Here is a 112,714-nt window from a genome sequence, read left to right as displayed (position 1 = left end):
CGGTCTCGACCGAGGGGCGGATCGCCGCTCCCGCGCGCACCAAGTGGTCGAGCAGCACCCGCAGAACGCCTCCGACGACCGGTTCGCCCTCGCCGTGATCGGTGGGCAGCAGGCGCTCGGAGTCGCCGACGACGGCCTGCTTGACCTCGTTGTGGAAGCTCATCAGGGGCATCACCAGCGCGGCGGTGGCGTTGCCGCCGAGGAATCCGTACCGCTCCACGAGGGTGACCTGGGCGCCCGCGTTCGCCGCGCCGAGGGCCGCGCCGATGCCGGCCGGGCCGCCGCCGATCACGAGCACCTGGGTGGAGCCCGCGTGCAGGGCCTGACGCGGGGGCAGCTCCACCGTCCGGGGGACGCGTGGCGGCATCAGATGGGTCACGTTGCCTCCCTGGGGAGCGGTGCCGGCGGTTCAGCCGGCCGCGGACGCGGGCGTCGGTGCGGTGTGGAGCACGAGGGGGCGGGGGGCGGTGCGGTCCAGGTAGGCGAGGAGCCGGTCGGCGGTCTCGCCGGCCCGCAGCCGCATCTCCGCGGTACGGGCGGTCATGTGCGCCACCCGGGCCGGCCGCTCGTCCCACAGGCGGTCCACCTCCGCCAGCAGCAGGCCCGCGGTCTCCCTGACGACGCCGCGCAGGGCGGGCGCGCCGATCTGCTGGGCGAAGTCGAAGACCTTGCCCGCGTAGGGCAGGGGCAGCAGGGGGATCCCGGCGAGCGCGGCGAAGATCAGGAAGTGCAGCCGCATACCGATGGCGAGGTCCAACTGCCGGACGATGTCGAGCATCTGCTGGGGGCGGTAGGTGCCGTGCAGGACCGTGCAGCGATCGGCGTCGGCCATCCGGGACACCACCGCGTGGGCGTGCCGCATGTCGTCGCGTTCCATCGGCAGGAACACGACGTGGGCATCGAGCCGGTGGACGAGGAAGTCGCCCACGTTGGCGAGGAGCTGGTGGTAGCCCTCCTCGTCCAGGTGCTCGGCCGCGCGCCCGGGCTCGCGCACGCTCATCCCGACGAGCCGCACTCCGCGGGGTACGGCTTCGGCCCGCAGCAGTTCGTCGCCGCCGTCGCCGGGCTGGAGGAGGAGCGCCGGGTCGGCGGTGACGGTGATGGGGCGGGTCAGTCCGGCCTCTTCGAGTACGAGTTTCGACTCCTCGTCGCGCACCGTCACCTCGGCCGCCTCCGAGAGGGTCGCGCGGACCCACTCGCAGTCGGCCTCGTCGGTGAGGGGGCCGGCGCCGAGGGCGTAGGTGAAGAGGGGCACGCCGAGGTCCTGGGCGGTCCGGGCGAGCCGCAGGTAGCGGCGTGCCTCGGTGTCGTAGAGGATTCCGCCGCCGCCGAGGACGAGCACGCTCAGGCCCCGGAGGTGCTCGGAGATCCGCTCCCGGCACACGCCTTCCCAGCCGACCACCTCGACGTCCGGATGGGCGGCGCGGCTGTGGTCGGGGTTGCGGGAGAAGACCACGAGGCGGGCGTCCGGGCGGCCGGCCCGGACACGGTCCAGCATGGCGGTGAGGATCGCCTCGTCGCCCACGTTCCGGCCCCCGTAGGAACCGAGCACCCCTACGGACACGCTGCTTCGGTCATCCATGATCGGCCAGCCTCACCCGTTCCACCGCGTTCACGCGCTCCTACACCAGTTCACCGCATGGCGAGATTTACGCATCTCGAAAGCCCGGCCGGCTTCCGGCCTCGTCCAGAAGCGTCCTCGCCAGCGCGCGGGGCCGGGAGAACATCGGCCAGTGGCCGGTCCCCATCCGGACCAGCCGCCAGTGCTCACCGGTCAGCAGCCGGGCCACGTCGGCGCCGGGTTCGGCGGCGTTGAGCTCGCACAGGACGTACGTTCCCGGAAGCTCGGCGAGGGGGCGGGTCAGTACGGCGGGCTCCGTCAGTGTGGCGCCCGGGTGGGGCGTCGAGCGGCGCATGATCCGGTCGATCTGCTCGTCGGTCAGGCCCTGCCCGGCGTAGTGGGAGCGCGGGGGCGGCGGCCAGGAGCCCCCGTACCCGGCGATCATGGCCTCCACTCCTCTGCCTCCGTCCGGCCAGGAGGCGACGCCCGGTCGTCCGTGGACGGGGACCGGGCAGTCGATGAGCACCATCCGGGCCAGCCGGTCGCCGATCCTCCCGGCGGCCTGGGCGACCGGGATGCCCGCGTAGCTGTGTCCGACCAGGACGACGTGGCGAAGACCGAGACGTCCGACCTCGTCGACGACGTCCCGTACGTGGGTCCGCTGCCCCGCGGGGACGTTCCGCTTCTCGGCGAGCCCGGACAGGGTCAGGGCATGGGCTCCGTGGCCGGCCGCACGCAGCTCCGGCACCACCTCGTCCCACGCCCACGCTCCGAGCCAGGCGCCCGGGACCAGTACGAAGTCCACCATCACCGACACCGTAACGGCATCCGGTCAGACGGCCCCGTCGGCGGCGGCCGTGTGCCGGGCGGGGTCCGGCGGGCGGGGGGCGCCGGTCCCGGTGCCGGGCGCGGCGAGGCGCTGGTGGAGCCGGAGGTGGCGGAACTCGTAGTGCGCGCCCGACTGGCGCAGCACGCCCCGGCGGTGCGCGTCGGCGAGGAACCGCATGAGCCGCCACGGCGCCCGTCCCGTCACGGCGAGCCACATCCGGGCGACGCCCATCCGCCCCCAGGCGCTCAGCGCGAGCGCGGAGGTGCCGACGGGCACCCACAGCTCGGTGTGCATGGTGCCCAGGGTGCTGCTCCGGCTGGTCGCCGCGATGACGAGGCAGACCGCGCCGGCGAGTACGGCGGCGATGGCGCTGCGTGCGAGGGTGGCGGCGCGGTCGGTGCGCAGCGTGCTCCGCGGGCTGACGGCCCGGATGGTGTCGGAGGGGGTGTTCAGGGCGCGGTAGACGCCGGAGGCGGCGCCGCCGATGGCGCCGATGAGGGCGCCGAAGGCCACGAGGGGTACCACCGCGTCGCGGATGACGGTCATGACGGGTCGGTGCACGAGCCAGAGCTTGACCCGTTCGGGCAGGGCGACCACCACGTTGTGGGCGTCGACGGGCTTGCCGCGCCAGGTGTCCGGCTTCCCCAGCCAGTCGATCACCCACTGCCCGCTCACCCGGTGGACGCGCACCTCGCCCTTGTACGTCGCGAGGCGGCGGTCCGACGAGATCCGCGCGCCCTTCATCACGGCGAACGGGCTGTCGAGCGCCGTGCGCTCCACCAGCTCGACCTCGTGGGGGCCCGTCGAGCGGACGGACCGGCCGCCACCGCCCGTCTCCTGGACCCGCCAGCCCTCGACCACCTCGCCGTTCACCGGCCGGCGGGCCGAGTGGATGTCGTACGCGGCGAAGGCACCGGTGACGCAGCCGACGACGGCCGAGCCGGTGACGCCGATGAGCGTGCAGGCGACGAAGCCGCGCAGCAGTCCCCGGCGGAAGCCGCGCAGGATACCGGCCGGCCCCATGTAGGGGGCGGCCACCCGTACCCCGTGCGCCAGCGAGGCGACGACCAGCAGCAGCCCGGCGACGAGGCAGGTCCCGGCCGGGACCACCGCGTGGGCGTAGCCGTAGATCGCGAGGCCGGTGAAGACGACCAGGGCGCCCAGCGCGCGGACGGCCGTCGGGCCGCTCGGGCTGCCCGCCCACGGGAGGGCCAATGGGAGGGGGCGGCGGGGCAGACCGGCGACGGCGAACATCATCGACAGGATCAGCCCGAAGCAGCAGCCGTTGAGGAACCAGGTGGGCCGCGGTGTGATCACGGCCCCGAGACGTGAACTGACCAGGGGCGGGACGAGCACGCCCAGGGCCACCGCGACGACCGTGGCGGCGGCGGTCATTCTGAGCGCCATGTGGGCCAACTGGCGTGTGCCCTGGGGGCTTTCGGCCGTGGCGGGCAGCAGCCTGGCGAGCCCGAAGCACAGGCCGGTCAGGAGCCCCGCGAGGTTGAGGACGGCCGACAGCGGGCTGTCCCAGTTGCCGACCACCCCGCGCCCGTACTCGGCCAGCGGCACCAGCAGCGCGGCGGTGGCGAGGAGCGCGAGGACGGCGGGGCCGATCACCCGCAGCGCCGGGGGCAGCACCGCCGGGAGTTCCCACCAGGCGAGCCGCCAGGGGCCGGCGGCCCCGGGGCGGCGGGGCGCCAGGTCGCGGGCGAGGTGGCGGAGCCAGTGGTGGGCCGCGCCCGGGCGCCAGGTGCCGTCCGCGTCGGCGAAGGCGGCCGGCACGAAGGCGTCCAGCAGGTGCTCCTCGATGCGTTCCGCCGTGGGGAAGCGTTCGCGGTCCAGGAGTTCGTACGGGTCACGGGAGGTGTCGCCGTACACCGTGCGCGCCAGCGCGACCATCAGCGGTGAGCCCAGGACGTCGGCCAGCGGTGCGGTGGGCGCGGCGAGGACCCGGGTCCACACGGTGGTGCCGTCGGCGTTCGAACGGGCCGTGGTCTCCAGGTAGTCGCGCGCGGCGGGGAAGTCGAGCCGCCCCAGCCGCAGGACTTCGGCGGCGGTCAGCACGTCGCCGCTGCGGGTGGCGCGGGCCCAGTCGGTGGTGCGGCAGGTGAGGAGGACGGGCAGCCGCTCGTCCAGTTCGCGGTTGAGGCGGCGCAGCGCGTCGCGGTGCGCCGCCTCGGGGAGTTCGTCGAATCCGTCGAGTACGGGCAGGACGAGGCCGGCGTCCAGCAGTTCGCGGGCGAGGGTGCGTTCGCCGCGGACGGCGGCCAGCGGCCGGTACTCGGCGGCCAGGCAGTCGGCCAGCCACCGGCGCAGCGGGACGGAGCCGGGGTCCCAGCTCGCCAGGGGGAAGATGATCGGCACCGGGTCGCCGGGCCGCCGCGAGGTGAGCATCCCCAGGACGAACTGGACGGCGAGGATGCTCTTCCCGGCGCCCGGCTCGCCCAGGACGACCAGCCGGCCGGAGGGGACCGACCGGTACGTCTCGACGATCCGGTCGAGCCGCTGGTCGCCGTCGCGCGGTTCGGGCACCGGCAGGCCGCGCCGGATGTTGCGCGGGTGGTCGGCGAGCGGGGGGCCGACGCGGGTCCAGGGCACGTTCAGCGGCTCGGGGTCCTGGAGCCGGCGCAGCCGGGCCTCGTCCGACCACTGGTCCCGTACCGCTTCGGCGAGGTCGTCGGCGGCCTGCCCCCGCCGGTCGGGATCGGCCTGGGCGGGTGCGGAGTCGCGCAGCAGGTCGGCGGTGAAGGCGCAGAGGGAGACGAAGGCGGAGACGGCGGAGATCCACATCGATGTCACGTCGGCGCCGCCGTCCCGGCGGGAGAGGGCGGCGGCCAGCGCGATCAGGGACGCGGCGACCGCACCCAGTCCGATGCGCCGTTGTACGCGTGTCTCCCGAAGCGGCGCCCACATGATCCGCACCCCCATGTCCCTGTCCGCGGCCCGTCGTCGGAGGTGAACGAGGCCCCGGGCGCCCGCGTACCGATGCCACGGGGGGCGCACGGGGGCGTCACGGGAGCATGGAGATCCCGGTGGGCGTCGTCACGAACCTGATCCGGGCCACTTCCAGTCGGTGATCTCGGCCGGGTCGGTCCCCGTGCGGCGCAGCTCCGCGCGCAGCCGGTCGCGGTGGTGGGCGTAGGCGGCGGCCAGGTCGCCGGTGACGGGTGAGCGGCCGCGCAGGTGGCGCAGCGCGGTGATGGCGAGGTCGTGGCGGGAGACGCCGTTGCCGGCCAGCAGGTCGTAGGGCGTGGTGGTGGTGCCCTCCTCGACGTAGCCACGGACGTGGAAGCGGGCCGGGTGGGGCCGGCCGTGCAGCAGTTGGTGGACGGCCGCCGGGTAGCCGTGGAAGTCGAACACGACGTGCGTGTCCGTGCCGAACAGCTCCCGGAAGTCGGCGTCCGCCATGCCGTGCGGGTGCCGGTCGGGCGGGGCGAGCACGCACAGGTCGACGACGTTGACGACGCGGACGCGCGCGTCCGGCAGGTCGCGGCGCAGCAGGTCGGCGGCGGCGAGCGTCTCGACCGTCGGGATGCCGCCCGCGCAGGCGAGGATCACCTCCGGGTCCTCGCCGTCGTGGGTGGACGCCCAGCGCCAGGTGGAGGCGCCCGCCGCGCAGTGCCGGCGGGCGTCCGCCAGGTCGAGCCACTGGGCGGCGGTGTGCTTGCCGGCCACGACCAGGTTGATCCGGCCGGTGTCGGCGAGCAGCCGCTCCATGGTGACGAGGAGGGTGTTGGCGTCGGGCGGGAGGTGGACGCCGGTGACGGTGCTCTTCTTGGTGAGGAGGTTGTTGATGAAGCCGGGGCCCTGGTGGCTGTAGCCGTTGTGCTCCTGGCGCCATCCCTCGCTGGTCAGCAGGTACGTGAGGCTGCTGACGGGGGTGCGCCAGGGCACCTCGTGGGACATCTTCAGCCACTTGGCGTACTGGTTGAGCATGCTGTCGACGACGGAGGCGAACGCCTCGTACGTCGGGAACAGCCCGTGGCGGCCGGTCTGGAGATATCCCTGGATCCAGCCCTGGCAGTTGTGCTCGGACAGCACTTCCATGACGCGTCCGTCGCGGGCGAGGTCCTCGGCGTACTCGTCCACGGGCCACGCGTAGGCGCGGCCGCTCGCGCCGAGGACGCTGTCGAGTTTGTTGGAGGCCAGTTCGTCCGGCGACACGATCCGGAAGTCCCGGCCGCGCTGCGTGCGGTGCATGATCTCCGTCAGCCAGGCGGCGAGCACCCGGTTGGGGCTCGCGGAGGCCGTGCCGGGGCCCGCGCCGACGTCGACGGCGTACGGTTCGAGCGGCGGCAGGTCCAGGGGGCGGCGCAGGCGGCCCCCGTCGGCGGCGGGGTTCATGCCGATGCGGCGCTCGCCCTCGGGGCAGGCGGCCAGGACGTACGGGCGGGGGCGGCCCTCCCCGTCGAACAACTCGTCCGGCCGGTAGGAGCGCAGCCACGCCTCCAGGGCCTTGAACTGTTCGTCGTCCTCGTGGACGCCGGCCAGGGGGACCTGGTGGGCGTGGAAGGTGCCCTCGATGCGGCGGCCGCCGACCTCGTAGGGGGCGCCCTGGCCCTTGAGGCTGCGCAGCACGAGCATCGGCCAGGCGGGCCGGGCCGGCCGGTCCCCGGCGCGGGCGCGGCGCTGGATGCCGGTGATGGCCGTGTGGGCGTCGCGCACCGCGGAGACGACCACGTCGGGGTCCTCGGTGGCGTCGACGATACGGGGGTCCCAGCCGTAGCCGCGGAAGAGCGCCGTCAGCTCGTCGTCGGTCATGGTGGCGAAGAGCGTCGGCGAGGAGATCTTGTAGCCGTTCAGGTGGAGCACGGGCAGTACCGCGCCGCCGGTGACGGGGTCGAGGAACTTGGTGGAGTGCCAGGCGCCGGCGGTCGGTCCGGTCTCCGCCTCCCCGTCGCCGACGATGCAGGCCACGAGGCGCCCTGGGGCGTCGAAGGCGGCTCCGAAGGCGGTGGACAGGGCGTAGCCGAGCTCGCCGCCCTCGTGGATGGTGCCGGGGACGGCCGGTGAGAGGTGGCTGGGGAAGCCGTCGGGGGCGCAGTAGCGGCGGGCCAGCTCCGTCAGGCCGCTTCCGGTGCGCGCGAGCGCGGGGTCGTAGTGCTCGTGGGTGCCCTCCAGCCACAGGTTGGCGTGGTTGGCCGGGGCGCCGTGGCCGGGGCCGGTGACCAGGAGGACGTCGGTGCCGCGCTCCTTGATGAGGGTGTTGAGTGCCGCGTACACCATGGTGATGCCGGGGCACGAGCCCCAGTGGCCGAGCAGTCGCGGCTTGAGGTGCTCGCGGCGCAGCGGCTCACGGAGCAGGACGTTGTCCCGGAGGAAGATCAGGGTGGCGGCGGCATAGTCGGCGGCGCGCCGGTAGGCCCGCGTTCCGTGGGTGTCCCGCTCCATGAAGCACCTTCCCTCGTCCGTCAGCCCGCGGCCTCGTCGCCGGTGCTGCCCGCCGTGGTGGCCGCTCCGGTGCCGGCCGCCTCGCCGAGGCCCGGCGCGACGGAGCCGCGTTCGCTGACGCCGAGGGCCACCTTCGTCCAGCCGCTCTCCCGGCGGTCGAACGTCCGGTACGCCTCGATGGCGTCCTGGACGCCGGCCCAGCGGGTGATCAGCGGGGTCGGGTCCAGCGTGCCGGAGGCGACGAGGGACACCAGGTGGGGCAGGTAGCGCCGGTGGTTGCAGTTGCCCGACTTCAGCGTGAGGTTCTTCATGAACGCCTCGCCGAACGGATAGTGCTGGACCTGCGGCGGGTAGACGCCGACCGTTCCGACGGTGCCCGCCTTGGCGGCCATCCGGACCGACCAGCGGGCCGCCAGCGTGGGGGCGTCGCCGGGCACCCAGGTGTCGCCGTCGGGGTGTGCCCCGGGGGCCGCCTCGGCGCGCTCGTGGTCGAACTCCTCCGCCTGGTCGCGCAGCGCCTCGGCGGCCGGGCCACGGGTGGGGCGCTGCGCGTCCACGCCGACGGCGTCGATCACCCGGTCGACGCCGATGCCGCCGGTCAGGTCCCGTACGGCCGCGACGGGGTCCTCGGCGTTGAAGTCGACGGTCTCGGCGTGCTGGCGCCGGGCGAGCTCCAGCCGGTCGGCGAGCCCGTCGACCACGATGATCCGCCCCGCGCCCTGGAGGCGCGCGCAGGCCACGGCCGCCTGGCCGACCGGTCCGGCCCCGACGACGGCGACGGTGTCGCCGGTGCCGACCTCGGCGAGCTTCGCGCCGAACCAGGCGGTGGGGTAGATGTCGGAGAGGAGGATCGCCTGCGCGTCGTCGACGGTGTCGGGCAGCGGTACCAGGCCGACGTGCGCGTACGGTACGCGTGCGTACTCGGCCTGGAGTCCGTCCAGGCCGCCCGCCGCCTCCGGGCCGCCGAAGAAGACGGTGCCCGCGCCCGGGCCGCCGGGGTTGGCGTTGTCGCACTGCGCGTAGTACCCGGCGCGGCAGTAGCTGCACGTGCCGCACGCCACGGTGGAGGGCACGACCACCCGGTCGCCCGGCCTGAAGTTCCGTACGCCGCCGCCCACCTCCTCGACGATGCCGACCGCCTCGTGTCCGAGCACCCGGCCCTCGCGGAGGCCCGGCATCGTGCCACGGATGAAGTGCAGGTCCGTCCCGCAGATGGCGGACGAGGTGATCCGGACGATCGCGTCATGGGCGTCCTGGATCTTCGGCTCCGGTACGTCGTCCAGGCGTACGTCGCCGATGGCGTGCCACACCACGGCCTTCATGAGCACTCCCCTGGGGTCCCGATCTTCCCGAACAGGGCCGCGAGTGCCCGGCCCGGGACGGGCGAAACAACCCGTGCGGGCGGGGTACCCGCAGGGCGGCAGACGGGCTCCCACCCGGTGCGACGTGACGGAAGCGAGGCAGCACGATGCGTTTCCAGGACCGCAGGGAGGCCGGTCGGGAACTGGCCGCCCGGCTTGTCGAGCGGCAGCGGCAGGGCCGGCTGGACGATCCGGTCGTGCTGGCGCTGCCACGCGGGGGCGTGCCGGTGGCCGACGAGCTGGCCCGGGCGCTGCACGCGCCCCTGGACGTCCTCGTCGTCCGCAAGATCGGCGCGCCGTACAACCCGGAGGTCGGCATCGGAGCCGTCACCGGGGACCAGCCGCCCATCTTCGACGAGCGGGCGCTGGCGGTGCTCGACCTGACGCCCGAGCGGATGCGCGGGCAAGTCGACGCCGAGCGGGCGGAGTTGCGGCGCCGGGAGGGGCTGTACCGGGGCGGCCGTCCGGCCCCGGAGCTGGCCGGGCGCACCGTCGTGATCGTCGACGACGGGCTGGCCACCGGTGTCACCGCCCGCGCCGCGTGCCGCGCGGTGCGCGCCGCCGGCCCCGCCCATCTGCTGCTGGCGGTGCCGGTGTGTTCCAGCCAGGCGGTGGCGGCGTTGCGCGGGGAGGCGGACGAGATCGTGTACGTGTACCAGCCGCCGCACTTCGAGGCGGTGGGCCAGTGGTACGACGACTTCGACCAGCTCACCGACGACGAGGTGATCCGGACGCTGAGCGCCGCGCACGGCGGCTGAGCACGCCCGCCGGCGCGGTCAGGTGTGGCCCTCCCCGCGCTCGTCCGGCTCCCCCGGCGGGGACGCCACGCCCCGGCCGGGTTCGACGACGTCGCGGCGGCCCGCGGTGTGGGCCTTCTCCAGGTCGGCGATGCCCGGGTGGTGCAGGTCGAAGGCGGGTGATTCGGAGCGGATGCGGGGCAGCGTCGTGAAGTTGTGGCGGGGCGGCGGGCAGGAGGTGGCCCACTCCAGGGAGCGGCCGTAGCCCCACGGGTCGTCCATGTCGACGCGCTTGCCGTACCTGGCGGTCTTCCAGACGTTGTAGAGGAACGGCAGGGTCGACAGGCCGAGCAGGAAGGACCCGAGCGACGACAGGGTGTTGAGCGCGGTGAATCCGTCGGCGGCGAGGTAGTCGGCGTACCGGCGCGGCATGCCTTCCGCGCCCAGCCAGTGGTGGACGAGGAACGTCAGGTGGAAGCCGGCGAGCAGGGTCCAGAAATGGATTTTCCCCAGGCGTTCGTCGAGCATTTTGCCGGTCATCTTGGGCCACCAGAAATGGAATCCGGCGAACGTCGCGAAGACGATGGTGCCGAAGAGCACGTAGTGGAAGTGGCCGATGACGAAGTAGCTGTCGGTGACGTGGAAGTCCATCGGCGGCGACGCGAGGATGACGCCGGTCAGACCGCCGAAGAGGAAGGTGACGAGGAATCCGATCGACCACAGCATCGGGGTTTCGAAGGTGATGGAGCCCTTCCACAACGTACCGATCCAGTTGAAGAACTTCACACCGGTCGGCACGGCGATGAGGAAGCTCAGGAAGGAGAAGAACGGCAGGAGTACCGCTCCGGTGACGAACATGTGGTGTGCCCACACCACCATCGACAGGCCGGTGATGGCGATGGTGGCGCCGATCAGCCCGATGTAGCCGAAGAGCGGTCTGCGGGAGAAGACGGGCAGGATTTCGGTCACCACTCCGAAGAACGGCAGCGCCACGATGTACACCTCGGGGTGGCCGAAGAACCAGAACAGGTGCTGCCACAGCAGTGCCCCGCCGTTCGCGGCGTCGAAGACATGGGAGCCGAACTGGCGGTCGGACTCCAGGACCAGGAGCGCGGCGGCGAGCACCGGGAAGGCCATCAGTACCAGGACCGAGGTCAGCAGGACGTTCCAGGTGAAGACGGGCATGCGGAACATCGTCATGCCCGGTGCGCGCATACCGACGATGGTGGTGATGAAGTTGACCGCGCCGAGGATGGTGCCGAATCCGGAGAGCGCCAGCCCCATGATCCACAGGTCGGCACCGATACTGGGTGTGCGTTCCAGGCTGTTGAGCGGTGCGTAGGCCGTCCAGCCGAAGTCGGCGGTTCCGTTGGGTGTCAGCGCACTGCCGACGACCATGAGGCCGCCGAAGAGGAACAGCCAGTACGAGAACATGTTGAGCCGCGGGAACGCGACGTCCGGCGAGCCGATCTGCAAGGGCATCACGGCGTTGGCGAATCCCACGAAGGTGGGCGTGGCGAAGAGCAGCAGCATCACGATCCCGTGCAGCGTGAACGCCTGGTTGTACTGCTCCTGGGAAATCAACTGCATGCCGGGGCGGGCGAGTTCGGCGCGCATCACCATGGCGAGCGCACCGGCGATGAGGAAGAAGGCGAACGACGTGACGAGATAAAGGAGAGCGATCTTCTTGTGGTCCGTCGTGGTCAGCCAGTCCACGACGACCCGGCCCCTGCCTCGCCGCGCCACCGGTACCGGGGCGACCGGCTCCGTCGATGTCACCATACGAATCCTCATCAACGCACACGCACGGGCAGGACGCGCGGCAAAGTACCCCCTTACCGCCCTCCGAAACGCTATGCGTTTTCGCGTTGACGCCGTGTGCTTTGCACCCGTACAGCGCTGGATACGTCACTCGTATTGGGCAGCGCCCAGCGCGCTCCCGCTTATTGACAGGCGCCCCCGCCGCCCCGACACTCGTCGCACCCAGGCGAGTGAACATAGTTTCACTACGCGAACACACCGTTCTCCAGGGGCTGATATGACGTCACCGCCGCACACGTTCCGTACGGTCTTCCCGGTGCTGGCCCTGTGCTGGCTGGCCGTCTTCTTCGACGGGATGGACGTCAACATCTACGGCGCCGTCATGCCGCACATGCTCGACGACCCCGGGCTCGGGCTGACCCCGGCGAGCGCGGGCACGATCGGGAGCTGGACGACGTTCGGCATGCTCATCGGGGCGCTCGTCGCCGGGAACGTCACCGACTGGCTGGGCCGGCGGCCGCTGCTGGTCGCCAGCATCACGCTGTTCTCGTTCGGCTCGGCGCTGTGCGCCCTCGCCGCGAGCCCGGCGTCCTTCGGCGCCGGACGGTTCGTCGCGGGCCTCGGGCTGGGCGGCCTGATGCCGCTGTGCCTGGCCATGGTGATGGAGTTCGCGCCGCCGCGCCGGGCCGCCCTGACGACGGGTCTGCTGATGACCTCGTACCACGCGGGCGGCATGGCCGCGACGGGCCTCGGGCTGACGGTGGCGCCGTCCGCCGGATGGCGCTGGGTGTTCTGGGCGGGCGCACTGCCGGCGGTCGTCGCCGTACCGCTGCTGCTGAAGCTGCTGCCCGAGTCGCCGGGCGTGCTGCTGGCGCGCGGCGACCGGGGGCGGGCGGACGCGGTCGCCGACCGGTACGGACTGCCGCGGCCGACGCCCGTCGAGGCCCCGGCCGCCGGGGCGAGGGGCCGGCTGGACGCGGTGCGCGCCCTGTTCGCGCCCGGGTCGCGGTGGGCGACGCCGCTGCTGTGGCTGGCGTCCTTCAGCGGGCTGCTGCTGGTGTACGGGGTGTCCACCTGGCTGCCGCAGATGATGCGTGCCAACGGCTACGACCTCGGCTCCTCGGTGAGTTTCCTGCTGGTCATCAACGCGGGCGGCATCGTCGGCCTGCTCATCGCGGGGCGTACCGCCGACCGGTTCGGCGCCGTGCGCGTCTCGGCGATCTGGTTCGTGCTCACCGCGGCCGGGGCCCTGCTGCTGAAGTCGCAGCTCCCGCTGGGGTGGACGTACGTGGTGGTGGCGTGCACCGGGGTGGTGCTGTTCAGCGCGCAGGTCATGGTGTACGCGGCCACGAACACCCTCTACCGCGACAGCGAGCGCGCCGCTGGCCTCGGCTGGGTCGCCGGCGTGGGCCGTACCGGTGCGGTGTTCGGCCCGTGGCTGGGCGGGGTACTGGCGGCGAGCGGCCACGACACCTGGGGGTTCACCGCCTTCGCGCTGGCCGGGCTGCTGGGCGCCGCCGCCATGGTCTGCGTACCGCTCGCCGCGGGGGCGACGCGTCAGCGGGCGGTGGCGAAGGGCAGCCCGGTGTAGTTCGAGGCCAGTTCGGCGGCGGCGTGCGGTGAGCTCGCGATCCGGTCGAGCTGGGCGAGCTGGAGGCGGGTGTCGAACGCCGACTGATCCGGGTCGGTGTGGAGGGTCGTCGTCATGAAGTACGAGAAGTGCTCGGCCCGCCACACCCGCCGCAAGCACCGGTCGGAGTACGCCTCCAGCGGACCCTCCGAGCCGGTGGTGTGCCGGAGCGCGAGGGCCTCGGCCAGGACGGTCACATCACCGATCGCCAGGTTGAGGCCCTTGGCGCCGGTCGGTGGCACGATGTGCGCGGCGTCCCCGGCGAGGAAGAGCCGTCCGTGGCGCATCGGTTCGGTCACCCAACTGCGCATCGGCAGCACCGCCTTCTGTGTGACGGGGCCCCGCTTCAGCCGCCAGTCGGGCTCGGCGTCGACCGCGAACCGGGCGTCGAGCTCGTCCCAGATCCGCTCGTCGGGCCAGTCGGCCGGGTCGGTGCCGTTCGGCACCTGGAGGTAGAGGCGGCTGACGGTCGGCGTGCGCATGCTGGCGAGGGCGAAGCCCCGCTCGGAGTGGGCGTAGATCAACTCGTCGTACACGGGCGGCGCTTCGGCGAGGATGCCGAGCCAGGAGTACGGGTAGGTGCGCTCGTACGTCCTCCGCAGCCCCTCGGGTATGGCGCTGCGGGCGATGCCGTGGAAGCCGTCGCAGCCGACGACGTAGTCGCAGGTGAGGGTCTGCTCGCGCCCCTCGTGGGTGTAGCGGACGAGGGGCCGCGCCGTGTCGGCGCCCTCGATGGCGTGGACCTCGGCGCCGAAGAACAGGGGCCCGCCCTCGGAGAGCTGAAGGGAGATCAGGTCCTTGACCACCTCCGTCTGGGCGTACACCGTCACCCTGCGCCTGCCGACGAGGGACGGGAAGTGCACACGGTGGGCGCGGCGCCCGAAGCGCAGTTCGATGCCGTCGTGGACCAGGCCCTCGCGGTCGAGGCGGCCCCCGGCACCGGCCGCGCGCAGGACGTCGACGGTGCCCTGTTCGAGGATGCCGGCGCGCTGGCGCCGCTCGACGTAGGAGCGGTCGCGGCTCTCCAGGACGACGCTGTCGATGCCCGCGCGGTGGAGCAGCCGGGCGAGCAGCAGTCCGGCAGGGCCGCCGCCGACGATCCCCACAGTGGTGTGCATGGAGGCTCCTGTTCGTGTAGTGAAGTAAACTTCACAGCGTTGGGTGGGGTGAGTGTGCGCCCGGTGCCCGATGCTGTCAACGCCCGTGTCGCTGTCAACGCCCGTGTCCCACCGCCGGAGAGCCGATGTCTGCCACCAGCCCCGCGGATCCACCGCCCGAGGCCGTCGCCCCGCTGATGCGCGGCATCGCCGTCCTGCGCGCGCTCACCGACGCCGACGGGGTGCTCAGCCTGAGCGCGCTGGAACGCGCCACCGGGCTCGCCCGTGCCACCGTCGACCGGGTCACCGCCACCCTCGCCCGGATGGGGTACGTCCGCCTCGACGGCCGTGACGCCACCCTGGCCCCGCGCCTGATGGAGCTGGGCAACGCCTACCTGGCCGCGATCCGCCTCCCCGGCCTGCTCGACGGCCGCGCCGACGCCCTCGCCGACGAGCTGGACGAGTCGGTGTCCCTCGCGGTCGCCGACCAGGACGGCATCCGCTTCATCCACCAGGCGACCCGGCGCCGCGCCATGTCCCTCAGCTTCCGCATCGGCGACCTGCTGCCCGCCGAGCGCACCGGGCCGGGGCCGCTGTTCGCCGCCGACTGGACGGACGAGGAGTGGGAGCGGTGGCGCGAGTGGCGCGCCGCCGACTCCGAGGAGCGCCGCTTCCCCGCCGTACCCCCGCGCGCCCGGCGCCACGAGGACGACTTCGAGCAGCGCGCGGCCGAGGCGCGGACGCGCGGCTGGGCGCTCGACGACCAGCGCATCGAACCGGGCCTGGTCGCCCTCGCCGTGCCGGTGCGCGCGCCCGGCGGGCGGGTGGCGTGCGCGGTGAGCGTGGTGAGCCACACCAGCCGGCACAGCGCCGAGTCCCTGCGGGAGGCGGCGCTGCCCCGGCTGCGCGCGGCCGTGCGGGAGATGGAGCGGGAGCTGCGCGAGGCGCGGCCGCCGGTGGCCGGCGAAACGCCGGGAGCGGGCCTCGCCGCCTGGACCGGGGCGTCCAAACAGGAACTGGGCCGGGACTTCATCGAGTCGCTGGCCCGCGGGCTGACCGTGATCACCGCGTTCGGCGAGGGCCGGGACGCCCTGACGCTCACCGCGGTCGCCGAGGCCACCGGCCTGGCCCGCGCCACCGCCCGCCGCGCCCTGATCACCCTGGAGCACCTCGGGTACGTCTCGGCGCACGAGCGGACGTTCCGCCTCACCCCGCGCGTCCTGGGCCTCGGGTATCCCCCGCTGTCCCGCACCACGCTGCCCGCCATCGCGGCACCCCACCTGGCGGCGCTCGCCACCCGGGTGCACGATTCGGCGTCGCTCGCGGTCCTGGACGGCGACGACATCCGGTACACGGCCCGCGTGGCGACGAGCCGGATCATGAGTGTCAACATCACCGTCGGGACGCGCTTCCCGGCGTACGCGACCTCGATGGGCCGGGTGATGCTGGCGGCGCTCGCGCCGGCCGAGCGCGCCGGGCGGCTGGCCCGCACCGACCTGGACCCGCTCACTCCGCACACCGTCACCGACCCCGCCGAGCTGGCCGCGATCCTGGATTCCGTCGCCCGGTCCGGGTACGCCCTGGTCGACGAGGAGCTGGAGGAGGGCCTCCGCTCCATCGCCGTACCGGTCCGCGACCGCGCCGGGACGGTCGTCGCCGCCGTCAACGTGGCCATGCACAGCGTGCGGCGCACCGCCGGGGAGTGCGTGCACGAGCTGCTGCCCGAGCTGCGGGCGGCGGCGGACCGGATCGAGGCCGACCTGCGGGTCGCGGGCCGCTTCACCCGGATCGCGACGGTGTGAGCGCGGTGAGCGGTCAGAAGACGGAGAGGCCGGTGAGCGTCGTGAAGCGGTCCAGCGCCGCCACGCCCGCCACCGAGTTGCCGCGCCGGTCCAGGCCCGGGCTCCACACGCACAGGGTGCAGTGGCCGGGTACGACGGCGATGATGCCGCCGCCGACGCCGCTCTTGCCGGGCAGTCCGACGCGGTAGGCGAAGTCGCCCGCCGCGTCGTAGGTGCCGCACGTCAGCATGACCGCGTTGATCTGCTTGGCCTGGCTGCGGGTGAGCAGCGTCGAACCGTCGGCCCGTATGCCGTGCCGGGCGAGGAACCCGGCGGCCAGCGCCAGGTCGCCGCAGGACGCCTCGACCGAGCACTGGCGGAAGTACTGGTCGAGCAGGTCCGGAACCGGGTTGGTGATGTTGCCGTACGACGCCATGAAGTGGGCGAGGGCGGCGTTGCGGTCGCCGTGGGCGGTCTCGGAGGCGGCGACCTTCTCGTCGAAGTCCAGGGCGGGGTTGCCGCTCTCGGCGCGGAGGAAGTCCAGCAGGCTGCCGGAGGCGTCGCCGGTCAGGGTCTGGAGCCGGTCGGTGACGACGAGGGCGCCCGCGTTGATGAACGGGTTGCGCGGGATGCCGTTCTCGTACTCCAACTGCACCAGCGAGTTGAACGGGTTGCCGGACGGTTCGCGCCCCACGCCCTCCCACAGGGTCTCGCCGTCCGCCGCGAGCACGAGGGCGAGGGTGAAGACCTTGGTGATGGACTGGGCCGAGAAGGGCTGCTGCCAGTCCCCCACCCCGTAGACCGTGCCGTCGAGCCCGGCGACGGCCATCCCGAAGCGGTCCGGGTCGGCCTCGGCGAGCAGCGGGATGTAGTCGGCGGGGCGGCCGCGGCCGGGGGTGGCGGCGATGTCGGCGGCGATGCGGTCCAGGACGGGCCGGAAGTCCGTGACGGGCTGGGAGGAGCGTGACACGGCCCCCACATTACGGGCTACGCCAGGGCCGGCAGCACCCGGTCGGGGGTGAGCGGCAGCTCGCGGAAGCGGACGCCGGTGGCGTGGTGCAGGGCGTTGCCGATGGCGGCCGGGGTGCCGACGATGCCGATCTCGCCGATGCCCTTGCTGCCCATCGGATTGAGGTGGGTGTCGTGCTCCTCGACCCAGTGCGCGTCGATGTCCGGCACGTCGGCGTGGCTCGGTACGTGGTAGGACGCCAGATCCCGCTCGGCGAAGTCCCCGAAGGCCGGGTCCACGGTGCTGTGCTCGGTCAGCGCCATGCCCAGCCCCATGACCATGCCGCCGACGAGCTGCGAGCGGGCCGTGCGCGGGTTGAGGATGCGCCCGGCGGCGTACACGCCGAGCAGCCGCCGCACCCGCACCTCCCCGGTGCCGGTGTCGACCTGGACCTCGGCGAAGTGGGCGCCGAAGGCGTGCCGGGCGAACGGCGGGGTCTCCTCGGCCTCCTCGGTGGTGTCGGCGGAGGCGGACAGGCCCTCGGCGGGCAGCGGGCCCACGCGGTGGGCCAGCCGCTCGGCCAGGCGCGTGCACGCCCGGTGCACGGCCCAGCCCCAGGAGGCGGTGCCGGAGGAACCGCCGGCGAGCGGGGCGTACGGCAGGCGGGTGCTGCCGATGCCGATGTGTACGGAGGCGAGGGGGGCGCCGAGGGCGTCGGCGGCGATCTGGGCGAGGACGGTCCGGGCGCCGGTGCCGATGTCGGTGGCGTTGACGCGGACGTCGTAGCCGCCGTCGTGGCGGGCGGTGGCGGTGGCCGTGGACGGTGAGACGAGCACCGGGTAGGTGGCGGCGGCGACCCCGGTGCCGGTGAGCAGCGTGCCCTCGCGGCGGACGCCGGGGCGCGGGTCGCGGTCGGACCAGCCGAAGCGGCGGGCACCCTCGCGGAGGCAGGCGACGAGGTTGCGGCTGCTGAAGGGCAGGCCGCTGTCCGGTTCGGTGGCGGGCTCGTTGCGGAGGCGCAGCTCGACGGGGTCCAGGCCGAGGGCGCCGGCGAGTTCGTCCATGGCCGACTCCAGCGCGTACATGCCGGGTGCCTCGCCGGGGGCGCGCATCCAGGAGGGGCTCGGGACGTCGAGGCGGACGACGTGGTGGTCGGTGAGGCTGTGCCGGGAGGCGTACATGACGCGTGCGGGGACGGCGCCGTACTCGACGAACTCCTTCACGCGTGAGGTGTGGGCGGTGACCTCGTGGCTGAGGCTGATGAGGGTGCCGTCGCGGTCGGCGCCGAGCCTGACGCGCTGGATGGTGGGCGCGCGGTGGCCGACGACCGTGGCGAGGTCTTTGCGGGGCAGGGCGAGTTTGACGGGCCGGCCGGTGTGGCGGGCGGCCATCGCGGCGAGCACGACGTGCGGGCGGGGCGTGCCCTTGGAGCCGAACCCGCCGCCCACGTGCTCGGAGACGACCGTGACCCGGTCCTTGGGGAGGCGGAAGAGCCTGGCCAGCGCGGTGCGGACGGGGTTCGCGCCCTGGCTGGAGTCGTAGACCGTGAGGTGGGCCCCGGCGCCCTCGCCGTCCCAGCGGGCGTAGGCGGCGTGCGGCTCCATCGGGTGGTTGTGCAGCGGCGGAACGCGGTACGTGGCGTCCACGCGGACGGGCGCGGCGGCGAAGGCCTCCTCGGCGTCGCCGCGCTCGCGGCGGGCGGGCTGACCGCCGGCCTCCTCGGGGCGGTAGGCGTCCGGGTGGCCGGGGGTGAGGGTGACGTCGTGCGGTTCGGTGGCGTACGTGACGTGGACGGCGGCCGCGGCGGCGCGGGCGTCCTCCAGGGTCTCGGCCACGGCGAGGGCGACGTACCAGCCCCGGTGCGGCACGGTGGCGTCCTGGAGGACGGCGAGCGTCGGGTCGTCGGCCTCGCCGAGGCGGGGTGCCGTGTCGGGGGTGAGGACGGCGAGGGTGCCGGGCAGGGCGAGGGCGGCGGCCGTGTCGACGGCGGTGACCCGGCCGCGGGCGATGGTGGCCGGCACGGGCCAGGCGTAGGCGCAGTCGGGCGGGGTGCGGGCCAGTTCGGTGGCGTAGCGGGCGGCGCCGGTGACCTTGTCGCGTCCTTCGAGGCGCTCGGTGGCGGTGCCGAGCGCGGGGGCGGGCGCGGCGGGGACCCGGGGGTGGGTCCGGGGCCGGGTGGACGTCATCGGGAGTCCTCCGGGGTCAGGGGCGGGCCAGTTCGGACAGGACGCGGCAGGCCAGGTTGCGGGCGAGCGGCACCTTGAAGGCGTTGTCCCGCAGCGGCTGGGCCAGCCCGAGTTCGGCGTCCACCGCGTGGGCGATGGCGTGCTCGGTTGGCGCGGCGCCGAGCAGCGCGGTCTCGGTCAGCCGGGCCCGCCACGGGCGGTGGGCGAGGCCGCCGAAGGCGAGGCCCGCATGGCGTACGGTCCCGTCCTCGGCGAGGTCGAGGACGGCGGCGACGGAGGCGAGCGCGAAGGCGTACGAGGCGCGGTCGCGGGCCTTGCGGTACGCGGAGGGGAGCCCCGCCGTGGTGGGCGGCAGGACGACCGCGGTGATCAGCTCGCCGGGCCGGATGACGGTGTCCCGCTCGGGGTGGTCGCCGGGCAGCCGGTGGAACTCGGCCACCGGTACGGACCGTTCGCCGTCGGGACCGTGCAGTTCGACGGTGGCGTCGAGGGCGGCGAGGGCGACGGCCATGTCGGAGGGGTGCGTGGCGATGCAGTGCGGGGAATGGCCGAGGACGGCGTGGTCGCGGTGGATGCCGTCGCGGGCGCCGCAGCCGGTGCCGGGCTCGCGCTTGTTGCAGGGCCTGGCGGTGTCCTGGAAGTACGGGCACCGGGTGCGCTGGAGCAGGTTGCCACCGGTGGTGGCGATGTTGCGGAGCTGGCCGGACGCCCCGGCGAGCAGCGCCTGTGACAGGACGGGATGGCGGTCGCGTACGAGGGGGTGGGCGGCGAGGTCGCTGTTACGCACGGTCGCGCCGACGCGCAGGGCCCCGTCGGGCAGTTCCTCGACGGTGTCGAGCGGCAGGCGGCTGACGTCGACGAGGGTGTCGGGCACCTCGACCCCGTGCTTCATCAGGTCGACGAGGTTGGTGCCGCCGGCGAGGTAGCGGGCGCCGGGGCGCGCCGCGTGGGCGGTGGTCGCCTCCTCGACGCTGGCGGCGCGTACGTAGGCGTAGGGCTTCACCGGGTCACGTCCTGAACGGCGGCGACGATGTTGGGGTAGGCGCCGCAGCGGCACAGGTTGCCGCTCAGCCGCTCGCGGATCTCCGCGGGCGTGAGCTCCACGGGGCCCTGACCGGAGGGCCGGCCGGGATCGGTGACGTGTGAGGGGTGCCCGGCGGCGGCCTCGGCGAACACGCCGACGGCCGAGCAGAGCTGGCCGGGCGTGCAGTAGCCGCACTGGAAGGCGTCCCGGTCGAGAAAGGCCTGCTGGACCGGGTGCAGCTCGCCGCCGGCGGCCAGGCCCTCGACGGTGATCACGTCGGCTCCGTCCTGGGCCACCGCGAGGAGCAGGCAGCTATTGGCGCGCCGCCCGTCGACGAGCACGGTGCACGCCCCGCACTGCCCGTGGTCGCACCCCTTCTTGGCCCCGGTCAGCCCGAGGTGCTCGCGCAGGAGGTCGAGCAGCGTGGCGCGGTGGTCGACGGTGAGGCTCCGGGGCTCGCCGTTGATCTGGAGGGTGAGGCGCGACCGGGTGGTGTCCGGGTCCGGGTCCGGGGCGTGGGGCGGGTCCGGGAGGGGGCCGGGGTCCGGCATCGGGTCCGGGGCCGGGTCGGGCGACGGCGTGGGGTCCGGGATGGGGTCCGGGATCGGGGGCGTGTGCGCGGCGCTCATCAGCGGATCTCGTCGGCCTCGTCGGGCACGGTGTGCACGGCGGCCTCCTCGGCGGACGCCGCCGCTCCGGCGATGCCGACGTCCCGGGCGACCACGTCCTTCTCGTCGTCGGTGCGTACGCCCTCGTCCGGTGCTACGAGGCGTCCGGAGCGGTCGCGGCCGACCTGGTCGTCGAGGGGCTCGCCGTCGCCGCCGGGGAGGTCGCCGATGCCGTTGGAGTCGTCCGGCTCCTGGAGGGCGGGGTCGGGCACCTCCTCGGAGAGCCGCTGGTCGAGCGTCTCGCCCTCGCGCTGCTCGCGGGCGGTCGTCCCCACGTGGTTGACGGCCAGCGGCCGCTCGGGTGGCGACCAGCCTTCGTCGTAGGGGTCCGCCTCGCGGTCCGACAGGGTGTCCTCGGGGTCGAGGATGCCGTCGTCCTCCCTGCCCTCGGCGTCGTCCGGCTGGTAGACGTTGTCGCCCATCGCTTCTTCGGTTCCCATGGCGTGGCTCCCGTGTGCTGCTCCTGCTCGTGTGCCGGCGTCTGCCGACGTATGCCTGCGTACGCCTGATCGCGTATCCAGCCTGGAACAGGTCACACATCCTGGCATTCCGGACAGCACGGCGGCCCGGCGGACGGTGTCCGCCGGGCCGCCGGGGAGGGGTGTCACTTACCGAATGCGTCCTTCGCCTTCTTGCCCGCCTGGCGCAGATCGCCCTTGGCGCGCTCCGCGCGGCCCTCGGCCGTCAAACGCTCGTTGCCGACCGCCCGGCCGGCCTTCTCCTTCGCCGCGCCCTTGACCTCTTCGGCCTTGGCGGAGGCTTTGCTGGAACCCTTCTTGCGAGCCATGACCACGCTCCTTCATCGGCGTCTGCCGAGCGCGTGCCCGGCGCCGCACGGAGCAAACCCGGACGCTCAGGACTGTTCCCGGTAATCCCTTCCGAACGTGGACACATCCCACGCCAGGACCCGTTCGGCCTCCCGGTGGGTCTGTTCGGCGAGCCTTCTCGCCTCGTTGAGCACGTCTCCGTGCTCCTCGACGAGCTGGTCGTATATCGGCGAGCCGGGAGGGCTGTGGCGCGGGATCACGTGCGGTTTCTCCTTCGAGCGCGGGCGACTGCGGGGCGCCGGGGCGGTCCCGGCGCACCGGCGCCTGCCCACGGCGCGCGGGATCATGCGGAATCCGTCCTACCGCTTGGTGGCCCACGCATGATCCGCCGGACACGACCTAATGCCGGCGCTCCTGCGTGAGGCGTACGCAGGCGGCGACGACCTCGCGGAGGCTGCCGGTGCGGTGCAGGAGGCGGCGCTGGACGCGGGCGCCGTTGCCGTCGCGCAGCACTTCGACGAGGCCCTGGCGGGCGTAGTCGAGGTCGCCGTTCTCGTCGAGGGCCTTCTCGATGTGGCCGAGCAGGGCGTACACGACGTCTTCGGCGGGGGCGGGGCGCATGGTGAGCGGGTGGACCAGCACGTCGTCCACGCCGGAGCGGCTGGCCCGCCAGGCCGCGGCGCGCAGCAGGCCGACGCCGTGGCGGGCGGGGGGCTCGCCCTCGCGCCACTCGCGGGCGGCGGTGTCCACCAGCCCGCGGGTCAGGGTGGCGAGGAGCGCGGTGGTGGACGCGTCGAGGCAGACGTCGGCGGCGCGGACCTCGACGGTGGGGTACTTGCGGGAGAGCCGGGCATCGAAGTAGATCATTCCCTCGTCGTGCAGGACGCCGGTGCCGATCAGGTCGCTGACCTGCTGGTGGTAGCGGCGCGCCGAGCCGAAGATCTCCACGGGGCCGGCCGAGGGCCAGCGGCCCCACACCCGGCTGCGGTAGCTGTTGTACCCGCTGTCGTGGCCCTGCCAGAAGGGCGAGTTGGTGCTCAGCGCGAGCAGGACGGACAGCCACGGCCGTATCCGGTCCAGGACGCCGACGCCCTCCTCGTCGGACTCGACCGACACGTGCACATGGCAGCCGCAGGTGAGCTGCTCCAGGGCCGTGAGGCCGAAGCGCTCCTGGATCCAGCGGTAGCGCTTGCCCTCGGTGAGGGCCGGGCCCACGGGCAGCGGCGAGGTGGCGAGGGCCACCACGGCCGCCCCGGCCTCCGCGGCGTGCCGGGCGGCCACCGCGCGCCAGCGTTCGACCTCGGCGGCCAGCTCACGCATCCCGGTCTGCGGGTGCGTGGCGAACTCGAGCTGCTGGCCCTGGAGTTCCTTGGTGAAGGCGTGGGCCCTGCCCCGGCTCTCCTTGGCCGCGATGGCCAGCACGGCCATGGACAGGGCGCGTGGCTCGCCGGTCCTCGGGTCCACCAGGAGGAGTTCCTCTTCCACTCCGACAGTGCGCAACGGAAACCACCTTTCCGATCGCATCCAGCGGGGACTGGTCCGGCGAGGACTGCGCGGGACGCACCATCATCCCGGCTCGGCAGGCTCAGCGCACCGGTCCGCCGGGCCTGGGCCGGGGATGTGGCGGGTTCCCGACGCCTCCGGCTTGAACCGCTCCGGGTACCCCGCCGCCGGGCGGATCACCCGCTCAGAACTCGTCGCCCGTGTTCGGCAGCAGTTCCGTGCGCAGGGCGGCGTCCAGCGCGGCCGCGGCGCCCTCGGTGTGCTCCGTCACGAGGCCCGCGCGCACCAGGTGCCGCACCTCCGTGCCGCCCAGGTAGCAGGCCGCCAGGTCCCGCACGTCGAAGCTCAGGTCGGGGGCGCCGTCCACCCGCTCGTACGAGCAGGTCCCCGGGGTGGCGGTGAGGCGGAAGCGGCCGGAGTTGGCGGGCAGGTGGTCGTCGCGGACGTCCAGCACGACGTCGACGGGCGCGGCCCAGGAGCGGCCGGTGAGCGCCGCCGCGGCGTCGACCAGCCGCACCCACAGGCCGGGGAACCTGCCCGTGACCCTTACCTGGTCTCGGTCGGCGGCGAACAGCGGCAGCGGGTCGTCCAGGGGGCGGCCCCAGGCGCGGACCGTGCCGGTGAGGTCGATGGACGCCACGTACCGCCACAGGGCGGCGGCCGCGGGGGCGTCGTCCGCCTCCAGCTCGTCGACCCGGACCACACCGGGCGTGCCGGTGTCGTCGTTGCCGGGCTTGGTGCGGTAGACGGCGTACCCGGCGATGGGCTCGCCCTCGGCGCCGAGGGCGACGATCCGGGGCGGGGACAGCTCGTCGTCCTCCTCGTCCTCCTCGGTCAGCCACTCGCCGCTCCAGCGCTCCGCGTCACGGGCGATCCGGCCCGCCCTGGCCGCCCGGGTGGCGTCGTAGTAGGGCCCGACGACCGCCGGGGCGTCGGGCGGGGCGATCAGCCGCAGCGGCCGTTCGTCGGGAGCGATGCGCAGCGTGAGCGGGCGGCGGGAGTCGATCTCGACGCTGAGGCACTCCATGGCGGGGCTGAAGCCGAAGCGGCCGTAGATGGCGTCCTCGGACGCCCACAGCGCGGCCAGCGGGCGGCCCTGCCGGGCCGCGCGCCGGAACAGCTCGGCGATCATCGCGGACAGGACGCCGCGCCTGCGGTGGGTCGGTGCGACGGAGACGAACGTCAGCCCGGGGCAGGGCAGCTCACCGCCGGGCACGGAGAGGGTGAAGGGGTGGGCGGCGACGAATCCGACCAGGGTGTCGCCGTCGTACGCGCCGATGCGCTCGCACTGGAGCACCAGCTCCCGGTGGTGCTTGCGCCGCTCCTCCTCCGGATGGTCGTGGAAGACCAGGTACACGAGCTCCATGGCCCGGTCCACATGGGCCTCGGGCACACTGCGGATGTCCATGCCTCCGGACTCTAGTCGCCGGATAACGGACAGGTCACGGGGGTTTTCCGCCGCCTTGACCGGGGGCTTTCCCCCGCCGCGGGCCGGCTCAGGCCACCGATCCGATACGGCCCGCCGGGGAGGAGTCCGGGCCGTCGTGGTGGATCGGGGTGTGGGCGCCCGTGAGGGAGACGCCGCTGCCGCCGCGCCGGTTGGCGACGATCTCCGCGCCGATCGACAGGGCCGTCTCCTCCGGCGTGCGGGCGCCGAGGTCGAGGCCGATCGGGGAGCGGAGGCGGGTCAGCTCCAGTTCGGTGACGCCGACCTCGCGGAGCCGCTTGTTGCGGTCCTCGTGGGTGCGGCGGGAGCCCATCGCGCCGATGTACGCGACGGGAAGCCTGAGGGCCAGTTCGAGCAGGGGGACGTCGAACTTGGCGTCGTGGGTGAGGACGCACAGCACGGTGCGGCCGTCCACCTCGGTGCGCGCCAGGTACTCGTGCGGCCACTCGACGACGACCTCGTCCGCCTCGGGGAAGCGGGCGGGCGTCGCGAAGACCGGGCGGGCGTCGCACACGGTGACGTGGTAGCCGAGGAACTTCCCCACCCGTACCAGCGCCGCCGCGAAGTCGATCGCCCCGAAGACGATCATGCGGGGGGCCGGCACGCTGGATTCGACCAGCAGGGTGAGCGGCTGCCCGCAGCGGGAGCCGTCCTCGCCGATGGTGACGGTGCCGGTGCGGCCGGCGTCGAGCATGGCGCGGGCCTCGCCCGCCGCCGTGCGGTCCAGCTCGGGGTGGCCGCCGAGGCTGCCCTCGTACGAGCCGTCGGAACGGACCAGCAGAGCCTGCCCCAACAGGTCTGCCGGCCCCTCCGTGATTCTGGCCAGAGCCGCCGCCTCCCCTCCGGCGGCGGCTCCGAGCGCGGCGGGATAGACCCCGCCGCGGACCGGGGTGACGAGGATGTCGATGATGCCGCCGCAGGTCAGGCCGACCGCGAAGGCGTCCTCGTCGCTGTAGCCGAAGCGCTCCAGGACGGTCTCGCCGTCCTCCAGCGCCTGCCGGCACAGGTCGTACACGGCCCCCTCGACACATCCACCGGAGACCGACCCGATCGCCGTACCCTCGCTGTCCACGGCGAGGGCGGCGCCCGGCTGCCGGGGCGCGCTGCCACCGACCGCCACCACGGTGGCGACGGCGAAGTCACGTCCCTGCTCGACCCACCGGTGAAGCTCTTCGGCGATGTCCAGCATGTCGGCCTCCTTACAGGCGGATGTGTGAGGGGGTCCCGTCAGTGCGCGGTACCCGTGGCGAAGTAGAAGATGAACACCGCGGACAGCACCCACATGAGGATGCTCGGTTCGCGCCACTTGCCCTGCGCGGCCTTGATGGCGCAGTACGCGATGACACCCGCGCCGACACCGGTGGTGATGGTGTAGGTGAACGGCATCAGGACGACCGTCAGGAAGACCGGGACGGCGACGGACCAGTCGCTCCAGTCCACGTGCCGGGCGTTCTGGAGCATCATCGCGCCGATGACGACCAGGGCGGCGGAGGCCACCTGACCCGGCACGAGCTGGGTCAGCGGGGTGAAGAACAGACACGCGGCGAAGAACAGACCGGTGACCGAGGCCGACAGGCCCGTGCGCGCACCTTCGCCGACGCCCGTGGCGGACTCGATGAAGACGGTCTGTCCGGAGGCACCCGTCGCGCCACCGATCGCGCCGCCGGCGCCGTCGATGAACAGGGCCTTGTTGAGGCCGGGCATCCGGCCCTGGGCGTCGGCGAGCTTGGCCTCCTGGCCGACGGCGATGATGGTCGCCATGGCGTCGAAGAAGCCCGCCAGCACCAGGGTGAAGACGATCATGCCGACGGTGGTGTAGCCGAGCTGTTCCCAGCCGCCGAACTCGACCTGGCCGAAGAGCGAGAAGTCCGGCATGGAGACGACGCTGCCGTGCAGGACCGGCGCCTTGCCGGCCCACTCGGCCTCGCTGATGAGGCCGGTCGCGGTGGCGACGACGGAGATGATCGTGCCGACCACGATGCCGAGCAGGATGGCCCCGGGCACCTTGCGGGCCTGGAGCATGAAGATCAGCAGGAGCGTGACGGCGAACAGCACGACCGGCCAGCCGGTGAGCGAACCGCCCACACCGAGGGTGACGGGACCGCCGCCCTCGCCCTTGCCGACGAAGCCCGCGTTGACGAAGCCGATCATCGCGATGAAGAGGCCGATGCCCATCGTGATGCCGTGCTTCAGCGCCAGCGGGATGGCGTTCATGATGACTTCACGAACACCGGTGACGACCAGCAGACAGATCACGGCGCCGTAGACGACGCACATGCCCATGGCCTGCGGCCAGGTCATTTCCGGGGCCACCTGGGTGGAGATGACGCCCGCGACACTCAGGCCCGCCGCGAGGGCGAGCGGGACCTTGCCGATGAAACCCATCGCCAGAGTGGTGACCGCTGCCGCGAGGGCGGTCGCGGTGATGAGGGCGGGCTGGCTCAGCTTGTCGCCGGCCGCGTCCGGACCGCCGAGGAGCAGCGGGTTGAGCAGGAGGATGTAGGCCATCGCCATGAAGGTGGTGATGCCGCCGCGCACCTCACGCGCGACCGTGGATCCTCTGTGGGTTATGTGAAAGTACCGGTCGAGCCAAGACCGTCCGGCGGGAACGCGGGAACCGGATCCCGCGTCTTCGGCGACGGTCTTCGGCTCCACTGACGACTGGGTCATGGTGCCTACTCCCAAGGTTCAAAGGGGCACCCGCATGCCCGTGGGGCAAAAGACTGCGGGATTTGGGATGGTGCGTTGGCTGCACGACCCGGGGGACGGCCCGAGACGAACGGGGTGATGCGGGGTTGAGCGGTACTGCGGTACTTCGTGGGGGGCGGTTGTGTGGGGGGCTGGGGACGGGTGGGGGGATGCTCCGGGCGGTGCGGGCGGTGGAAGTGTGACGTTCCCGGGAGGCACGCACCGCCCGGAGGGCTTACAGGGTGCCGGTGAGGTGCTCGGGGCGTACCGGCGTCTTGTTGAGCTCCAGGCCCGTCGCGTTCCGGATCGCCGCGAGGACGGCCGGGGTGGACGACAGGGTCGGGGCCTCTCCTATGCCGCGCAGGCCGTAGGGCGCGTGGTCATCGGCGAGCTCGAGCACGTCGACCGGGATGGTCGGGGTGTCGAGGATGGTGGGGATCAGGTAGTCCGTGAAGGAGGGGTTCTTCACCTTCGCGGTCTTGGGGTCGACGATGATCTCCTCCATGACCGCCACGCCCAGGCCCTGGGTGGTGCCGCCCTGGATCTGGCCGACGACGGACAGCGGGTTGAGGGCCTTGCCGACGTCCTGGGCGCAGGCCAGCTCGATGACCTTGACCAGGCCCAGCTCGGTGTCCACCTCCACCACCGCGCGGTGCGCGGCGAACGAGTACTGGACGTGGCCGTTGCCCTGGCCGGTACGGAGGTCGAAGGCCTCGGTGGGGCGGTGGCGCCACTCGGCCTCGATCTCGACGACCTCGTCCTCCAGGACGTCCACCAGGTCGGCGAGGACCTCGCCGCCGTCGGTGACGACCTTGCCGCCCTCCAGGATCAGCTCGGCCGTGGCCCACGCGGGGTGGTACGTGCCGAACTTCCGGCGGCCGATCTCCAGCACCTTCTCGCGCACGAGCTCGCAGGAGTTCTTGACCGCGCCACCGGTGACGTACGTCTGCCGGGAGGCGGAGGTCGAGCCGGCCGAGCCGACCTGCGTGTCGGCCGGGTTGATCGTCACCTGGGTGACGCCCAGCTCCGTGCGGGCGATCTGGGCGTGGACGGTGATGCCGCCCTGGCCGACCTCGGCCATCGCGGTGTGGACGGTGGCGACCGCCTCACCGTTGATGACCTCCATGCGCACCTTGGCGGTGGAGTAGTCGTCGAAGCCCTCGGAGAAGCCCACGTTCTTGATGCCGACCGCGTAGCCGACACCCCGGACGACGCCTTCACCGTGGGTGGTGTTGGACAGACCGCCGGGCAGCGCGCGGACGTCGGCGCCCTCGGTGGACTCCCACTGGCGCTCGGGCGGCAGGGGACGGGCCTTGACGCGGCGCAGCAGCTCGGCGACCGGGGCGGGCGAGTCGACCGGCTGGCCGGTCGGCATCAGGGTGCCCTGCTCCATGGCGTTGAGCTGGCGGAACTCCACCGGGTCCATGCCCAGTCGCGCCGCGAGCTTGTCCATCTGGGCCTCGTACGCGAAGCACGCCTGGACCGCGCCGAAGCCGCGCATGGCGCCGCAGGGCGGGTTGTTCGTGTAGAGCGCGATGGCCTCGATGTCGACGTCGTCGATGACGTACGGGCCGACGGAGAGCGAGGAGGCGTTGCCGACGACGGCCGGGGAGGCGGAGGCGTAGGCGCCGCCGTCCAGCACGATCTTGCACTTCATGTGCGTGAGCTTGCCGTCCTTGGTGGCGCCGTGCTCGTAGTACAGCTTCGCCGGGTGCCGGTGGACGTGCCCGAAGAAGGACTCGAACCGGTTGTAGACGATCTTGACCGGCTTGCCGGTGCGGAGGGCCAGGAGGCAGGCGTGGATCTGCATGGACAGGTCCTCGCGGCCGCCGAAGGCACCGCCGACGCCGGAGAGCGTCATGCGGACCTTCTCCTCGGGCAGGCCGAGGACGGGGGCGATCTGGCGGAGGTCCGAGTGCAGCCACTGGGTCGCGACGTACAGGTCGACACCGCCGTCCTCGGCGGGCACGGCCAGGCCGGACTCCGGGCCGAGGAAGGCCTGGTCCTGCATGCCGAAGGTGTACTCGCCCTCGACGATCACATCGGCCCGCTTACGGGCCTCCTCCACGTCGCCGCGGACGATCGGCTGGCGGTGCACGATGTTCGGGTGCGGGACGTGACCGGCGTGGTGGTCATCGCGGCCCGGGTGCAGCAGCGGCGCGTCGGGGGCGAGGGCGGAGGCCTCGTCGGTGACGACGGGCAGCTCCTTGTACTCGACCTTGATCTTCGCGGCCGCGCGGCGGGCGGTCTCCGGGTGGTCGGCCGCGACCAGGGCGACCGGCTCACCGTGGTGGCGTACCCGGCCGTTGGCGAGGACCGGGGTGTCCTCGATCTCCAGGCCGTAGTTCTTCACCTCGGTGGGCAGGTCCTCGTAGGTCAGGACGGCGTACACGCCGGCCTGGGCGAGGGCCTCGGAGGTGTCGATGGAGACGATCTCGGCGTGGGCGACGGTCGAGCGCAGGATCTGGCCCCACAGCATGTCCTCGTGCCACATGTCCGAGGAGTAGGCGAACTCGCCGGTGACCTTCAGGGTGCCGTCGGGGCGCAGCGTCGACTCGCCGATGCCGCCCTTGGTCTGGGACCCCTGGGTGACCTTGGTGGGAGTGCCGGCCGGGGCGGCGGCGACTCGGGTGTTCTGGGACATGGTCAGACCGCCTCTCCCTGACGTTCCTGACGGGCGGCCGCGAGGCGGACGGCGTCGAGGATCTTCTCGTAACCGGTGCAGCGGCAGAGGTTGCCGGAGAGCGCCTCGCGGATGTCCTCATCGGACGGGGAGGGGTTGCGCTCCAGCATCTCGTCGGCCGCGACCAGCAGGCCCGGGGTGCAGAAGCCGCACTGGACGGCGCCCGCGTCGATGAAGGCCTGCTGGATCGGGGAGAGCTCGGTGCCCTCGCCGGTCTGGGAGTCGGTGCCCTTGGCGGACCACGCCTGAGCGTCCTGGAGCGACGTACCGGAGGAGCCACACGCGCCGGTGCCGCACGTGCCGCTGTGCTCGGCACGCTGCTTGGCGTAGTCGGCGAGGCCCTCGACGGTGACGACCTCGCGGCCCTCGACCTGGCCGGCGGCCACGAGGCAGGAGCAGACCGGGACGCCGTCCAGGCGGACCGTACAGGAGCCGCACTCGCCCTGCTCGCAGGCGTTCTTCGAACCGGGCAGGCCCAGGCGCTCACGCAGAACGTAGAGGAGGGACTCGCCCTCCCAGACGTCGTCGGCTTCCTGCGGACGTCCGTTGACCGTGAAATTCACGCGCATGGTTATGCAGCTCCTTCAAGGGTGCGGCCGGTGCCGCGGTACTGCTCCCAGGTCCAGCCGAGCGTGCGGCGGGCCATGATGCCGACGGCGTGGCGGCGGTACTTGGCCGTTCCCCGCACGTCGTCGATCGGGTTGCAGGCCCCGGAGGCGAGCTCCGCGAACTGCTTGGCGATCGAGGGAGTGATGATCTTGCCGCTCTCCCAGAACCCGCCCTCTTCGAGCGCGGCGTTCAGGAAGTCCTCGGCCTCCTTCGCCCGTACGGGCGTGGGGGCGGCCGAGCCGATACCGGTCCGCACGGTCCGGGTCTCCGGGTGCAGCGCCAGACCGAAGGCGCACACCGCGATCACCATCGCGTTGCGGGTACCCACCTTGGAGTACTGCTGCGGCCCGTCGGCCTTCTTGATGTGGACCGTCTTGATGAGCTCGTCCGGAGCGAGCGCGTTGCGCTTGACGCCCGTGTAGAACTCGTCGATCGGGATGAAGCGGGAGCCGCGCACGGACTCCACCTCCACCTCGGCACCGGCCGCCAGGAGGGCGGGGTGCGCGTCGCCGGCCGGGGACGCCGTGCCCAGGTTGCCGCCGACACCGCCGCGGTTGCGGATCTGCGGCGAGGCCACGGTGTGCGAGGCGAGCGCCAGACCGGGCAGCTCGGCCCGCAGGTGCTCCATGATCTGGGTGTACGGGACGGAGGCGCCCAGCCGGACGTTCTCCTCGCCGACCTCCCACTCGCCGAGCAGCTCGATGCGGTTCAGGTCCAGCAGGTACTCGGGCCGCCGGTGGTCGAAGTTGATCTCGACCATGACATCGGTGCCACCCGCGATGGGCACAGCCGTGGGGTGCTCGGCCTTGGCGGCGAGCGCCTCCTCCCAGCTTGCGGGGCGAAGGAAGTCCATGAGTGGCTCTCTTCTACGTGATCCGGTGATCAGAGGCCCGGCGGTCCGTGATCCTGGTGATCGACGTGTTCCGGGTTCCGTGTGATCAAGTGGTTCGCTGGGGCTCGGGGGACGGCCGGCCCACGTCTTCGTCTTCATGTTCATGTGCTGTTAACGCGTTGTGGCCCCAGTACACCCAGCGGTGCTCCGCCCGGTGCAGTCACCGAAACCATGAAGGAGTTGGCTGGCCGCCCTCCTCGTCTTGTAGATTCGAACGAAAGGCGAGGAGCAGTAACCTCTCCGTTTCCCCCCGGAAACGGTGGCCACGGCTCACCGGCAACAACGAGACACCCACGAGACAGATCGGCGGCGATCACATGCGGCTGCGCGCACTGCTGGAAACCGATGCGCTGGGGCTGCGGCTGCTCGGCGGCGAGGACGAGCTGGACCGCACGGTCCGCGGCGTGATGACGACGGACCTCCAGGACCCCAGCAGGTACCTCTCCGGCGGCGAGCTGGTGCTCACCGGCCTCGCCTGGCGGCGGGACGCGGCGGACTCCGAGCGCTTCGTCCGGATCCTCGCGAGCGCGGGGGTGGCGGGCCTGGCGGCCGGTGAGGCGGAACTGGGTTCGATCCCCGACGATCTGGTTCAGGCGTGTTTGCGCCATCGCCTCCCGCTGTTCGCAGTGAACGAATCCGTTGCATTCGCAACGATCACTGAGCATGTTGTTCGACAGGTGTCGGGTGAGCGGGCCGGTGATCTCGCGGCTGTCGTCGATCGCCACAGGAGGCTGATGACCTCCGGCCCGGCGGGCGGCGGCCCGGAGGTCGTTCTCGACCTGCTCGGCTCCGACCTGGACCTTCGCGCTTGGGTGTTGTCACCGACGGGACGTCAGATCGCAGGCGCCGGGACACCGTTGCCCCCGGAGGTGGGCGCCGCCCTCGCCGGTGAACACCTGGCCGCCACCCGCACCGGGCGGCGCGGTCCGCACCGGGCGGTCGCGGGCGGAACGACGTACTCGCTCTTCCCGATCCGTAACACCGGTCGAGGCGCCGCCCCCGCCTCCCGGGACGTGCGCGAGACGGTGCTGTCCGACTGGCTGCTGGCCGTCGAGGCGGACGCCGGCGACTGGCCGGCCGCCCGGCTGGACCTGCTCCAGGGCGTCACCCAGCTCATCGCCGTGGAGCGGGACCGGCGCGACGCGGCGCGTACGGTACGGCGGCGGCTGGCCCAGGAGGTCCTGGAGCTGGTCCAGACGGGTGCCGCCCCGGCCGAGATCGCCGCGCGGCTGAGGGTGGCCGCGCCGGTGCTGCTGCCGGGGCTCGGCACCGCGCCGCACTGGCAGGTCGTGGTGGCCCGGGTCGAATGGGGCGAGGGCGGTACGGGCGCGCCGGGCATCGAGGCCGGCCCGGTCGCCCAGTCGCTGCTGGAGGAGATCCTGGTCGACCCGTCGACGGCCGGCCCCGACTCGGCCGACCGCATCGCGGTGGCCCACACCGGGGACGAGGCCATCGCCCTGGTGCCGCTCCCGGTGGTGCCGGGCCCGTCGGAGCCGGAGGAGGAGGGCGAGGCGCGCCCCGCCGGCGGCGACGGACTGCACGCCGATGCCCTGCTCGCCGCCGTCCGCGCGCCCCTGTCGGCGGGCCTCGACGGCGACGGGCGCCTCACCCTGGGCGTGAGCGCCGCCGTGCACTCGGCCGAGGGACTGCGCGGCGCCCTGGAGGAGGCCCGGCACGCCCGGCGCGTGGCGGCGGCGCGGCCGGGCCGGGTGTGCGCGGCGGGCCACCACGAGCTGGCCTCGCACGTGCTGCTGCTGCCGTTCGTCCCGGACGACGTGCGGCGGGCGTTCACGGCCCGGCTGCTGGACCCGCTGCGCGACTACGACCGGCGCCACCGGGCGGAGCTGATCCCGACGCTGGAGGCCTTCCTCGACTGCGACGGCTCCTGGACCCGCTGCGCCAGCCGCCTGCACCTGCACGTGAACACGCTGCGGTACCGGGTGGGCCGCATCGAGCAGCTCACGGGACGCGACCTGTCGCGGCTGGAGGACAAGCTGGACTTCTTCCTGGCGCTGCGGATGTCCTGACGCAACGTCACCACGACCGAGAGAAAGCGGTACACAACAAGATGTCCGGACGAACGGACACGGGGGCGGACGCCCGGGCGGATTCCGGCGCGGGCACTCAGCCGGTTCCCGGCGCGGACGCCCAGCCGGAGCCCCGCCCGGACACCCTCCGCGGCGACTGCGCGAACTGCTTCGGCCTGTGCTGCGTGGCGCTGCCCTTCGCCGCCTCGGCGGACTTCGCCGCCGACAAGCCGGCCGGCACGCCGTGCGGGAACCTGGCCGCCGACTTCCGCTGCGGCATCCATGAGCGGCTGCGCGACCGGGGCTACTCCGGCTGCACGGTGTACGACTGCTTCGGCGCCGGTCAGAAGGTCTCGCAGGTCACCTTCGGCGGCCGCGACTGGCGGCGGGACCGGGACACGGCGCAGCGGATGTTCGCCGCGTTCCCGGTCGTTCGGCAGTTGCACGAGCTGCTCGCGTACCTCACCGAGGTGCTGGCGCTGGAGCCCGCGCGCCGGCTGCACGATGAGGCCCGGCGCCTCCTCGCCGAGACCGAGCGGCTCACATTCCTCTCGCCCGAGGAGCTCACCGCGCTGGACCTGGACGCGCACCGCCGGGTCGTGGGCGACCTGCTGTCGCGGGCGGGCGAGCTGGCCCGCTCGGGCGTCCCCGGCGCCCTCGGGCGGAAGAAGAACCGCCGGGGCGCCGACCTCATGGGCGCCCGGCTCAAGGGCGCCGACCTGCGCGGGGCGAGCCTTCGCGGCGCGTACCTGATCGCGGCCGACCTCACCGGCGCCGACCTGCGCGAGGCCGACCTCCTCGGGGCCGACCTCCGCGACGCGCGGCTCGCGGGGGCCGACCTCACCGGCGCGCTGTTCCTCACCCAGCCGCAGCTCAACGCCGCGCGCGGCGACGCCCGCACGGTGCTGCCCGAGCGCCTGGACCGCCCGGGGCACTGGACCGCTACGTCGTAGGCCCGGACGTCGCAGGCCGTGGCTCCGCCGGCCCCACCGCGAGCAGCGTCGCGAAGTACCCGTCGGGCATCGGCTCCCCGACGGGCCGCCCGTCCGCCTCGATCCAGGCGTGGGCGTTGAAGGGGGGCACCACGCTCACCCCCGTGCACCAGGTGGGCCAGGTGCCGGTCAGCCGGCACAGCAGCGCGGCGCCCAGCGAGCGGGGCAGGCACCCGCGCGGCCCGGCGCACCGCAGGCTCACCGCGCACAGGGCGTCGCGGGCGGCCTGGGCGCGGGCCGCGGTGGCGGGCCGGGCGCCGCGCCGGACCACCTCCAGCACGGCCCGGATGCGGTGCGGCGGCAGCAGCGACAGCGCGGCGGCGGGCACCAGGACCAGCCGGGCGGCCAGCTTGCGGGCGAAGGGCACGCCCACGGGGATGTCCAGGGCGCTCGGGGTGGTCATGCGGCCAGCCCCGAGGTGCGCAGTTCGGCCACCAGGGCGGCGACGTCCTCCTCGGCCCTCGCCCGGTCGATGTCGTACTCCTCGACGAGCGCGTCGGCGGCGGCCGCTTCGTCGCCGCCCGCCATCAGGACGCGGACGATCAGCGTGCCGGTGGGGTTCAGCTCGAAGTACTGTCCGCGGCGTTGGTCGAGGAGGACCGTGCCGTAGCCGGTTTCGGCGGTGGAGACGTCGGCTCCGAAGCGCAGTGCCATGGTGACTTCCCTTCCGTCGGGGGTTTCGTCCGGAGTGCCAGGCCGCGCAGCCACACCTCGCAGGCGATCGTCGAGTAGAGGATGGCGTCGCGCAGTCCGGGCGTGGACGGCCGCTGGGCGAGGCGGCGCAGGGCGGCGCCGTCCACCAGGCCGAGCCGTTCGAGGTGCGAGTCCTCCCACAGCGCCAGCAGGTCGGCGCGGTGTGCGCGCAGCCCGTCGGCGGCGTCCATGGAGGCGGCGGCCTTGTTGGTGCGCCGCAGGCAGGCGTCGGGCACGATCCCGCGCATGGCCGCGGTGAGGAGGGGCTTGTACGCCCAGGGGGTGACGCGTTCGGCGGGGCGGACCGCGAGGCACGCCTCGATGACACGGTCGTCGAGGAAGGGCGAGGCCATCGGGACGCCGGTGCGGGCCGCCATGCGGTCCCACTGCCGGATGATGCGGGTGCAGGAGCGGATCTGTTCGAGGTCGGCGTGCAGGCCGCGGTCCGGGTGGTGCGGGACGGCGTGCGCGGCGGCCCGGTCCAGCGCCTGCCGCGCCACCCGCGCGGCGTCGGGGGTCACCCAGTCGAAGAGGCGCGGGGGCATGCCCCAGCCGAGGCTGGTGCTGACGGTCGCGGGTACCGGGTCGCGCAGGTGCCCGCCCGCGTCGGCCAGCCACCTGGCGTACGGGCGGGAGTCGGCCAGGGCGCGGAGCGTGGCGCCGAGCGGCCACTGCCACAGGGCCCGGAAGCCGCGCAGTTGCCGCAGCGCGAACAGCGGGCGGGTGCGGGCCAGTCGGTGGTAGTACGCCTCGGAGCACCAGGCCACGTGGTCGCCGCCGATGCCCGTCAGGTGCAGCCGGCTGCCCCGTTCGGCCATGGCGGGCAGGTGGTGCAGGACCCGTGAGCGGTCCATGACGCCGATGGTCGGTTCGTCCAGCAGGTCGTCGATGGCGAGGAGATCGGTGTAGACGAGCGGGGAGGCCTCGGCGTCCCACACGACGTGCTCCACGTCCGGCAGGGACCGTGCGGCCAGCGTGGCCCAGTGCAGGTCGGTGTCGGCCGGGTCGCGTCCCGGCCAGGTGCTGGCCACCACCCGGGCGGGTGAGCGGTCGGCGAGGAAGCAGACGCTGGTGGAGTCCAGGCCGCCCGACAGGTCGCAACTGACCACGCCGCCCCGGCGGGTGCGGGCGGCGACGGCCTCCACGAGGGCCTCGCGCACCAGCGGTGCCCCGTCGGCGAGCGGCCGCGCCGGCTCGGGCGGGGTCCACCAGCGGGTGTGCCGTACGGTGTGCCCGTCCTCCGCCACGATCAGCGCGTCCTGCGGGGCCACGGCGGTGACGCCGCGCCACATCGGTGCTTCGGCGAGCGGGTGGGGAACCGGCCAGAGGAGCCGTACGGCCAGTTGTTCCTCGTCCGGGTCGCGGCCCAGTGCGGCGGCGAGGACGTCGGCGCGGGTGGCGGCCACGGTCACGCCGCCGATCCGGGCGTGGAAGACCAGCCGGAGCCCCGACGCGGTGCCCTGCGCCCGGAGCCGGCCGTCGACGGCGGCCAGCAGGTGGCAACTGCCCGGCAGCGTGCGGGCCAGTGCGTCGAGTTGGGCGAGGTCTCGCAGGCCGGCGGCGTGGCGCCGTAGTCGGGCCGCGTCGAGCGGGCAGCACCCGACGACGGCGAGGGAGGTGGAGCCGGCGCGGGCGGTGACGATGTCGTCGTCGTGCCAGTGGCCGACCAGCCAGGGGCGCCCCGAGGGGTGGGGCAGCGACCGGGTGCCCGGGCGGGCGAAGAACCGGGCCACGGCGGCCGCGTCCTCGCGGTCGGGAAAGACCGCGAGGTGCGCGTCGCCGGGGCCCGGGCCCGCACTCGTGTGCGTGGGCGTCATGACGTCGGACGGATCGAGCCGTCTGCCGTCAGTTCTTGCTCAGGACCAGGCGGTCGTTGCCCGACCTCTGGAGGAGGCCGGTCTTCTTCCGGAAGGACCCCAGTCGGACGAGCGTCGGAGCCTCGTAGGCCTTCTTCATGACGTCTCCTTCTGTTCGGTTCACCACCCGCCCCGACATGGACGGGAGGCCTTGTTTCGGAAGGTAGACGCGGGTCACGGGGGTACCGCAACAGTGGGCCGCCTGGTCATATTGTATGAAGTACCGCCCAGCGTCAGCCGTAAGCGGAACCGCCACCTCCGTGACTGCGGAGGTGGTTACGGCCGCGCCCTGGCCCGCGGCCCGCGCAAAAACCTCCTCACCGGCACGTTTCTCGGTCCGTGCGGCGCCCACTCGCCGCGCGTCCCGGTCTCCGGGGCGTCTCCGCCCGGCGCGAAAGCGCGTCGACGCGCGCCCGGCCCCTGCTTCACCGTCGCGGGCCGCGCTCCGGCGTGAACGCGGCCCGGCCACGGGGCCCGTCGTGGCGTCACCCCTTTGTGTGGATCTTCGCGGGGAACGGCGGCGGCCGTCGGAAGCCGTCCCGGCCCCGTACTGCGGGCCGTTCCGCGCCCACTGATTGTGAATCAATTCACCTGACCCTCTTGGCCGGGCGTGCCGTTCCGTGCTGAGATTCTCCGGACTCAACAGCTCAATGGCGCGCTCGGGGAGGGCAATGTGGCGCATACCGCCATGTCTGGTTCCGGAACGACCGCAAGCGACGATCCCCTCCAGACCGCGGTATGGCGGCTGCGTTCGCGCGGCTGCTGGAGCGACGCGGCCGCCCTCCTCGTACCCGGCGCGCACGACCCCGCCGTCGCGCTCCAGCGCGCGTCCCTGCTGATCGAGCGGTGTCTCTACACCGAGCAGGGGTGGGCCGAGGCGGAGGACGCCCTGCGCTCGGCGGAGGCGATCGCCCAGGAGGACGAGGAGCGGGGCGCGGCCGCCTGCGAGCGCGGCTACCTCGCCTACGCGTCGACCCTGCTGGGCGTACGGGACCGGGCCGACGAGGCGCGGGCGGCGCTCGGCCGGGCGGCGGCGCTCATCGCCCCCTCCGCGCCCGGCCGCCCGCTGCTGGACTTCCGCCGCGGCCTGCTCGCCCAGAACCTCGGCGACTCGCCCCAGGCCGCCCGCGCCGCGTACCACCGCGCCCACGCGGGCGCCGCCGCCCAGGGCGACACCCTGCTGCTCTCCTCCACCTGGCGGCACCTCGGCGGACTGGCGCTCCGCGAGGGCGAGTTGGCGGAGGCCCGGCACGGCTTCGCCGAGTCCCTCCGCCTGCGCGAGGAGCTCGGCTACCTCGTCGGTACGGCTCCGGCCCTGGCGGCCCTGGCGGACACCGAACCGGAGCCCGAGGCGACACGGCTGCGCGCGGAGGCGCGGCGACTGTTCCAACTGCTCGGCGGCGTACCGACCTGGCTGGCCGCGCGGCTGGCGCCCACGGCGGCCGCCTGAGGGCGTTGTCGGAGGGCTCTGCCATGATCGGGACCCATGACCGAAAGTGGCGTTGACCAGGTACAGGCGGCGATATCGGCCCTCCGCGCACGGGGCCTCGAACTGCGGGACGGCATCCCGGACTCCGAGCTCGACCGGTGGCCGGTGCCGGTGCCCGAGGCCGTCCGGGCCGTCCTGCGCGAGACCGGCGGGGTACGGGACGGCCGCGCCTCCTACGTGTTCGGTCCGGAGGGCTTGACCGGCGGCCAGTGGCGGATCGGTGACCTGCCCGAGGGCACCACGGTCGTCGCACTGGGCGACGAGGAGTGGGGGCCGGTGGTGCGCGTCCAGCCGTACGACGACGTGGAGATCGTGGTCGAGGCGCCCTCGTTCACCTCCTGGCTGGCGGCCCTCGGCACCGAGCGGTCCGCCCCCAAGGCGTCCGTCGCCGCCGTCCCGTCGGTCGAGGCCGCCGAGGGCCCGGACGCGGAGCTCGCGGCCCTGGTCGCCGGGGGTGACTCGCTGACCGACGTGGTCGATCTGCGGGCGCTGCCCGGATATCCGTGCCAGGTCGTGTGGGAGCCGTACTACTCCCTGGAGTACGACACCGCCGACACCGGCGGCAGCGAGACGGAGTGGGAGCTGGTGGGCGGCGGCCGGGGGCTGCTGCTGCGCAGCCTCCCCAGCGGGGACTACCTGGACCGCCCGGTGCGGCGCCACCGCGTCCCGGCGGACGCGGCGCGCCTCGCCGTCGCCGAGCTGCGCGCCCTGGCCGGGGCGCACCCGGCCCACGTGACGCTCGAAGCGGGCTGCGACGACGCGGAAATGGACACCTGGGCGGTGCCCGTACCGGACGACATCCGTACCGTGCTGCGCGAGATCGGCGGCGTACGGGTGGCCGGCCTGCCCCCGCTGCTCCTGCTGCCGGGAGCGCCGGAGCACACCGTCGACCCCGAGGTGCACCGCATGCTGGGCGGCGACGGCACCTACTGGCCGGTCGCCCGCGTGGTTCGCCCCCACAGCACGTCGCTCGCGCAGATCCGTATCGACCCGGACACCGGCGAGTGGGGGTACGCCGTCTCCGTCCCCATCGACCACCAGCTCGCCAGGGAGCCGGAACTGTCCCTGCTCGCCGAGTCGTTGCCCCACCTGCTGCTGACGGTCGCGCGCATCGCCCGTGAGGCGGTCGCCACGGACAACGTCGCCGGCCGCGTCCGCGCCGCCACCGACTGGTTCACGCCCAACACCGGCGAGCCCTGGACACGCCCCGTCCCCGTCGGGGAGTGGCCGGGCACCCCCGACCCGCTGCGCGCCACCCTGGCCGGCCTGCCGCCCGGTACGCACGTCGCGGACCTGCGGGACTCCCCCATCCCGACCGACCTGTGCTTCCACCGTTCGGACGAGTGGCCCTACGGCGCCGACTCCCTGGACCGGCTCCACTTCACGGCGGCCGGTCGCCTGGTCGCGGCGATTCCGAAGAAGCCCGGGTAAAGAGATGGATCCCTTTCCGGGAGCCCTCTGGACCTGACGGCCTCACACCACGGAGGGTGGGCGGTGTTCCCACACCCGCCCTTCCACCTGGGGAGAAGCATGTCCGCGTCCTTGGTTCCGGCCCACGAACCCCCGTACTACGCCGTGATCTTCACCTCCCGCCGCACCGAGGGCGACAACGGCTACGGCGAGACCGCCGCGCGGATGGGCCGCCTCGCCGCCGAGCAACCGGGCTTCCTCGGCCACGAGTCGGTGCGCGGCCCCGACGGGCGGGGCATCACCGTCGCGTACTTCACCGACGAGCAGTCCATCGCCGCGTGGCGCGAGCACACCGAACACGCGGCGGCCCGCGCTCACGGCCGGGAGCACTGGTACGAGGAGTACGTGGTGCACGTGGCGAAGGTGGAGCGGTCGTACGCGTCCGGCTGACCCGTCACCCCGCCGGTACCTTCAGCCGCTGAGGGCGCACGTCAGGCACACCACCGCGTCGTCCAGCCCGACGACAAGGGAGCCGTCGGCCGTGATGGCGACCGCGCGGATGCGGGGGCCCGGACGGAAGGGGACGGACTCGCCCGTGTCCAGACGGTGCAGTTCCGCCAGGCCGTCCGACCAGGCCACGGCCAGGAGGTGGGCCGTGGCGTGGAGGGCCACGACGGGGTAGGGGCGGCTGGTCACCGTTGCCGCGCGGTCGGGGGACTGGCCGGGGTGCCAGGCGCGTACCGTGCCGTCCGTTCCGCCGCTGTACGTCGTCGACGGGGTGGCCGTCAGTGCGGTGACGCGGCCGGTGTGCAGCGCGGCCTGGTCCACACCGGTCAGGCTGAACGCGTGGACGGTGCCCATCCGGTCGCCGGTCAGGACCGTGCCGCCGGCCGCGGCGAGGGCGGTGGCGGGGTGGCTCGCGAGGGTCGCGGCCACGGCGTCCGTCAGCCGGGTGGCCGGGCCGCCGCCCCCGGTGTGCAGCCGGCCCCGTTCGTCGAGGGCCGGCTCCGTGCCGTCCGGGAGGCAGGCGACCGCCCGGACGCGGTCCTCGCGCACCACCAGCCGCCCGTCGGGCGTGGTCGTCAGGGCGGTGCACCTCCGGCGTGACGACCACGCGAGGCGCCACGGCGCCCCGGCGGCCCGCGCCGTGAGTGCCGGGCCCAGTCGCGGGTCCGCCGTGTCGTCCAGGGCGGCGAGCAGCACGAGGGCGCGCTCTGCGGGGGCCTGGTCGCGCACCAGGGACTGGCCGGCGCGCAGCCAGGCGGGGCGCAGGCCGCCGCGGGGGTCGGGGTCGGCCTCGTACGCCTCGGTGACGCGGACGGGGTCGGACGTGCAGACGGCGGCCGGGTCGTCCAGGTCGACGGGCGCCGCGGGCCGGGGCTCACCGGCCCCGTCGGCGACGACGTCGATGAGGGGCCCGAGGCTCCGCACGAGGTCGTGGTCGGGCGGCAGGGGGACGCGTACCGTCCGGCGCGGACCGGCCAGCAGCGCCGAGAGCAGCTCCCCCGGCGTGCCCGCCACGACGCCGAGCCGGTTCGCCACCTGCCACACGGCGGCGCGCATGCTCATCCGCCGCCCGTGAAGTGCTCGCGTACCAGTGCCTGGACGACCGGCAGGTCCTGGGCGATCAGCGCGTCCAGCAGGGCCGAGTGCTCGGCCGCGTCGGCGACCAGGTCGGCCCGCCGGGTCGCGGGGCCGGCCACCAGCGGCCACTGGGAGCGGCGGTGCAGGTCCTCGGCGATGGCGACGAGCTGTTCGTTGCCGGCCAGGGCGAGGACGGCGCGGTGGAAGGCGCGGTCGGACTCGGCGTAGTGCGCCCGGTCGCCGCGGGCGGCGGCCGCGGAGGTGGCCTCGGCGAGGGGGCGCAGCTCGCTCCAGCGGTCGGCCGGGACGGTGCGGGCAAGGCGCAGCATGACGGGCACCTCGATCAGGGCGCGGACCTCGGCGAGCTCGGCCAGCTCGCGCGGGGTGCGTTCGGCGACGCGGAAGCCCCGGTTCGGTACGACTTCGACGGCGCCCTCGATCGCGAGTTGCTGCATGGCCTCGCGCACGGGGGTGGCGGAGACGCCGAAGCGGGCGCCGAGGGCGGGGGCGGAGTAGACCTCGCCGGGGACCAGCTCGCCGCTGACCAGGGCGGTGCGCAGCGCGTCGAGTATCTGGCCGCGTACGGAGTGGCGCTGGACGAGGCGGGGGGCGGGGGGCTCGCTGTGGGTGTGTTCGCCACGGGTCTGCTCGGGTACGCGCGCGCCGGCGTGCGGCTCCGGCGCCGGGTGCGGCGGCGCGGTGTCGCGCGTTCTGCCCTGCTCCACTCGGGTCCTCCTGGCCGTTCGTACCGAAGCCCCGGCTCGCGGTGGAGGAGGCCCCTGTGCACGATAGGCGCACCGGGTTGGAGTTCACACATCGATCAGATCGGGTAAGGTAAGGCTTACCTGCTAACGATCGCGATTCGGTGGTCCCCCGCATGTCCACTCCCGCTCTGCTCCCAGCCCTGAGCTCGCCCGTCGCGGATGCGTACACCCGGCTGACCGAGGTCTTCCCAGGGCTGCGGGTGCGGGAGCTCACGGACGGCGAGCGGGCCCCCCGGGGCGCCGGCTGGGTGGGCGCGGACGAGCTGGCGGCCGGCGGCGCCGCCCTGGACGCGTTCCTCGCCTGGGACAACGCGCAGGTGCTGCGCGACTACGGGCAGCAGGCCCGCCCCGATGTCGTCGCCAGCTTCGGTCTGCACCGGTACGCCTGGCCGGCCTGCCTGCTGATCACCGTGCCGTGGTTCCTGCACCGCCGGGTGCCCCGCCTGCCGGTGGCGGACGTGGCGTTCCAGCGGGCGCTCGGCCGGATGACGGTACGGGTGCGCGAGTTCGCCTGCCTGCCCGGTGACCCCGCCGCCGCGCTGCCCGGCGCCCGGGTCGTACCGGACGAGGAGGCGCTGCGCGGCGAGGTGCGGGCGGCCGTCGCCGAGCACCTGGGGCCGGTGCTGGAGGGCTTCGGGCCCCGGATGCGGCGCGGCAAGCGGGCCCTGTGGGGCATGGCGACGGACGAGATCGTCGAGGGCCTGTGGTACGTCGGGCACCTGCTGGGCGAGGAGCCCAGGGCCATGGCGGAGCTGGCACTGCTGCTGCCCGGGTCGGGCGCGGCCAGGCCGTACGTCGGCACGGCCGGCTTCCGGGAGCTGACCGGCCCGGACGGTACGCCGCTGCCGACCCGTGACCGGGCGAGCTGCTGCCTCTTCTACACGCTGCGCCCCGAGGACACCTGCGTCACCTGTCCGCGTACCTGCGACGCCGACCGCGTACGCAGGTTGAGCGCATCCGCGTGACCTCCGCCCGACATCCATGCCACCCGCCCGGGTGACGGGAATCGAACGCAACTCCCTTCTCGCATAAGGCCGTTCGAGCAGATCGCACCTATTCGTATGCTCATCGGCCCCAATGGCGTTCTCTTGCCAGGAAACCCCGTGTGGCTCCGCGGCCTTCGGCCAATATGGCGCCGAAACGCCCTACCGCGAGCGATGCAAGGGACACCGCATGAGACTGACCGACATATCGCTGGACTGGCTGCTTCCGGGTGGCGTGATGCTGGTGGGAGTCCTGGTGGCGGTTGCGGTGCTCACGCGCGGCAAGCGCGCCGGCGAGAAGGCCGCGGCCGACGACTCCTGGGAACGCAGCGAGGAGCGCCGCCGCCGCAAGGAAGCGGTCTACGGCACCGCCTCCTACCTGCTGCTCTTCTGCTGCGCGGCGGTCGCCGCCGCGCTCTCCTTCCACGGCCTGGTCGGCTTCGGCCGGCAGAACCTGAGCCTGTCCGGCGGCTGGGAGTACCTGGTCCCCTTCGGCCTCGACGGCGCCGCCATGTTCTGCTCGGTCCTCGCGGTGCGCGAGGCCAGCCACGGTGACGCGGCGCTCGGCTCCCGCCTGCTGGTGTGGACGTTCGCGGGCGCGGCCGCCTGGTTCAACTGGGTCCACGCGCCGCGCGGCGCGGGCCACGCCGGCGCCCCGCACTTCTTCGCGGGCATGTCGCTGTCGGCCGCCGTGCTGTTCGACCGGGCGCTGAAGCAGACCCGCCGCTCCGCGCTGCGCGAGCAGGGCCTGGTGCCCCGGCCGCTGCCGCAGATCCGGATCGTACGGTGGCTGAGGGCGCCCCGTGAGACGTTCGGCGCCTGGTCGCTGATGCTCCTGGAAGGCGTACGCACCCTGGACGAGGCCGTCGACGAGGTCCGCGAGGACCGGCGGCAGAAGGAGCAGGCCCGGCGCAGCCGCCGCGAGCACCAGAAGATGGAACGGGCCCGCCTGAAGGCGTTCAACCGCCAGCACCGGGCCTGGGGGCTCGGGCGCGGCGGCCGCCAGGTCGACGTCCAGCCCATGAACGCCACGCCGGTCGACGTCCAGACCATGAGCTCCGGCGGCTCCATGGGAGGCTCGGCCCCGGCCGCCGTGGGGGCGTCCGTCGCGGAGCCCGTCATATCCGAGCGGGGACGCCTGCCGTCTCGGCACCGGCCCTCCCTCCAGGCCGTGAAGGGGACTGATCCGCCCCGTACGGTCGACCTCACCGCCGAGGACGACACCCAGACGCTGCCCCGGCTCGACTCGCTGGAGCAGAAGCTCAAGGACCTGGAGCAGCAGTTCGGCTGACCGTGTTCACCTACGGCCGGGCCCGCCGCTCAGGCGGGCCCTCCGGACAGTTCGAACCAGACGACCTTCCCCACGCCGTGCGTGAGCACCCCCCACGCGTCGGCGAGCGCCTGCACCAGGACCAGGCCCCTGCCGTGCGTACCGTCGTCGACGGACGGGGCGTACGGGGAAGGCAGGGCGGTGGTGAAGTCCCGTACCTCCACCCGTAACGCCGCCGGGGTCATCGTGGCCGTGACGACCGCGCCGTGCTCGGTGTGTATCAGCGCGTTGGTCAGCAGCTCGCTGGTCAGCAGCTCCGCGACGTCCGCCCCGCCCGCCCCGCCGAGTGCGTCCCGGTGCCGCAGCAGTTCCCGGAGGGCGCGCCTCACCTCGGGCACCGCCGCGAGGTCCCCGGCGCCCACGTGCCGCCGCCACTGCACCGGCTGACCGTGCCGCTCCATCGCGGGAACCCGCCCGTCCGCTACGGGTCCAGCCCCTCTCTGACGTCCCATCATGTCCCCCACCCGCACGTCGTCGGCCCTTCCCCTCGAACAGGTTCACGGGATGCATGCCCCCGCCTACGCGCCGTCACGCCTGGGATTCGCCGGTCCGGGGGGCGCCCGGGGGGCGCATCGGGGTAAGTCTCCGGCAGGCCGCGCGGAGCGGAGACCGCGCGGCGGCCGAGCGGAGGAGGAGCCGCGATGCATGACGACCGCCACCTGGTGGAAGGGCGCCTCGAACGGGCCGTGCGCCAGTACGTGCGCCCCGCGCAGTACGCGGCCAGGGTCCCGCTCACGCTGACCGCCTGGCACGCCCCCGGCGAGCCTCAACCCGTCTCCGAGGCGCTGAAGGCCGCCTACGAGCCGTTCGCGCCCGGCACCGCGTGGGGCGCGCCCTGGTCCACGAGCTGGTTCCGGCTGCGCGGCACCGTGCCGGACGACTGGGCGGGGCGCCGGGTGGAGGCGGTGATCGACCCGGGGTTCACCGGCGACGGGCCGGGCTTCCAGGCGGAGGGCATGGTGTACGACGCCGGGGGCGTCCCCCTGAAGGGCATCCACCCGCGTAACCGTCACGTCCCGGTGGCGGCGCCGGCGCGCGGGGGCGAGCAGGTGCACCTGCTGCTGGAGGCGGCGGCGAACCCCGCCGTCCTGCGGGACTTCCTGCCGACGCGCCTCGGGGACGTGCTGACCGCCGGGGACCGGCCCCTGTACCGGTTCGCCTCCGCCGAACTGGCCGTCCTGGAGGAGGAGGTGTGGCACCTGGTCCTGGACGTGGAGGTCCTCACCGAGCTGATGCACGAGCTGCCCACGGACCGGTCGCGGCGGCACGAGATCCTCCGGGCCCTGGAGGACATGCTCGACACCTTGGACCTGCATGACGTGTCCGGTACGGCCGCCGCCGCCCGCGCCCGGCTCGCGGACGTACTGGCGCGCCCGGCGTCGGCGAGCGCGCACCGGATCTCGGCGGCCGGGCACGCGCACATCGACTCGGCGTGGCTGTGGCCGCTGCGCGAGACGGTGCGCAAGGCGTCGCGGACGTTCGCCAATGTCACGGCGCTCGCGGAGGAGTACCCGGAGCTGGTGTTCGCCTGCTCGCAGGCGCAGCAGTACGCGTGGGTGCGCGATCACCAGCCGCACACATGGGAGCGCATCAAGAAGGCGGTCCACAAGGGCACCTGGGCGCCGGTGGGGTCGATGTGGGTGGAGTCGGACGCCAACATGCCGGGCGGTGAGGCGCTGGTGCGGCAGATCACGCACGGCAAGCGCTTCTTCCTCGACGAGCTGGGCGTGGAGACGGAGGAGATCTGGCTGCCGGACTCCTTCGGCTACACGGCGGCGTTCCCGCAGCTCGCGAGGCTCGCGGGGGTGCGGTGGTTCCTGACGCAGAAGCTGTCGTGGAACCAGTCGAACCGGATGCCGCACCACACGTTCTGGTGGGAGGGCATCGACGGCACCCGCGTCTTCACGCACTTCCCGCCGGTCGACACCTACAACTCGCAGATCCACGGGCGGGAACTGGCCCGGGCGGAGCGGAACTTCGCCGACAAGGGGCGCGCCAGCCGCTCCCTGGTTCCGTTCGGGTGGGGTGACGGCGGGGGCGGGCCCACCCGGGAGATGCTGGAGAAGGCGCGCCGGGTGCGGGACCTGGAGGGCTCGCCCCGGGTGACGGTCGAGCGGCCGGCGGCGTTCTTCGCGGCTGCCGAGGCTGAGTACGGGGAGCAGGCGCCGGTGTGGTCGGGCGAGCTGTACCTGGAGCTGCACCGGGCCACGTACACCACGCAGGCGAAGACCAAGCAGGGCAACCGGCGCAGTGAACACCTGCTTCGGGAGGCCGAGTTGTGGGCGACGGCGGCGGCAGTGCGGTCGCCCGCGTACCGCTATCCGTACGAGGAGCTGGACCGGATCTGGAAGACGGTGCTGCTGCACCAGTTCCACGACATCCTGCCGGGCTCGTCGATCGCGTGGGTGCACCGCGAGGCGCGGGCCACCTACGCGCGCGTGCGGGAGGAGCTGGAGGAGCTGATCGCGGGCGCGGTGGCGGCGCTGGGCGGCTCGGGGACGGCGGTGCTCAACGCCTCGCCGTACGCGCGCGAGGAGGTGGTGGAGATCGGCGGGCGGCGCCTGGCAGCGGTCCGGGTGCCACCGCTGGGTTCCGTGCGGCTCGGTCCGTCCGCCGACGTGCCGCCGGTGACCGCCCGTCGCGAGGACGGCGGCTTCGTCCTCGGCAACGGGCGCTTGCGGATCGTGGTCGACGCGGCGGACGGGACGCTGAGCTCGGTGTACGACGTGAGGGCGGGCCGGGAGGTACTGGCGCCGGGTGCCAGGGGGAACCTGCTGCAACTGCACCCGGACCACCCCAACCAGTGGGACGCCTGGGACATCGACCGGCACTACCGGCGTACGCACACGGACCTGACGGCCGCCGAGTCGGTGGAGCTGGTGGAGGAGGGGCCGCTCCGGGCGGCCGTCCGTGTCGTACGGGTCTTCGGCGCGGGGTCCCGCATCAGGCAGGAGGTCCGGCTGGACGCGGGAAGCGGGCGGGTCGATGTCCTCACCGATGTCGACTGGCGGGAGTCCGAGAAGGTGCTGAAGGCGGCCTTCCCGCTGGACGTCCAGGCGGAACGGTCGGCGGCCGAGATCCAGTTCGGGCACGTCCACCGCCCGACGCACACCAACACGGGCTGGGACGCCGCCCGGTTCGAGATCTGTGCGCACCGCTGGTTGCGGGTGGAGGAGCCGGGGTACGGGGTGGCCGTCCTGAACGACTCGACGTACGGGCACGACGTCACCCGGACGCCGCACGACGAGGGCCTCGGAACCACCGTGCGGCTGACGCTGCTGCGCGCCCCGCACTGCCCGGACCCCGAGACCGACCTCGGCCACCACCGCTTCCGGTACGCGCTGCTGCCCGGCTGTGCCACCGCTGACGCGGTGCGCGAGGGCCTGGCGCTGAACCTGCCGCTGCGGATCGCGGCTGCCGCGCCCGAGCCGGCGCCCCTGGTCGACACGGGGAACCCGGCCGTCACCGTCGAGTCGGTCAAGCTCGCCGACGACCGCAGCGGCGACGTGATCGTACGGCTCTACGAGTCGTGCGGGACGCGCACGCGGGCGACGCTCAGGCCGGCGTTCCCGGTCGCCCGCGCGTTCGTCACCGACTTGCTGGAACGGCCGCTGCACGAGGCCCCGGAGGGTCTCGCACTGGAGCTGCGGCCGTTCCGGATCGTCACCCTGCGCCTGGTCAGGGCCTAGGGACGTTGCGGAGGTTGGAGCGGGCCATCTGGAGCATCCGGCCCACTCCCCCGTCCAGCACGATCTTGCTGGCGGACAGCGCGAAGCCGGTCACCATCTCCGCCTTGATCTTCGGCGGGATGGACAGCGCGTTGGGGTCGGTGACGACGTCGACGAGCGCCGGGCCCTTGTGCTTGAAGGCGTCCTTGAGCGCGCCCGCGAGTTCCTTGGGCTTCTCCACCCGCACCCCGTACGCTCCGGCGGCGCGGGCGATGGCCGCGAAGTCGGGGTTGTGGTTCGCGGTGCCGTACGAGGGAAGGCCGGCCACCAGCATCTCCAGCTCGACCATGCCCAGCGAGGAGTTGTTGAACAGCACGACCTTCACCGGCAGGTCGTGCTGGATGAGGGTGAGGAAGTCCCCCATCAGCATGGAGAACCCGCCGTCGCCCGACATCGAGACGACCTGCCGCTTGCGGTCGGTGAACTGCGCGCCGATGGCCTGCGGCAGGGCGTTGGCCATCGAGCCGTGGCTGAACGAACCGATGATCCGGCGCCGCCCGTTGGGGGTGAGGTAGCGGGCCGCCCAGACGTTGCACATCCCCGTGTCGATGGTGAAGACCGCGTCGTCGTCGGCGATCTCGTCGAGGACCGACGCCACGTACTCGGGGTGGATCGGGACGTGCTTCTCGACCTTCCGCGTGTACGCCTTGACGACCCCTTCCAGGGCGTCGGCGTGCTTCTTCAGCATCTTGTCGAGGAACTTGCGGTCCGTCTTGGCGCGCACGCGCGGGGTGAGGCAGCGCAGCGTCTCGCGCACATCGCCCCAGACGGCCAGGTCGAGCTTGGAGCGGCGGCCGAGGTGCTCGGGCCGGACGTCCACCTGGACGATCTTCACATCGTCGGGCAGGAAGGCGTTGTACGGGAAGTCGGTGCCCAGCAGGATCAGCAGGTCGCACTCGTGGGTGGCCTCGTAGGCGGCGCCGTACCCGAGGAGCCCGCTCATCCCGACGTCAAAGGGATTGTCGTACTGGATCCATTCCTTGCCGCGCAGGGCGTGGCCGACCGGCGCCTTGATCCGCTCGGCGAACTGCATGACCTCCGGGTGCGCGCCCTTGGTGCCGCTGCCGCAGAACAGCGTGACCTTGTCGGCGTCGTCGATGAGCCGGGCCAGAGCGTCGATCTCGGCGTCGCCGGGGCGGACGGTGGGGCGCGAGGTGACGAGGGCGTGCTCGACGGCCTTCTCCGGGGCCTGCTCGGAGGCGATGTCCCCGGGCAGGGACACCACGCTGACGCCGCTGCGGCCGACGGCGTGCTGAATGGCCGTCTGGAGCAGCCGGGGCATCTGCTTGGGACTGGAGATCAGTTCGCTGTAGTGGCTGCACTCCTGGAACAGCCGGTCGGGGTGGGTCTCCTGGAAGTAGCCGAGCCCGATCTCGCTGGACGGGATGTGGGAAGCGAGGGCGAGGACGGGGGCCATCGAGCGGTGGGCGTCGTAGAGGCCGTTGATGAGGTGGAGGTTGCCGGGGCCGCAGGAGCCGGCGCAGGCGGCGAGCGTGCCGGTGATCTGGGCCTCGGCACCGGCCGCGAACGCGGCGGTCTCCTCGTGCCGGACCTGGATCCACTCGATCCCGGGAGTACGGCGGATGGCGTCGACGACGGGGTTCAGGCTGTCCCCGACGACCCCGTAGAGCCGCCGCACACCGGCGCGGACGAGGATGTCGACGAACTGTTCTGCCACATTCTGTTTGGCCATGGGTCCATCCATTCACGGCCCACGCGGTTACGCCTCCCAGATCGCCACACTCGTACGGTCATCGGCGTATCCCTTCACCCTCAACTGGGTGTCCGCCAGGAACTGGGCCAGGCCGGGCGGTTCGCCCGTCCCCCACCGCTCGGCCAGCTCCTTGGCGAGGGCCGGCTCGTCGCGCAGCGGCTCGGCGAGCCCGCGGCCGGCGAGCAGCAGCGTGTCACCGGGCCGGGCGACGGAGGCGCGGAAGCGGAACGGTTCGGCGGGCGGCGGGAGCGGGCCCTCGATGTACGGGGCCGGGGGCGTCGTGATGCCGAGGTCCATGGTCAGCCGGTCGCCCTGCGCGGTCTCGGCCGGCGGGGAGCCATAGCCGATCACCGGGTCGCCGGTGAGGGCGGACGGCTCCGGGACGGACGGTTCTATGTCCTGCCAGACCCCGTCCCGGAGGCGGAACAGCCCGCCGTCGCCGACGCCGAAGAACACCCGGGTGCGGCAGCCCGGGTCGGCGGTCAGCAGCAGGCAGCGCAGCCCGGCGGTGTACTCCTCGGGCGCCACGCCCAGATCGGCGGCGCGGGCGCGGAGCCTGCCGTAGGAGCGGTCGGTCAGCCGGTGCAGTCCGGACTTGAGGTCACCGCGGCGGCCGGCGCGGATGTCCCCGGCGAGCCGCGTGTGGCTGCGGCCGACGGCCTCGCCGATCCAGCGGCACGCGTCGGCGGCGGCGAGGTGCGCGCCCTCGGTGCCGCGCGCCCCGGTGGCGACGGCGACCAGCACGAGCGCGGCGTCGCCGGAGCCGAAGCGGGCGGTGAGCAGCGCGTCGCGGCGGGGTTCGCCCCGGAACCGCGCGGAGTCGCCCCGCACGGACGCGGCGCGCAGCGTGTACGTCCCGTACCGGGCGCCGTCCAGCACGGTGTCGGCGACGAGCTCGTCCAGCTCGTCCGCCCGCGCCTCCGGCAGGGCGACCGGCTCGGGCTCGTAGGTGGGCGGCCCGTCCCCGACGTGCTCCACGCGCGGGCGTGGCAGGCGGAACGTGCGCGGGGCGCCGCGGGGACCGTCCGCCGGGTCCTCGGGCTCCCAGGGGGCGCGGGCACGGCCCGGCGGCCCGGCGGCGACCGTGCCGGACGCCGTGTCCGGTGCGGAGCGGTCGTACAGCTTGTCCCACCAGTCGGTGGGTGGTTCCCCCTGTGGGCTCATGCCCTTAATTGTCGACCGCGCGGCGCGCACGAAAACGGCGTTCCGGGAAAAGTGGTCCGCCGGGCGACCCCACCCCCCACGGGAAGGACGGCCGGCGGAACCGCGTCGGAGAGTATGCGCTTTCGTCGAATCGTGAACCACATGTCCACGGAGTGGTCAGACCGGACCGGTCGGGGATGATGGGCGCGGGGTCGACAAGGGGGTTGCAGGGGTGCTGGCGGCGATAGGACTGGACGAACGGCAGGAGGCCGCGTACCGGGCGCTCGTGGCGCTGGGCGCGGCGGAGGTCGCGGACCTCGCGCACCGGCTGGCGCTGCCGGAGCCGGAGACCGAACGGGCGCTGCGGCGGTTGGAGTCGCACGGGCTGGCCGCGCGGTCCTCGGCGCGCCCCGGGCGGTGGGTGGCGGCGCCCCCGGCGGTGGCGCTGGGCGCGCTGCTGACGCGGCAGCGGGACGAGCTGGAGCGGGCGGAGCTGGCGGCGGCGACGCTCGCGGAGGAGTACCGGGCGGAGGCGGCGGAGCCGGCCCTGCACGACCTGGTGGAGGTGGTGCACGGCGCCAGTGCGGTGGCGCACCGCTCGCACCAGCTCCGGCTGGGCGCGGCCGGGGAGGTGTGCGCGCTGGTCCGGGGCACGCCGGTCGGCGAGCAGCCGGCGGGGGTGCCGTACCGCGTGGTGGTGGAGCGGGAGGCGCTGTCGGTGCCGGGCGGGATCACCGAGCTGTCGGCGGCGCTGGGGGACGGCGCGCGGCTGCGGGTGGCCGAGCGGGTGCCGGCGGTGCTGGTCGTCGCCGACCGGACGCTGGCGATGGTGGCACTGACCGGCCAGGAGCGGGACCGGGACGCGGAACCGGCGGCGCTGGTGGTGCACCCGAGCGGGCTGCTGGAGTCGCTGGTGGGCCTGTTCGAGGCCGTGTGGCGGGAGGCGCTGCCGCTGCGCCTGGGGGCGGACGGGGCGGTCGCGGAGGAGGGGTCGCCGGGCCCGGACGCGACGGACCTGGAGATCCTGTCGCTGCTGCTGGCGGGCCTGACGGACGCGAGCATCGCGAAGCAGTTGGACCTGGGCCTCCGAACGGTCCAGCGCCGGGTCAAGGGCCTGATGGAACTGGCGGGCGTCACGACCCGCCTCCAACTGGGCTGGCACGCCCACGAACGCGGCTGGGTGACCCGCGTCTGACGGCCGCCGGCCCGCGTCCGGCCCGCCTTTGACCTGCGGGAGCGGGGACGGTCCGGCAGGCTGGCCCCATGGGTGCGTGGCAGCTCCTCCTGGCGGGGCTGGTGATGCTGCTCGGTCTGTTCGGCGTGCTCGTGCCGGGCGTGCCGGGGGTGTGGCTGGTGTGGGCGGCGGTGATGTGGTGGTCGCTCCAGGCCCAGACCGGTCAGGCCTGGTGGCTGCTGGTCGGCGCCACCGCGCTGCTGCTGCTGACGCAGGTCGTCGTCTGGCAGCTCCCGGCGCGCCGGCTGCGCGGCGTCGGCGTGACCCGGCGGATGGTGGCGTACGCCGGTGTCGGCGCGCTGCTGGGGTTCATCCTGCTGCCGGTCGTCGGGGCCGTACCCGGGTACATCGGCGGGATCTACCTGTGCGAGCGGCTCCGGCTCGGCGGGCACCGCCCGGCCATGACGTCCACCCGGACGGTCATGCGGGCGATCGGGACGAGTGTGCTGGTGGAGCTGTTCGCGTGCCTGATGATCGTCGGTGCGTGGATGGGCGCGGTACTGGCCGAGAGCTGAGCAGGCGCGTGGCGTACGAGCGCCAGGGGCGCCATTCCTCCCGGTCCGCGTCCGCGCGGGGCGCCACGTCGGGGTCGCCGAGCGCCCGCATCCGGATCAGTGCGGCGGCCTCGTCGCTCACCCCGGGGACCGCGCGCAGCGCCCGCTCGGCCTCGTCGCGGTCGGCGCCCGCGTCGAGCCGCAGCTCCCCGCCCGCCAGGGCGGCGGCGAGCGGCCCGGCCACCGGGTGGCCGGTGAGCGTGCCCGGCTCGGGGAACACGTGAGTGAGCCCGCCGCACGGCACGTCCAGTTCCGTGCCGTACTCCTCGACCAGCCGCGCCGCCCCGGCCCGGCCCACCAGGGTCCGTACGGCGAACTCCTCGGGCTCGGCGGCGCCGGGCGACCGCGGCGCGAGCGCGGGATCGACGCCGAGCCGCTCGGCCACCGCGTACGGGTCGGCGTCCAGGTCGAACAGGCGCCGCAGCCGCTGTACGGCGGTGGTGAGGTCCCGCAGGTCGCTCAGGTGCATCCGCGCGTCCAGCCACCGGCCGCCCGACCGCTCGTCGACGGCGACGATCCCGGAGCCGTACGGCAGCCGCAGCGTACGCCGGTACGTCCGGGCGCCCGGTGCGCCCACGACCTCCTCCACGCCCTGGACGGCCTCCCCCTCCAGCAGGTCGAAGACCTCACGCGCCGCGTACGCGCCCCGGTACGCGAGCCGCAGCGGAATCCCCCCGGTCCCCGCACCCGCGCCGCGCGCCCGTGCCTCGGCGCGCAGCGCACTGGGCGTGCGCGCGTAGATCCGCCGCACCGTGTCGTTGAACTGCCGCACACTGGCGAACCCGGCCGCGAACGCGATCTCCGTCACGGGCAGCCGGGTCGTCTGCAACAGCACCCGCGCGGTGTGGGCGCGCTGCGCCCGGGCCAGCGCGACGGGACCGGCGCCCAGCTCGGCGTTGAGCTGCCGCTGCACCTGCCGCGCGCTGTACCCGAGCTTGTGGGCGAGCCCGGGCACGCCCTCCCGGTCGACGACCCCGTCGCCGATCATCCGCATGGCGCGCCCGACGACATCGGCGCGCACGTTCCAGGCGGCCGACCCCGGCACGGCGTCCGGCCTGCACCGCCGGCAGGCCCGGAAACCGTGCCGCTGCGCGGCGGCCGCGGTGGCGAAGAACCGCACGTTGCGCCGCTTGGGCGTGACGGCGGGGCAGCTCGGCCGGCAGTAGATGCCCGTGGTCTCGACGGCGAAGAAGAACTCGCCGTCGAACCGCGCGTCCCGGCTGCTGACCGCCTCGTACCTGGTGTCGTCGTCCTCCACGACACCCAGTCTCCGTGCCGGCGCCGCCACCCGCTGGCGGTTTTCGGACACCACGGTCGGGGCGCCCGCCCCTGGGTCCGGCGCACGCCCGTCAGCGGTCGCGGCCGCCGCGCTTGGCCTGGAGGGCCGCGCGGCCCGCCGCGGATTTGCGCTTCCAGTCCTTGAGGATCTCGGACCGCAGTCGGGCGTCGGTCTTCGCGACGATCCGCTGGTTCTCGCGCAGCAGCTTGCGGTAGCTGTCGAGCCGGCGTTCGGGCAGCGAGCCGTCCTCGATGGCGGCGAGGACCGCGCAGCCCGGTTCCGTGAGGTGTGCGCAGTCGTGGAAGCGGCACCCCTCCGCCAGTTCCTCGATCTCCGCGAAGACCTGGCCGACCCCGGCCTGGGCGTCCCACAGGCCGACGCCCCGCAGCCCCGGCGTGTCGATGAGGACGCCGCCGCCCGGGAGGGCGAGGAGGTTGCGGGTGGTCGTGGTGTGCCGGCCCTTGCCGTCGACCTCGCGCGTGGCCTGGACGGCCATGACGTCCTCGCCGAGCAGGGCGTTGGCGAGGGTCGACTTGCCGGCGCCCGAGGTGCCGAGCAGCACGCTCGTGCCGCCCGCGACGACGGCGGCGAGCACGTCGACGCCCTCGCCGTTGGCGGCGCTCACGGGCAGCACCGGCACACCGGGCGCGGCCGTCTCGACGTCCTGCACGAGGTACGACAGGCCGACCGGGTCGGGCACCAGGTCCGCCTTGGTGAGGACGACCAGCGGCTGGGCGCCCGATTCCCACGCCAGGGCGAGGAACCGTTCGATCCGGCCGAGGTCCAGCTCGACGGAGAGCGGCACGGCGATGATCGCGTGGTCGACGTTGGCGGCGAGGATCTGCCCCTCGGACCGCTGGGAGGAGGTGGAGCGTACGAAGGCGGTGCGGCGCGGCAGGTACGCGCGCACGTAACGGGGGTTGCCGTCGGTCTCGACGGCGGCCCAGTCGCCGGTGCAGATGACCCGGAGGGGGTCGTGCGGGGTGACGAAGGCGGTGTCCGCGCGGACGACGCCGTCCGCGGTGACGACGTCGCACTGGCCGCGGTCCACCCGTACGACCCGGCCGGGCACCAGGCCCTGGCCGGCGTACGGGGCGAACTCGGCCTCCCAGTGGGCGTCCCAGCCGTACGGGGAGAGGGCGTGCGAGGGCGACGGAACGGAAGCGAGAGACAAGGGGGAACCCTTCGAAGGGTGGCCCCGGGCGGCGCCCGCTGCGGGCGATGTGTCAGCCGGTGACCACGGAGGTGAAATGACGGAACGTCCGGATGTGGGCAGCGCCCATCGCAATGACAGCCATCGGTCACACCTCCTGGTCATTCGCTCGCGGTTGTGCGGAACGCGCTCACCTTAAGCAGTCGGCCGGTGAACGCGCCAAGGGTTTTTTCCTACACCGCCTTCAGCGTCGCGGCGCCGAACGAGACGTCGAAGCGGTCGCACCAGATGCTGACGCTGGTGTACGTGTTGAGGTCGAACTCCTTGGGCAGCTCGTAGTTCTGGTCGCCCTTGTTGCCCTTGAGGTCGCCCAGGCTCAGGTAGGCGCCGTCGTCGAAGACGTGCCAGCCGGCCTTGCCCTCGCGCACGGGGGCGTCGGTGACCCAGACCTTCAGGTCGGGGCCGTTGCTGGTGTCGAGGTTCTCGATCCGCAGGATCCGGGACCCGTCGGCCAGTCGCACCACGCTTACGGTGCCAGTGGTGCTGTGCTCATGGCTGATCAGGGTGCCGGTGGCGAGCGTCTGCGGCCCGGCCGGCCGGGTGGGCTTGGCCGAGGGGTCCGCCGAGGGGTCGGCGGGCGCGGTGGACGGGGCTGCCGGCGGCACGGCCTCGCTCACCGTCTGGTCCGCCCACAGCTTCCACGGCTGGAACCAGTAGAGCCCGAAGCCCACCGCCGCCAGCACGAGCACCAGGGCTCCGATCACCACCGGACTGGTCATCAGACGTCGTACGCGTGTCACCGCTGCCTCCTCGTTCCCGCATGTCCTGCATCCCATTCAACGCGGGAAAGGCCCAGTTGAGGCCGGTGATCCGATGACGAAAGTCTTACGGCGGCGAAAGTCCTACGGCGCGGCGGGCAGGGTGACCTCGAAGCGGCAGCCGCCCTCGACGTTGTGCACGCCCGCGTGGCCGTCGTGCGCCTCGACGATGCCGCGCACGATGGCCAGGCCCAGCCCGGCGCCCGCGGGCGGGGTACGGGCGGCGGTGCCGCGCCAGCCGGTGTCGAACACCCGCGGCAGGTCGTCCTCCGGGATGCCGCCGCACCCGTCGGTGACGGAGAGGACCACCTCGTCGGCGCGGCGCTCGGCGGCGACGGCGACCGTGCCGTCGGGCGGCGTGCGGCGGATGGCGTTGACCAGGAGGTTGGCCAGCACCCGGGTCATCTCCCGGCCGTCCACCTCGACCGGCACGGCGTCGACCCGCTCGCCGACCAGCCGCACGCCCAGCTCCCGGGCGAGCGGGTCGGCGCCCGCCATGGCCTCACCGACCAGGTCGTACACGGAGATCCGGGACGGGGTGAGCCCCAGCGTGCCGGCGTGGATGCGGGACAGGTCGAAGAGGTCGCCGACCATGGCGTTGAGCCGGTCCACCTCGGTGCGGATCTGCCGGAAGTAGCGCTGCGGGTCGGGCGCGACGCCGTCCTCCAGGGCCTCCGACATGGCGCGCACTCCGGCGAGCGGCGTGCGCAGGTCGTGCGATATCCACGCGACGAGGTCGCGCCGGGAGGCCTCCAGGGCCTGCTCGCGCTCGCGCGACGCGGCGAGTCTGGCGCTGGTGGCGGCCAGTTCCCGGCTGAGCGCCGCCAACTCGGCGGTGGAGGCGCCGTCCGGGGCGGCGAAGCTGCCGCCCTCGCCGAACGAGCGGGCGGCGAGGGTCAGTTCCCGGCTTCGGGCGACGACCCAGCGGCCGAGCACCAGGGCGGTGACGAGCGAGACGACCGCGGCCATGGCGACGACCGTGGTGACGACGGAGAAGTCGTGCGGGTCGAGGAACATCGCCTTGCAGACGGTCAGGGTGCCCGCCAGCATCGCGGTCACCGTGACGGCGGCGACGACCGTCAGCGAGACCACGACCGACCGGTGGCGCAGGGCGCGCAGGGCCAGGGCTCCGAGGAGCCCCGCGCCGGACGCCCCCGCCATGGCGTACCCCGCAATAAGCAGCAGGTCACGCATCGGGGCCTCCCTCATCGGCATCCCCCGCCTCGAAGCGGTACCCCACGCCCCACACCGTCCGGATCAGCCGGGGGTTCGCCGGGTCGTCCTCGACCTTGCCGCGCAGCCGCCGCACATGGACGGTGACGGTCGACAGGTCGCCGAACTCCCAGCCCCACACCTCGCGCATCAGGGCCTCCCTGCTGTGTGCCTGGCCGGGGTGGCGCATGAGGTGGCTGAGCAGGTCGAACTCGCGCAGCGTCAGCGACAGCTCCCGGCCGTTCCTGGTGGCCCGGCGGGCGGCCGGGTCGAGCGTGATGCCCGCGGCCCGCGCGGGCGCGGCGGCCGGGGGCGCGGCGCTGCGGCGCAGCACGGACTCGACGCGCAGCACCAGTTCGCGCGGGCTGAACGGCTTGGTCACGTAGTCGTCGGCGCCGACCTCCAGGCCCAGGATGCGGTCCTCCTCGTCGCCGCGCGCGGTGAGCATGATGACCGGCACCGGGCCCTGCTCGCGCAGGGTGCGGCACACCTCCAGGCCGTCCATGCCGGGCAGCATCAGGTCGAGGACGACGAGGTCGGGCCGGTGCGCGGCGGCGAGCCGCAGCGCCTCGGGGCCGTCGGCGGCCCGGGTCACGGCGAACCCGGCCCGCTCCAGGTAGCCCGCGACGACCTCCGAGACCGTGGGGTCGTCGTCCACGACGAGGATGTTCCGCATGTCGCCAGTGTCACTCATGGCACCGACAACAACCCATGACGATCCGGTGACGTCCGCCGGCGTCCGATTCATACAAGACGCGGCTGTGCGGCGCTGCCTACCGTCGCCGTATGACTACCGAACGGACCACCGCACCCCGGCTCGACGGGATCGGCCTCGTCGTCGCCGACATGGCCGCCTCCCTCGCCTTCTACCGCCGTCTCGGCCTGGACATCCCGGCCGGGGCCGAATCCGCCCCGCACGTGGAGGTCACCCTGCCCGGTGGCGTGCGGGTCCTGTGGGACACCGAGGAGGTGATCCGGTCGTTCGATCCGGACTGGGCCCGTCCGAGCGGCGGGGACCGGGTGGGTCTGGCGTTCCGCTGCGCGAGCCCCGCCGAGGTCGACGCGACCTACGAGGCGCTGGTCGCGGCCGGTCACCGGGGCCACCTGAAGCCGTGGGACGCGGTGTGGGGCCAGCGCTACGCGGTGGTGCTGGATCCGGACGGCTGCGGGGTGTCCCTGTTCGCCGACCGGGCGTAGGCGCCCAGCGTGGTGCCGCCCAGGGCGCGCATCTCCCGCGCGAGGTGCGCCTGGTCGGTGCAGCCCGCCTCGGCCGCCGCCCGCGCGTAGGGCACGCCCGCCCGTACGAGCGCGAGGGCGCGTTGCAGCCGCAGCACCCGGGCCAGCGTCTTGGGCCCGTACCCGAAGGCGTCCAGCGACCGCCGGTGCAACTGCCGGGCGCCCAGCCCGACGGCCTCGGCCGCCCGGGCGACGGTCAGCCCGGCGTTCAGGCCCGCGACGGCGGCCCGCAGCAGCGGGTCGGGGCGCGGGGCGTCGGCGGCGCACCGCAGGGCCAGGTCCTCCAGCGCGGCGGCCGGGTCGGCGGCCTCCCCCACCCGCTCGGCCAGCTGCCGCACCCGGCCGCCCGGCCACAGGGCGGCGAGCTCCACGCGCCGGTCGCGCAGTTCGTGGGCGGGGACGCCGAGCAGCGTGGGGGCGTCCCCGGGGGCGAAGCGCACGCCTGCGTAAGGGGCGCCGGGGTGCTCGGGGATGTACGCCCGGGTGTCGGGCCCGGCGACGTACAGCCGTCCCTCGCTCCACAGCAGGTCCATGCAGCCGTCGGGCAGCACGGAGAAGGGGGCCGCCGGCCCGCCGCCGGTAACGGCCGTACGGGTCCAGACAACGGCGCCGTCGAGCCGCGAGGGCCGTTCCTCGTACACCCGTCCAAGGCTAGACGGAGCCGCCCTCGTCCCGGCCCCTGTCCTTGTCCCTGTCCTTCTCCCTGTCCCTGTCCTTGTCCTTGCCCCGGTCGCGTTCCCGTTCCTTCTCCTTCGGGGTGTGCAGCCGGGACTTCACGTCGTCGGGCGGCAGGAACCGCGACCAGCGCTCGGGGAACTCCGACGGCATGTCCGGGTCCTCGTCGTCCAGGCCCTCGACCGCCGCCTTGGCCCGCGCGACCAGCGCCGCGGCCTCGGCCGTGCGGGCGCGTTCGTTCTCGGCGCGGGCGGCCGCCGTGGTGGCGGCGGGCCAGACGCGGTCGATCGCCGCGTTCACCGCGGCGCCGACCAGGACCGCGAAGGCGGAGATGCCGATCCAGAGCAGGACGGCGATGGGCGCGGCGAGCGAGCCGTAGATCGTCGGGCCCTCGACCGTGCTGGTGAGGTAGATGCGCAGCAGGAAGCTGCCGAGCACCCACATGGCGAGGGCCACCAGCGCGCCGGGGACGTCCTCGATCCAGGGCGAGCGCACCGGGACGGACACGTGGTAGAGGGTGGTGAGGAAGGCGATGGACAGCAGGATGACGACCGGCCAGTACAGGACGGAGACGACCTCGGTGCCCCAGGGCACCAGTTCCACCACCCGGTCGGGGCCGACCACCGCCAGCGGCAGGACGACCGCGCCGATGAGCAGGGCGACGATGTAGAGCAGGAAGGCCAGCAGCCGGGTGGCGACGATGCCGCGGTGGCCGTCCAGGCCGTACATCACGGTGATGGTGTCGATGAAGACGTTCACCGCCCGCGAGCCGGACCACAGCGCGATGGCGAAACCGATCGAGATGATGTCCGGGCGGCCGCCGTGGGTGACGTCGGCCAACAGCGGTTTGGCGATCTCGTTGACGCCCCGGTCGGACAGGACCGTGCCGACCGCCCCGAGGATGTTGCGCTCGATGGAGGCGACGGTGGTGGTGTCCGTCCACTCGTCGATGTAGCCGAGGAGCCCGATGAGGCCGAGCATCAGGGGCGGCAGCGACAGGAGGGTGAAGAACGCCGCCTCGGCGGCGAGGCCGAGGATCCGGTACTCGATGCACGAATTGACGGTGTCCTTCAGGAGCAGCCAGACCATCCTCCGCTTCGAGACGTTGCGGTAGAGGGCCCGGGCCCGGTGGAGTCTGCCCTGGGGCCGAGGAGGCCCCGGGGGTGTTTCATTTGCTGCCTGCACCTCCTTACCGTATCCGCATGGCGACCACCACCCACACAGTGACCAACCAGCCTCCGCCCCTGGTCGGGTACGACGTCTTCACCGCCGATCATGCGCTGACCGAGGCCGTGGAGCGTCACCTTCCGCTCGAACTCCTCGACGAGGCCCGCCAGGAGCTCTCCAAGCTCGGCACCACCGCCGGGTCCGCCCAGGCGCAGGAGTGGGGGTTCCTCGCCAACGAGAACCCGCCGAAGCTGCGCACCCACGACCGGTACGGCCACCGGATCGACCACGTCGACTTCCACCCCGCCTGGCACCGGCTGCTCGGCCACGCGGTGACGAACGGGCTCACCAACGCCTGGGGCCGGCCGGGCGGTCACGTGCGGCGCGCCGCCGGGTTCCTGGTGTGGACGCAGACGGAGGCGGGGCACGGCTGCCCGCTGTCGATGACGCACGCCGCCGTCCCGGCGCTGCGCACCGACCCGGCGCTCGCGGCCTTCTGGGAGCCGAAGCTGACGTCCCAGATCTACGAGGGCGAGGAGCTGCGGCCGGCCGCCGACAAGACCGGTGTGCTCTTCGGGATGGGCATGACGGAGAAGCAGGGCGGCAGCGACGTACGGGCGAACACGACGGCCGCGACTCCCCTGGAGGCGGACGGGGAGTACGTCCTGACGGGGCACAAGTGGTTCTGCTCGGCACCCATGTCCGATGCCTTCCTGGTGCTGGCGCAGGCGCCCGGGGGCCTGACGTGCTTCCTGGTGCCGCGTGTGCTGGAGGACGGTAACCGGAATGTGTTCCGGATCCAGCGGCTGAAGGACAAGCTCGGCAACCGGTCGAACGCGTCGAGCGAGGTGGAGTTCGACGGCACGTGGGCGCGCCGGGTCGGTGAGGAGGGGCGCGGGGTGCGCACCATCATCGAGATGGTGGCGGCGACCCGGCTGGACTGTGTGGTCGGCTCGGCCGCGCTGATGCGGCAGGCGGTGGCGCAGGCGGTGCACCACGCCGCGTACCGCAGCGCGTTCGGCGGCGTGCTGATCGAGAAGCCGCTGATGCGCAACGTCCTGGCCGATCTGGCGCTGGAGTCGGAGGCGGCGACGACGCTGGCGATGCGGCTGGCGGCCGCGTACGACTCCGACAGCGAGCAGGAGAAGGCGTTCCTGCGGATCGCGGTTCCGGCGGCCAAGTACTGGGTGACGAAGCGGTGTACGCCGGTGACGGCGGAGGCGCTGGAGTGCCTGGGCGGCAACGGGTACGTGGAGGAGTCCGGGATGCCCCGGCTGCTGCGTGAGTCGCCGCTGAACTCCATCTGGGAGGGCTCGGGCAACGTGCAGGCGCTGGACGTGCTGCGGGCGCTCCAGAGGGAGCCGCAGGCGCTGAACGCCTTCCTGGAGGAGGTCGGCCGGGCGCGCGGCGCGGACCACCGGCTGGACGGGGCCATCAAGGACCTGCTGGCCGAACTGGCGGACCTGGACGGCATCGAGGCCCGGGCCCGGCGGCTGGTGGAGCGGATGGCGCTGGTACTCCAGGGGTCGCTGCTGGTGCGCTGGGCGCCGTCGGCGGTCGCGGACGCGTTCTGCGCCTCGCGGCTGGGCGGGGACTGGGGCTCGGCCTTCGGGACGCTGCCGCACACCCTGGACCTGACGGGCGTGGTGGAGCGGGCGCGGGCGGTGGTCTGAACCCCCGGAACCTACGGCGAGTGAACCGAAGGGGCGCGACTGTGTCGAAAGGGAGAACGCGCGGAGGCCCCCGAGGAACGAGGGGGTCGAGCACGATCGACCGTCGACACAGGCTCAGGCGCCCCGGAGGAGAACCGAGCCCTAAAAAAGGGGATGGGCGCGGGCCGTGTGTCCAGTCGGCCCGCGCCCGGAGAGCGGCTGGGATGGTGCTGCGCCGACACGGCACCATCCCGTCGCCCTACCACTCTCGTACGGGCGCGCGGCCGTGCGCGAGAGTTGCAAAGGGTTGCAGCGTTGTGGGCGATATCGGAGCGCACCGCCGCGGGGGCAGAGGAGGATGGGGTGACACGTACCAGCCACCAGGCGGGGCGGCAGCGGGGAGGACCGGTGCGTCAGGCCACAGTCGACATGACACGGCTCGCCGCGATGGACACGCGCGAGGCGGCGTTGCTGCTCAAGGGCGTGCGGGACGCGGCGCTGAAGGGCGGGCGGTCCCCGCTGGCGCCGCGCGCCGACATCCGCGAGTCGTGGCAGCGGATGCTGCGCAAGGGGGTGGATCCGGACAAGGACCACCGTTCGGGGCTGCTGCCGCCGGGGGAGATCGAGCGGCGCCGTGCCGCCTCGCCGCTGGCGGAGCTGCTGCCGGTGCTGCGGGAGGGGCTGGTGTCCTGCTCGGCCGGGTCCGACGCGGTGGAGCACATCATGGTCGTGGCGGACGCCGAGGGCCGGGTGCTGTGGCGCGAGGGCAGTGCGGCCGTGCTGCGGAAGGCGGACGGGCACGGGTTCGAACCGGGTGCCGACTGGACGGAGACGACGGTCGGGACGAACGGGGTGGGCACCGCGCTGGTGACCCGCCGCCCGGTGCAGGTGCACTCGGCGGAGCACTTCGTCTCGACGCACCACTCGTGGACGTGCGCGGGCGCGCCGATCACCGATCCACGGGACGGGCGACTGCTCGGCGCGGTGGACGTGAGCGGTCCGCTGGCCACGATGCACCCGGCGACGCTGATGCTGGTGAGTTCGGTGGCCCGGCTGGCGGAGGCGGAGCTGCGCAACCGGCACTTCGCCGATCTGGCGCGACTGCGTGCCGTGGCGGCGCCGATCCTGTGCCGGGTGGGCGGCAGGGCGCTGGCGGTGGACACGCACGGCTGGCTGGCGGGGGTGACCGGGATGCCGCCGGTGGACCGGCTGCCGCTGCCCGCGTCGTTCCGGGCGGGCCGGGTGTGGCTGCCGTCGCTGGGCACGTGCGAGGTGGAGCCGCTGCCCGGCGGGTGGCTGCTGCGGCCGGTGGACGAGGAGGAGCGGGCGGCGGGCACGTCGAGCCGGGCGGTGCTGGACGTGAGCCGGCCGCGCCGCTGGTCGCTGGAGGTGTCGGGGGCGGCGGGGAGCTGGACGCAGGAGCTGAGCCCGCGCCACGCCGAGCTGCTGTACCTGCTGGCCCTGCACCCGGCCGGCCGTACGGCCGCGGAGCTGGCGTACGACGTGTTCGGCGACCGCACCCGTACGGTGACGGTCCGGGCCGAGATGTCCCGGGTGCGCCGCACTCTCGCGGGCGTGCTGGACCACCGCCCGTACCGCTTCCGCGAGGAGGTGGAGGTGGAGGTGGTCCGCCCCGAGGACCCGGCGGACCTGCTCCCCCACTCCACGGCCCCGGCCGTACTCGCGTCGCGGGGTCAGGAGGGGGCGGGGTAGCCGATCGCCCCGCCGGCCGGGCGCGTGGTTCCCTTACGGGCATGAGCATCACCGTGACCACCTGGTCCCTCGAACAGACCTCCCCCGGCGATCTGCGTCCGGCCGCCGAGCCCTCCGGGGACATCCGGATCGTGCGCGCCGAGGTGCCCTCGCCCGAGTTCAGCCGGTTCCTCTATACGGCGGTGGGCGGCGACATCCGCTGGACGGACCGGCTCGGGCTGACGTACGCCCAGTGGCGGGAGATCGTCGAGCGGCCCGGGGCCGAGACGTGGGTGGCGTACGACCGGGGGACGCCGGCCGGGTACGTGGAGCTGGACCCGCAGGACGACGGGGTCGTGGAGATCATCTACTTCGGGCTGATACCGGCGTTCCGGGGGCGGCGGATCGGCGGGCACCTGCTGTCGTACGGTGTGGCGCGCGCCTGGGACCTGGCGGAGCGGTGGCCGGGTCGGGCGCCGACGAAGCGGGTGTGGCTGCACACCTGCTCCCTGGACGGGGAGCACGCGATGGACAACTATCTGCGTCGTGGCTTCAGGCTCTTCGACACCAAGGTGACGGAGGAGCCGGAGACGGCCGCCCCGGGGCCGTGGCCGGGGGCGGGCACCGTCTGAGCGGCCGGCCGCTCGACCGTCGGCCCCCTCGCCCCGGGCGCGGGGGCCGGCCCGGATCCGAGTGATCCACAACACACGCGTCCACGATGCGGGACACCTATGTCCATATCGTGGACGAACCTGGACTGGGTCCAAAGTCCCATGGCACGCTTCCGTCATGTCTCGAGCTGGAATTGCCTTGGTGAGTCGGCGGCACGTCGACCTCGGCCGCATGTCCAGCGCCATCTGTCCGGTGAGCTGATCAGACCAGCACCACCGCGATCCCCGAACTTCTGAACCCCCAGCGCACCGCCGCGCCACCCCCTGCTCAGCGCGCGAGTGTGCAGGTCAGAGCCGCCCTCCTGCAGTCCCGAAGGACGTATCGTCATGGCCGCCACCCCGGAAAAGCCCGCCTCCGCCACCGCCCGTCGCAAGACCGGGCGCCACCGTGGCGAGGGTCAGTGGGCCGTGGGCCACTTCACGCCCCTCAACGGCAACGAGCAGTTCAAGAAGGACGACGACGGTCTCAACGTACGGACACGCATTGAGACGATCTACTCCAAGGCCGGCTTCGACTCCATCGACCCCAACGACCTGCGCGGCCGGATGCGCTGGTGGGGCCTCTACACCCAGCGCAAGCCCGGGATCGACGGCGGCAAGACCGCGATCCTGGAGCCGGAGGAGCTGGACGACGAGTACTTCATGCTGCGCGTCCGCATCGACGGCGGGCGGCTGACCACCGAGCAGCTCCGGGTCATCGGTGAGATCTCGCAGGAGTTCGCGCGCGGGACCGCCGACATCACGGACCGGCAGAACGTCCAGTACCACTGGATCCGGATCGAGGACGTGCCCGAGATCTGGAACCGCCTGGAGGCCGTGGGCCTGTCCACGACCGAGGCGTGCGGTGACACCCCGCGCGTCATCCTCGGCTCGCCGGTCGCCGGCATCGCCGAGGACGAGATCATCGACGGCACCCCGGCCATCGATGAGATCCACCGCCGGATCGTGGGCAACAAGGACTTCTCCAACCTGCCCCGCAAGTTCAAGTCGGCGATCTCCGGCTCCCCGCTGCTCGACGTGGCGCACGAGATCAACGACATCGCCTTCGTCGGCGTGAACCACCCCGAGCACGGCCCCGGCTTCGACCTCTGGGTCGGCGGCGGCCTGTCCACCAACCCCAAGATCGGTGTGCGGCTCGGCGCCTGGGTCCCGCTCGACGAGGTCCCGGACGTCTACGAGGGCGTCATCTCGATCTTCCGCGACTACGGGTACCGCCGGCTGCGCAACCGCGCCCGCCTGAAGTTCCTGGTCGCCGACTGGGGCGCCGAGAAGTTCCGCCGGGTGCTGGAGGACGAGTACCTCAAGCGCCCGCTCCTCGACGGCCCGGCGCCCGAGCAGCCCGTCCAGCAGTGGCGTGACCACGTGGGCGTGCACCGGCAGAAGGACGGCCGGTTCTACGTCGGCTTCGCGCCGCGCGTCGGCCGCGTCGACGGCGCCACGCTCACCAAGATCGCCGAGGTGGCGGCGGCGCACGGCTCCGGCCGGCTGCGGACCACCGCCGAGCAGAAGATGCTCGTCCTCGACGTCGAGGAGGCGCAGGTCGAATCGCTGGTCGCGGGCCTTGAGGCGCTGGACCTCCAGGTCAAGCCGTCGCCGTTCCGGCGCGGCACGATGGCCTGCACCGGCATCGAGTTCTGCAAGCTGGCGATCGTCGAGACCAAGGCGCGCGGCGCGTCGCTGATCGACGAGCTGGAGCGCCGCATCCCGGACTTCGACGAGCCGATCACCATCAACATCAACGGCTGCCCCAACGCCTGCGCGCGTATCCAGGTGGCGGACATCGGTCTCAAGGGCCAGCTCGTGCTCGACGACGAGGGCAACCAGGTGGAGGGCTACCAGGTCCACCTCGGCGGCGCCCTCGGCCTGGAGGCGGGCTTCGGCCGCAAGGTGCGTGGCCTGAAGGTCACCTCCGCCGAGCTGCCCGACTACATCGAGCGGGTCCTCACGCGCTTCCAGGCGGAGCGCGAGGACGGCGAGCGCTTCGCCACTTGGGCGGCGCGCGCGTCGGAGGAGGCCCTGTCGTGAGCGAGCGTGCGGCGCCCTTCTACTGCCCGTACTGCGGCGACGAGGACCTGCGTCCCAGCGAGCAGGGCCACGGCGCGTGGGAATGCGCGGCATGCAATCGAGCCTTCCAGTTGAAGTTCCTCGGGCTGCTGAACCGGGGACTTCAGCGCAACGACGGTGGAGGGGAAGCGATATGACGGCGATTCAGAGCAAGGAAGAGCTCAAGGCGCTCGCCGAGCGGGCGGGCCGGGACCTCGAGGAGGCGTCGCCCCTGGAGATCCTGAAGTGGGCGGCCGACACCTTCGGCCCGCGCTTCTGCGTCACCTCCTCCATGGAGGACGCGGTCGTCGCCCACCTCGCCTCCCGGGCCTTCCCGGGCGTGGACGTCGTCTTCCTCGACACCGGCTACCACTTCCCCGAGACCATCGGGACCCGTGACGCGGTCGAGGCCGTGATGGACGTCAACGTCATCACCCTCACGCCGCGCCAGACGGTGGCCGAGCAGGACGCCGAGTACGGCCCGAAGCTGCACGACCGCGACCCGGACCTGTGCTGCGCGCTGCGCAAGGTCAAGCCCCTCGAAGAGGGCCTGACCGCGTACGACGCGTGGGCGACCGGGCTGCGCCGCGACGAGTCCCCGACCCGGGCGAACACTCCGGTCGTCGGCTGGGACGAGAAGCGGCAGAAGGTCAAGATCTCGCCGATCGCCCGCTGGACGCAGGACGACGTCGACGCGTACGTCGCCGAGCACGGCGTCCTGACCAACCCGCTGCTGATGGACGGGTACGCCTCCGTCGGCTGCGCGCCCTGCACGCGCCGCGTGCTGGAGGGCCAGGACGCACGGGCCGGCCGCTGGGCGGGCCGGGCGAAGACCGAGTGCGGGCTGCACGGCTGATGACGACTGTGGGAGAAGAGAACGTGACTGGGGCCACCATCTGGCTCACCGGGCTGCCGAGCGCCGGCAAGACCACGATCGCCTACGAACTGGCGGACCGGCTGCGTGCCGAGGGCCGCCGGGTCGAGGTGCTCGACGGTGACGAGATCCGCGAGTTCCTCTCGGCGGGCCTCGGATTCAGCCGCGAGGACCGGCACACCAACGTGCAGCGGATCGGCTTCGTCGCCGAGCTGCTGGCGTCGAACGGTGTGCACGTCCTGGTGCCCGTCATCGCCCCGTACGCGGACAGCCGGGAGGCCGTGCGCAAGCGCCACCAGCAGGAAGGCACTCCGTACGTCGAGGTGCACGTCGCCACTCCGGTGGAGGTGTGCTCCGTACGGGATGTGAAGGGGCTGTACGCCAAGCAGGCCGCGGGCGAGATCAGCGGCCTGACCGGTGTGGACGACCCGTACGAGGAGCCGGAGACGCCGGACCTCAGGATCGAGTCCCAGAACCAGACCGTGCAGGAGTCCGCCGCGGCGGTCCACGCCCTGCTGACCGAGAGGGGACTGGCATGACCACCGTGGCCAATGTTCACGAGGAGACCGACAGCCCGTTCGCGCTGTCGCACCTGGACTCCCTGGAGTCCGAGGCGGTGCACATCTTCCGCGAGGTGGCGGGTGAGTTCGAGCGGCCGGTGATCCTGTTCTCCGGCGGCAAGGACTCGATCGTCATGCTGCACCTGGCGCTGAAGGCGTTCGCCCCGGCCGCCATCCCGTTCTCGCTGCTGCACGTCGACACCGGGCACAACTTCCCCGAGGTCATCGAGTACCGCGACCGTACGGTCGAGAAGTACGGGCTGCGCCTGCACGTGGCGTCCGTGCAGGACTACATCGACCGGGGCGTCCTCAAGGAGCGCCCGGACGGCACCCGCAACCCGTTGCAGACCGTGCCGCTGACCGAGGCCATCCAGGAGCACCGTTTCGACGCCGTGTTCGGCGGCGGGCGGCGCGACGAGGAGAAGGCGCGGGCGAAGGAGCGGGTGTTCTCGCTGCGCGACGAGTTCTCGCAGTGGGACCCGCGCCGGCAGCGGCCCGAGCTGTGGCAGCTCTACAACGGCCGGCACGCGCCCGGTGAGCACGTGCGCGTGTTCCCGCTGTCCAACTGGACCGAGCTGGACGTGTGGCAGTACATCGAGCGCGAGGGCATCGAGCTGCCGCAGATCTACTTCGCGCACGAGCGTGAGGTGTTCTCCCGCAACGGCATGTGGCTGACGGCCGGTGAGTGGGGCGGCCCCAAGGACACCGAGCCGGTGGAGAAGCGGATGATCCGCTACCGCACCGTCGGCGACATGTCCTGCACCGGTGCCGTCGACTCCGACGCCACCACGCTCCAGGCCGTGATCGCCGAGATCGCCGCGTCCCGGCTCACCGAGCGGGGCGCCACCCGCGCCGACGACAAGCTGTCCGAGGCCGCGATGGAAGACCGCAAGCGCGAAGGGTACTTCTAGACATGAGCACCACGAGCGAGCAGCTCGCCGACCTGTCGGCCACCACCCTGCTGCGTTTCGCGACCGCCGGTTCGGTCGACGACGGCAAGTCCACGCTGGTGGGCCGGCTGCTGCACGACTCCAAGTCGGTCCTGGCCGACCAACTGGAGGCCGTCGAGGCCGCGTCCCTGAGCCGTGGCCAGGACGCCCCGGACCTGGCGCTGCTGACCGACGGCCTGCGGGCCGAGCGGGAGCAGGGCATCACCATCGATGTCGCCTACCGCTACTTCGCCACGCCCCGGCGCCGGTTCATCCTGGCCGACACGCCCGGCCATGTGCAGTACACCCGCAATATGGTCACCGGCGCCTCGACCGCCGAGCTGGCCGTGGTCCTGGTCGACGCCCGCAACGGTGTCGTCGAGCAGACCCGCCGGCACGCCGCGGTGGCCGCGCTGCTGCGCGTCCCGCACGTGGTGCTGGCCGTGAACAAGATGGACCTCGTCGACTACGCGGAGCCGGTCTTCGCGGCGATCGCCGAGGAGTTCACCACGTACGCCTCCGAGCTCGGCGTCCCGGAGATCACCGCGATCCCCATCTCGGCGCTGGCCGGTGACAACGTGGTGGAGCCGTCCGCGAACATGGACTGGTACGGCGGCCCGACGGTGCTGGAGCACCTGGAGACCGTCCCGGTCAGCCACGACCTGACCGCCTGCCACGCCCGGTTCCCGGTGCAGTACGTGATCCGTCCGCAGACGGCCGAGCACCCGGACTACCGGGGGTACGCGGGTCAGATCGCGGCCGGTGCCTTCCGCGTCGGCGAGCGGGTCACCGTGCTGCCGTCCGGGCGTACCAGCACCATCAGCGCGATCGACGCGCTCGGCGAGTCCGTCGACATCGCCTGGGCGCCGCAGTCGGTGACGATCCGGCTGGCCGACGACATCGACATCTCGCGCGGCGACCTGATCGCCCCGGCCGCCGACGCCCCGGCGACCACCCAGGACGTGGTGGCGACGGTGTGCCACGTGGCGGACCAGCCGCTGAGCGTCGGGCAGCGGGTGCTGCTGAAGCACACCACCCGTACGGTCAAGGCGATCGTCAAGGACATCCCGTCCCGGCTGACGCTGGACGACCTGTCCCAGCACCCGTCGCCCGGGCAGCTCGTCGCCAACGACATCGGCCGGGTCGTGGTGCGCACCGCGGAGCCGCTGGCGCTCGACACGTACGCCGACTCGCGCCGTACCGGTTCGTTCCTGCTCATCGACCCGTCGGACGGCACCACCCTCGCGGCCGGCATGGCCGGCGAGTCCTTCGCCTCGGCCAAGGCCGTCGTGGTGCAGGAGGACGAGGACGGCTGGGACTTCTGATGACGACAGACGTCTACGCCACCTTCGCCAAGGAGGGCGGCCGGGTCGGCAGCGGGGCCCTCGGCGCGGGGACCGGGGGTGTCGCGCGATGTGTCCGATGACGCGCACCCGCCCGACCCGTACCGCCGAAGACCCGCATCCGCCGACCTCCCGGCCACCGCGACCCTGACGACCAGGGGGCGTGGAGCCGGGCCGACGAGAGGAACCCTCCCGTGCCTGCCACGTCCCGCACCACCGCCCTGCGCCGCGGTCTCGCCGCCGTCGCCGCGCTGCCGCTGCTCATCGGCGCCCTGGCGTCATGCGGCTACGGCTCCCAGGCGGTGAAGGACACCCGGCCGCAGGCGAAGGGCGCGCAACTGTCGGCCGACGAGGTGCGGATCGGGTACTTCCCGAACCTGACGCACGCCACCGCCCTGGTGGGTGACCAGGAGGGCATCTTCCAGAAGGAGCTGGGCGGCACCCAGCTCAAGGTGTCGTCCTTCAACGCCGGGCCGACCGAGATCGAGGCGCTCAACGCGAACTCGATCGACATCGGTTTCATCGGCCCCTCCCCCGCGATCAACGGCTTCGTCAAGTCCAAGGGCGAGAACCTCCGGATCATCGGCGGCTCGGCGTCGGGCGGGGTGCAACTGGTCGTCAACCCGGACAAGATCAAGACCGTGGCGGACGTCAAGGGCAAGAAGATCGCGACGCCGCAGCTCGGCAACACCCAGGACGTGGCGTTCCTCAACTGGGTCGCGGAGCAGGGCTGGAAGGTCGACCCGCAGAGCGGCAAGGGCGACGTCTCCGTGGTCCGCACCGACAACAAGGTGGCTCCGAACGCCTACAAGTCCGGCTCCATCGACGGTGCGTGGGTGCCGGAGCCGACCGCGTCCAAGCTGGTCGCGGAGGGCGCGAAGGTGCTGCTGGACGAGTCGTCGCTGTGGCCGGACGGGAAGTTCGTGATCACGAACATCATCGTGTCGCAGCGGTTCCTCGCCGAGCACCCGGACGTCGTCGAGGCGGTGCTGCGCGGCTCGGTGAAGACCAACGCGTGGATCAACGCCAACCCCGAGAAGGCGAAGGCGTCCGCGAACGCCAGGCTCGAGGCGCTCAGCGGCAAGCCGCTGCCCGACGAGGTGATCGACGCGGCGTGGCCGTCGCTGCGGTTCACCGACGACCCGCTGGCCGCCACGCTCCGGGCGCAGGCGGACCACGCGGTGAAGTCGGGGCTGCTGGAGGAGCCCGACCTGACCGGCATCTACGACGTGAGGCCGCTCAACAAGGTCCTCAAGGCCGAGGGCAAGCCCGAGGTCACCGACGCCGGACTCGGCGCCAAGTAACCCGTACCCGCTGGATCACGCTCAGGAGGTGACGACCATGGCCACCACGATCGCCAAGGCCGAGGACCGTGCCGCGGTCACCACGCACACGCACGCCGCCCGGATCGAGCACGTCTCGAAGTCCTTCGCCGGCCCCGGCGGGCGGCAGCTCGTGCTCGACGACATCTCGCTCGACGTCGCGCCGGGCGAGTTCGTCACGCTCCTGGGCGCCTCCGGCTGCGGCAAGTCCACGCTGCTCAACCTGGTCGCCGGGCTCGACCGGCCGACGGCGGGGTCGATCGACACGCCGGGCGGCCGGCCGGCGCTGATGTTCCAGGAGCACGCGCTGTTCCCGTGGCTGACGGCGGGCAAGAACATCGAGCTGGCGCTGCGGCTGCGCGGTGTCCCGCGCGGCGAGCGGCGCGGCGAGGCGGAGCGGCTGCTGGAGCTCGTGCGTCTGGGCGGCGCGTACGGGAAGCGGGTGCACGAGCTGTCGGGCGGTATGCGGCAGCGCGTCGCGATGGCGCGGGCGCTGGCGCAGGACAGCGATCTGCTGCTGATGGACGAGCCGTTCGCGGCGCTGGACGCCATCACGCGGGACGTGCTGCACGGTGAGCTGACCCGGATCTGGAGCGAGACGAACGTCTCCGTCCTGTTCGTCACCCACAATGTGCGCGAGGCCGTGCGGCTGGCCCAGCGCGTGGTGCTGCTGTCGTCGCGGCCGGGGCGGATCGCCCGTGAGTGGACCGTGGACATCGAGCAGCCGCGCCGTATCGAGGACGCCGCCGTGGCGGAGCTGTCCGTCGAGATCACCGAAGAACTGCGTGGGGAGATCCGCCGTCATGGCCAGCACTGATACGACCACCGGCGCCAAGACGGACGACCTGGCCGGTCTGGAGGCGGGCCTGGACGCCCTCGAAACCGTCCAGGTGACCCGCACCCCGGTGCGCGAGGTGCTGCTCAAGAAGGTGCTGCCGCCGCTGGTCGCCGTCGCGCTGGTGCTGGTGGTGTGGCAGCTCCTGGTCTGGGCGAAGGTCACCGACGAGTACAAGCTGCCCGCGCCGTCCGCCGTGTGGGACAGCCTGGAGCAGATGTGGCTCCAGGGCACGCTGTTCGACGTGCTGTGGACGAGCGTGTCGCGGGCCCTGCTCGGCTTCCTGATGGCGCTGGCCATCGGTACGCCGCTGGGCCTGCTGGTCGCCCGGGTGAAGTTCGTGCGGGCGGCGATCGGCCCGGTCCTGTCCGGGCTCCAGTCGCTGCCGTCGGTGGCGTGGGTGCCGCCCGCGGTGCTGTGGCTGGGCCTCAACGACTCGATGATGTACACGGTGATCCTGCTGGGCGCCGTGCCGTCGATCGCCAACGGGCTGGTGGCGGGCGTCGACCAGGTGCCGCCGCTGTTCCTGCGGGCGGGCCGGACGCTCGGCGCGACCGGGCTGCGGGGGGCGCGGCACATCGTGATGCCGGCGGCGCTGCCGGGCTACCTGGCGGGGCTGAAGCAGGGCTGGGCGTTCTCGTGGCGCTCGCTGATGGCGGCGGAGATCATCGCGTCCTCGCCGGAACTGGGGCTCGGCCTCGGCCAGTTGCTGGAGAACGGCCGCAACAACATCGACATGCCGGGCATCTTCCTGGCGATCATCCTGATCCTGATCGTCGGCATCGCCATCGACCTGCTGGTCTTCAGCCCGCTGGAGCGGTCGGTGCTGCGCAGCCGCGGTCTGCTGGTGAAGAGCTGAGCCGCGCCATGAACCGTCCCGTCCTGCTCGTCATCGCCCACGGCAGCCGCGACCCGCGGCACGCCGCGACCGTGCACGCCCTGGTGCGGCGTGCGGCCGCGCTGCGCCCCGGCGTACGGGTGGAGACGGCGTTCCTGGACTTCAACGTGCCGTCGGTGGCGGGGGTGCTGGAGCGGCTGGCGTCCGAGGGCGTACGCGACGTGGTCGCCCTGCCGCTGCTGCTGACCCGCGCGTTCCACGCCAAGGCGGACATCCCGGCCGTGCTGCGGGAGGCGCCCCCGTGCTTGCGGATCCGGCAGGCTCCCGTCCTGGGGCCGTCGCCGCTGCTGATCGCGGCGCTGGAGCGGCGGCTGTACGAGGCGGGGCTCACGCCCGCCGACAAGCGCTCGACCGGGGTCGTCCTGGCCTCGGCGGGCTCCACCGACCCGGAGGCGATCGCAGTGATCGCTGAAATGGCGCGGGAGCTGCGGCACACCGGTTGGTGCGCCGTGCGGCCTGCGTTCGCCTCCGCATCTCTCCCGCGAACGGCGGACGCGGTACGGGCGCTGCGCGCCGATGGCGTGCGCCGGGTGGCGGTCGCCCCGTACGTCATCGCGCCCGGCCGCCTTCCGGACCGTATCGCCGAGGGCGCTGCCGGGGCGGACGTCCTCGCGGACGTGCTGGGCCCCTCCCCGGAGCTGGCGCGGCTGCTGCTGGAGCGGTACGACGAGGCGTGCCGCGCCGAGGAGCGGGCGGCGGCGGCCTAGGTTCCGGCCCAGCTCAGTCACGGGTCAGCTCCACCAGTCGGACGACGGTGTTCCAGTTGCGGGTGGTGGCGATGATGCCCTTGAGGAGGGCGGGGCGTGAGAGGACGTCGGCCAGTTGGGAGCGGCCGAGCCCGTCGGGGGCGTACAGGTACAGGGCCCGGTCGCCGAGCCGGAACTCCTCCGGGAGGAACGCGGCCTGGTCGAGCCCGGCGAACCGGTCCGGTGTGACGGGCCGGGAGAAGTAGGTGACGTGGAGCTGCTTCGCCTCCAGCTCGGCCGCCGGGAAGGGGCAGGCGTCGGCGACGGCGCGCAGGTACGGTCCGCCGCGGACCAGGCAGTCGACGCCGAAGCCGAAGCGCTTCTCGATGGCCGCCGCCAGCTCGGCGGCCAGGGTGTCCTCGTCGGCGCCGGAGGCGCTGGTGAAGACGGCGTTCCCGCTCTGGAGGTACGTCGTGACGTCGGTGTGCCCCAGTTCGGTCAGCAGCGTGCGCAACTGTGCCATCGGGACCTTCTTGTGGCCGCCGACATTGATTCCGCGCAGCAGGGCGGCGTACCTCGTCGTCATGGTCACACGATAGGACGGCCGCCGTGCCCCGTGGGGGAGGGCACGGCGGCCGCCGGTCAGGGGGGTCCGGTGGGCTACTCGACGATCTTCAGCAGCTTGTTGGGCGTGCCCTGGGTGGGGTTGGAGATCTTGTCGGGCGTGGCGCCGTCGGTGAGGGCCTTGGCGACCTGCTCCGGGGTGGCGTCCTTGTGGCCCGCCAGGTAGACGGCGGCGGCGCCGACGACGTGGGGCGTCGCCATGGACGTACCGGATATGGTCTTGGTTCCCTCGTCGCTGTCGTTCCAGGCCGAGGTGATGTCCGAGCCGGGGGCGTAGATGTCCACGACCGAGCCGTAGTTGGAGAAGTCCGACTGCTGGTCGTCCTTGGTGGAGGAGGCGACGGTGATCGCCTCCTGGACGCGGGCCGGGGAGCCCTGTCCGGCGTCGCTCGACTCGTTGCCGGCGGCGACACCGAAGGTGACACCGGAGGCGATGGCCTTCTTGACGGCCTCGTCGAGGGCCGGGTCGGCGCCGCCGCCCAGGCTCATGTTGGCGACGGACGGGCCCTGGTGGTTCTTGGTGACCCAGTCGATGCCCGCGACGACCTGCTCGGTGGTGCCGGAGCCGTTGTCGTCGAGCACGCGGACGGCGACGATCTTCGCCTTCTTGGCGACACCGTGCGCGGCGCCGGCGATGGTGCCGGCGACGTGGGTGCCGTGGCCGTTGCCGTCGCTGGCATCGTTGTCGTTGTCGACGGCGTCGAAGCCGGAGACCGCCCGGCCCTCGAAGTCCTTGTGCCCGATGCGTACGCCGGTGTCGATGACGTACGCGGTGACGCCCTCGCCCGCGTTGTCGGGGTAGGTGTACTTGCTGTCGCCGGCGGTGTCGGCCTGGTCGACGCGGTCGAGGCCCCAGGACGGCGGGTTGTCCTGGGTGGCGTTGATGCTGAACTTCTTGTTCTGGACGACCTTGGCGACGGCCGGGTCGGCCGCCAGCCGCTTGGCCTCGGTCTGCGAAAGCCCGTTCGCGGAGAAGCCGTTGACGGCCGAGCTGTAGCTGCGCTGGAGCGTGCCGCCGTACTCCTCGGCGAGCTTCTCCTTGTCCGCCTTCTCGTCCAGCAGCACGATGTAGCTGCCGGAGACGGCACCTTCGGCGCCGAGGCCGTAGACCGTGCCTTCGGCGGGCGCGGGGGCGGGTGCGGCACCGGCGTGGGCCGCACCGAAAGCGGTGAGGCCGGCGACGACGGTTGTGGCGGCGATGAGCCGAACTCCACGTGCGCGCTTGTGAGTTGTCATGAAGAGGGGTCTCCTCGTCATCAATATGTGTGGGGGGATTGACCGCCGGACGAAAGATCTTCCGGGGTTGGTTCGAAACCCTGGTCGATTGATGCGCGCAGATCAAGGCCTTCACATAGCTGTGACTTACTCAACAAGGTTCCGTAATAACAAATCGCCCATGAGGTTACTCAACGGACAATGAGGCGTGGCGTGCCCCAAATGGACACGCCACGCCTCTTCCCGGGAGGAGTCGGTATCAGCGGCCGCGCCGCACCGGAAGGTCCGCCTCGATCAGCTCCACCGCCCGCTTCGTGCCGCCCTCGGCCGCCATCCGCCGCCGGATCTCCTCCGCCCGCCGGGCCACCTCCGGGTCACCGGCCAGCTCCAGCACCGCCGCCCGCAGGGCATCGGCCGTGGCGTCGGCCATCGGGAGGTGGCGGGCGACGCCGAGCGAGGCCAGCATGTCGGCGTTGCCGAACTGGTCGACGGCCTGCGGGACGGCGACCATCGGCGTACCGGTGGCGAGACCCTCCTGACTGCCGCCCGCGCCCGCGTGCGTGATGAACGCGTCCGCCTGCCGGAGGATCGCCAACTGCGGTACCCAGCGGTGCGCTTCGACGTTGGCGGGCAGGTCCCCGAGCTCGGCGGGGTCGACGTACTTGCCGATCTGGAGCACGACGTGCCAGCCGGGCAGGTCGCCGAAGGCCTCGACGCAACGGCGATAGAACTCCGGCTGCTTGGTGAACGTCGAGCCGAGCGAGACCAGCAGGACCTTCTCGGCGCCGGCCGGCCGCCGCCACTCCCCCTGGTCGCTCCGGTCACCCTGGCAGGCGCCGACGAAGGTGTAGACGGACTCGTCGACCCGGTCGGCGTTCGGCTGGAGCGCCTTGGGGATGAGCACGACGGCCTTGCGGGGACGGGCGATCAGCCGGTCGGGGTGGGTGTCGATCCCGTTCTCCTCGAGCCACGCCTCGAACCGCGCGTAGTACGCCTTGCCGCGCTCGGACGCCTTGAGGTCGGCGTACATCGGCTCGGCGACCTCCTCCTCGTACCCCTCCCAGGGGACCAGGTGGGGCCACAGCGAGACGGCGGGCACGCCCCAGCGGTGGGCGAGGACGGGTGCCGGATAGGCGGCGGTGTCGTGGAGGACCAGGTCCGGCTCGTCGCCCTCGAAGGCCGCCGCGAGCTGGGGCAGTGCCTGGATGGCGTCGTCCAGGAATGGCTCGATGTTGTCGATCAGCTCGGTCCCCCACGCCTCCGGGTCCTCCTCCGCCGGGAGCGTCGAGGTGTAGATGACGGGCTCCGCGCCGGCCGCGGCGACCTTGTCCGCGAAGGAGGCGGGGATCGCGTAACTGACGCGGTGCCCACGGGCGACGAGCTCCCGGATCACTTCGATGCTCGGATTGACGTGCCCGTGGGCGGCGATGGAGAACATGGCGATATGGGCACGATCTACGGCGTTCATGCCCCTAGACTAAGCGAGACGATACGTATCGTCCAATTAGAGGAGTGCCCGGTGCAGCGCGAGCCACCCCTCCGGCGGTACATGGGCGACCACGACCGACCGGTCCAGCCCCGCCGCCCCGAACGCCCGCTCCAGCCGCCGCGCCGAGTGCCCCTCCCGGCGCAGCGACGCGTACACCGAGCCGCCCACTCCCCCGAAGCCCGCCTCGACGAGCCGCCGGTACGCGGCCGCCTCGCCCGGCGGCAGCAGCGGCCTGGCCCGCCGCTCGACGCGCAGGATTCCGGCGTCCACCCGCGGCACGGGCCGGAACTCCCGGCGCCCGATGCGGCCGAGAAACGCCCAGGAGAACCAGGGCCACTGAGTGACCGTCAGCCGTGACCAGCGCCCGAAGTCGCCGGTGCGCTTGCGGGCGTACTCGAGCTGGGTGATCAGCGTCGCGTCGGTGAGCGCGGGCGCGCCCAGGCACCAGTCGACGATGGCGGCGGTGCGGGAGAAGGGGACGTTGCCGACGACGGCGAACGGTTCGCGCGGCGGCCGGACGGCGAGGAAGTCCCCGGCCACCACCCGTACCCCGGCCTCGCCGGCGAACCGGGCGCGCAGCCCCGGCAGCAGCCGGTCGTCGATCTCGTACGCCCGCAACTCCGTGACGTACGGGGCGAAGGCGGCGGTCAGCACCCCTTGCCCGGCGCCCACTTCGAGCAGCAGCCGGCCGGGGTGGGGGCGTGCGGCCCGCACGAGGCGGGCGGGCACGGTGGAGGAGGGGGCGAGGAAGTTCTGTGACAGCTCGCGTTGTGACCGCGCGCGTTGTGACAGCGCGCGTCGGCGAGCCTGCGAAGGGATGGGTGTGGTGCGGGCCATGGCCTGCGGTCCTTGTCTCCGTGACGGGCATACGGGCAGACGAAGGCCCTGACCGGAGACGGCGTGGTGCGGGGACGCTCAGGAGGACGGTGTCCGGGAGGACGGTGTCCGGGAGGACGGTGTCGTCACCGTCGGCAGGCGTGGTTCCCCGGGCCGGTCAGGGCTCCGGGGCCGCGGCGCAGCCGCATGGCGTGCGCGCAGCCCCGGTGGTGACCGGTGATGGACCCGATGGCCATGGAAGCGCTGCACATGGCTCCCATGCTGGACGAACCGTCTCGCCCCGGGCAACGGGATTTCCGGCCCATCAGCGCTGGTAGCGAGCCAACACCAGGTTTCCGTCGTCGACGAGGCGGCTTTCCAGCTCGGCGGCGTCGATGGCGCCGCTGTAGTACTCCTGGAAGGCGGGTGTGGCGACCTTGTCCTTCCACTCCGGGTACCCGCGCACCGACTGCGCCGGGGCCGGCCGGAGGTTCCCGGCCAGCGCGGCGCCGGTCGCCCAGCCGTCCTTCGCGGTGTGCAGCGAGGGGTCCCCGAGCGCCGCCCTACCGGTCGGGAGCATCCAGTCGCCGCGCGCGAGGCGCACCATGTTGGGCGGCTGGAGGAGGAAGTCGATGAACCGCGCGGCTTCCTCCTTGTACGGGCTGTCCTCGGCGATCGACAGCGTCTGCGGACTCACGCCCTGCGCCAGGCCGCCCGCCCCGGCGGGCGCGGGCAGCACCATCCACTCGAACCCTTCCGGCGCCTGCTGCACGATCTGCTGGCGGTAGGAGAAGCCGAGCGGAACCATCGCGTACTTGCCGCCGAAGAGGCCGGGGAGCGTGTCGGAGCCGCCCATGCCCAGCGTGGCGCGCGGCGCGGTGCGGTCGGTGTTGATCTGGGCGTGGACGGTGCCGGGCATGACGGCGTCGCCGTCTTCGAACCGGATGCGGACCTTGCCGTCACCGCTTCGGTGGAAGAGTTGGCCGCCCGCCGACAGGCCGAGGTTGAGGGAGACGGAGACCGGCTCCTTCAGCGGCCAGGCGACGGCGTACTTCCCCTTCCCCATCGTCGCCGTCAGTTCGCGGGCGACCTGCCGGAACTCCGGCCACGTCCAGGGCCTTTCCGGGGTCGGGATGCGGACGCCCGAGGACTCCAGGATCTTCTTGTTCGCCATGATGACGCGCGGTTCCTGGAGGAACGGCACGCCGTACACCCCGTCGCCAAAGGTCGTCGTCTCCCAGCTCGCCGCCGGGATGTCGGCCTTGAGCCGGGCGGACAGCAGCGGGCGCAGGTCGGCGAGGTAACCGCCGTACGCGAAGTCGGCGAGGTCGTCGGAGGCGTCGTGGATGATGTCGGGCGCCTCGCCGCCCTCGAAGGAGGTGAGGAGCTGGTCGTGGACGCTGTCCCAGCTTCCCTGGACGTATTCGACCCGGATGTCGGGGTGAGCGGCGTTCCACTCCGCGACCAGTTCCTTGTTGGCGTCGACCGACTCCTTCTGCCACGCCAGGGACTGGAACCGCAGCACGGTCTTCCCGGTCGGGCGGCCGCCGTCACCGTCCCCGGTGCAGCCGGCCAGTAGCAGTGCGAAGACGACGGCCAGGACCCCGGCCAGGCGCGCGCGCATCAGGACTTCACCGCCCCGGCCATCATGCCGCCCGTGATCCGCTTCTGGATGACCGCGAAGACGACGAGGGAAGGGAGGGTGGCGAGGAACGCGGCCGCGGCGAGCGGCCCGAGGTCCGCGACCCCCTCCGCGCCGAGGAAGTGGGTGAGGACGACCGGCAAGGTCTGCTTCTCCGGGGTCTTGAGCAGGACGAGCGCGAAGAAGAACTCGTTCCACGCGGTGATGAACGCGAAGAGCGCGGTGGCCACGATGCCGGGGGCGAGCAGCGGCGCCGTCACCGAGACGAGCGTACGGAGCCGGCCCGCCCCGTCGACGGCGGCGGCCTCCTCCAGCTCGGCCGGCACCGCGCGTACGTAGCCGGTCAGCATCCACAGCGCGAACGGCAGCGACCACACGACGTACACCAGGATCAGGCCGGAGAGGGTGTTGATCAGATGCAGGTTCTTCAGGATCAGGAAGAGCGGGATGATCACCAGGACGAAGGGGAACGCCTGGCTCACCACGACCCACCCGGTCGCCGCGGCCGAGAGCCTGCCGCGGTGGCGGGCCATCACGTAGGCCATGGGTGTGGCGATGGCGACGGCGACCAGGACGGCACAGAGTGCGGCGATCAGGCTGTTGGCGGCGGCCTGGAGGAGGGGCTGCTCGTCGAAGGCCTGCCGGAAGTTGGCGAGGGTGGCGTCCTCCGGGATCCAGGTGGGGTGCAGGGAGCCCAGCTCCCGGGCCGGTTTGAAGGCGGTGGAGACCAGCCAAAGGAAGGGCAGGGCGAGGAAGGCCAGGTACGCGACGAGCGCGAGGTACTGACCGGCCCGCGCGGGGCCACTGGTGCGAAGACCGCTCACTGGTCCTCGCCTCCCTTCAGCCGGGCCACCAGGTGGAAGGCGAGGAGTACGGAGACGACGGCGACCATCACGCAGCCCATGGCCGCCGCGTAGCCGAACTGCCCGTACCGGAACGCCTCTTCGTACGCGAAGAGCATCGGCAGGCGGGTGCGGCCGCCGGGCCCGCCGCTGGTGAGTACGTACACCAGCGCGAAGGAGTTGAAGTTCCAGATGAGGTTGAGCGCCGTGATGGCGAGCGCGACCGGTTTGAGGGCGGGCCAGGTGACGGTACGGAAGCGGCGCCACGCCCCGGCGCCGTCGAGGGCGGCGGCCTCGTGGAGCTCCCGCGGTGTGTTCTGGAGCCCGGCGAGGAGGGCGACCGTGGTCTGCGGCATGCCGGCCCAGATGCCGACGAGGATCACGGCGGGCAGCGCGGTGGCGAGGGAGGTGAGCCAGTCCCGCCCGTCGCCGAGTCCGAGGTCGCGGAGGGTCTCGTTGAGGATGCCCGCGTCCGGGTTGTAGACGAGCCGCCACATGATGCCGACGACCACCTCGGGCATCGCCCACGGGATGATCGCCAGGGCCCGCGCCAGCCAGCGGAAGCGGAGGTTCTGGTTGAGCAGCAGGGCCAGCCCGAGGGCCAGCAGGAACTGGGGCACGGTGACGCCGACCGCCCAGAGCAGGCCGATCCGGAACGACTCCCAGAAGAGCGTGTCGTGCAGCAGGTCCTGGAAGTTGAGCGTGCCGGTCCACTGGGTGGCCCGGGTGCGCCCGGACTGGGCGTCGGTGAAGGCCAGGGCGATGCCGTAGAGCAGCGGGCCGACGCTGAGGACGAGGATCGGGAGCAGCGCGGGCAGGACGAGGAACCAGGCCCCGTGATCCATCGGCCGGTGCGCCGGCCGGTGCGCCGGTCCCCCGGCTCTCCCGCCGGCCCGCTCAGGTGCGGTCACCAATGTCACGGTCAGTCCCCTTTGTGAAGTTGGGCCGGCCTGGCGTCATCGTCCTGACGGGTCGTCGGTTCGTCAAGCGTGCCTGCACGGATGCGAGACTTTCCCGAGCGCCGTTCGTCGTGGACGTCCTGGGCCGGGGGCTCGGTGGTTGCTGTCCGGCGGGTGGTGCGCTCGTGGTTGCCGACAGGGGCACATGCGCGGGAGGGACGGACGGATGGACGAGGCGCTGGCACGGGAGGTCCTGGCCGCCGCCGGACTGGCAAGCGGGTCGACCTCCGGGGTGGAGCTGCTGGCCCTCGGCGAGAACGCCGTCTTCGCCGTCGGCGACCTGGTCGTGAAGATCGGCCGGGACGCGGAACTGCTGGAGCGGGCCGAGCGCGAGGTGGCCGTCGCCTCCTGGCTGGCCGAGTCCGGGGTCCCCGCCGTACGGGCGGCCGAGCCCAAGCCCCGCCTGGTGGAGGGGCACCCGGTGACGGTCTGGCACCGGCTGCCCGGGGCCGTACGCCCGCCGGAGCCACGGGACCTCGCCCCGCTGCTGCGTCTGGTCCACGCCCTCCCGGAGCCTCCCTTCCCGCTGCCGCGCCGTGACCTGCTGGGCGGCGTGGAGCGCTGGCTGCGGCTCGCGGGCGACGCGATCGACCCGGCGGACGCGGCGTTCCTGCGCGAGCGCCGGGACGGGTTCGCCGAGGCGGCGGCCGCGCTCACACCGCACCTGACGCCCGGCCCGATCCACGGCGACGCGCTGCCGCGCAATGTGCACGTCGGCCCGGACGGACCGGTCCTGGTCGACCTGGAGACCTTCTCGGCGGACCTGCGGGAGCACGACCTGGTCGTCCTGGCGCTCTCCCGGGACCGCTACGGCCTCGGCCCGGCGGCCCATGACGCGTTCACCGAGGCGTACGGCTGGGACGTGCGCGAGTGGGAGGGCTGCACGGTGCTGCGCGGCGCCCGGGAGACGGCGAGCTGCGCCTGGGTGGCCCAGCACGCGCCGTCGAACCCCAACGCGCTGGCCGAGTTCCGCCGCCGGGTGGCGTCGCTGCGGGAGGGCGACCCGGGGGTGCGCTGGTACCCCTTCTGACATCCCTGACATCATGAACTCCGTTCGCCAACGGGAGGATTGACATGCGGGTGGAACTCAGCGAGGTGACCCTGGAGGTCCAGGACAGTGCGACCGGCCGGGACCCCGTCCTGCTGGTGCACGGCTTCCCGGACACCCACGACCTCTGGCGCCACCAGGTGCGGGCCCTGAACGCGGCCGGGTACCGCACGATCGCGCCCGACCTGCGCGGCTTCGGCGCCTCCGACCGGCCGGAGGGCACCGAGGCGTACGACCCGGCCCGCTCGGTGGCCGATCTGCTGGAGCTGCTGGACCGGCTGGACATCGGCTGCGTCCACCTGGTGGGGCACGACTGGGGGTCGGGCATCGCCCAGGGCCTGTCCCTCGCCGCGCCGGACCGCGTGGCGACCCTGTCCCTGCTGTCCGTGGGCAACCTCGGCGCGCACCTGGCGGCGGGCTGGGAGCAGCGTCAGGCGTCCTGGTACATGCAGTTGTTCCAGATCGAGGGGCTCGCCGAGGACTGGCTGTCCCGGGACGACTTCGCGAACCTCCGCGAGATGCTCGCCGAGCACCCGGACCGGGACGAGGCGGTGGAGCGGATGCGCGAGCCGGGTGCGCTCACGTCCGCGCTGGCGGTGTACCGCATGGGGCTGCCGCCCGAGGCGATGTTCGGCCCGCTGCCGCCGCTGCCGTCGCTGCGCGGCCCGGTGCTGGGGGTGTGGAGCAGCGGTGACCGGTTCCTCACCGAGCGGTCGATGACCGGCACGGAGAAGTACGTGGACGGCTCGTGGCGCTACGAGCGGATCGAGGGCGCCGGCCACTGGCTCCAGTTGGACGCTCCGGACCGGGTGAACGCGCTGCTGCTCGACTTCTTCGCCGAGCACGGCCGCCCGCCGAAGCCCTGACGGGCGCCCGGCGGGACCTCAGCCGGCGGCGGGCGTCACCGCCGGAGCCGTGACCGCCGGCGCCCCGAGCGGCGCCCCTGCCGCCGGAGCCGGTGCCGTGGCCGCCGTCGCCGTGGCCGCCCCGGCCGCCGGCGCGAGCTCCCGCAGCGGCCAGGCCGGGTCTATGACCGCGTCCGGGGTTCCCTTGCGGCGCAGGAAGCTCTGGAAGTCGGCCGCCCACCGCGCGTACCACCCCACCTGACGCTCATGCAGCTCCCCCGGGGTCAGCGCCGCCACCGAGGCGTGCCGCTCCGCTATCGCGCACGCCACCAGCACGGCCGCCAGCGCGTCGGCGGCCGCCTGGTGGGCGCCGTCCAGCACCACGCCGTACTCGGCGCAGACAGCCTCCAGGTTCCGCTTGCCCCGGCGGTAGGGGTCGACGGCGCGGTCGATGGTGTACGGGTCGACCACCGGGCCTATCGGCGCGCCGCCCAGCCGCTCGCTCAGGTCGGGCAGTCCGTGCCGCCGCAACTCGGCGGTGAGCAGCGTCAGGTCGAAGCCGGCGTTGTACGCCACGACGGGCACCCCGCGCGTCCAGTACCCGACGAGGGTGTCGGCGAGCTCGTCTGCGACCTCGCGGACGGGCCGGCCCTCCGCCGCGGCCCGCTCGTTGCTGATGCCGTGGATCGCCGAGGCCTGCGCGGGGATCCGGATGCCCGGATCGGCCAGCCAGTCACGGCGCACCACCGCTTCCCCGCCCCGCACCTCCACGACCGCCGCCGTCACGATGCGCGCTTCGAGCGGCTCCGTGCCCGTCGTCTCCAGATCGAAGCCGACGAGCGTCTCCCCGTGCCAGCCCATGCTGCTCCTCCTCGCGATGCTGTGGTGCGCCCCCCGTGCGGTGCACTCCCCCTGTGGGTCTTCACCCTCCCACGCACCACTGACAACGGGCTCCGGCGAGGCTCAGGAGACCGGCCGGGAGTCGGCCCAGACCGACTCGAACTCCTCGCGATAGGTCTCGAACAGGCCGTGGTCGTTCTCCGTCCCGGCCGTGACGACCGGTCGCCTGCCGCCGCGCAGCACCAGCACCGGCGCTTCCATGCCGCGGGCCCGGCGCAGGTAGGACTGCACGACGCCCACCCCGTCCGGCCCGTCGCCGTCGACGAGGTACGCGGTGAAGCGCGGCGTCTCGTCGAAGACCTGGATCTCGAAGGCTCCCGGGTCGCGCAGCCTGGAGCGCACCCGCCGCATGTGGAGGATGTTCATCTCCACCGAGCGGCTCAATTCGCCCTTTTTGATCCCAAGTTCCCTTTCGCGCCGTTTGACGGCACTACTCGCCGGGTTCAGGAACAGCAGACGTATCCGGCAGCCCGACTCGGCGAGCCGCACCAGCCGCCGCCCGGAGAAGTTCTGCACGAGGAGGTTCAGGCCTATGCCGATCGCGTCGAGGCGCCGCGCCCCGCCGAAGAGGTCCTCGGCGGGCAGTTGCCGCTGGAGCCGCACGCGGTCGGGGTGGACGGAGACGACGTCCGCGTACCGGTCGCCGACGAGGTCCTCCACCGCGTCGACCGGAAGCCGGTGCGCGGACGGCACGCCCGCGCCGCCACCGAGGATCTCCAGGAGGCGGGCGGAGGCCCGCTCGGACTGGTCGAGCACGGTGCGCGACAGGGCCCGGTTGCGGGAGACCACGTTCCGGGTGACCTCCAGCTCGTCCAGGGCCAGCTCCACCTCGCGCCGGTCGTCGAAGTACGGCTCGAAGCAGGGCCAGTGCTGGACCATCAGCTCGCGGAGCTGGGGCAGCGTGAGGAAGCTGAGCACATTGTCGTCGGCGGGGTCCAGGAGGTAGCCCTTGCGGCGGGACACCTCACGTACGGCGACGGCCCGCTGCACCCACTCCTGCCCGGCGGGTCCGGCGGCCGCCACCACCCAGTCGTCGCCGTGGACCGGCTCGTAGACGGGCCGCAGAACGGCGGCCACCACGGCACGCAGCCGCTGTTCGACCAGATTCAGCCAGATATAGGCGCGTCCGGCGCGCTGGGCCCGGGTCCGTACCTCGCTCCAGGCCTCCGCGCCCCAGTCCAGTTCCGCACCGATCTCCATCGGCCGGGCGAGTGAGACCGCGCCGGGCGGGACATCAGCGGGGTCAGTGGAGTCCCCCTCATGACCTGAGTCACCTGGGGGCAGCTCCAGCCCTCCCGAGCTCACCCGCGCACCGCCTTCTGCTCCTGGACGCCCGTCTCCAACGATCAAGGAAGGGTACTCCGGGAGCGCGGGGCGGTGCAGCCCGATCGCCCGGCTCCTTTGCCAACGGTCATGATTCTTCCGCCGGTTCCGGACCCCGGGAGCGCCGGGAGTGAGCGGATTCATAATGGTCGGCCCACCGGACCCGGCCCGGCGGTCCGCCGGCGGGGCTCCGGCCGGCGCCGCCTCGCGGCCGCCCCGGCGCGGGCGACGCCCCGGAACGCGAAGTTGACCCGGGCAACCGGACGGCGTCCGTCCGCCACCGGCGGTGTGCTGATCGGACGAATCAGGCGCAGGGGGCGATTTCCGGCCACTGCGTGGCTCGCGCAGCGTGGTCACCCGGTAGGACCGGCCGAAGTCCTAGGAGGTTGCACCACTTTCGGGGAGGATTCTGGCTCAAGTGACCCCCATCAGCCGGATCAGAAGTGGAAGAGTCTTATCTATGCAGGTCTGGCCGGGACAGGCGTATCCCCTCGGCGCCACGTACGACGGCGCCGGAACCAACTTCGCGGTCTTCTCGGAGGCCGCCGACCGAATCGAGCTGTGTCTGCTCCACGACGACGGCTCGGAGACCGCGGTGGAGCTGCGCGAGACCGACGCGTTCGTACGGCACGCGTACCTGCCCGGCGTGATGCCGGGCCAGCGGTACGGGTTCCGGGTCCACGGACCGTACGCGCCGGAGCGCGGACAGCGCTGCAACTCCGCGAAGCTGCTGCTCGATCCGTACGCGCGGGCGGTCGCCGGCGCCGTCGACTGGGGCGAGGCGGTGTACGGCTACCACTTCGGCAGGCCGGACTCCCGCAACGACCTGGACTCGGCGCCGCACACGATGACCTCCGTCGTCGTCAACCCGTACTTCGACTGGGGCGACGACCGCCCGCCGCGCACCGACTACCACCGGACGGTGATCTACGAAGCCCATGTGAAGGGCCTGACGATGCTCCATCCGGCCCTGCCGGAGGAGCTGCGCGGTACGTACGCGGGGCTCGCCCACCCCGCCGTGATCGAGCACCTGACGGAACTGGGGGTCACGGCGCTCGAATTGATGCCGGTGCACCAGTTCGTCAACGACCACCGGCTCGTCGACGCGGGCATGGCGAACTACTGGGGCTACAACACCATCGGGTTCTTCGCCCCGCACAACGCCTACGCCTCCTGGGGCGACCGGGGCCAGCAGGTCCTGGAGTTCAAGTCGGCGGTCCGGGCGCTGCACCAGGCCGGCATCGAGGTCATCCTGGACGTGGTCTACAACCACACCGCCGAGGGCAACCACCTGGGCCCGACGCTCTCCTTCCGGGGCCTGGACAACACCTCGTACTACCGGCTCGTGGAGAACAACCCCCGGTACTACATGGACACCACCGGCACCGGGAACTCGCTGCTGATGCGCTCGCCCCACGTGCTCCAGTTGATCATGGACTCGCTGCGGTACTGGGTGACGGAGATGCACGTCGACGGGTTCCGGTTCGACCTGGCGGCGACGCTGGCCCGCCAGTTCCACGAGGTGGACCGGCTGTCGTCGTTCTTCGACCTGGTCCAGCAGGACCCGGTGGTCAGCCAGGTCAAACTGATCGCCGAGCCCTGGGACGTGGGCGAGGGCGGGTACCAGGTGGGCAACTTCCCGCCGCTGTGGACCGAGTGGAACGGCAAGTACCGCGACACGGTCCGGGACCTGTGGCGGGGCGAGCCGCGCACGCTCGCCGAGTTCGCGTCGCGGCTGACCGGCTCATCGGACCTCTACCAGGACGACGGGCGGCGCCCGCTCGCCTCGGTCAACTTCGTCACCTGCCACGACGGCTTCACGCTGCGCGACCTGGTCTCGTACAACGAGAAGCACAACGACGAGAACGGCGAGGGCAACCGGGACGGCGAGAGCCACAACCGCTCCTGGAACTGCGGCGCCGAGGGCGAGACCGACGACGAGCGGATCACCGAGCTGCGGCTGCGCCAGATGCGCAACTTCATCGCCACGCTGATGCTGTCCCAGGGCGTGCCGATGCTGAGCCACGGCGACGAGTTCGGGCGCACCCAGGGCGGCAACAACAACGCGTACTGCCAGGACAACGAGGTCGCGTGGGTGCACTGGCCCGACGAGGACTCCGAGGAGGCCCGGTCGTTGCTGGAGTTCACCCGTTCGATGGTGTGGCTGCGGCGGGACCACCCGGTCTTCCGGCGGCGGCGCTTCTTCCACGGACGGCCGGTCGAGGGGACGCACGACGAGCTGTCGGACATCAACTGGTTCACCCCTGAGGGTGAGGAGATGACGGCGCGGGACTGGCAGGCGGCGCACGCCAAGGCCCTGTCGGTGTTCCTGAACGGCAGTGCGATCTCCGAGCCGGGCCCGCGCGGGGAGCGGATCGCCGACGACTCGTTCCTGCTGATGTTCAACGCGAGCGCCGAGGACCTGGACTTCGTGGTGCCGGTCAATCACGGCCGCCAGTGGCAGGTGGTCGTGGACACTGCCATCCCCGAGGGCGTCGAGCCGGGGCAGGGCGCGAAAGTCGCCGCGGGCGACCGTCTCACCCTGATCGGGCGAAGTCTGACGGTGCTCCGGCGCCCCGCCTAGGAGACGGCTTCAAGAGGGGCTCCTGGCGCGGGACAGGGTTCGCGGCCCGTGGCGGGCGAGCCGTGGACCCCGGTGGAACGTGGCGTGGAACGTGGCGTCGGGCGTAAATCGCATGACCCGATGACACAGAAGCCGCCCAAGCGGGTACGTACGTTCGCATGACGCCCAACTCGACCTATCGGCTCCAGATCCAGCCGGACTTCCCCTTCGCCGCCGCCGGGGAAGCGGTGCCGTACCTCGCCTCGCTCGGGGTCTCGCACCTGCATCTGTCGCCGGTCCTGGAGGCGGTCCCGGGCTCCACGCACGGGTACGACGTCACCGACCACGGCCGGGTGCGCGAGGAGCTGGGCGGCGAGGCGGGCCTGCGGGCACTCGCGCGCACCGCCCGCGCGCACGGCCTCGGCCTGGTGGTGGACCTCGTGCCCAACCACATGGCGGCGAACCCGCGGTACAACCGGGCGCTGCGGGAGGTGCTGCGGGACGGCCCCTCGTCGCCGTACGCCCGCTGGTTCGACATCGACTGGGCGGCGGGCGGCGGGAAGGTGCTGCTGCCGGTGCTGGCGGGCCGGATCGGCGACGAGCTGGCGGGGATGCGGGTCGAGGGCGGGACGCTGCACTACGGCGAGCAGCGGTTCCCGCTGCGGCCCGGCACGGAGGGGAAGGCGCTGCCGGAGCTGCTGGACGCCCAGTGGTACCGGCTGGGCTGGTGGCGGCTGGCCCGTACGGAGCTGAACTACCGGCGGTTCTTCACCATTTCCGACCTGATCGGGGTGCGGGTCGAGGAACCGGAGGTGTTCGAGGCGACCCACGCCAAGATCGTGGAGCTGGTACGGGACGGGGTGGTCGATGGCCTGCGGATCGACCACCCGGACGGGCTCGCGGACCCCGAGGCGTACCTGCGGGAGCTGGAGCGGGCGACCGGCGGGGACTGCTGGATCGTCGTCGAGAAGATCCTCACCGGCGAGGAGCGGCTTCCGGCCAGGTGGCCGGTCGCCGGCACGACCGGCTATGACGCGCTGCGGCGGGTGGACGGACTGTTCGTGGACGAGGCGGGCGCGGCGGAACTGGCGGAGCACTACCGCCGGTTCGCGGGCCCGGCCGGGGACCGGGGCGGCCACTGGGAGGCGACGGCGCGCCGGGCCGCGTACAAGGTGGTGACGCACGCGCTGGCCTCGGAGGTCGCGTTCCTGACCCGGACGGCCGCGGCCGTCTGCGCCGCCGACCCGGGTCTGCGCGACCACGCCCCGTGGGCGCTGCGCGCCGCGGTGCGGGAGCTGCTGATCCGGGTGCCGGTCTACCGCCCGTACGGGACCGGCGCGGAGGACGTCCTGACGGCGGAGGCGGCCGAGGAGGCGAGGGCGACGTTCATGGTCCCGGAGGAGGCGGCGGCGGTGGACGTCGTCCGGGACCTGGCGCTGGGCCGGCTGGGCGACGGGCCGGAGCACCGGGCGTTCCGGACCCGGTTCGCGCAGACCTCGTCGGCGCTGCGCGCGAAGTCCGTCGAGGACACGGCGTTCTACCGGTACACGCCGCTGATCTCGGCGAACGAGGTGGGCGGGGAGCCGGCCAGGCCGGCCGTGAGCCCGGCGGAGTTCCACGCGTACTGCGAGCGGCTGGCCCGCGACTGGCCGGCCACGGGCACGGTGCTGTCCACGCACGACACCAAGCGCAGCGCGGACGTGCGCGCCCGGATCGCGGTCCTGTCGGAGTGCCCTCAGCGGTGGGCCAAGCTGCTGGACGACGTGGCGCGCACCCCGGCGCCCGACGGCCAGGTGGCGTGGACGGCGTGGCAGACGGCGGTGGGCTTCGGATACCCGTACGGGGACCGGCTGGCGCCCGCGCTGCTGAAGTCGGTGCGGGAGGCGGGGCTGCGCACGAGCTGGACGGAGCCGGACCCGGCGTACGAACAGGCGGTGCTGGACTTCGTGGACGCGGGCCCGGCCGGTCCGGGCCTGTACACGGTCTCCCTCCTGGTCCGCGAGCTGGACCCGTACGTCCGGGCGAACGTGCTCGGCGCGGCGCTGCTGCACCTGACCATGCCGGGCGTTCCGGACCTGTACCAGGAGACGGAGCGGGTGTACCTGGCGCTGGTCGACCCGGACAACCGGCGGCCGTTCCGGGAGGGCCCGCCGGACGAGAAAACGGCCGTCACGCGCGCGGCGCTGCGGCTCCGGCGGCGGTACCCGGACGTGTTCGGCACGTCGGGGACGTATCTGCCGCTGACGGCGCGCGGCCCGGCGGCGGAGCACTGCGTGGCCTTCTGCCGCTCGGGCGAGAGCGTCACGGCGGTCACCCGGCTGTCGCTGAAGCTGGCGGAGGGCGGCGGCTGGGGCGAGACGTCCCTGACGCTGCCGGAGGGGCGCTGGTTCGACGCCGTGGAGGCGGACCGGGAGTTCCCGGGTGGTCAGCCGGTGCCTCTGGTGGACCTGTTCGCGGCGCGGCCTGTGGCCCTGCTCAGCCGCCGCCCGGTCGCGGACGACTGATCCGGGGGTGCCGTCCGCGCGACTGATCCGGGTGCCGTCAGCGGGCGGAGAGGCGGAAGCTCATGCGCCCGAAGGCCACCATGTCACCGGCCTGGACGACGACCGAACCGGTCACCCGCCGGCCGTTCACGGTGGTGCCGTTGGTGGAGCCGAGGTCGCGCAGGACCCACAGCCCGCCCTGAAGGCTCAGTTCGGCGTGCAGCCGGGAGACGGTCTCGTGGCTGAGCCGCAGCCCGTTGGCCGGGTCCCGCCCTATGCGCAAGGGGTACGGTCCGGGCTCCGGCAGCAGCAGCTTCGGCAGCCGCTCGGCCTGCCACGCGCGGCGCAGCCGCACATGGAAGGCGGACATCCGTTCGACCGCGCCGAACAGCCGCTTGGACCAGCGCCCTTCGGTGCGCAGGTCGGCGGTGAGGGCCGCCAGCTCGTCGGGGCGGCGGGCGACCAGGGCCAGTTCCATGCGCCGCAGGAACGTGTCGTGCGACAGTTGGCCCTGCGCGGCGCCTTCCCTCAGCAGCCCCAGGGCACGGTCCCGTTCGGCGTCGGAGAGCCGAGCGGGGTACGTGGAGGACTCGAAAGCGGACGTCACAGTCGTGATTGTCGGTCCGGGCGGGCCGGGGTGTCCAGACGGACCCCGTTGTCGGACCCCGTTGGTACGGTCTTGATACGTGATCAGCGACGGGGCGTTCGGCCAAGTGTCGTGCTTCCCGATCTCGATCTTGCCAGGATTGGGGCGTTACGACGACGAGGGGATCACCAGTGCTGTTCGAGGTGTGGGCGCCGCAGGCAGAGGAACGGGTCGAGCTCCAACTCCAGGGAGCGGTCCACCCGTTGGAGCGCGATCCGGAGCGGGACGGCTGGTGGACGGCCGAGGCGGAGGCCGCCGACGGCGCCCGGTACGGGTACGCGCTGGACGGCGGGCCCGTGCTGCCCGATCCCCGCTCCCGGCGCCAGCCGGACGGGCCCGACGGCCTGAGCGCGGTCGTCGACCACGCCGCGTACACCTGGCGGCACGAACCCCCACCGCGCGGGCTGCGCGGCGCGGTGCTGTACGAGCTGCACGTCGGCACGTACACGCCCGAAGGCACCCTCGACGCGGCGGCCGCGCGGCTGGACCACCTGGTGGAGCTGGGCATCACACATGTGGAGCTGATGCCGCTGTGCCCGTTCCCGGGCCGGCACGGGTGGGGGTACGAGGGCGTGTCGCTGTGGGCGGTGCATGAGCCGTACGGCGGGCCGGAGGCGCTTCTGCGCTTCGTCGACACTGCGCACGGCCTGGGCCTGGGCGTGGTGCTGGACGTGGTCCACAACCACCTGGGCCCCTCCGGCAACTACCTCCCGGCCTTCGGCCCGTACTTCACGGACACCCACCACACCCCGTGGGGCGCCGCCGTGAACCTGGACGCGCCCGGCTCGGACGAGGTCCGGGCGTTCCTGCTGGGCAGCGCCCTGGCCTGGCTGCGCGACTACCGGATCGACGGGCTGCGGCTGGACGCGGTGCACGCGCTGGCCGACACGCGGGCGCTGACGTTCCTGGAGGAGCTGTCGGCGGCCGTCGATGAGCTGGCCGCCGAGCAGGGCCGGGAGCTGTTCCTGATCGCCGAGTCGGACCTGGCCGACCCGCGCACCACGATGCCCCGCTCCTCCTGGGGACTCGGCCTGCACGCCCAGTGGAACGACGACTTCCACCACGCCCTGCACGCCGCCCTGACCGGTGAATCGCAGGGCTACTACGCGGACTTCGCGCGTGCCCCGCTCGCGGCCCTCGCCAAGACCCTGGGCCATGTCTTCTTCCACGACGGTACGTACTCGACGTTCCGCGGCCGTACGCACGGGCGGCCGGTCGACCGGGTGAACACCCCGGCGCACCGCTTCCTGGGCTACGCCCAGACCCATGACCAGGTCGGCAACCGGGCGACCGGCGACCGGCTGTCGGCGTCCTGCTCCCCCGGGCTGCTGGCGTGCGCGGCGGCCCTGGTGCTGACGGGGCCGTTCACGCCGATGCTCTTCATGGGCGAGGAGTGGGCGGCGAGCACGCCGTGGCAGTTCTTCACCGACCACACGGACCCGCAGCTCGCGGAGGCGGTCCGCAACGGCCGGAGGCGGGAGTTCGCCGCCCACGGCTGGGCGGAGGAGGACGTCCCGGATCCCCAGGACCCGGCCACCCGTGACCGCTCCTGCCTGGACTGGGCGGAGCGCGAACGGCAGCCCCACGCACGCGTGCTGGCCTGGTACCGGGAGCTGATCGCGCTGCGGGCCTCCCAGCCGGACCTGACCGACCCGGACCTGGCCGCGGTACGGGTGGCGTACGACGAGGAGGCCCGCTGGCTGGTGTACCGGCGCGGGGACCTGCGCGTCGCGGTCAACTTCGCCAAGGAGCCCGCGCTGATCCCGCTCGGCACCCGGGGGCGGGTGCTGGCGGCCTGGGAGCCGGTGGAGATGCCGAACGGGGACGGGGTGATGACGCTGCCGCCGGAGTCGTGCGTGGTGCTGACGGACGCGTGATCCGTCCTGCTGGGCGGTCCACTCCACGGTCTACTCGACGATGGCGAGCTCGCGCGGGGTGGTGTTGAACCGGCGGCCGCCGTCCTCGGTGACCGTGACGATGTCCTCGATGCGGACGCCGAAGCGGCCCGGGAGGTAGATCCCCGGCTCGATGGAGAAGCACATGCCGGGCACGAGCGGCTGTTCCTCGCCCTCGATCATGTACGGCGGCTCGTGCGTGGTGACGCCGATGCCGTGGCCGGTGCGGTGGATGAAGTACTCGCCGTACCCCGCCCCCGCGATCACCGCGCGGGCCGCCCGGTCGACGTCCTGGCACGCCACACCCGGCCTGACCGCCTCGAACCCGGCCTGCTGGGCCTCCCGTACGACGTCGTGGACGCGCCGCTCCTCGGGCGTCGGCTCGCCGACGTGGACGGTACGGGTGGTGTCGGAGCCGTAGCCGTGCTTGAGGCCGCCGAAGTCGAGGACGACCATGTCGCCTTCCCCGATGGTGCGGTCGCCCGCCTCGTGGTGCGGGTTGGCGCCGTTGGGACCCGAGCCGACGACCGTGAAGTCCACCTGCGAGTGGCCGAAGTGCTTGAGCAGCGCGGCCAGGTCGGCGGCGACGTCCGTCTCCTTCCGCCCGGCGAACCGGACCTTGAGGATCTCGCGGTACGCCTCGTCGGCGGCGGCACCCGCCGCCTCCAGCCGGGCCAGCTCGGACGCGTCCTTGACCGCCCGGAGCATGGGCAGGGCCTGAGTGAGCGCGGCGTACGAGGAGTCCGGCAGCGCCTGCTGGAGCCCGAGCAGGTGCATGGCCCAGGCGTTGTCGCTGACCCCGAAGCGGCCCTTGGGGTCCAGCAGCGGGGCGGTGACGGCGTACGGGTCGGTGCCGTCGGTCCAGTCCCGGAGGGTGAGCGCGGCGGCCCCGGGGGCCCGGTCGGCGTCGGGCGCTTCGAGGGTCGGCACGATCAGAACCGGGTCCTGCCCGGAAGCCAGGACGAGGAGCGTGAGGCGCTCGGTGTCGGCGGTGGGCCGGTACCCGGTGAGGTACACCAGGTCGGGCCCCGGCGCGACGAGCAGTCCGGCGAGCCCGGCAGCGGCGGCCGCCTCGGTGGCGCGGGCCATACGGGCGCGGTAGTCGTCGGCGGTGAACGGGGTGGTCGCGAGGTCGCTACGGCTGTCCATGACGGTCATCCTCGCCGGGGGGCGGGGCGGACGCGAGCGATATGCGGTCAGGAGCGGGCCGTGGTCAGTGCGGCTGCCACGGTGGCGGCGGGGCCTGTCGGTTCGCCGCTGCGGAGCAGTTCGGTGCGGTGCACCAGGCGCGGTTCGGTGAGGGGCACGGCGGTGGCGCCGGGGGCCGGGGGGACGGTCGCCGGCAGGAGGGTCAGACCGTGGCCGGCCGCCGCGAGGGCGGTGAGGGTGCGGACATCGGTGCCGTCGTAGCGGAGGGCGGGGCGGAAGCCGGGCGTGCCCTGGGCGGCGCGGAGCCGGTCGAGGGGCAGGCCGGCGGCCGGGGCGTCGAGCCACCGGGCGGCGAGGAGGTCGACGAGGCGCAGACCGGGGCGGTGGGCGAGGGGGTGGCCGGCCGGGAGGTGGACGGCGAGCGGGGCCTCGGCGACGCGCGTCGCGGTGAGCGGGGCGACGTCCGGGAGCCGCAGCGGGTCGTTGGGGGCGGCGAGGCCGTCCACGATCCCCAGGTCGGCCGCGCCCTCCGCCAGGGCGGCGGGGATCTCGTCGCGGGGCAGGACCCGGAGGGTGACGCGGGTGGCGGGCAGCGCGGCGAGGATGTCGGGGCGGACGGCGAGCGGGGCGGTGGCGAGGGTCAGTTCACCGGCCGGTTCGGCGGCCATGCGCGTCAGGTCGGCGCGGGCGGCGTCGAGCCGGAGCAGCAGGGGCCGGGCGTGCTCCAGCAGGCGTTCTCCCGCACGGGTGGGGACGACCGGTCGGCGGACCAGCAGCGGCAGGCCGAGGTCGCCTTCGAGAGCGGCGATGTGCTGGGAGACGGCCGACTGGGTGTAGCCCAGCTCGCGGGCGGCCCCGGAGAAGGAGGCGAGCCGGGCCACCGTCACGAACGTACGGAGCAGGTGCGGGTCCATGGTCACCAGTGTCCCGCCCGGCATAAGCACTTCTGATCGGGGATGCAGAAATCATCGTTGGACCTGAACCGGCCCCGGCGGCAAGCATGTTCGGCATGACGAACCCTGTAGTGACGAACCCTGTTGCCCGGGTCGCCCTGGTCGGCGACCGTTCCTCCACCGTGCAGTCCCACGTCCGCATCCCGGTGCTCCTCGACGCCCTCGCCGAGCGGGACGGTCTCGTCCTCGACGCGTACTGGATCCCGACCGCTGACGCCGCCGAGCCCGGCGCCGTGGAGGGGTTCGACGCGGTGTGGCTGCTGCCCGGCAGCCCGTACCGCAGTGAGGCGGGCGCACTGGCCGCGATCCGTACCGCGCGGGAGCGGGGAATCCCGTTCCTGGGGACGTGCGGCGGCTTCCAGCACGCGCTGCTGGAGTACGCCCGGAACGTCTGCGGCCTGTCACGTGCCGCGCACGCGGAGAACGACCCTGACGCGGCGGCCGAGGACCTGGTGATCGGGCGACTGGCGTGTTCGCTGGCCGGGCACGAGGGGGCGGTGCGGGTGGCGCCCGGCTCGCTGGCCGAGTCGGTGATCGGCACCGAGCGGTTGGTGGAGCGGTACCAGTGCTCGTACGGGCCGGACAGCGGGCACTTGGAGCTGCTGCGCGCGCACGGGCTGCGCTTCACCGGCGAGGACGGGGACGGGCAGGTGCGGATCGTGGAACTGCCGGGCCACCCCTTCTTCCTGGCCACGCTGTTCCAGCCCGAGCTGGCCGGCGACGGGACGCGCCCGCACCCGGTCGTACGGGCACTGGCGTCGGCCGCGGTGCGGCACGCGGGCGTGGTGCCGACGGCGTGACCCGCGTACTCAGCTCATGCGCGTACTCAGCTCATCCGTACGACGAGGTCGGCTCGGCCGCGTCCGGCGGTGATGAGCCGGGCGTTGACCTCGTCGGAGTCCCTGACCCAGCGCTCGGCGCAGGGGCGGTCCTTGCCGAACCGCACGTGGCGTTCGACGAGCCGGTGGACGCGGCGCCGGTCGTCCAGTTCCAGGAACCAGGCCTCGTCGAGGAGCGGGCGGACGAGCGCCCAGGAGCCGTCGTCGTGGAGGAGGTAGTTGCCCTCCGTGACGACGAGCGGCACTTCGGCGGCGACCGGGATGCTGCCGGCGACCGGTTCCTCCAGGGCGCGGTCGAACGCGGGGGCGTAGACGACCGTGCCGGGCTCGGCGGCGCGGAGGCGGGTGAGCAGGGCGGCGTACCCGGCGGCGTCGAACGTGTCGGGGGCGCCCTTGCGCTCGGTGCGGCCGAGGCGGCGCAGTTCGGCCCGGGCGAGGTGGAAGCCGTCCATGGGGACGAGGGCGGCGAGGCCGCCGAGGCGGTCGACCAGCCGGGCCGCGAGGGTGGACTTGCCCGCGCCGGGCGCTCCGGCCAGGCCGAGGATGCGGCGGGTGCCCGGGACGGCGAGGCGGCGGGCGCGGGCGGTGAGCTCGGCGAGCTGCTGCGAGTCCATGGGAGCAGTGTGGCAGTCCGCCGCCCTGCTGGTCAGGTGGCTGTCATACGTATAACGTCTGCCATATGTCGCACATCGCCCTGATCACCCTCGTCGTCCGTGACTACGACGAGGCCATCGACTTCTACACCGGCGCCCTCGGCTTCGAGCTGGTGGAGGACACCGATCGCGGGGACGGTTCACGGTGGGTCGTGGTCCGGCCCCGGGGCGCCGGGGCCGGGACCGGACTGTTGCTGGCCCGGGCGGCGGGCGCGGCACAGGAGGCGAGCGTGGGCGCGCAGACCGGCGGGCGCGTCGGGTTCTTCCTGCACACCGAGGACTTCGCCGGTGACCGGGCGCGGATGCTGGCGGCGGGCGTGCGGTTCCTGGAGGAGCCCCGGTACGAGCCGTACGGCACGGTCGCGGTCTTCGAGGACCTGTACGGCAACCGCTGGGACCTGCTGCAGCCGGCCTGACGGCCGCGGACCGTCAGGGGCGTTGTCAGTGGGAGCTGTTACGTTCTGTGACATGACGGATCCCTTGCTGGAGCTGCTCCGCACGCAGCCGCGCCTGGCCCAACTCGCCGCGTATCCCTTCGAGTTCGACATCGACCGCGTCCAGCACTGCGAGGACGTCCGGCTGGCCTCCGGCGCCTCGCTGGAGCCGATAGCGGGGGACGACTCGGGTGGTACGTATTTCGTCTGCGACGGCGGTCCGGTGCTGTACGCCTCCTCGGAGGGGGACGCGGGGCTGATCGGCGCCGATGTGCGCGAGGCCCTCGAAGTGCTCATCGGCCTGCCCGAGTGCCCGGGGGGCGTGGGGCCGGAGGACGACGAGGAGCGGATCCTGGCCGCCGTCGCCGAGGCGGAGGAAGAGCTACGCGAGGCGTACGGGCCGACCCTGGACGCCGACCGGGCAGAGCTGCTCGCGGGGCTGGGCCTGCCGGAGCGTTCACCGGTCGAGCTGCTCGCCCGGCTGCACGCGGCCGGGTCGCGTACGGAACCGGATTTCGTGCTGCTCAACGCCCGGGAGGGGCTGGCGTACCGGCTCATGCACGACGAGCCGCGCCCGCCGGTGCGGGACGCGGTCCTGGCGGCGGGACGCGAGGACCTGGCCCGGCTGCGGGCGGCCGGGAGCGCACGGGGCATGGACGTGGCGGCGGCGCTGCGGGCGGCGCGGTACGACTCGGACGAGCGGGACCCGCCGTGGCTGCGCGAGGTGGTGCGGGAGGAGACGGCGCGTGGCGGCACGTCCGATGAACTGCGGCTGGCCGAGGAGCTGTTGCACCGTCACGCCCGGGCCGGCGTCGCGACGGAGCCGGTCGCGCCCGCCACTCCGACCGGTCCCGATCCCGACGAGTCGGAGCTGACGTGGATACGGCTTGCGGGCCGCCGGGGCCTGACCGAGCTCGCCCGGGTCCGGCTGATACGGATGCTGGACGACACGGGCCCGGCGGACGTGGAGCTGATCGGCGCGCTCGCGGAGGAGTTCGCACTGCTCGGCGACTCCTGGCAGGCCGCCCGCGCCCGGCGGTTGTACGCGTCGCTCCAGGACTGAACGGCCAGGGCGGCCGGACATGTCCAAGGGGCCGCCCCGGCACCCGTTACCGCGCCGTCAGTTGGGGCCCGACCAGTACGCGTCCTCCCACTGCTTCGCGTCCGGGCTGAACTCGACCTCGACCCTGTCGGCCGCGTCGGGCGGCAGCGAGAACGCGTACTTGCCGACGGCTTTCTTGCCGGGCAGGACGTAGCCGGTGATGACCTTCTGGCGTCCGCTTCCGTCGATCACCAGCTCCGTGGAGGCCCCGTTGGCGTCGTTGACGTTGGGCAGCCCCGTCTCGACGGAGATCCGCTCCTTACCGGTGTTGACGACGGTGATCGTCACCTCAACGGCCTTGTTGCCCTTCGCGTGACCGAGTACGAAATCGTCCGGGGTGAACGGCTGCGGCTTGGCCACCGTGACCTTCAGTCCGTTCCCGAACGTGTACGCCTCGCCGAACGAGAGGTGTCTGGCCTTCTCCTTCTCTTCCTCCGCGGCCGCCGACGCCTTCGCCTCGTCGGCCGCCTCCGCACGAGCTTCGTCGGCGGCCTCCTTCACCGTCATCACGGTGAACACCCCACCGCCGACCGCGATCAGCAGGCCGGCCACGCCGAGGATCGCACCGGCCAGCGCCATCCCCCTGTTGGTCGCCAGCCCCTTGCGCGCGTGGCTCAGTCCCACGAAGCCGAAGATCACGGCCAGCAGGGCGGGCAGCCAGGTCACCCAGAACAGGATGACGGCCAGCCCGAGGACCACGCCGACGATGCCCAGCACCAGGGCGGTGACTCCCATGCCGTTGCGGGCCTGTGCCATCGGCACCGGATACGCGGACTGCCAGTGCGGAGCGGCCGGTCCCCATGGCCCGGGGCGCCACGGATCCTGGGCGGCCGGCTCCTGTTCATCGGGATTCTGGCCGCCGGGCGGAGCAGGCATGGTCATACGAGGTCCTTCAGGCAACTGGAATTGACGGATCGATGACACTACCAGCCGCTTTTGCCGTTTCCTTACCCCTTTATGGCGAGCGGGATCGGTTCTGGAAATCGCGACCTGGCACCCAGGGGCGGTGCCGGTGCGGGTGCATAGCATTGCCGGATGCCTCTTCTCCAGCGCCTCCGGTTCGACCATGCCCCGGCCCTTCTCCGCTTCGAGCGCGAGAACCGGGCTTACTTCGCCACCTCGATTCCGGACCGTGGCGACGAGTACTTCGCCCACTTCGACGCACGGCACCGTGAGCTGATGGCTGAACAGGAAGCAGGGCTGCACTTCTTCCACCTCGTGGTGGGTGACGGCGGGGAGGTGCTGGGGCGGGTCAACCTCTTCGACGTGGCGGACGGTTCGGCCGAGCTGGGGTACCGGATCGCCGAAGGGGCCACCGGACGCGGACTGGCCACGGCCGCCGTGCGGGAGGTGTGCGCCCTGGCGGCCACGGAGTACGGGCTGACGACCCTGCGTGCCGTCACGACGCTCGACAACGCCGCCTCACGCGCCGTGCTGACCCGCACGGGCTTCCACCCCGCCGGTGACGTCGAACTGGACGGCCGCCCGGGCCTCCGCTTCATACGGCACCTGCATGACGGCGGCGCCTCCGGGCCAGGTGAGACACCCACGAGTGTCCGGTGACGGATTCGGGTGGCTTGTCATCGCTCGGCGGTACGCGGCGGCTGCGGGTGACGGCCGAGGAGTTCGGCCAGGCCCCGGCGGGTGGCGGCCAGGACGACGCGGTCCTCGGGCTGGAGGACGTAACCCGGGTGCAGGTCCCAGACCAGGCCGGTGGTGTGCTGTTCGCCGTCGGCCGGGCGCGGGGTCGCCAGGTCGGGGCGCCGGTCGGCGGGCGCGGTGGTGTCGAGGGCGAGGACGCGCCAGGCACCGGGACGGAAGGTTTCCGCGATGGTGCGGCCCTCCAAGCACGGGTGACCGCCGACCACGAGCGCGGCGAACAGCAGCACCCTGCGTTCGACCGGTATGGCGCCCAGGATCTGGCGGCCCATCATCGCTCCGGCGAAGGCGGGCGCGGCCAGGTGGGAGACGCTGCGGCTGCGGGTGAGCGCCTCGGGGTGGGCGGCGCGCAGGGTGCGGTACACGGCGGTGGCGAAGTCGTCGTCGTACAGCCGCAAGGCCACGCGCAGGTCCGCCTTGACCGTACGGGCGTAGAGCGCGGCCTCCAGGTTGGTGGTGTCCGAGCTGGTCACGGCGAGCAGGGCGTGGGCGCGGTGGACCTTGGCCGCCTCCAGGACGCCCTCCTGGGTGACGTCGCCGATCACGGTCGGCACCCGCAGCCGGCGGGCGAGGGCGACGCCGCGCGCCTCGGGGTCCTCCTCGACGCACACGACGGGGATGTCGAGGTCGCGCAGCCTGGCCAGGACCCTGGTGCCGATCTTGCCGAGGCCGAGCAGGACGACGTGGCCGGACAGCCCGCGCGGCGGGCGGCGCAGGGCGGAGGCGCTGCGGAACGCCCCCAGCGCCTCCAGCGCCCCGGCGATGAGGAGCGGCAGGAGCGCCAGTCCCACCAGTCCGGCCAGCAGTTGGAGCACCTGGCGTGCGGTGCTCTCGCCGACGGCGGGGTCGTTGATGGAGAAAAGGTCCAGCAGCGTGACGTACGCGGCGTGCAGCGGATGGTCGCCCGTGGTCAGCCAGGAGGCGATCGCCAGGGCGAGTACGGCGAGTGCCGTGCCGGTGACGGCCCAGCGCAGCCGGCGGGAGAAGAGCTCGGAGAGCGGGACGCCCCGGCCGGCCAGGCGCCTGGCCGGCACCACCGGACCGGTGTGGGTCACGGCTTCGAGGACGATCGTGCCCCGCCCGGTGGTGGCGGTGACGGTGCGGGGGTCCGGCAGGAGTTGGGGCCCGGCCGTGCCGCTGCTGTCCGAACCCTCCTCGCCCGCGGGGTCGTTGGTGGTGGCCGACAGCAGGGCGAGCGTGCACAGCCCCTGATCGGTGACCTCGCCCCGGCCGGGCGGGGTGCGTTCCACGGCGCGCAGCAGCAGCCCGTCGGCGTGGACGATCTTGCTCGTGCCGGCGACGGCGGTGGCGGCCAGCGCCGGGGCGGCGGTGTCGGCGTCGGAGAGCACCGTGGTGGACGCGTCGAGCGCGGCCTGGTCGAGGTCGGGCATGGCCACCATCGCCGCCTGGTCGAGCAACTGCTCCAGGTGCTGGCCGAGCTTGCGGTTGTAGAGCCGGACCACCAGCCGGAGGCCGGGGTTGAGGCGCCGGGCGGCGAGCGCGGCGCGGATGTTGGTCTCATCGTCCTCGTACACGAGCGCCAGCGCCGCGGCCCCGGTCACCCCGGCCGTCTCCAGCACCGCGTCGGTCGGCTCGGGCGCTTCGAGTACGGCGGTGGGGGCATCGATGCCGGCGGCCGACGGCGCGGCCCGGGTCATCGCCGCGGATACCCTGCCGAGCAACGCGGCGGACAGTCGTGGCCGGGGGACGGCCAGTCGCGGTCCGTGCACCGGTCCGCCGCCGGGGCTCACCAGCATGACCCGCTCACGGTAGACGTCACGGAGTTCGGCGGCGAGCCGGTGGGCGAGGGCGTCGTCACCGCACACGATCATGTGCCCGGCAGCGTCGCTCACGTGGGGTGGCGAGGAGGGAAAGGACATGCCCGTAGCGTGCCTTGTCCCTCGTGTGGTCAGCACCCCGGCCACCCTCCCCCCCGACGGCTGGCACAGTGTGTCGATCAGTCAGCGTGTTGGAGGGGCTGGGAGGGCCAGCCGAGGAGGCGCGCTCCGAGTACGGCGGTCTGCAGGGTGTACCGCTGGTCCGGGTCCGTGGGGTCGTAGCCGGTGAGTTGCCGGATGCGGGCGAGCCGGTACGTGACCGCGCGGACGCTCAGTCCGAGCCGACGGGCCGTCGAGGTGTTCACGCATCCGCTGTCGAAGTAGGTGGTGAGCGTTTCGAGCAGGGGCTGGGGGTTGCGGCGTGTGTGTTCCAGGGCGCCGAGCACAGTGGCGACGAGGTCGGTGATGGCGGCGCGGTCGCGGCCGAGCACCTGGAAGACCAGGAGGTCTGAGGCGCCGACCACGGGGGTGCGCAGACCGAGCTGTGCGGCGAGGCCGAGATTGCCGCGGGCCTCCTGGTAGGAGCGGACGATTCCGCTCGGTCCGGGCCGGGGCCGGCTGACTGCCACCTGGTGGTCCTCGCGGACCGCGTTGCCCACCTGCGTGGCGAAGTAGTGCGGCACCCGGTCCTCCGTGGCGGGCGACACGCAGACCAGCAGGCCGTCCTTGGTGGTGATCAGCACCTCGCGTACGCCGAATCTGGCGGTCAGTGCTTCCTCGACGTAGCGGGTGGCCCGGTCGCCGGCGCCGAAGGGGTGTCCCGCCCTCGCCACGGCGACGGTGTGCGGCCCGATGAGGTGGAGGCCGAAGCGTTCCGCCCGCTCGGCCAGCCTGCCGAGGTCGGTGCGGCCCTCCAGGAGGTCGTCGACGAACTCGCGCCGTGCGGCCTCCTCACGGCGGATGGCCGCTCGGTGGGCGGTCTCGTAGCCCTCGGTCAGCGCCACTGTCGCGTCACCGACGGCTCGGATGAGGGCCGAGGTGACCTCCCGCAGGCCCGCGACGTCATCGGCTTGGCACGTCCCGGGGAACCCCGTCCAGGCGCGGCAGGTCCGGGTCAGGTACTCGGCCACCAGAGCACGCAGCGCGGTCCCGCGATCGGCCGCGGCCGCGGCCAGTTCCCGGAGACCGTCGAGGTCCTCGTCGCACAGCTCCAGCTTGCTGACGGAGATCTCGGCGAGGCGCTCCACATGGCCGTCCAGCCCACGTGCGAAGGTGCGGGCGTCCCTTCCGGACGTAACCCGGTCGGGCTGAGCGGCGCCGGTCGCAGGCGCCCCACGCGGCCCCCTGCTCACCGGTGCGTGTCGTCCCATGGACCTATTTTTCCGTAGTCCGGCAATATCGGCGCGCCCAAAACAGCCGTCTCCGGTCCGGTCCTCGGTCCAGCCCCCCGTCTCCGCGCGGGTACGCCGTCACTGTCAGGTCCTCGGAAACCACGCTCGGGGGGCAACGTGTCCCGTAGCCGCCGCCCCCGCTCGCCGGTCCAGGTGCTCGCCCGGGTACTCCTGGTCACCCTGGCATGGGTCCTGGGCGTCCCCGCCATGAGTGCTGCCCAAGCGCCGACGGTGCTGGTCACACGGGTGGACGGGGCGATCACACCGGGCTGAAGGGCGGACACGCATGCAAGACCCCGGCCGCAAACCCCGCACGTTCCTCGGCCGTCTTCCCCTGCCGGAGCGCACGTTCGTCGCGGACGCTCTGCGCACGGAGACCGTCGGTGGCATGGTGCTGCTCATCGCCGCGGCCGTGGCTCTGGTGTGGGCCAACACCCCCCTGAGCAGCGCCTACGAGTCCGTACGGGATTTCCGCTTCGGCATCGAGGCACTGGACCTGAAGCTCTCCGTGGCCCATTGGACGGCCGACGGGCTGCTGACGGTCTTCTTCTTCGTGGCCGGCGCCGAGCTCAAACGCGAGCTGGTGGCCGGCGAGCTGCGCCACCCGGGCACCGCCGTACTCCCGGTGGTCGCGGCGATCGGCGGCATGGCCGTACCCGCGTTGGTCTACGGACTCGTCGCCACCTCCGCGGGAGGAACCTGGAACGGCTGGGCGGTCCCCGTCGCCACCGACATCGCCTTCGCTCTCGGCGTGCTGGCCGTGATCGGCACCCATCTGCCCTCCGCGCTGCGTGCGTTCCTGCTGACCCTGGCCGTGGTCGACGACGTGGGTGCCATCGCGATCGTCGCCGTCTTCTACACCTCGACGATCCACTTTCCCGCCCTCCTCGGTGCGGTGCTCGGGCTCGGCCTGTTCTTCCACCTGCACGACCGCAGGAGGGTGCACGGCTGGTACTGGTACGTGCCCCTGGCGCTGGCCATCTGGGGGCTGACGCACGCCGGCGGCATCCACGCCACCGTCGCCGGCGTCGCCATGGGCCTGCTGCTGCGGGTGGCCAAGGACGGCGAGAGCGGCCGACGGCCGGCCGAACACATCGCGCACCTGGTGCGCCCGCTGTCCGCCGGAGTGGCGGTCCCGCTCTTCGCGCTGTTCGCAGCGGGGGTGAGCATCTCCGGCGAGTCCCTCGGAGCGGCCCTCGGCCGTGCCGAACCGCTGGGCGTGGCCCTGGGCCTGGCCGTCGGCAAGGTCCTCGGCATCTCCGGCGGCGCCTACCTCGCCGTACGCTTCACCCGTGCCCGGCTCAACCCTGACCTCGCCTGGGCCGACGTGACAGCGGTGGCCATGCTGGCGGGCATCGGCTTCACCGTCTCGCTGCTGATCGGTGAACTCGCCTACCCCGACCCGACGGAACTCGCGTACATCAAGACGGCCATCCTGCTCGGGTCGCTCGCCTCCGCACTGCTGGCATGCGTCCTGCTGAGACTGCGGAACAGCAAGCACCGACGACTCTACGAGGCGGAGAACGACAACGGCCCCGGCACCTGAAATCGTGGTCCGCCGGACGAACCGGCGGGCCGCTGTGGAGACCGACGACCAGTGGGTTCGGCCCGACACGTGAGGCAGAAGGCCCGGACCGCGACCGGTCCGGGCCTTCCGTTCACCGTTTCACGGACGGCGGGCTACCCCAGCTTCTCGAAGGCCGCCTGCCCCCGCTCCCAGAGGGTGACGTCGCCCAGCGGGCACTTGGGGAAATCGCCCCGCAGCAGCCGGGTGAGGAACTCCGCCATCCCGCAGTCGTAGCGGCTGAACCGAATCTCGCCGCGGTTGAACACCAGGACCGGCCACGCGGCCGGGTCGTCCCCGGAGGCGTCCCAGCACATGATGTCGGCGCTGGCGGCGGCGCCCCAGGCGATCAGCCGGGGGGACGTGCCCTCCAGCTCGGGGGCCTTGTACGCGTCCGCCCAGGCGTCCTCGGCGTTCCCCGTCTCCTGGACCATCCCGTCCCAGCCCGCCTCGGCGAGCGGTGCCTTCGGCTGCGGCGCGACGACCACCAGGAAGTCCTGGACGACCCCGGCTCCGTACACCTCCATGAACCGCCGGTAGTCGGGCGGGAACGGCCGGCCCCACGACTGTTCCATCCGGCCCCAGTCGACGGCCCTGCCGCCGTCTTCCGGCGGTGGCATCAGCCGCAGCAGGGCGTCCACGTCGGCTGCCGTGCTCATCGCTTCTCCTTTCCGCGGACCGCCATGTCGCCGGTTGATGCCGGTCATGGTGTCGATCCTGTCGGGACGGGTGAGCCGCCCGATGACTGCGTCCCCAGGTTGTCGCCCGTCTGAAGGGTGTTCGGGATGAAGGTGCTCAGGTTGATCCCGACCGTGCCGTCGGGGTACACACCGTACGCCGTCAGCGTGAAGCCGGTGGCGACGGTCCTGTTCCCGTCGTACTGGGGCGTCACCGTGTACATCACGTGCTGGCCGGACATGACCGCGTCGTACACCTGCTTCTCGTAGCTGTACATGTGGTCGTCGCCCTGCTCGGAGCCCCGCTGCTTGGCGTTGGCGCCGCGCGAGCACGTGGCCAGGTTCCGCGCGTCCGTGCCGGACCCGCTCAGCTTGTTGCCGAGCAGGTGGCAGTTGTTGATGTTGGTCTGCGGGACCAGGCCCTTGCTCTTGGCGAAGTCCTGCGCCCAGCGGTAGCCGGGCGGCAGCACGCTGCCGGTCGGGGTGCCCTTGTTGCCGTTGAGGTACTCCTTGGTCAGGCACGCCTCGACGCCCTGGGCACGGTTGCCGTTGGCCTTGTCCGTGTCCTGGTAGTTGACCCAGCCCTCGCCGCAGTTGCCCTTGCTCTCGTCCGTGTCGTCGGGCAGCGGACGCGGGCGCGGCACGGGCTTGGGCTCCGGCCTGGGATCATCCGCGGTTGTGGTGCTCTCGTCCTCCCGGGCCTCCTCGATCCGCTCCCTGACCTGGGTGGCCACGTACTCGACCAGCGCGAGGACCGCGACCACCGCGACAGTGATCACCACTGCCGCCGCGAAGACGGCTGCGGCGGCGACGAACGGGATCGCGAAGGCGATGTGCCCGTCGATCTCCACGTTGCTGATCGGGTTGCCGCCGGTGAAGGCGTAGCGGTTCCCGGTGAACGGGTCGCTGCCGAGGCCCATGTCGGCAAGGGCGCCGTTGTACATGTCCCGGGTGGTGAAGCGGTTCAGACCCGGGTCGTAGTCGCGGAAGCCCATGTCGTAGGTGCCGGAGTTGGTGTCCCACCGCTTCGCGTTGTAGCGGTACGGGTTGTACTCCTCCTTCTCCGGGTTGGCCGGGTCCGGCTTGTCGATGCCCGTGAACTCGGACTTGTCGGCGTTGCCGTAGGCCGTGTAGCCGTACGTGGCCCTGGTGTTGCCCTTCTCGTCGGTCAGGGTCTCGACGTCGGTGTGGCTGTTGTAGCCGTAGTAGCCGTCCTCGGTCGTGCCGTCGCTGTTGTGCTTGACCTGCGACAGGCGCTCGCCCCACGGGCTGTACTGGTAGGACTTGGTGAGCTTGCCGGCGACCTCCTCGGTCAGCACCTCCTGGGACAGGCCCAGGTAGTGGTAGTCCGTGGTCTTGCCGTCGGCGGTCTTCGAGGACGTGCGGTCCAGCGGGTCGAAGGTGTACTTCGTGGACTTCATGGCGCCGTCCGCGCCCCGCTGCTGGGACTCGATGACGTGGTCGAAGCCGTCGTAGATGCTCCGCGACTGGATCTGCCCGTCGCGGGTCACCGACTCCTGCCGGCCCAGCGGGTCGTAGTTGAAGGAGGTGACGGCCCCGGCCGTGGTCGAGGTCTGCAGCCGGTTGCGGTCGTAGCGGAAGTCCGTCGTGACATCGGCCACCGTCTGCTTGATGACGTTGGCGTTGTCGTCGTGGACGTAGGTCTCCGTGGTCGCGCCGTTGCCGGTCTTGACCGACTTGGCGATCCGGTCCACCGGGTCGTAGGTGTACTCGGTGGTGGACTCGAGATACGCCGAGTTGTCGTCGGCGTTCATCTTCTTCGCCACGTCCTTCGCCTTGTTTCCGTTGGCGTCGTACGTGTACGTGTGCGAAGCGACCAGGGCCCCGTCTGCCTTCTTCTCGAGGGAGGTCTTGAGCGCTCCGTCGTGGAAGTAGGTGTTGGTCAGGATGTTCCCGTTGTCCTTGGTCTCCTGCTGCACCTGACCTCGGTCGGTGTAGACGTAGTCGGAGACCTTCGGGTCCGGGTCGGTGGGCGAGGTGCCCACGGAGACCGTCTTGACCTTCTCCCTCAGGTCGTAGGTGTACTTCGAGAACTGGTCCGGATGGGTGACCGTCTCCGGCTGGTCGTTCGCGTTGTAGGTGTAGGAGGTGGACGTCTTCTCCGCCCCGACGAGAGACTCGGTGATCCGGGACACCTTGTTCACGTCGGTGTAGGCGAGGGTGTACTTGTCGACCTCCGCGCCGGGCGACAGGTCGTCGATCAGCGACAGGTTGTCGTTGAGGTCGTAGGAGTAGCGGAAGTGGTGCTTCTCCGCGTCCACCTCACCGGACAGGTCCCGCACCAGCTTGACCCCGTCCGCGACGACCGTGCCGTCCGTGCTCTGGAAGAGTTCGAGCTTGGCCGAGTTTCCCTGGCTGAAGTCGTACGAGCCGAGGCTCACCCAGGCGCCCGCGCCGGCGGACTGGTCGACGGTCTTCTCGACGGTCCCGCCGCCATGGGTCAGCTTGTACTTCGCCGTCCGACTCGCTCCGCTGACCTGCGGGAACTTCACGTAGGCGGTGTACTTCCCGTTCTTCGGGATGTTCAGCGTCCAGGTGAACGAGTCGGTGCCGCTGCCCGCGGCGTGGCTCCGGTGGTCGTAGCCCTGCTGGCCGGTCTGGCTGCCCGTGCTCCAGGTGCCGGTGGAGACGGTGTGCTGGACGTCGGAGTTGTCGACGAGCGGGACCGCGGTGCCCACGGGCACGCCGTCGTCGGTCTTCTCCTTCAGCTTGCCGTTCGGGTAGTAGGTCCAGCCCATGGTGCGGCTGACGTCGCCGTCGGCCGAGGTGAGCGTGCGGGACGTCTGGAGACCGACCTCGTTGTAGTCGTAGCTGGTCCTGATGTCCCACGGGTCGGTCGAGGTCTTCGCCCACCCGTTGTCGTAGTACGTGTTCTCGGTGACGTTGCGGACCGTCTGGCCCTCCGATGGCGGGAGCGAGGTCCTGATGACCCGGCCCGCCGCGTCGTACACGGTCTCCGTGTAGACGTTCGGGCTGTTGTAGCGGCTGTCCGCCGGGTCGTACGGCAGGAACTGCTTGACCGGCCGGTTCAGCGCGTCGTACTCCGTCCGCGAGGCGAAGTCCCGCTCGTCGGCGGTCGCCGTGCCGCGCGGTGTGACGGTCCGGGTGAGGTTGCCCACCTGGTCGTACTCGTACCGCGTGGTCCGGTATTCGATCCCGGAGCCGGAGCCGTCGTGCGGGACCTTGACCTCGGTCCGCCTGCCCCGCTCGTCGTAGCTGAACAGGCTGGTGTTGCCCAGTTGGTCCGTCTCGGAGACCGCCAGCGAGTCCTTGTCGTAGGTGCGAGAGGTCGTCTTGCCGGCCGCGTCGATGACCTTGGTGACGCGGTGGTCGAGATCGAACTCCATCTTCGACGCGAAGTCGGCGGGGTCCGCCGTGCGGTTCTTCTTCGGGTCGATGACCTTGACGTTGTTGCCGACCGAGTCGTACTCGTACGAGATCTTCTCGCCGAGCGCGTTCACCACGTCCGTGACCTGGTAGATCTCGTCGTAGTAGTTGGTCGTGGTGAAGTCGTCCGGATCGGGCGTCACCACGCCCTTCGGCTCGGTGGTCGTCTTCAGATGGCCGGTCTTGTCGTAGGTGTACGTGGTCCTGCGCTCGGGTGCCGTGTCCGAGTCCTTCGGCGCGACGGCCTCGGTGATCTGGTCGGCCGCGTCGTACACCGCCGTGGACACCGCCCCGTTCGGCGCGGTGGCCCTGGTGACGTTGTCATTGGCGTCGTAGACCGGGGCCGGAGTGGTGATCAGATCGCCCTTGGCCTGGTCCCTGGGTTCGGTGCGCACCAGCGGGCGGCCGAAGGTGTCGTAGGTCTGGGTGGTCCGGTGGCCCAGCGGGTCGGTGACCTCCCTGACCTTGCCGCGCTCGTCGTAGACGTACCCCGTGGTGTTCGCCAGCGCGTCCGTGATCTTCGCCGGGTATCCGGTGGGACCGAACTCGCTGTTCCTGGTGGCGTGGCCGTTGGCGTCCGTCGCCTTGGACAGCAGGCCGTACGCGTCGTACTCGTACCGCGTGGTGTAGTCGCCGTCGTCCGGGGTGGAGACGCCCTTCGGGTCGACGACCGCGGTCAGGTTGCCGAAGTCGTCGTGGTGGAAGTTCCAGGTACGGCCCTGCGGGGACGTCTTGCGGAACAGGTCGGCCGTGTAGCCGTCCAGCCGCTTGACGTACTGGAACTGTGTGGAGTTGACCGGGTACTTGCCGGGTGCGCAGTCGCTCTGCGGCGGGACCCCGCCCTGGTTGAACTCCGCGGTGCGCTTCCACAGCGGGTAACCGGTGAGCGCGTCGTAGCAGTACGCGGTCTTGGCGCCGTTGGCCTCCTCCATGTACGTGACGTTGTTGTCCGCGTCCCAGGCGAGCTTGGTGGTCTGGTTCTTGGCGTTGGTGGACCGTACCGGGCGGCCGTAGTCGTCGGTCACGTACGTCGTGGGGTGGCCCTGGGCGTCGGTGACCTTCGTGGAGGTGTGGCGGGTGTTGGCCGGATCGGGCGCGTAGACGAAGTCCGTCCGGCCGCCGAGGCGGTCGGTCAGGGTCTGCGTCCACCAGTGGTACTTCGGGTTGTCACCCTCACGCGGGTAGTAGTACGCCAGGCCGGTCGCGTGGTTCCGTGGGTCGGTGACCTTGACCAGCTTGACGTTCTTGTTGCCCTGGGTGGCGTCGTACTCGAAGCCGAACACCTTCGGCTGGGCGGAGCCCGCGCCGTCGGTGAGCCTGGTCAGCAGGCCCTTGTCGGAGTACTCGAAGGCCAGCCGCCGGCCGGAGATGTCGGTCACCGACTTCAGGTGGTCGACGATCTTCGGGTTGGAGGTGTCGGACTTCGTGAAGTAGGTGGCGGTCAGCGACTGCCGGCCCGCCGGGTCGGTGATGTACTTGAGGAACTTGGTCGGCTTGTTGTTGGACTTGCGCTCCTCGTACGTGAACGTCTGTGTGTTGCCGTTCTTGTCCACGCTCGACGTCAGGTAGCCGTCGCAGCCGAAGAGGAAGCGCGTGCCGTCGGGCTTGGTCAGGGTCCAGGCGTCGAGGATCGGGTCCTTGTTCGGGGTGCAGTCCAGACCCGGCTTGGCCGAGAGCCGGAAGTGCACGCCCGCGGGAGCCTTCCACGTGCCGTCGTCCTGCTTGCGGAAGACGTGCGTGGTGCCGTCGCCGTCCGGTAGCCGGATCTCCGTCGGGCGGGGGTTCGGGTGGAAATCCAGCGGGGTGCCGAGCCGGATCGGCCCGGACGCCTGCACGGACCAGCCCGCTCCCGCCACCGTGTCGGAGGTGTCGAGCGAGTTGTAGGCCAGGCGGAGGAAGGTGTTGAGGCCACGGCCCGGGTTGTTGAAGACGTTGTACTGCCAGACGGTGTTGCCGGCGGCGGTGCTGTTCATCAGGGACGAGCCCGCGCCGGTGTTGATGCCGTTGTAGGAGTAGAACTTCTCCAGACCGAGCTGGTCGGAGGTCGGGTCCTCGACGGCGACGTTCTGCCGCAGCCCGGCGATGCCGTCCGTGCCGGAGACCCAGGTGCCGGCGACGGTGTCGCGGACGTCCCAGATCAGGGCGTAGTCGGTGCGCTTGTTGCCCGAGTCGGAGTTGACCGGGGTCTTCACCTTCGCCCGCAGGACGACGGAGTCACCGGGCAGCAGGTCGGCGGGCAGTGCCGTCTGGACCTGGTTGCCGCCGGTGGTGACGTCCGTGCCGTCGGGCAGCTCCCACCGGTAGGTCAGCACGTGCGTGCCGGCCTTCCAGGTGGCCGTGGTGGTGTTGGTGAGCGTGAGCTCGACCGTGTGGTCGGAGTTCGGGGTCATCCGCGCCGGGGTCTGCGGGGCGTAGTACGTCGAGTCCGTGGTGGAGTCGATGTACGTGACCGCGAGCCGCGGCTTCAGCCTCGGCTCCACGCCCTCGGTGGAGACGAACAGGCTGCGTTCCTGCGCACCGGCCTCGTCCGCCAGCTTGACCATGACGCCGTGCCGGCTCGCCGGGTTCTTGACCCAGCCCTGCACCATCGAGGTCACGTTCCACTCGCGCGAGACGGGGTCGTTGGTGAAGCCGCCGGTGCTCGCGACCGCGGCACCGGTGTCGCCACCCACGGTGGTCCACGCCGTGGTGGAGTCGGCCTTCTGCCAGGTGGCGGTGGCCTCGTCGAAGTCCCGTGTGAGCGGCCGCAGTTCGTACTGGGCTCCGGTGGTGCCGGTGATGGTGGTGAAGGACCACATCTTCACCTGGGCGTCCACCACTCGGGCGGTGGACGGGATGCCGAGGGCCGGGAACCGGGCCACGGCGCGGCTGGTGCCGTAGGTGGCCGAGCTGTTACCGACCATCAGCCACGGGTAGGGGACACCGGCGTCCGTGATGGTGTCGTGCGGCTGCGCCGGCTGGTTCGCGGTGAGCGTGGTGTCCTGGGACGCCTCCACCAGCTTGGTGATCCGGCCCGCCTTGGGCAGCCGGACCAACTGGGTGGGGGCGGGGACCACCTGGCCGTCACGGGTCTTGACCGCGACCATGTAGTAGTAGGCGCGGCCCATGGGTTCCGGGTCGTCCGCGCGCGTCGGCACCGCGGAGGTGTCCGTGTACGCCGTCGTACCCGGGGCCACCGGGGCGACCATGGTGGACTGCGACGGGGTGAAGTTCTGGAACACCGAGCGGTGCACCTGGTACTCGACGAGGTCGTCGCCCTGGTCGCCGGACGGATCCTGGTAGGCCGACCAGCTCAGGTCCGCGCCGGTGGCGTGGATGGTGGCCGGCGGTGCCAGGTTCACGCCCTGCCGGCCGAAGGTCAGCACCAGCCGCGGGTAGTTGGCGTGCTCGCCGCCGTAGGCGTACTCGCTGCCCTCGTACCGCGGTCCGCCCTTGGGGCCGTTCGCGGACTCGTCACCGGCCTTGACGACGAAGCCGTAGTTGGGGTGAGTACCGTTGATCCACTGCTGGACGGTCCTGGTCACCGGGAAGGAGTGCCAGGTGTTGGACTCCTCCGGCTGCTTCGTGACCACACCGCCCTTCGTGAAGCGCATCGCGTCGGCGATCACCGACGTGGTCGTCGAGGCGGGGCCGTCACCGAGGACGACCTTGCCGAGGGTGCCCGCCTTGAACGGGTGGGTGCCCAGCGTCTTCCACACGCCCGCCGA

95 protein-coding genes and 1 pseudogene (1 of these 96 cut by a window edge) are annotated in these 112,714 nt (G+C 72.7%); 39 read left to right on the top strand and 57 right to left on the bottom strand.

Annotated features, from left to right (window positions below; genetic code table 11):
• The 6 genes from AB0J57_RS33120 to AB0J57_RS33095 form a co-directional block, all read right to left on the bottom strand.
• A protein-coding gene (locus AB0J57_RS33120) for an FAD-dependent oxidoreductase (protein WP_366132106.1) crosses the window boundary here: on the bottom strand, positions 1-367 show its 5' portion. 1,031 nt of this gene lie to the left of the window's left edge; only the first 367 of its 1,398 coding nucleotides appear in the window; it begins with the start codon at positions 365-367; its stop codon lies beyond the left edge, outside the window.
• 42 nt (positions 368-409) lie between these two features.
• Positions 410-1,582 (bottom strand): polysaccharide pyruvyl transferase family protein, encoded by a 1,173-nt coding sequence (locus AB0J57_RS33115; RefSeq protein WP_366132097.1) that lies wholly within the window; start codon positions 1,580-1,582, stop codon positions 410-412.
• 67 nt (positions 1,583-1,649) lie between these two features.
• The gene (locus AB0J57_RS33110) at positions 1,650-2,369 is read right to left on the bottom strand and encodes an alpha/beta fold hydrolase (RefSeq protein ID WP_366132096.1); all 720 of its coding nucleotides are present in this window, start codon (positions 2,367-2,369) and stop codon (positions 1,650-1,652) included.
• Between the two features lie 24 nt (positions 2,370-2,393).
• Entirely contained in the window at positions 2,394-5,303 is a 2,910-nt protein-coding gene (locus AB0J57_RS33105) for an NACHT domain-containing protein (protein WP_366132095.1), read from the bottom strand.
• 129 nt (positions 5,304-5,432) lie between these two features.
• Positions 5,433-7,781, bottom strand: coding sequence for a phosphoketolase family protein (locus AB0J57_RS33100; RefSeq protein ID WP_366132094.1), 2,349 nt, complete (start codon positions 7,779-7,781; stop codon positions 5,433-5,435).
• A gap of 20 nt (positions 7,782-7,801) precedes the next feature.
• The gene (locus AB0J57_RS33095) at positions 7,802-9,103 is read right to left on the bottom strand and encodes a zinc-dependent alcohol dehydrogenase (RefSeq protein WP_366132093.1); all 1,302 of its coding nucleotides are present in this window, start codon (positions 9,101-9,103) and stop codon (positions 7,802-7,804) included.
• Between the two features lie 146 nt (positions 9,104-9,249).
• Here AB0J57_RS33095 and AB0J57_RS33090 point away from each other — a divergent pair, with 146 nt between their 5' ends.
• Positions 9,250-9,900 (top strand): phosphoribosyltransferase family protein, encoded by a 651-nt coding sequence (locus AB0J57_RS33090; RefSeq protein WP_366132092.1) that lies wholly within the window; start codon positions 9,250-9,252, stop codon positions 9,898-9,900.
• 18 nt (positions 9,901-9,918) lie between these two features.
• Here AB0J57_RS33090 and ctaD read toward each other — a convergent pair whose 3' ends face one another.
• The gene (gene ctaD / locus AB0J57_RS33085) at positions 9,919-11,661 is read right to left on the bottom strand and encodes a cytochrome c oxidase subunit I (protein ID WP_366132091.1); all 1,743 of its coding nucleotides are present in this window, start codon (positions 11,659-11,661) and stop codon (positions 9,919-9,921) included.
• Positions 11,662-11,917: 256 nt separating this feature from the next.
• On the opposite strand from ctaD, the gene AB0J57_RS33080 reads away from it, so the two are divergent.
• Positions 11,918-13,231 carry an aromatic acid/H+ symport family MFS transporter gene (locus tag AB0J57_RS33080; protein ID WP_366132090.1) on the top strand — a complete coding sequence of 438 codons (1,314 nt, stop codon included), beginning with the start codon at positions 11,918-11,920 and terminating at the stop codon, positions 13,229-13,231.
• On the opposite strand, the gene AB0J57_RS33075 is transcribed toward AB0J57_RS33080, so the two are convergent.
• Entirely contained in the window at positions 13,198-14,388 is a 1,191-nt protein-coding gene (locus AB0J57_RS33075) for a 4-hydroxybenzoate 3-monooxygenase (RefSeq protein WP_366132089.1), read from the bottom strand. The genes AB0J57_RS33080 and AB0J57_RS33075 overlap by 34 nt on opposite strands.
• Positions 14,389-14,513: 125 nt before the next feature.
• Here AB0J57_RS33075 and AB0J57_RS33070 point away from each other — a divergent pair, with 125 nt between their 5' ends.
• Positions 14,514-16,169 (top strand): IclR family transcriptional regulator C-terminal domain-containing protein, encoded by a 1,656-nt coding sequence (locus AB0J57_RS33070; RefSeq protein ID WP_366132088.1) that lies wholly within the window; start codon positions 14,514-14,516, stop codon positions 16,167-16,169.
• Between the two features lie 13 nt (positions 16,170-16,182).
• On the opposite strand, the gene AB0J57_RS33065 is transcribed toward AB0J57_RS33070, so the two are convergent.
• The 14 genes from AB0J57_RS33065 to AB0J57_RS33000 all read right to left on the bottom strand — a co-directional run bounded on the left by AB0J57_RS33065 (position 16,183) and on the right by AB0J57_RS33000 (position 31,525).
• A complete protein-coding gene (locus AB0J57_RS33065; protein WP_366132087.1) occupies positions 16,183-17,118 on the bottom strand; it encodes a glutaminase in 936 nt (311 codons plus the stop codon).
• A 17-nt stretch (positions 17,119-17,135) separates the two neighbouring features.
• Positions 17,136-19,283, bottom strand: a complete 2,148-nt coding sequence (locus AB0J57_RS33060; protein ID WP_366132085.1) for a xanthine dehydrogenase family protein molybdopterin-binding subunit — start codon at positions 19,281-19,283, stop codon at positions 17,136-17,138.
• Positions 19,284-19,299: 16 nt separating this feature from the next.
• Positions 19,300-20,286 carry a xanthine dehydrogenase family protein subunit M gene (locus tag AB0J57_RS33055; protein WP_366132084.1) on the bottom strand — a complete coding sequence of 329 codons (987 nt, stop codon included), beginning with the start codon at positions 20,284-20,286 and terminating at the stop codon, positions 19,300-19,302.
• Positions 20,283-20,858: a 2Fe-2S iron-sulfur cluster-binding protein gene (locus AB0J57_RS33050; RefSeq protein ID WP_366132105.1), complete on the bottom strand. Its 576-nt coding sequence runs from the start codon at positions 20,856-20,858 to the stop codon at positions 20,283-20,285. Before AB0J57_RS33050 ends, AB0J57_RS33055 begins: the two co-directional genes overlap by 4 nt.
• Positions 20,859-20,935: 77 nt before the next feature.
• Positions 20,936-21,415 (bottom strand): DUF5709 domain-containing protein, encoded by a 480-nt coding sequence (locus AB0J57_RS33045; protein ID WP_366132083.1) that lies wholly within the window; start codon positions 21,413-21,415, stop codon positions 20,936-20,938.
• Positions 21,416-21,579: 164 nt separating this feature from the next.
• Positions 21,580-21,762 (bottom strand): CsbD family protein, encoded by a 183-nt coding sequence (locus AB0J57_RS33040; protein WP_366132082.1) that lies wholly within the window; start codon positions 21,760-21,762, stop codon positions 21,580-21,582.
• A gap of 66 nt (positions 21,763-21,828) precedes the next feature.
• Positions 21,829-22,002: a hypothetical protein gene (locus tag AB0J57_RS33035; protein ID WP_366132081.1), complete on the bottom strand. Its 174-nt coding sequence runs from the start codon at positions 22,000-22,002 to the stop codon at positions 21,829-21,831.
• A gap of 139 nt (positions 22,003-22,141) precedes the next feature.
• A complete protein-coding gene (locus tag AB0J57_RS33030) occupies positions 22,142-23,242 on the bottom strand; it encodes a glutamate--cysteine ligase (protein ID WP_366132080.1) in 1,101 nt (366 codons plus the stop codon).
• 187 nt (positions 23,243-23,429) lie between these two features.
• Positions 23,430-24,653 carry a GNAT family N-acetyltransferase gene (locus AB0J57_RS33025; protein WP_366132079.1) on the bottom strand — a complete coding sequence of 408 codons (1,224 nt, stop codon included), beginning with the start codon at positions 24,651-24,653 and terminating at the stop codon, positions 23,430-23,432.
• Between the two features lie 88 nt (positions 24,654-24,741).
• Positions 24,742-25,881, bottom strand: coding sequence for an XdhC/CoxI family protein (locus AB0J57_RS33020; RefSeq protein WP_366132078.1), 1,140 nt, complete (start codon positions 25,879-25,881; stop codon positions 24,742-24,744).
• A gap of 38 nt (positions 25,882-25,919) precedes the next feature.
• Complete coding sequence (locus AB0J57_RS33015; protein ID WP_366132077.1) at positions 25,920-27,362, bottom strand: NCS2 family permease; 1,443 nt, start codon at positions 27,360-27,362, stop codon at positions 25,920-25,922.
• 253 nt (positions 27,363-27,615) lie between these two features.
• Positions 27,616-30,024, bottom strand: coding sequence for a xanthine dehydrogenase subunit D (gene pucD / locus AB0J57_RS33010; RefSeq protein ID WP_366132075.1), 2,409 nt, complete (start codon positions 30,022-30,024; stop codon positions 27,616-27,618).
• A 2-nt stretch (positions 30,025-30,026) separates the two neighbouring features.
• On the bottom strand, positions 30,027-30,632 hold the full coding sequence (locus AB0J57_RS33005) for a (2Fe-2S)-binding protein (protein ID WP_366132074.1): 606 nt from the start codon (positions 30,630-30,632) through the stop codon (positions 30,027-30,029).
• Positions 30,633-30,634: 2 nt separating this feature from the next.
• The gene (locus AB0J57_RS33000; protein WP_366132073.1) at positions 30,635-31,525 is read right to left on the bottom strand and encodes a xanthine dehydrogenase family protein subunit M; all 891 of its coding nucleotides are present in this window, start codon (positions 31,523-31,525) and stop codon (positions 30,635-30,637) included.
• A gap of 356 nt (positions 31,526-31,881) precedes the next feature.
• Here AB0J57_RS33000 and AB0J57_RS32995 point away from each other — a divergent pair, with 356 nt between their 5' ends.
• Positions 31,882-33,591: a PucR family transcriptional regulator ligand-binding domain-containing protein gene (locus AB0J57_RS32995; RefSeq protein WP_366132072.1), complete on the top strand. Its 1,710-nt coding sequence runs from the start codon at positions 31,882-31,884 to the stop codon at positions 33,589-33,591.
• Positions 33,592-33,632: 41 nt separating this feature from the next.
• The gene (locus AB0J57_RS32990; RefSeq protein ID WP_366132071.1) at positions 33,633-34,544 is read left to right on the top strand and encodes a pentapeptide repeat-containing protein; all 912 of its coding nucleotides are present in this window, start codon (positions 33,633-33,635) and stop codon (positions 34,542-34,544) included.
• On the opposite strand, the gene AB0J57_RS32985 is transcribed toward AB0J57_RS32990, so the two are convergent.
• The 4 genes and pseudogenes from AB0J57_RS32985 to AB0J57_RS32970 all read right to left on the bottom strand — a co-directional run bounded on the left by AB0J57_RS32985 (position 34,534) and on the right by AB0J57_RS32970 (position 37,232).
• Positions 34,534-34,986: a lasso peptide biosynthesis B2 protein gene (locus tag AB0J57_RS32985; RefSeq protein WP_366132070.1), complete on the bottom strand. Its 453-nt coding sequence runs from the start codon at positions 34,984-34,986 to the stop codon at positions 34,534-34,536. The two genes, AB0J57_RS32990 and AB0J57_RS32985, sit on opposite strands and share 11 nt — an antisense overlap.
• Positions 34,983-35,237, bottom strand: a complete 255-nt coding sequence (locus AB0J57_RS32980) for a lasso peptide biosynthesis PqqD family chaperone (protein ID WP_366132069.1) — start codon at positions 35,235-35,237, stop codon at positions 34,983-34,985. The genes AB0J57_RS32985 and AB0J57_RS32980 overlap by 4 nt, the downstream gene beginning before the upstream one ends.
• Positions 35,238-35,272: 35 nt before the next feature.
• Positions 35,273-37,093, bottom strand: a pseudogene (locus AB0J57_RS32975) (lasso peptide isopeptide bond-forming cyclase); the annotation flags it as partial.
• Positions 37,094-37,121: 28 nt separating this feature from the next.
• Positions 37,122-37,232, bottom strand: a complete 111-nt coding sequence (locus AB0J57_RS32970) for a keywimysin-related RiPP (protein ID WP_366132068.1) — start codon at positions 37,230-37,232, stop codon at positions 37,122-37,124.
• 588 nt (positions 37,233-37,820) lie between these two features.
• Here AB0J57_RS32970 and AB0J57_RS32965 point away from each other — a divergent pair.
• From AB0J57_RS32965 to AB0J57_RS32955, 3 genes are all read left to right on the top strand, one after another.
• Positions 37,821-38,582, top strand: a complete 762-nt coding sequence (locus AB0J57_RS32965; protein WP_366132067.1) for a hypothetical protein — start codon at positions 37,821-37,823, stop codon at positions 38,580-38,582.
• A 36-nt stretch (positions 38,583-38,618) separates the two neighbouring features.
• Positions 38,619-40,052 (top strand): hypothetical protein, encoded by a 1,434-nt coding sequence (locus tag AB0J57_RS32960; protein WP_366132066.1) that lies wholly within the window; start codon positions 38,619-38,621, stop codon positions 40,050-40,052.
• A 99-nt stretch (positions 40,053-40,151) separates the two neighbouring features.
• Positions 40,152-40,481 (top strand): antibiotic biosynthesis monooxygenase, encoded by a 330-nt coding sequence (locus tag AB0J57_RS32955; RefSeq protein WP_366132065.1) that lies wholly within the window; start codon positions 40,152-40,154, stop codon positions 40,479-40,481.
• Positions 40,482-40,502: 21 nt separating this feature from the next.
• Here AB0J57_RS32955 and AB0J57_RS32950 read toward each other — a convergent pair whose 3' ends face one another.
• A complete protein-coding gene (locus AB0J57_RS32950; protein ID WP_366132064.1) occupies positions 40,503-41,600 on the bottom strand; it encodes a hypothetical protein in 1,098 nt (365 codons plus the stop codon).
• Entirely contained in the window at positions 41,597-42,340 is a 744-nt protein-coding gene (locus AB0J57_RS32945; protein ID WP_366132062.1) for a GntR family transcriptional regulator, read from the bottom strand. The genes AB0J57_RS32950 and AB0J57_RS32945 overlap by 4 nt, the downstream gene beginning before the upstream one ends.
• Positions 42,341-42,492: 152 nt before the next feature.
• Between AB0J57_RS32945 and AB0J57_RS32940 the strand changes: the two genes are divergently transcribed.
• Entirely contained in the window at positions 42,493-43,344 is an 852-nt protein-coding gene (locus AB0J57_RS32940; RefSeq protein WP_366132061.1) for a (2Fe-2S)-binding protein, read from the top strand.
• A gap of 208 nt (positions 43,345-43,552) precedes the next feature.
• Positions 43,553-44,653, top strand: coding sequence for a DUF2637 domain-containing protein (locus AB0J57_RS32935; protein ID WP_366132060.1), 1,101 nt, complete (start codon positions 43,553-43,555; stop codon positions 44,651-44,653).
• A gap of 29 nt (positions 44,654-44,682) precedes the next feature.
• Here AB0J57_RS32935 and AB0J57_RS32930 read toward each other — a convergent pair whose 3' ends face one another.
• Entirely contained in the window at positions 44,683-45,093 is a 411-nt protein-coding gene (locus AB0J57_RS32930; RefSeq protein WP_366132059.1) for an ATP-binding protein, read from the bottom strand.
• A gap of 240 nt (positions 45,094-45,333) precedes the next feature.
• Between AB0J57_RS32930 and AB0J57_RS32925 the strand changes: the two genes are divergently transcribed.
• Complete coding sequence (locus AB0J57_RS32925) at positions 45,334-48,381, top strand: glycoside hydrolase family 38 C-terminal domain-containing protein (RefSeq protein WP_366132058.1); 3,048 nt, start codon at positions 45,334-45,336, stop codon at positions 48,379-48,381.
• Here AB0J57_RS32925 and AB0J57_RS32920 read toward each other — a convergent pair.
• Entirely contained in the window at positions 48,371-50,113 is a 1,743-nt protein-coding gene (locus tag AB0J57_RS32920) for a pyruvate dehydrogenase (RefSeq protein WP_366132057.1), read from the bottom strand. The genes AB0J57_RS32925 and AB0J57_RS32920 overlap by 11 nt on opposite strands.
• 27 nt (positions 50,114-50,140) lie before the next feature.
• Positions 50,141-51,298, bottom strand: coding sequence for a protein phosphatase 2C domain-containing protein (locus tag AB0J57_RS32915; protein ID WP_366132056.1), 1,158 nt, complete (start codon positions 51,296-51,298; stop codon positions 50,141-50,143).
• A 211-nt stretch (positions 51,299-51,509) separates the two neighbouring features.
• On the opposite strand from AB0J57_RS32915, the gene AB0J57_RS32910 reads away from it, so the two are divergent.
• Both AB0J57_RS32910 and AB0J57_RS32905 read left to right on the top strand, forming a co-directional pair.
• A complete protein-coding gene (locus AB0J57_RS32910) occupies positions 51,510-52,472 on the top strand; it encodes a helix-turn-helix domain-containing protein (RefSeq protein WP_366132055.1) in 963 nt (320 codons plus the stop codon).
• Positions 52,473-52,540: 68 nt separating this feature from the next.
• Entirely contained in the window at positions 52,541-53,026 is a 486-nt protein-coding gene (locus AB0J57_RS32905; RefSeq protein WP_366132054.1) for a DUF456 domain-containing protein, read from the top strand.
• On the opposite strand, the gene AB0J57_RS32900 is transcribed toward AB0J57_RS32905, so the two are convergent.
• From AB0J57_RS32900 to AB0J57_RS32880, 5 genes are all read right to left on the bottom strand, one after another.
• On the bottom strand, positions 52,932-54,323 hold the full coding sequence (locus AB0J57_RS32900; protein ID WP_366132053.1) for an Ada metal-binding domain-containing protein: 1,392 nt from the start codon (positions 54,321-54,323) through the stop codon (positions 52,932-52,934). The genes AB0J57_RS32905 and AB0J57_RS32900 overlap by 95 nt on opposite strands.
• A 91-nt stretch (positions 54,324-54,414) precedes the next feature.
• Complete coding sequence (gene rsgA / locus AB0J57_RS32895) at positions 54,415-55,518, bottom strand: ribosome small subunit-dependent GTPase A (protein WP_366132052.1); 1,104 nt, start codon at positions 55,516-55,518, stop codon at positions 54,415-54,417.
• Positions 55,519-55,730: 212 nt separating this feature from the next.
• Positions 55,731-56,276, bottom strand: coding sequence for a DM13 domain-containing protein (locus AB0J57_RS32890; protein ID WP_366132104.1), 546 nt, complete (start codon positions 56,274-56,276; stop codon positions 55,731-55,733).
• Between the two features lie 123 nt (positions 56,277-56,399).
• Positions 56,400-57,509 (bottom strand): HAMP domain-containing sensor histidine kinase, encoded by a 1,110-nt coding sequence (locus AB0J57_RS32885; protein ID WP_366132051.1) that lies wholly within the window; start codon positions 57,507-57,509, stop codon positions 56,400-56,402.
• Positions 57,502-58,221, bottom strand: a complete 720-nt coding sequence (locus AB0J57_RS32880; protein ID WP_366132050.1) for a response regulator transcription factor — start codon at positions 58,219-58,221, stop codon at positions 57,502-57,504. Before AB0J57_RS32880 ends, AB0J57_RS32885 begins: the two co-directional genes overlap by 8 nt.
• A 92-nt stretch (positions 58,222-58,313) precedes the next feature.
• Between AB0J57_RS32880 and AB0J57_RS32875 the strand changes: the two genes are divergently transcribed.
• Positions 58,314-58,724 (top strand): VOC family protein, encoded by a 411-nt coding sequence (locus AB0J57_RS32875; RefSeq protein ID WP_366132049.1) that lies wholly within the window; start codon positions 58,314-58,316, stop codon positions 58,722-58,724.
• Here the strand turns inward: AB0J57_RS32875 and AB0J57_RS32870 are convergent.
• Both AB0J57_RS32870 and AB0J57_RS32865 read right to left on the bottom strand, forming a co-directional pair.
• Positions 58,664-59,404 (bottom strand): helix-turn-helix domain-containing protein, encoded by a 741-nt coding sequence (locus AB0J57_RS32870; RefSeq protein ID WP_366132048.1) that lies wholly within the window; start codon positions 59,402-59,404, stop codon positions 58,664-58,666. The genes AB0J57_RS32875 and AB0J57_RS32870 overlap by 61 nt on opposite strands.
• Before the next feature lie 10 nt (positions 59,405-59,414).
• Complete coding sequence (locus AB0J57_RS32865) at positions 59,415-60,623, bottom strand: YhjD/YihY/BrkB family envelope integrity protein (protein ID WP_366132047.1); 1,209 nt, start codon at positions 60,621-60,623, stop codon at positions 59,415-59,417.
• A gap of 17 nt (positions 60,624-60,640) precedes the next feature.
• Between AB0J57_RS32865 and AB0J57_RS32860 the strand changes: the two genes are divergently transcribed.
• The 14 genes from AB0J57_RS32860 (at position 60,641) to AB0J57_RS32795 (ending at position 74,131) form a co-directional block, all read left to right on the top strand.
• Positions 60,641-62,278 (top strand): acyl-CoA dehydrogenase family protein, encoded by a 1,638-nt coding sequence (locus AB0J57_RS32860; RefSeq protein WP_366132046.1) that lies wholly within the window; start codon positions 60,641-60,643, stop codon positions 62,276-62,278.
• Positions 62,279-62,665: 387 nt separating this feature from the next.
• Positions 62,666-63,970, top strand: coding sequence for a GAF domain-containing protein (locus AB0J57_RS32855; RefSeq protein ID WP_366132045.1), 1,305 nt, complete (start codon positions 62,666-62,668; stop codon positions 63,968-63,970).
• A gap of 41 nt (positions 63,971-64,011) precedes the next feature.
• Positions 64,012-64,581: a GNAT family N-acetyltransferase gene (locus tag AB0J57_RS32850; protein WP_366132044.1), complete on the top strand. Its 570-nt coding sequence runs from the start codon at positions 64,012-64,014 to the stop codon at positions 64,579-64,581.
• Between the two features lie 157 nt (positions 64,582-64,738).
• Positions 64,739-64,822 (top strand): putative leader peptide, encoded by an 84-nt coding sequence (locus AB0J57_RS32845; RefSeq protein WP_312846103.1) that lies wholly within the window; start codon positions 64,739-64,741, stop codon positions 64,820-64,822.
• Positions 64,823-64,947: 125 nt separating this feature from the next.
• Positions 64,948-66,645 carry a nitrite/sulfite reductase gene (locus AB0J57_RS32840; protein WP_366132043.1) on the top strand — a complete coding sequence of 566 codons (1,698 nt, stop codon included), beginning with the start codon at positions 64,948-64,950 and terminating at the stop codon, positions 66,643-66,645.
• The gene (locus tag AB0J57_RS32835) at positions 66,642-66,821 is read left to right on the top strand and encodes a hypothetical protein (RefSeq protein WP_366132042.1); all 180 of its coding nucleotides are present in this window, start codon (positions 66,642-66,644) and stop codon (positions 66,819-66,821) included. Before AB0J57_RS32840 ends, AB0J57_RS32835 begins: the two co-directional genes overlap by 4 nt.
• The gene (locus tag AB0J57_RS32830; protein WP_366132041.1) at positions 66,818-67,519 is read left to right on the top strand and encodes a phosphoadenylyl-sulfate reductase; all 702 of its coding nucleotides are present in this window, start codon (positions 66,818-66,820) and stop codon (positions 67,517-67,519) included. Before AB0J57_RS32835 ends, AB0J57_RS32830 begins: the two co-directional genes overlap by 4 nt.
• Complete coding sequence (gene cysC / locus AB0J57_RS32825; protein ID WP_084899471.1) at positions 67,519-68,076, top strand: adenylyl-sulfate kinase; 558 nt, start codon at positions 67,519-67,521, stop codon at positions 68,074-68,076. Before AB0J57_RS32830 ends, cysC begins: the two co-directional genes overlap by 1 nt.
• A complete protein-coding gene (gene cysD / locus AB0J57_RS32820; RefSeq protein ID WP_366132040.1) occupies positions 68,073-69,008 on the top strand; it encodes a sulfate adenylyltransferase subunit CysD in 936 nt (311 codons plus the stop codon). Before cysC ends, cysD begins: the two co-directional genes overlap by 4 nt.
• Before the next feature lie 2 nt (positions 69,009-69,010).
• Positions 69,011-70,351, top strand: a complete 1,341-nt coding sequence (locus AB0J57_RS32815; RefSeq protein WP_366132039.1) for a GTP-binding protein — start codon at positions 69,011-69,013, stop codon at positions 70,349-70,351.
• Between the two features lie 212 nt (positions 70,352-70,563).
• Complete coding sequence (locus AB0J57_RS32810) at positions 70,564-71,673, top strand: aliphatic sulfonate ABC transporter substrate-binding protein (protein ID WP_366132038.1); 1,110 nt, start codon at positions 70,564-70,566, stop codon at positions 71,671-71,673.
• 37 nt (positions 71,674-71,710) lie between these two features.
• Complete coding sequence (locus AB0J57_RS32805) at positions 71,711-72,508, top strand: ABC transporter ATP-binding protein (RefSeq protein ID WP_366132037.1); 798 nt, start codon at positions 71,711-71,713, stop codon at positions 72,506-72,508.
• A complete protein-coding gene (locus tag AB0J57_RS32800; protein WP_366132036.1) occupies positions 72,495-73,385 on the top strand; it encodes an ABC transporter permease in 891 nt (296 codons plus the stop codon). Before AB0J57_RS32805 ends, AB0J57_RS32800 begins: the two co-directional genes overlap by 14 nt.
• 8 nt (positions 73,386-73,393) lie before the next feature.
• Complete coding sequence (locus tag AB0J57_RS32795; RefSeq protein WP_366132035.1) at positions 73,394-74,131, top strand: sirohydrochlorin chelatase; 738 nt, start codon at positions 73,394-73,396, stop codon at positions 74,129-74,131.
• 13 nt (positions 74,132-74,144) lie between these two features.
• Here AB0J57_RS32795 and AB0J57_RS32790 read toward each other — a convergent pair whose 3' ends face one another.
• The 8 genes from AB0J57_RS32790 to AB0J57_RS32755 form a co-directional block, all read right to left on the bottom strand.
• Positions 74,145-74,696: a DUF1697 domain-containing protein gene (locus AB0J57_RS32790; RefSeq protein ID WP_366132034.1), complete on the bottom strand. Its 552-nt coding sequence runs from the start codon at positions 74,694-74,696 to the stop codon at positions 74,145-74,147.
• Between the two features lie 74 nt (positions 74,697-74,770).
• On the bottom strand, positions 74,771-75,970 hold the full coding sequence (locus AB0J57_RS32785; RefSeq protein WP_366132033.1) for a S8 family peptidase: 1,200 nt from the start codon (positions 75,968-75,970) through the stop codon (positions 74,771-74,773).
• Positions 75,971-76,208: 238 nt separating this feature from the next.
• On the bottom strand, positions 76,209-77,417 hold the full coding sequence (gene mgt / locus AB0J57_RS32780; RefSeq protein WP_366132032.1) for a macrolide-inactivating glycosyltransferase: 1,209 nt from the start codon (positions 77,415-77,417) through the stop codon (positions 76,209-76,211).
• A 36-nt stretch (positions 77,418-77,453) separates the two neighbouring features.
• The gene (gene erm, locus AB0J57_RS32775; RefSeq protein ID WP_366132031.1) at positions 77,454-78,275 is read right to left on the bottom strand and encodes an ErmE/ErmH/ErmO/ErmR family 23S rRNA (adenine(2058)-N(6))-methyltransferase; all 822 of its coding nucleotides are present in this window, start codon (positions 78,273-78,275) and stop codon (positions 77,454-77,456) included.
• A gap of 125 nt (positions 78,276-78,400) precedes the next feature.
• Positions 78,401-78,526 carry a hypothetical protein gene (locus AB0J57_RS32770; protein ID WP_366132030.1) on the bottom strand — a complete coding sequence of 42 codons (126 nt, stop codon included), beginning with the start codon at positions 78,524-78,526 and terminating at the stop codon, positions 78,401-78,403.
• A gap of 53 nt (positions 78,527-78,579) precedes the next feature.
• Complete coding sequence (locus AB0J57_RS32765) at positions 78,580-79,878, bottom strand: extracellular solute-binding protein (RefSeq protein ID WP_366132029.1); 1,299 nt, start codon at positions 79,876-79,878, stop codon at positions 78,580-78,582.
• The gene (locus tag AB0J57_RS32760; protein ID WP_366132028.1) at positions 79,878-80,720 is read right to left on the bottom strand and encodes a carbohydrate ABC transporter permease; all 843 of its coding nucleotides are present in this window, start codon (positions 80,718-80,720) and stop codon (positions 79,878-79,880) included. Before AB0J57_RS32760 ends, AB0J57_RS32765 begins: the two co-directional genes overlap by 1 nt.
• The gene (locus AB0J57_RS32755; RefSeq protein WP_366132103.1) at positions 80,717-81,583 is read right to left on the bottom strand and encodes a sugar ABC transporter permease; all 867 of its coding nucleotides are present in this window, start codon (positions 81,581-81,583) and stop codon (positions 80,717-80,719) included. The genes AB0J57_RS32760 and AB0J57_RS32755 overlap by 4 nt, the downstream gene beginning before the upstream one ends.
• Positions 81,584-81,863: 280 nt before the next feature.
• Here AB0J57_RS32755 and AB0J57_RS32750 point away from each other — a divergent pair, with 280 nt between their 5' ends.
• Together AB0J57_RS32750 and AB0J57_RS32745 are read left to right on the top strand one after the other, a co-directional pair.
• On the top strand, positions 81,864-82,727 hold the full coding sequence (locus AB0J57_RS32750) for an aminoglycoside phosphotransferase family protein (RefSeq protein ID WP_366132027.1): 864 nt from the start codon (positions 81,864-81,866) through the stop codon (positions 82,725-82,727).
• 44 nt (positions 82,728-82,771) lie between these two features.
• Positions 82,772-83,611, top strand: coding sequence for an alpha/beta hydrolase (locus AB0J57_RS32745; RefSeq protein WP_366132026.1), 840 nt, complete (start codon positions 82,772-82,774; stop codon positions 83,609-83,611).
• 18 nt (positions 83,612-83,629) lie between these two features.
• Here the strand turns inward: AB0J57_RS32745 and AB0J57_RS32740 are convergent, their stop codons facing one another.
• Positions 83,630-84,451 carry a 3'-5' exonuclease gene (locus AB0J57_RS32740; protein ID WP_366132025.1) on the bottom strand — a complete coding sequence of 274 codons (822 nt, stop codon included), beginning with the start codon at positions 84,449-84,451 and terminating at the stop codon, positions 83,630-83,632.
• Positions 84,452-84,553: 102 nt separating this feature from the next.
• On the bottom strand, positions 84,554-85,795 hold the full coding sequence (locus AB0J57_RS32735) for an SAV2148 family HEPN domain-containing protein (RefSeq protein WP_366132024.1): 1,242 nt from the start codon (positions 85,793-85,795) through the stop codon (positions 84,554-84,556).
• A 478-nt stretch (positions 85,796-86,273) separates the two neighbouring features.
• Here AB0J57_RS32735 and glgX point away from each other — a divergent pair, with 478 nt between their 5' ends.
• Positions 86,274-88,397 (top strand): glycogen debranching protein GlgX, encoded by a 2,124-nt coding sequence (gene glgX, locus AB0J57_RS32730; protein ID WP_366132023.1) that lies wholly within the window; start codon positions 86,274-86,276, stop codon positions 88,395-88,397.
• Between the two features lie 158 nt (positions 88,398-88,555).
• Positions 88,556-90,880: a malto-oligosyltrehalose synthase gene (gene treY / locus AB0J57_RS32725; protein ID WP_366132022.1), complete on the top strand. Its 2,325-nt coding sequence runs from the start codon at positions 88,556-88,558 to the stop codon at positions 90,878-90,880.
• Between the two features lie 37 nt (positions 90,881-90,917).
• Here treY and AB0J57_RS32720 read toward each other — a convergent pair whose 3' ends face one another.
• The gene (locus AB0J57_RS32720) at positions 90,918-91,466 is read right to left on the bottom strand and encodes a DUF1707 and FHA domain-containing protein (RefSeq protein WP_366132021.1); all 549 of its coding nucleotides are present in this window, start codon (positions 91,464-91,466) and stop codon (positions 90,918-90,920) included.
• Positions 91,467-91,636: 170 nt separating this feature from the next.
• Between AB0J57_RS32720 and treZ the strand changes: the two genes are divergently transcribed.
• A complete protein-coding gene (gene treZ / locus AB0J57_RS32715) occupies positions 91,637-93,382 on the top strand; it encodes a malto-oligosyltrehalose trehalohydrolase (RefSeq protein ID WP_366132020.1) in 1,746 nt (581 codons plus the stop codon).
• A gap of 30 nt (positions 93,383-93,412) precedes the next feature.
• Here the strand turns inward: treZ and AB0J57_RS32710 are convergent, their stop codons facing one another.
• Positions 93,413-94,549 carry an aminopeptidase P family protein gene (locus AB0J57_RS32710; RefSeq protein ID WP_366132019.1) on the bottom strand — a complete coding sequence of 379 codons (1,137 nt, stop codon included), beginning with the start codon at positions 94,547-94,549 and terminating at the stop codon, positions 93,413-93,415.
• A gap of 47 nt (positions 94,550-94,596) precedes the next feature.
• Complete coding sequence (locus tag AB0J57_RS32705; protein ID WP_366132018.1) at positions 94,597-95,463, bottom strand: LysR family transcriptional regulator; 867 nt, start codon at positions 95,461-95,463, stop codon at positions 94,597-94,599.
• Between the two features lie 95 nt (positions 95,464-95,558).
• On the opposite strand from AB0J57_RS32705, the gene AB0J57_RS32700 reads away from it, so the two are divergent.
• Entirely contained in the window at positions 95,559-96,302 is a 744-nt protein-coding gene (locus tag AB0J57_RS32700; protein WP_366132017.1) for a hypothetical protein, read from the top strand.
• Positions 96,303-96,328: 26 nt separating this feature from the next.
• On the opposite strand, the gene AB0J57_RS32695 is transcribed toward AB0J57_RS32700, so the two are convergent.
• Positions 96,329-96,955, bottom strand: a complete 627-nt coding sequence (locus AB0J57_RS32695; RefSeq protein WP_366132016.1) for a nucleoside/nucleotide kinase family protein — start codon at positions 96,953-96,955, stop codon at positions 96,329-96,331.
• Between the two features lie 65 nt (positions 96,956-97,020).
• Here AB0J57_RS32695 and AB0J57_RS32690 point away from each other — a divergent pair, with 65 nt between their 5' ends.
• Positions 97,021-97,410 (top strand): VOC family protein, encoded by a 390-nt coding sequence (locus AB0J57_RS32690; protein ID WP_366132015.1) that lies wholly within the window; start codon positions 97,021-97,023, stop codon positions 97,408-97,410.
• A gap of 52 nt (positions 97,411-97,462) precedes the next feature.
• Entirely contained in the window at positions 97,463-98,491 is a 1,029-nt protein-coding gene (locus tag AB0J57_RS32685) for a hypothetical protein (protein ID WP_366132014.1), read from the top strand.
• Positions 98,492-98,548: 57 nt separating this feature from the next.
• Here AB0J57_RS32685 and AB0J57_RS32680 read toward each other — a convergent pair whose 3' ends face one another.
• Positions 98,549-99,412, bottom strand: coding sequence for a DUF4190 domain-containing protein (locus AB0J57_RS32680; RefSeq protein ID WP_366132013.1), 864 nt, complete (start codon positions 99,410-99,412; stop codon positions 98,549-98,551).
• A gap of 153 nt (positions 99,413-99,565) precedes the next feature.
• Between AB0J57_RS32680 and AB0J57_RS32675 the strand changes: the two genes are divergently transcribed.
• Positions 99,566-100,093: a GNAT family N-acetyltransferase gene (locus AB0J57_RS32675; RefSeq protein WP_366132012.1), complete on the top strand. Its 528-nt coding sequence runs from the start codon at positions 99,566-99,568 to the stop codon at positions 100,091-100,093.
• Positions 100,094-100,110: 17 nt separating this feature from the next.
• Here AB0J57_RS32675 and AB0J57_RS32670 read toward each other — a convergent pair whose 3' ends face one another.
• Together AB0J57_RS32670 and AB0J57_RS32665 are read right to left on the bottom strand one after the other, a co-directional pair.
• Positions 100,111-102,021, bottom strand: a complete 1,911-nt coding sequence (locus AB0J57_RS32670; RefSeq protein WP_366132102.1) for an NAD-binding protein — start codon at positions 102,019-102,021, stop codon at positions 100,111-100,113.
• Between the two features lie 125 nt (positions 102,022-102,146).
• Complete coding sequence (locus AB0J57_RS32665; protein ID WP_366132011.1) at positions 102,147-103,337, bottom strand: helix-turn-helix domain-containing protein; 1,191 nt, start codon at positions 103,335-103,337, stop codon at positions 102,147-102,149.
• A gap of 138 nt (positions 103,338-103,475) precedes the next feature.
• On the opposite strand from AB0J57_RS32665, the gene AB0J57_RS32660 reads away from it, so the two are divergent.
• Together AB0J57_RS32660 and nhaA are read left to right on the top strand one after the other, a co-directional pair.
• Complete coding sequence (locus tag AB0J57_RS32660) at positions 103,476-103,631, top strand: hypothetical protein (protein WP_366132010.1); 156 nt, start codon at positions 103,476-103,478, stop codon at positions 103,629-103,631.
• 13 nt (positions 103,632-103,644) lie between these two features.
• Positions 103,645-104,904, top strand: coding sequence for a Na+/H+ antiporter NhaA (gene nhaA, locus AB0J57_RS32655; RefSeq protein ID WP_366132009.1), 1,260 nt, complete (start codon positions 103,645-103,647; stop codon positions 104,902-104,904).
• Positions 104,905-105,038: 134 nt separating this feature from the next.
• On the opposite strand, the gene AB0J57_RS32650 is transcribed toward nhaA, so the two are convergent.
• Complete coding sequence (locus AB0J57_RS32650; RefSeq protein WP_366132008.1) at positions 105,039-105,581, bottom strand: SMI1/KNR4 family protein; 543 nt, start codon at positions 105,579-105,581, stop codon at positions 105,039-105,041.
• 44 nt (positions 105,582-105,625) lie between these two features.
• Positions 105,626-112,705 carry a DNRLRE domain-containing protein gene (locus tag AB0J57_RS32645; protein WP_366132007.1) on the bottom strand — a complete coding sequence of 2,360 codons (7,080 nt, stop codon included), beginning with the start codon at positions 112,703-112,705 and terminating at the stop codon, positions 105,626-105,628.
• Positions 112,706-112,714 lie beyond the last annotated feature (9 nt).

Source organism: Streptomyces sp. NPDC049837 (genome assembly GCF_040674455.1).
Lineage (GTDB): Bacteria > Actinomycetota > Actinomycetes > Streptomycetales > Streptomycetaceae > Streptomyces.
The sequence above is the reverse complement of the archived record's forward strand: the minus strand, read 5'-3'. Positions and strand labels throughout refer to the sequence as shown.

What these genes read in the sequence shown, in the direction of transcription:
- AB0J57_RS33040 (WP_366132082.1), bottom strand. Translation starts at nt 21,762, where the DNA reads ATGGCTCGCAAGAAGGGTTCCAGCAAAGCCTCCGCCAAGGCCGAAGAG.
- AB0J57_RS32670 (WP_366132102.1), bottom strand. Translation starts at nt 102,021, where the DNA reads ATGATCGTGTGCGGTGACGACGCCCTCGCCCACCGGCTCGCCGCCGAA.
- AB0J57_RS33045 (WP_366132083.1), bottom strand. Translation starts at nt 21,415, where the DNA reads ATGGGAACCGAAGAAGCGATGGGCGACAACGTCTACCAGCCGGACGAC.
- AB0J57_RS33060 (WP_366132085.1), bottom strand. Translation starts at nt 19,283, where the DNA reads ATGACGTCCACCCGGCCCCGGACCCACCCCCGGGTCCCCGCCGCGCCC.
- AB0J57_RS32985 (WP_366132070.1), bottom strand. Translation starts at nt 34,986, where the DNA reads ATGACCACCCCGAGCGCCCTGGACATCCCCGTGGGCGTGCCCTTCGCC.
- AB0J57_RS32965 (WP_366132067.1), top strand. Translation starts at nt 37,821, where the DNA reads ATGTCTGGTTCCGGAACGACCGCAAGCGACGATCCCCTCCAGACCGCG.
- AB0J57_RS32930 (WP_366132059.1), bottom strand. Translation starts at nt 45,093, where the DNA reads ATGGAGCGGCACGGTCAGCCGGTGCAGTGGCGGCGGCACGTGGGCGCC.
- cysD (WP_366132040.1), top strand. Translation starts at nt 68,073, where the DNA reads ATGACCACCGTGGCCAATGTTCACGAGGAGACCGACAGCCCGTTCGCG.
- AB0J57_RS32755 (WP_366132103.1), bottom strand. Translation starts at nt 81,583, where the DNA reads ATGGATCACGGGGCCTGGTTCCTCGTCCTGCCCGCGCTGCTCCCGATC.
- AB0J57_RS32765 (WP_366132029.1), bottom strand. Translation starts at nt 79,878, where the DNA reads ATGCGCGCGCGCCTGGCCGGGGTCCTGGCCGTCGTCTTCGCACTGCTA.
- AB0J57_RS32925 (WP_366132058.1), top strand. Translation starts at nt 45,334, where the DNA reads ATGCATGACGACCGCCACCTGGTGGAAGGGCGCCTCGAACGGGCCGTG.
- AB0J57_RS33095 (WP_366132093.1), bottom strand. Translation starts at nt 9,103, where the DNA reads ATGAAGGCCGTGGTGTGGCACGCCATCGGCGACGTACGCCTGGACGAC.
- mgt (WP_366132032.1), bottom strand. Translation starts at nt 77,417, where the DNA reads ATGAACGCCGTAGATCGTGCCCATATCGCCATGTTCTCCATCGCCGCC.
- AB0J57_RS32665 (WP_366132011.1), bottom strand. Translation starts at nt 103,337, where the DNA reads ATGGGACGACACGCACCGGTGAGCAGGGGGCCGCGTGGGGCGCCTGCG.
- AB0J57_RS32805 (WP_366132037.1), top strand. Translation starts at nt 71,711, where the DNA reads ATGGCCACCACGATCGCCAAGGCCGAGGACCGTGCCGCGGTCACCACG.
- AB0J57_RS32960 (WP_366132066.1), top strand. Translation starts at nt 38,619, where the DNA reads ATGACCGAAAGTGGCGTTGACCAGGTACAGGCGGCGATATCGGCCCTC.
- treY (WP_366132022.1), top strand. Translation starts at nt 88,556, where the DNA reads ATGACGCCCAACTCGACCTATCGGCTCCAGATCCAGCCGGACTTCCCC.
- AB0J57_RS32750 (WP_366132027.1), top strand. Translation starts at nt 81,864, where the DNA reads ATGGACGAGGCGCTGGCACGGGAGGTCCTGGCCGCCGCCGGACTGGCA.
- AB0J57_RS32800 (WP_366132036.1), top strand. Translation starts at nt 72,495, where the DNA reads ATGGCCAGCACTGATACGACCACCGGCGCCAAGACGGACGACCTGGCC.
- AB0J57_RS32920 (WP_366132057.1), bottom strand. Translation starts at nt 50,113, where the DNA reads ATGGCCAAACAGAATGTGGCAGAACAGTTCGTCGACATCCTCGTCCGC.
- cysC (WP_084899471.1), top strand. Translation starts at nt 67,519, where the DNA reads ATGACGACTGTGGGAGAAGAGAACGTGACTGGGGCCACCATCTGGCTC.
- AB0J57_RS33020 (WP_366132078.1), bottom strand. Translation starts at nt 25,881, where the DNA reads ATGCTGGACATCGCCGAAGAGCTTCACCGGTGGGTCGAGCAGGGACGT.
- AB0J57_RS32675 (WP_366132012.1), top strand. Translation starts at nt 99,566, where the DNA reads ATGCCTCTTCTCCAGCGCCTCCGGTTCGACCATGCCCCGGCCCTTCTC.
- AB0J57_RS32890 (WP_366132104.1), bottom strand. Translation starts at nt 56,276, where the DNA reads ATGACCAGTCCGGTGGTGATCGGAGCCCTGGTGCTCGTGCTGGCGGCG.
- AB0J57_RS32700 (WP_366132017.1), top strand. Translation starts at nt 95,559, where the DNA reads ATGACGAACCCTGTAGTGACGAACCCTGTTGCCCGGGTCGCCCTGGTC.
- AB0J57_RS33050 (WP_366132105.1), bottom strand. Translation starts at nt 20,858, where the DNA reads ATGCCGGACCCCGGCCCCCTCCCGGACCCGCCCCACGCCCCGGACCCG.
- AB0J57_RS33000 (WP_366132073.1), bottom strand. Translation starts at nt 31,525, where the DNA reads ATGGACTTCCTTCGCCCCGCAAGCTGGGAGGAGGCGCTCGCCGCCAAG.
- AB0J57_RS32860 (WP_366132046.1), top strand. Translation starts at nt 60,641, where the DNA reads ATGGCGACCACCACCCACACAGTGACCAACCAGCCTCCGCCCCTGGTC.
- AB0J57_RS33110 (WP_366132096.1), bottom strand. Translation starts at nt 2,369, where the DNA reads ATGGTGGACTTCGTACTGGTCCCGGGCGCCTGGCTCGGAGCGTGGGCG.
- AB0J57_RS33005 (WP_366132074.1), bottom strand. Translation starts at nt 30,632, where the DNA reads ATGCGCGTGAATTTCACGGTCAACGGACGTCCGCAGGAAGCCGACGAC.
- AB0J57_RS32710 (WP_366132019.1), bottom strand. Translation starts at nt 94,549, where the DNA reads ATGGACAGCCGTAGCGACCTCGCGACCACCCCGTTCACCGCCGACGAC.
- AB0J57_RS32695 (WP_366132016.1), bottom strand. Translation starts at nt 96,955, where the DNA reads ATGGACTCGCAGCAGCTCGCCGAGCTCACCGCCCGCGCCCGCCGCCTC.
- glgX (WP_366132023.1), top strand. Translation starts at nt 86,274, where the DNA reads ATGCAGGTCTGGCCGGGACAGGCGTATCCCCTCGGCGCCACGTACGAC.
- AB0J57_RS33105 (WP_366132095.1), bottom strand. Translation starts at nt 5,303, where the DNA reads ATGTGGGCGCCGCTTCGGGAGACACGCGTACAACGGCGCATCGGACTG.
- AB0J57_RS32970 (WP_366132068.1), bottom strand. Translation starts at nt 37,232, where the DNA reads ATGAAGAAGGCCTACGAGGCTCCGACGCTCGTCCGACTGGGGTCCTTC.
- AB0J57_RS32650 (WP_366132008.1), bottom strand. Translation starts at nt 105,581, where the DNA reads ATGAGCACGGCAGCCGACGTGGACGCCCTGCTGCGGCTGATGCCACCG.
- AB0J57_RS32830 (WP_366132041.1), top strand. Translation starts at nt 66,818, where the DNA reads ATGACGGCGATTCAGAGCAAGGAAGAGCTCAAGGCGCTCGCCGAGCGG.
- AB0J57_RS32790 (WP_366132034.1), bottom strand. Translation starts at nt 74,696, where the DNA reads ATGACGACGAGGTACGCCGCCCTGCTGCGCGGAATCAATGTCGGCGGC.
- pucD (WP_366132075.1), bottom strand. Translation starts at nt 30,024, where the DNA reads ATGTCCCAGAACACCCGAGTCGCCGCCGCCCCGGCCGGCACTCCCACC.
- AB0J57_RS32680 (WP_366132013.1), bottom strand. Translation starts at nt 99,412, where the DNA reads ATGACCATGCCTGCTCCGCCCGGCGGCCAGAATCCCGATGAACAGGAG.
- AB0J57_RS32950 (WP_366132064.1), bottom strand. Translation starts at nt 41,600, where the DNA reads ATGAGCATGCGCGCCGCCGTGTGGCAGGTGGCGAACCGGCTCGGCGTC.
- nhaA (WP_366132009.1), top strand. Translation starts at nt 103,645, where the DNA reads ATGCAAGACCCCGGCCGCAAACCCCGCACGTTCCTCGGCCGTCTTCCC.
- AB0J57_RS33080 (WP_366132090.1), top strand. Translation starts at nt 11,918, where the DNA reads ATGACGTCACCGCCGCACACGTTCCGTACGGTCTTCCCGGTGCTGGCC.
- ctaD (WP_366132091.1), bottom strand. Translation starts at nt 11,661, where the DNA reads ATGGTGACATCGACGGAGCCGGTCGCCCCGGTACCGGTGGCGCGGCGA.
- AB0J57_RS33115 (WP_366132097.1), bottom strand. Translation starts at nt 1,582, where the DNA reads ATGGATGACCGAAGCAGCGTGTCCGTAGGGGTGCTCGGTTCCTACGGG.
- AB0J57_RS32990 (WP_366132071.1), top strand. Translation starts at nt 33,633, where the DNA reads ATGTCCGGACGAACGGACACGGGGGCGGACGCCCGGGCGGATTCCGGC.
- AB0J57_RS32745 (WP_366132026.1), top strand. Translation starts at nt 82,772, where the DNA reads ATGCGGGTGGAACTCAGCGAGGTGACCCTGGAGGTCCAGGACAGTGCG.
- AB0J57_RS32845 (WP_312846103.1), top strand. Translation starts at nt 64,739, where the DNA reads ATGTCTCGAGCTGGAATTGCCTTGGTGAGTCGGCGGCACGTCGACCTC.
- AB0J57_RS33075 (WP_366132089.1), bottom strand. Translation starts at nt 14,388, where the DNA reads ATGCACACCACTGTGGGGATCGTCGGCGGCGGCCCTGCCGGACTGCTG.
- AB0J57_RS33015 (WP_366132077.1), bottom strand. Translation starts at nt 27,362, where the DNA reads ATGACCCAGTCGTCAGTGGAGCCGAAGACCGTCGCCGAAGACGCGGGA.
- AB0J57_RS32795 (WP_366132035.1), top strand. Translation starts at nt 73,394, where the DNA reads ATGAACCGTCCCGTCCTGCTCGTCATCGCCCACGGCAGCCGCGACCCG.
- AB0J57_RS33025 (WP_366132079.1), bottom strand. Translation starts at nt 24,653, where the DNA reads ATGGACATCCGCAGTGTGCCCGAGGCCCATGTGGACCGGGCCATGGAG.
- AB0J57_RS32685 (WP_366132014.1), top strand. Translation starts at nt 97,463, where the DNA reads ATGACGGATCCCTTGCTGGAGCTGCTCCGCACGCAGCCGCGCCTGGCC.
- AB0J57_RS32875 (WP_366132049.1), top strand. Translation starts at nt 58,314, where the DNA reads ATGACTACCGAACGGACCACCGCACCCCGGCTCGACGGGATCGGCCTC.
- AB0J57_RS32940 (WP_366132061.1), top strand. Translation starts at nt 42,493, where the DNA reads ATGTCCACTCCCGCTCTGCTCCCAGCCCTGAGCTCGCCCGTCGCGGAT.
- AB0J57_RS32905 (WP_366132054.1), top strand. Translation starts at nt 52,541, where the DNA reads ATGGGTGCGTGGCAGCTCCTCCTGGCGGGGCTGGTGATGCTGCTCGGT.
- AB0J57_RS32705 (WP_366132018.1), bottom strand. Translation starts at nt 95,463, where the DNA reads ATGGACCCGCACCTGCTCCGTACGTTCGTGACGGTGGCCCGGCTCGCC.
- AB0J57_RS32995 (WP_366132072.1), top strand. Translation starts at nt 31,882, where the DNA reads ATGCGGCTGCGCGCACTGCTGGAAACCGATGCGCTGGGGCTGCGGCTG.
- AB0J57_RS32840 (WP_366132043.1), top strand. Translation starts at nt 64,948, where the DNA reads ATGGCCGCCACCCCGGAAAAGCCCGCCTCCGCCACCGCCCGTCGCAAG.
- AB0J57_RS32690 (WP_366132015.1), top strand. Translation starts at nt 97,021, where the DNA reads ATGTCGCACATCGCCCTGATCACCCTCGTCGTCCGTGACTACGACGAG.
- AB0J57_RS32955 (WP_366132065.1), top strand. Translation starts at nt 40,152, where the DNA reads ATGTCCGCGTCCTTGGTTCCGGCCCACGAACCCCCGTACTACGCCGTG.
- AB0J57_RS32785 (WP_366132033.1), bottom strand. Translation starts at nt 75,970, where the DNA reads ATGACAACTCACAAGCGCGCACGTGGAGTTCGGCTCATCGCCGCCACA.
- AB0J57_RS32915 (WP_366132056.1), bottom strand. Translation starts at nt 51,298, where the DNA reads ATGAGCCCACAGGGGGAACCACCCACCGACTGGTGGGACAAGCTGTAC.
- AB0J57_RS32850 (WP_366132044.1), top strand. Translation starts at nt 64,012, where the DNA reads ATGAGCATCACCGTGACCACCTGGTCCCTCGAACAGACCTCCCCCGGC.
- AB0J57_RS32815 (WP_366132039.1), top strand. Translation starts at nt 69,011, where the DNA reads ATGAGCACCACGAGCGAGCAGCTCGCCGACCTGTCGGCCACCACCCTG.
- AB0J57_RS32885 (WP_366132051.1), bottom strand. Translation starts at nt 57,509, where the DNA reads ATGCGTGACCTGCTGCTTATTGCGGGGTACGCCATGGCGGGGGCGTCC.
- AB0J57_RS33070 (WP_366132088.1), top strand. Translation starts at nt 14,514, where the DNA reads ATGTCTGCCACCAGCCCCGCGGATCCACCGCCCGAGGCCGTCGCCCCG.
- AB0J57_RS32740 (WP_366132025.1), bottom strand. Translation starts at nt 84,451, where the DNA reads ATGGGCTGGCACGGGGAGACGCTCGTCGGCTTCGATCTGGAGACGACG.
- AB0J57_RS32935 (WP_366132060.1), top strand. Translation starts at nt 43,553, where the DNA reads ATGAGACTGACCGACATATCGCTGGACTGGCTGCTTCCGGGTGGCGTG.
- AB0J57_RS33100 (WP_366132094.1), bottom strand. Translation starts at nt 7,781, where the DNA reads ATGGAGCGGGACACCCACGGAACGCGGGCCTACCGGCGCGCCGCCGAC.
- AB0J57_RS33090 (WP_366132092.1), top strand. Translation starts at nt 9,250, where the DNA reads ATGCGTTTCCAGGACCGCAGGGAGGCCGGTCGGGAACTGGCCGCCCGG.
- AB0J57_RS32980 (WP_366132069.1), bottom strand. Translation starts at nt 35,237, where the DNA reads ATGGCACTGCGCTTCGGAGCCGACGTCTCCACCGCCGAAACCGGCTAC.
- AB0J57_RS32770 (WP_366132030.1), bottom strand. Translation starts at nt 78,526, where the DNA reads ATGTGCAGCGCTTCCATGGCCATCGGGTCCATCACCGGTCACCACCGG.
- AB0J57_RS32880 (WP_366132050.1), bottom strand. Translation starts at nt 58,221, where the DNA reads ATGAGTGACACTGGCGACATGCGGAACATCCTCGTCGTGGACGACGAC.
- erm (WP_366132031.1), bottom strand. Translation starts at nt 78,275, where the DNA reads ATGGCCCGCACCACACCCATCCCTTCGCAGGCTCGCCGACGCGCGCTG.